The following is a 91,623-nucleotide window of genomic DNA, read 5'->3' on the forward strand; positions in this document are numbered from 1 at the left end:
GCGCCGGCGCCGGACGCGAACAGCAGCGGCACCAGGCCCACCACCATGGCCGCCGTCGTCATCAGGATCGGGCGCAAGCGGATTTGCGCCGCCTTGCGGATGGCGCTGAGGCGGTCCAGCCGTTCATGCACCTGCAATTCGTTGGCAAATTCCACCATCAAAATCCCGTGCTTGCTGATCAAGCCGATCAGGGTCACGAGGCCGATCTGCGTGTAGATGTTGACGGTGGCGTAGCCCAGCGCCAGCGGGATCAGCGCGCCGCAAATCGACAGCGGCACCGTGATCAGGATGATCAAAGGGTCCGTCAGGCTTTCATACTGCGCCGCCAGCACCAGGTAAATCACGACGACGGCCGCCAGGAAGGCCAGCAGCAGCGCATTGCCTTCCGTGGCGAACTGGCGCGCGTCCGATTGCCAGTCGTAGCTGAAGCCGGGCGGCAGGGTTTTCGCCACGCCGTCGAGGAAGGCGACGGCGTCGCCCAGGGTCACGCCCGGCGCCGGCACGCCCTGGAAGGTGGCCGCATTTTGCTGGTTGAACTGGGTCAGCATGTTCGGCTCGATCTGTTCCGTCACCGAGACGACGGCGGACAGGGGCAGCAGGCTGCCATCGTCGGCGCGCACGTACTGCTGCGTCAGGGCTTGCGCCGTCAAGCGTTGTTCGCGCGGGCTTTGCGCGATGACGTCGTAGGCGCGGCCATCCATGCCGAAGCGGTTCAGATAATTTTCGCCCACCAGCACGGCCAGCGATTCGCCGATGTCCTGCATGCGGATGCCCAGGCTGTTCGCCTTGGAGCGGTCCACGCGCACCTTGACGACGGGGTTGTTGTAATCGAGGTCGCTGTCGACGACGGCAAACAGGCCGCTGTCGCGCGCGCGCTGCTTGACGTCTTCCATCGTGCGGAACAGGGTGGCGTAATCCTGCGCGCTGCGCAGCACCATTTGCACGGGCAAGCCGCCGCTCGATCCGGGCAAGGGCGCCAGCTGGAAGGCGAAGATGCTGGTGCCTTCCACGTCGCCCACGGCGTGCTGCAATTCGGCCTGGATGACGGCCGCATTGCGCGAACGTTCGGCCCACGGCGTCAGGTTGATGCCGCCGATGCTCGATGCCGGGCCTTCGCCGCCATTGATGATCCAGCGCGAGTCCGTTTCGGGGATATTTTTGTAGATCTCATCGAGCTTGTACGAAAAGCGTTCCACGTAATCGAGGTTGGCGTGCTGCGGCGCCTTGATCGCCGTCAAGACGCTGGCCTGGTCTTCCGCCGGCGCCAGTTCGCGCTGCGGCAGCAGGTACAAAAACGGCAGACTGACCATCACCAGCGCGGCGAAACCGGCACTCCACCAGCGGTGGTGCAGCGAACGGTCCAGCAGGCGCGCGTAGCGGCTGGTGAGGCCTTCGAAGAAATGCTCGGCGGCGCGCGCCATGCGCCCTTCCGCTTGTTTCGGCTGCAGCAGCAGGGAGCTCATCACGGGAGATAAGGTCAGCGCCACCACGCCCGACACCACCACGGCGCCGGCCAAAGTCAGCGCGAATTCCTTGAACAGCGCGCCCGTCAATCCCCCCATCATGCCGATCGGTGCATACACGGCCGCCAGGGTGATCGTCATGGCGATGACGGGGCCGGCCACTTCGCGCGCGCCCACCAGGGCGGCCGCCACGGGCGTCTTGCCTTCCTCGATATGCCGGTGCACGTTTTCCACCACGACGATGGCGTCGTCGACCACCAGGCCCACGGCCAGCACCATCGCCAGCAGGGTGAGCAGATTGATGCTGAAGCCGAAGGCCAGCATCAGCGCCGCCGCGCCCAGCATCGACAGCGGGATCGTCACGACGGGAATCAGCACGGAGCGCAGGGAACCCATGCACAGGTAGATGACGATGACGACGATGAGCAGCGCTTCGAGCAGGGTGTGCGCCACCTCGTCGATGGACGACTGGATGAAGCGCGCCGTCTCGAACGCCAGCTCGACTTTTACGCCCGGCGGCAGGGTTTTCTGGATTTCCGGCAGCAGCTTCTTGATGCCGTCGACGATCACCAGCGGGTTGCCGCCGGGGGTGGGCGACAAGCCCAGATACACGGCCGGCACGCCGTCCATGATGCCGCTCGTCTCCGTGGCGGCCGCGCCTAGTTCCACGGTGCCCACGTCCTTCAAACGCACCAGGGCGGCGCTGTCCTTTTCATCGCCGCCCTTCTTGACGACCATGTCGCGGAACTGTTCCACGCTGGTCAGGTCCGTGTTGACGCTGATGTTCGCGACGACGAATTGTCCCTTCACTTTGCCGGGCGCCGCCTGGTAGTTATTGCGCCGCACGGCGTCGGCCACGTCGGCTGCCGTCAGCCCGCGCGCCGCCAGCTTGGCCGGGTCGATCCACAAACGCATGGCCAGCTGCTGGCCGCCATACACGTCGACTTTCGCCACGCCGTCGATGGTGGCGAACATCGGCTGCACCACGCGCGCCAGGTAATCCGTCAGCGCGGGCGCGGACACGCTTTCGCTGGCAAAGCCGACGTACGCGACGGCCGAGGAATCGCCGGCCGCGCGCTCGATGACGGGGTCGAAAGCGCCTTCCGGTAATTTATAGCGCACCTGGTTGACCTTGGCCATGACTTCCGTCAACGCTTGCGTGGAATCGCGGTTCAATTCCATGCGCACGGTGACGGTGCTGCTGCCCTGCACCGACGACGACGTCAGGTAATCGATGCCTTCCACCGACGATACGGCTTGCGCGATGGGTTGCGTCACGAAACCCTGCATCAGTTCCGCCGAGGCGCCCGGATAGTTGGTCGTGACGGTGATGGTGGACGATTCGAGCATCGGGTATTGGCGGATCGGCAGCTGCAGGATGGCGATCACGCCCAGCATCAGAATCAATGTGCTGATCACCAGCGCCAGCACGGGGCGGCGCACGAATAAATCGGTAAATTTCATGGTGCTGGCCTTTCCTCAAGAACCGGCCTTGGGCGCGGCGCGTTTCGCCTCGTCCAGGGTATTGGCGACGGCCTGCACGGCCATGCCGTCGGCCAGTTTCAGCTGGCCCGAGGCGACCACGCGCTGCCCTTCGCGCAAGCCGTCGAGAATGGCCACGCGGCCCCCGGCCCGCTCGCCCAGTTTGACGCCCACGCGCTTGACGGTGAGCGGCTGTTTTCCTTCCTGCTGCGCCACAAACACCGTATCGCCATACGCGCTGTAGGTCACGGCCGTTTCCGGCACCGTCAGCTGCTGGCCAGCCTCGCGGGCCACGCGCACGTTCGCGTACATGCCCGCCTTGAGGGCGCCGCGCGGATGGCTCAGCGCCGCCTGCACCTGCACCATGCGCGAGCGGGCGACCAGCGGGTCGATGGCGTTGATCTTCGCCGTGAAGATTTCATGCGGATAGGCGTCCACCAGCACTTGCACGGCCTGTCCCGGCGCCAGATTCGCGCTGCTCTGTTCATCGAGGGCGAAATTCACCAGCAAGGCCTTCGTGTCGATCAGGCTGGCCACCGTGTCGGCCGCGTTCAGGTACTGGCCCGCGTGCACCTTGCGGATGCCCAGCTGCCCGGCGAATGGCGCGCGGATGGTCTTTTGCGCGATCAGCGCTTCCGTCTGGCGCACGTCGCCCAGGGCCGCGTCGCGCGCGGCCAGCGCCGCATCGAGCTGCTCCTGCGTGGCGGCCTTTTCCCTGACCATCTGCACCGTGCGGGCATGGCTGCTTTCCGCGTTTTTCAGCTGTGCGCGCTGGCGCAGCAGCATTGCCTGTTCCTGGGCGTCATTGAGCTGTACCAGCACGGCGCCGGCCGCCACGCTCTGGCCCGACTCGAAGCGGATCTGCGTGACGCGCCCGCCCGTTTCGGCCGCCACCTGCACCTGGCGCGCCGCTTCCAGTTCGCCCACGCCCGCAAAAAAGCGTTCCTGCGTGCCCAGCACGACGGGGACCAGCGCCACCTTGGTGGCGGGGTAGGCGGCGGCATCGGCCGCATGCGAGTTGGCGCGCGGATACAGCGCGGCGCCCGCGACGGCCAGGGCGATGGCCAGCGCGGAAGCGCCGACGAGTTTCGTATTCATGATGAAGTCCTTTACTGCATTGAAAGGGAGAAAGAGGAAGAGGCGCAGCGGAGGCTGGTCAGGTCCGCTGCGCGTTGAAGAGGAAGAACAAACCCAGGGTCCACAGCAGCAGCACCAGGTGCGTCGTCTGCAAGCTTTCCTGGGCGATCCAGTAACCGAACCACAGGCCGCCCAGGTGCATCAGCAGCAGGAAGGCGGCCATGGCGCACAGGGCCAGGTTCAGCCAGGGCAGCGCTTGCGTCAGGGAAGCGCCGAGCAACAGCGCCACGCCCGTCCAGGCGGCGATGGCGGCCAGCAGTTGCAGCGCCAGCACCGTCAACAGGCTCAGGCGGTGCAAGACCAGGGACGTGAGCGCGCGGCGCAGCAGCGGCGTCTGGATGGTCGGGTCCTGGCGCAGCGGGTCCATGCGCATGGTGTTGCCGATGGCCCAGACGGCGCCGTGGAAGGCGTGCAGATTGTTGAGGGTGGCCAGGGTGAGCCAGAGGGCCAGGCCGGTGGCGAGGATGGCGTGAAACAGCCAGATCGAGTGAGACAGTTGCATGGGAAAATCCTGTCAAAAGAGTACCTTGCCGGCATGCGGACGTGGAAACTCCTCGACAGCGGGGAGCTACCGGCCTATTATGCAAGCAATTAGTTGGTTAACTGGCCCCATGATAGTTGAGTGAAATGAATTACACAAGTAAACGTTTGGATAATCAAGAGGCGCCGCAAACGACGGAGCGCATCCTGTATTTCATCAAGACCAAGGGACCCGTCTCCACGGCGACCCTGGCCAAGACCCTGGACATGACGGGCGAGGCGGCGCGCCAGCAAGTGCAAAAGCTGGTGGCGGCGGGTCTCATCGAGGGGCGCCAGGAAGCGCAGGCGGGCGCCGGCCGGCCGCGCCAGAACTGGGTCTTGACGGAGGCGGGCAATGCGCGCTTTCCCGACACGCATGCGCAGCTGACGATCAAGCTGATCGGTTCCGTACGCCAGCTGTTCGGCGAGGCGGGGCTGGATAAACTGATCACCCAGCGCGAAGAGGAAAGCCGCAGCGCGTATGCGCTGGCGTGCTCGGCGCCGGACTTGCCCACGCGGCTGCAGCAACTGGCCACCGTGCGCGATGAAGAGGGTTATATGGCGCGCGTGGAAGCGGATGGCGACGACTGGCTGCTGATCGAAGACCACTGCCCCATCTGCGCCGCCGCGCGCACCTGCCAGGGTTTTTGCCGCTCCGAATTGCAGCTGTTCCAGGAAGTGGTGGGGCCAGGCGCCAGCATCGTGCGCGAGCAGCATGTGCTGGCCAATGCCATGCGCTGCGTTTATCGGATCAGGACGTTGCCCTAGTCTTTCGGAAACAGGGGGCGGGTAGCCAGCGCCACCAGCCCCGCCAGCCACCACACGACGGGCCAGCTGCTGGCCGCCAGCAAGTGCGGGATGGCGATCGGCGTGAGGAACAGGCCCGCGTAGACGGCCGTGTTCGCCATGCCCAGGGCCGTGCCAGCGTTGGCGCCGCCCGCTTCCGTCGCCAGTTCCGTGTAGGCCACGCCATGCCAGGCGGACACGGCGATGCCGGCGGCCACCACGGCGGCCATCAGCAGCCAGCCCGGCGCCTGCAGCCAGGCGATGCATCCCAGCACAATGAACGACGCCAGCGCCACCAGGGCCGAGCCGCGCAGATAGGCGGGCCGGTTCGCGTGGCGGTCCGTGTGGCGTCCGCTCCAGATGCGCATCACCATGGCGCCCGCCTGCAGGGCCACCATCACGGCCGTGATGGCGGCCAGGCCCAGGTGGCCATGGTCGTGCAGAAACACGGTGGCGTAGCTGAGCACGGCAAACTGGGGCACGCACAGCAAGCCGATGGCGGCCACCATGCGCCAGACTTTGCGGTTTTTGAGTGGACCTTGCAGCGGCGGAGGCGGCTTGACCCCCATCAGGCCCGTGGACGCGTTTTGCGGCCCCGTGGCGGCCTCGGCAGAGAAATCGGGCTCATGCATCCATCGCCACGTAAAAAACGCCGACAGGCCGCATACGAGGGCCAGGGCGCCAAACACGGGCATGAAGCCGTAACGTGACGCCAGGCTGGGCAGGACGAGGGCGCCGAGGCCGCCGCCGAGCGGCACGGCCGTCTGGCGGATGCTCATGGCGAAGCCCCGTTCGCCCGCGCCGAACCAGCGCATCACGGCGCGCCCGCTGGCGCCATTCACGCTGCCGCCCAGCACGCCGACCAGGGCCAGCCCGGCCGCCAGCGCCCATAACGGCGGCACAGACCCGTCAGCCGGTGTGATCCACAGCAGCAGGGTCAATAAGGCCAGCATGGTGCCCAGCAAGCCCGTCAGCAGCACGGGCCGGTCGCCCCAGCGGTCGGTGGCCATGCCCCATGGCAATTCTGTCAGGGCCACGCCCAGGCCCATGGCGCCCAGCGCCACCCCCAGTTGCGTATTGCTCAGGTGATAGCCGCTGCGCAGCCAGATGGCCGTCGTGGGCATGCCGTTGGCGGCAGCGGAAAAGCTGGCATTGGCCGCCACGCCGACGGCCAGCACTTTCCAGCGGTGGGCATCGCCCAGCGCGGGCGCGGTGGCGGGGACAGGAACGGGAACGGCTGGGCAGCTGGTGGTCATGGCAGGGAGGGGAAAGTGGTTGACCCTGACAGTGTTGCGCAGTACGATCGTTCTGAATATCAGATAATTTACCAGTCACCATCCCATAAAACAGGACGATTGTATTTGCGCCATGAGCTTGCTGAATTTTGACATCGCCTTCTTGCGCAGCTATGTGGCTGGCATCGAACTGGGCAGCTTTGCCCGCGCGGCCGACAAGGTGGGCCGCTCCACCTCGGCCGTCAGCGCGCAGCTGAAAAAACTCGAGGAGCAGGCGGGCATGCCCCTGTTCCGCAAGGATGGCCGGGGCCTGGCGCTGACGCCGGCCGGTGAAGTGCTGCTCGGCTATGCACGCCGCCTGCTGGAACTGAACGACGAGGCGGCCGTCGCCTTGCGCGGCGCGGAACTGGAAGGCTGGATACGGCTCGGATTGCAGGAGGATTTCGGTGAAGCCTTGCTGCCCGACGTGCTGGGGCGCTTTGCCCGCGCGCATCCGAAAGTGCGCATCGAGGCGCACGTGGCGCGCAACACGGCCCTGATGCAAGGGCTGGCCATGGGCCAGCTGGACCTGGCTCTGCTGTGGGGCGGCGCCTGCATCGCCGACGTGGCCGAGTATCCGCTGCCGCAGCGCCAGCATATTGCCGAGCCGGCCATGCGCTGGATCGCCTCATCCAGCCTGGCCTGGCAGCCCGAATCGGGCGAGCCCTTGCCGCTCATTACCTTCGACCGCGACTGCCTGTTCCAGCGCTGCGCCACGCAGGCGCTGGACCATGCCGGCATCGCCTGGCGCACGGCGTTTACCAGTCCCAGTCTGGCGGGACTGTGGGCGGCGGCCGCGGCCGGGCTGGGCGTGACGGTGCGCACCAGCCTGGGCTTGCCGTCTTCCGTCTGCGCGCTCGATCACGTGGCGGCGGGCTTGCCCGCCCTGCCCCCGCTGTCGCTGGAACTGCTGCGCGCCTCCAGCGTGTCCAGGCCGCCCGTCGAGCGGCTGGCTGGCCTGATCATCGAATCGCTGCAGAATGGGGCGATTGAAAACGCCTGAAATTCAAGTGCGTGCAATCAGTACCTGCACGGGCGCCATGGGGAAATCGCTGGCGCTGTATTGTTCCACTTGCCGCCAACCCGTGTCGCGCAGCAGCTGCGCCAATTCTCCCTGCTGGGTTACCGTGCGGCCCAGCATGCGCATCGGCAAGTAATACGGCAGCACGCGCGCCGCGTCGCCGGCTGCCGGGGCGATTTCCGCCTGCACGCAAACGAAGACGCCACCGGGTGTCAACGCCGCATGGATCTTGCGCAAGGCCGCCGCCATGTCGGGCACGAAATGCAGCACGGACGAGCACCAGATGAGGTCGTAGCCGCTGCCGATATCGTCGCTGGCCAGGTCGCCGCCCACAGTCTCCAGGCGGTCAGACAGTTGCGCATGGGCGATGTTCGCGGCTGCCACGGCCACCGTTTCCGGCCAGTCGAAGACGCCGCCGTGCAAGCCTGCATGGGCTTGCGCCAGCGCAATGGCAACCCAGCCCGGTCCGCCGCCCAGGTCGAGCAGGCGCAGCGGCGTGTGGCCGTCTGCAAACGGGGCGATGCGCTGCATCACGGACAGGGCTGCGCGCATGGTGACGGCGCGTTGTTCCTGGCCAATCTGCTGCTGCGCGGCAATGGCCCAGTTGATGCCACTTGCCGTGCTGTAGGGCGCGGCCTTGCCGCCCTCGCGCACCAGCGTACTCAGCTGGGTGGCGAAATGGCGCAGCGCATGCAGCCGGTACAGCCAGGCGTCGCCGCAAAAGGCCTCGGAGTCGCGGCAGAAATACTGCAAGGTGGCGGCCGTGCAGCGGTAGCGCTGCGCATCAGCATCGGCCGCATCGCGTTCCAGCACCTGCATGCTCCACAGTAATTCCAGCAGCAGCGCCGTATGCGGCGCGTGCAGCGACAGGGCGTCGGCCAGTTGCGTCGGCGTGTGCGGCGTGGCCAGCAATTCGAAAATGCCCAATTCCAGGGCGGCGGCCAGTCCATCGGCCTGGACGGGCGCGACGGCCAGGTCCCAATACGGTTGCAAGGCGTGTTGTGTGGTGAATGGCATGGTGCTTCCTTTCGGTGAGGTGGGCAAGAGCACCTATTTTATGCAACAATGAGAATAATTATCATTTGCATTTGTATGCGACACGGCGCATTTCGTATGCGCGACGGCGCGCGGAAAAACAGGGGGAGCGATGAGGGAACAGGACAGGGAAGCGGCAGGCTGGACGCGGCGCCAACTGGACCCCGGGATGGGCGAGTGCCGCGCGGACCAGCGCCAGGTCGACCAGGGCTTGCTGCTCGTGCATTCCGATTACCGTCCGCGCCTTGCGCTCGTCGAGCAATCGAAGCATGACGATGCGGGCGGCATGGTGATCACCATCGGCCTGGAAGGCGTGTCCGGCTACACGACGCGTGATGGCGAACAATTGCGTTTCCGGGCCGGCCATACGACGGTGACGGCGTTTCAGCACGTCAGCGGCGAGCGCCGTTTCGAGGCGAATCAACGGGCGGCGCAATTGCGCGTGCTGGTCGATGAAGACGCGCTGGCGCGCTACTGGCCGCAAGGCCTGGCATCCCTGCTGCCCCACGGTGGCGCGCGCCAGCTGGCGCATGCGGCCACCACGGCGGCGTCCGCTTTGCAGGCGCGGGCGCTGCTGCGCGCGACGGATCCGCTGGCCGTGCATATCGGCGTGCTCAGTGTCCTGGCGGAACGGTTGCGGGCGCTGCGGCCGGCGCCCGCGCCCGCTTCCATCCCGCGCTGGTCCGAGGCCGAGATGATCAAGCTGGAGCGCGTCCATGCGCTGATGCAGGAGCAGATGGCGCAAGACCTGACGCTCGATTACCTGTGCGCGCAAGCGGGCCTGAGCTTGTTCAAGCTCAAGCAGGGATGGCGCTACCGCTACAACGACAGTCCGCAGCGCACCTTGCTGGCGCTGCGCATGCAGCGGGCAAAGTTACTGCTGGAAAATGGTTGCCAGGTGGCGCAGGCGGGCTGGCAAACCGGTTATCGCCATCCGTCCAATTTCAGCGCTGCGTTCAGCCGCTATTTCGGCTACGCGCCGAAGACCGTGGGACGCGCTGGCACATAAAAAGCCGGTGTAGAATCGGCGGGCAGCATTTTTCATCTCACCTGAAGGAGACATGATGGCCCGCAAAATATTTGTCAATCTGCCCGTCCAGTCGCTGGAACGCTCCGTGGCGTTTTTCACGGCGCTGGGCTTCAGTTTCAATGCCCATTTCACCGATGAAACGGCAACGTGCATGATCGTCGCCGACGACATTTTCGTGATGCTGTTGACGCACGATAAATTCAAGCAATTTACGCCCAAGCAGCTGTGCGATACCAAGGTGGCGACGGAAGTGCTCGTGTGCCTGTCGGCGGAGAGCCGCGGCGAAGTCGATGAGCTGGTGGCGAAGGCCGTCCAGGCGGGCGGCAGCATCTACAAGGAGCCGATGGATTTCGGCTTCATGTATGGCCACAGTTTCCAGGACCTGGATGGACATCAATGGGAGTTGATGTTCATGGAGCCGAACGCCGTACCTGGAAACGCCTGACCAAACCTGCTGCGCGTCGCGCTTTGCGGCCGGCGATGCTCACCGTACTAGAGTACGGTTGCGCTTCTCGGCCACAAATCACTGCCGCTCGCTATGGTTTTGTCAGGCGTTGCAACAGCCAAGTCAAAACACTTGTTAAGCCCACGCCTTAGCTGGCCAGCGCCAGCAGATCGACCACGTCCAGGCCGGCCAGGTCTTGCGTCGTGTTGCCTGCAAACGCGGCGCGGCTCTGCTGGCCGTTTTTCAGCCAGGTGCGCGTGACGTCCTTGATCTGGCTCAGGGTGCAGGTCAATACCCCGGTGCGGAATTGCTGGCGCACGGCTTCCGTCGTGCCGCGCTGCTGCATGTTCCACGCCGTCAGCGCTTCCGCGTACGGCGAATGGGGCTTGTCGAGGCCCTTGATGACGCAGATGATGGCTTCTTCCACTTGTTCCTGCGAGAAATCGCCGTCGAGGATTTGATCCAGGGTCGTGCCGAAGTCGGCGTACGTGCCGGCCAGGCGCGGATCGCGGTAGGAACTGAGGGTAAACGTGCCGGCGCCGGCCGCATAGCTGGCGCTGCCGCCATACGCGCCGCCTTTTTCGCGCAGGGCCGTATGCAGCACCTGGTTGGTCATCAGTTCGGCGGCGACGGCCAGGGCGGACGCGTCCGGATTGTGTACGCCAGGCACGGCCCAGGACACGAAGCAATGGTTGATCTGGCTCGTCGCATGCAGGGCCGTGTTGGCCAGCGGCAAGGTTGCCGGCGCTGGCGTTTCTGTCGCTGCGGCGGCATCCGTGCTGGCTGCCGGCAATTCCAGCAAGCGGGCCAGGGTGATGCCATCCTGCTCCAGGCCGGCGCACAGCACGGTTGGCTGCTGGGCGATGATGTGCGCGTGCAGGGTGTCGAGCTCGCGCGCGATTTCCTGCAAGCCCTCGGAAGTCTTGCTCAGCTGCTGCAAACGGCGGTAGAACGGCAAGGCCGCCGGGCCGCCGACGATGTCGTCGAAGCGGCGCGTGGGCGACAGCGGTGCCGCCGCGGCCAGCATGGCGTAGCGGTTGCCCGATTCGGACAGGCTGCTCAATTTGTCTTGCACCAGGCTTTCGATCAGGAAAGCCAGGCGCTCTTCTTCATCGAAGCGGGGCTTGGCGATCCAGGCCGACAGCACGGCGGCGATCGCCGCGTGTTCTTCGCGCAAGCCGCTGGCCGAGAACGACAATTCCACGCGCATCGCCTGTTGCGGGCGGGGAATGGCTTCCAGGCCGATGTGGAACGATGGCACCATGCTCTGGCGCCAGGCGCTGGCGTCGTCGAACGACATGTCGCCCACGCCCAGCTCCGGCGCCAGGTCCGTGTACAGGCGCAGCCAGGGCCACGACGCTTCCGGCAAGCCCGACACGTCGTACAGCACGTTGGCATAGCTGATGCCATTCGAGGCAATGCTGAACGCCACGGCGCCGTCGACGGCGGCAGGAATCGGCAGTGCCGGACGCGGCAGCGCGCTGACGTCGCCGGGGCGGATGCGCGGCAAGACTTCCGAATTCGACGGCAGTTGCTGATGCGCTTCCAGCGCGGCGGACTCGGCGATGATGTGCTCGCGCTCGGCGTCCGTCAGCTTCGCTTGCAGGGCCGCCAGCGTGGCGTCTTCCTGCGCGGCGCGGTCCGTGAAGTAGGCGCTGTCGGGCACCACGTGCGTGGTCAGACGGGTTGGATTGGCGATCAGCTCGCGCACCAGCTGCTTGAAGAATTCCGGGTCTTCGATCTGCTGTTCCAGGGTTTCCAGGATGTCCGCATTGTCGAAGGCATCCATGACGTTGCCGTCATACATGGCCAGCGGCAAGGCGTGCAGCAGGCGGCCCAGGCCGTAAGGCATGCGGCCGCTGCTGATTTCGCGCTGGCTGTATTTGATATCGCGCAAGGCCGCGTGCAGCACGGCGGCGGGAATGCCCTCTTGCGCCGTCTCTTCCAGGGCCGTCCAGATGCGCTGGTGCGCGTCGGCCATCTGTTCCTGCGTCAAGCCTTCCATGCCGATGTGGAACACCATCTGGCGGATGCCCGCGTCGCGGCCATTCATGTCCGATGGGCGGCCATAGCCGGCCGATTCCATGGCGCGCATGACGGGCGCCGACGATTCGCCCAGCAAGCCGTGCGACAGCAAATGCGCGTGGTAGTAGGCGATGGGATCGCTCGACTCGCCCATCAGCCAGGCGAATTGCAGGCCGAATTCATCGTCGCGCGCTTCCTGCGATGGAATTTTCACCACGTTTTCCTGCGGCGCCGTCCATGCGGGCGCCAGTTGCGGCAGGCGGCGCGGGCTGAAGCCGCTGAGCTTGGACAGCACGCGTTCGGCCACCTGCTCTTGCACGGCCGACGCTTCGATATTGCCGGCGGTCATGATCACGGCTTGCGAAGGGTGATAGTGGCTGGCGTGGAATTCTTTCAGCATTTCATGCGTCAGCTCGGGGATCACCAGCGGATCGCCGCCCGATTCCACTTCATACGTCGTGCCCTTGAGTAAGGCGCTGGCGATGCCGCTGTCGAGCGCGCGCATGGGGCTGTTGAAGGCGCCCTTCATTTCATTGAAGACGATGCCCTGGTACACCAGCTTGTCGCCTTCGAATGCGTGGCGCCAGCCTTCCTGGCGGAAGTTCAGGTAATCGAGGTTCGGGAAGAAGGCCGCGTCCAGGTAGACGTCGAGCAGGTTGAAGAAATCCTTGCGGTCGGTGCTGGCGAACGGGTACACGGTACGGTCCGGGTAGGTCATCGCATTCATGAAGGTGGCCGTCGAGCGGCGCAGCATCGAAAAGAAGGGGTCGCGCACGGGGTAGCGGGCCGAGCCGCACAAGGCCAGGTGCTCGAGGATGTGGGCGCGCCCGTCGCTTACTTCCGGCACAGTGGGAAAGGCCACCAGGAACACCATCTCAGCCTGCTCGGTATGCATGTGGATATGGCGCATGCCCGTTGCTGGCTCGACATATTGCTCGATGGTTGCCTGCAAGACTGGAATGAAGTTGCTGCTGACTTTTTCAAATGTGCTCATGCGGTATGGGATCTCTGCGGTAGGTGATTCGGAGTGTCGGTGGGGCTGCATCACATGTGGGGGCAAAGTGGCGTAATGCCAGGGCCGGGGCCACTTTGATGCCTGTATGGAGTTTTTCCCTATTGTACTAGGAGTATCTGCGCGCCGCCGCCGTGGCTTGCTTGCCGATCGCAAAAGCAATAACATTGTCAGATAGGCTATTTTTTGACAGGTGGCGCCCCGCGATGAACGCTTAGCGTACCATGCGCCTTTTGCACTCCAGACTGAACCGAAGGCGCCCACCTTGTCCCGACTTTCCTTTCGCCAACTGCTATTTGCCGCCTTCATATTGACGACGGGCATTTTGACGGCCACCTCCGTGCAAGCCCTGCTGACCCTGGAACACCTGGCGCGGCTGGGGCGCGAGACGGCGGCGCAGGCGATTGCCCTGACGGAACAGTCGCAGCGCCTGTCCGAGCGCACGCTGGCCATGGAGCGCAGCGCACGGCAATTCCTCGTGCTCGACGATCCCGTCTTCCGCGAGCGCTACGCGGCGGCCCGCGACGAAGCGACGGCGGCGCTGCAAGTGCTGAACCGGGCCACGCCCGAGTTCGCCCCGCAGTTGGCCGATGAATGGACGGTGCAGGCGCAAGCGGCGTGGGAAGTCTTGCAAGCGGGTAAGCGCCGCAAGCGCGATGGCCACGCCGTCGTGTACCGCGCATTTGCCCGCATGACGCAGATCAATGACAGCCTGGCGCGCGAAAGCAAGACGGAAATCGGCAGCCGCAACGACGCCCTGCTGGCCGAGCTGGAACGCCAGCGCCGCCTGCTGGGCGTGCTGGTGGGCGGCGCCGTGCTGCTGGCGGCCGTGCTGGCCACCTGCTTCGGCTTTCTGTTGTCGCGCCCGCTGCGCCGCATCGAGACGGCCATCGAGCGCCTGGGCGACAAGCGCTATGACCAGCCCATCGTCGTCGGCGGCCCGGCCGACACGCGCCGCCTGGGCCAGCAGCTCGACTGGCTGCGCCAGCGCCTGGCCGATCTCGATGCCGACAAGGAACGTTTTCTGCGCCACATCTCGCATGAGCTGAAAACCCCGCTGGCGGCCCTGCGCGAAGGCGTGGCTTTGCTGGAAGACGAGGTGGCGGGAAAGCTCAGCGACGGCCAGCGCGAAATCGCCGGCATCCTGCAGCAAAACACGGCGTCCCTGCAAACCCAGATCGAAGACTTGCTGCGCTACAATACCGCCGCTTTTGACGCCCAGCATTTGGCGCGCAGCAAGGTGGACTTGCTGGTCTTGCTGCAAGATGTGGTGGCCGGGCAGCGCCTGCAATGGCTGGCGCGCCGTTTGACGGTCGAGGTGCAGGGCGCGTCGCTGATCGTGCAGGCCGACCGCGACAAGCTGGCCACGGCCCTGGCGAACCTGCTGTCGAATGCCGTGCGCTTCAGCCCGGAAGGCGGCACCGTGCGTTTCACCCTGTCTGGCGAAGGCGGCCGTGTGTGCATCGATTGCACCGACGAGGGGGCCGGCGTGGCGCCCGAGGATGCCGCGCGCATCTTCGAGCCGTTTTACCAGGGCGTGCGCCAGGCGGCCGGCGCGCGCAACGGCAATGGCATCGGCCTGTCCATCGTGCGCGAATATATCGCCGCCCACGATGGCAGCGTCACTCTTTTACCGCGCTCCGCCGGCGCGCATTTTCGGATAGAACTGCCCTTATGATGACGAGAATTCCCCTGGCCGGCATGGCCGCCTGCGCGCTGCTGTTGGGCGCTTGCGCCGCCAAGCCCCCCACCCAGACGCCCGTTCTGGTGCAGACGCCGCCGCGCGTGGTGGTGGTAGCCGATCCCCAGCTGGCGGAACTGCTGGCGTATCAGGGCGCCTTGCGCCTGATGACGCCGTCGGAACTGGTGAAGGCGCAGCTGGACCTGGCGAAGGCCGATCACGCGCCGCACAACACGCTGCGCCGCGCCATGCTGCAGGCGGCCTTGCGCGGTCCCGGCGACCTGGCCCGCGCGCAAGCCTTGCTGGAACCGCTGGCCACGGCCACGGGCAAGGATGCGCAACTGCTGGCGCCGCTGGCGCAATTGCTGGGCAGCCAATATGCGGAACTGCGCCGCCAGGACGAGGGCATCGACAAGCTCAACACGCAGCTGCGCGACGCCCAGCGCCGCATCGACCAGCTCAATGAAAAGCTCGAAGCGCTGAAAAACATCGAGCGCAGCCTGTCCGTGCGCCCCGCCGCGGGAGCGCCGAAATGAGCGAGCACGCCCACATCTTGCTGGTCGACGACGATCCCGACCTGTTGCGCCTGCTGACCATCCGCTTGAAGGCGGGCAACTATCGCGTGACGGCCGTGGGCAGCGCGGAAGCGGCGCTGGCGCGCCTGGCCGTGGAATTGCCCGCCCTGGTTATTACCGACGTGCAATTGCCGGGCCGCGACGGCCTGGCCCTGTTCGATGAAATCCGCCGCCAGCATGCGGCCCTGCCCGTCATTTTGCTCACAGCCCACGGCACCATTCCCGACGCCGTCGACGCGACGGCGCGCGGCGCGTTTGCCTACCTGACGAAACCGTTCGATGGCAAGCTGCTGATGGAAAAAGTGGCGTATGCCATCAACTTGTCCACCGTCATGCCGACGCCCGCGTCCGGCGACGAGAGCTGGCGTGCCGAGCTGATCAGCCGCAGCGCGCAGATGGCCGAGCTGCTGGCCGAAGCCAAGCTGGTGGCCGGATCCGACGCCAGCATCCTGATCCGCGGCCCCAGCGGCACGGGCAAGGAATTGCTGGCGCGCGCGCTGCACAATGCCAGCCGCCGCGCCAAGGCGCCGTTCATCGCCGTCAACTGCGGCGCCATTCCCGAGCAGCTGCTGGAATCGGAACTGTTCGGTCACGTCAAAGGCTCGTTTACGGGCGCCGTCGGCAACCGCGAAGGCTTGTTCCAGGCGGCCGATGGCGGCACCCTGTTCCTGGACGAGATCGGCGACATGCCGCTGCCGCTGCAGGTGAAACTGTTGCGCGTGCTGCAGGAGCGGGCCGTGCGCCCCGTGGGTGCAGACCAGACGCGTCCGGTGGACGTGCGGCTCCTGTCCGCCACGCACCGCGACCTGGACGTGGCGATGACCGAGGGGCAATTCCGCGAAGACCTGTATTACCGGCTCAACGTCGTGACCTTGACCCTGCCGCCGCTGGCCGAGCGCCGCGAAGACATCGCCTTGCTGGCGAACCATTTCCTGCAGAAGCTGGCGGCCAAGTATGAGAAACCCCTGAACGGCTTCGCACCCGACGCCTTGACGGCCCTGGTGGCGGCGCCATGGCCCGGCAATGTGCGCCAGCTGGTCAATGTCGTCGAGCAAGTGTGCGCGCTGGCCACGGCGCCGCTGGTGCCCTTGAGCCTGGTGCAGCGCGCGCTGCGCGTGCCATCGCTGGAAGCGCTCAGCTATAACGAAGCGAAGCAGCGCTTCGAGCGCGACTACCTGATCCAGCTGTTGCGTCTGACGGATGGCAACGTGGCCGACGCGGCCCGCCTGGCCGACCGCAACCGCACGGAGTTCTACCGTTTATTGCAGAAATACGAGCTGACGCCGGCCCTGTTCCGGGGCGAAGGCGACCCTGTCGCTGAATAGCGACAAAAATAAAGTATTAATAATCAACGACTTATTGTAAAACATTGATATTGTTGCCACAGGCTGTCGCTGTCAGGCGACAAAAAACCCGGATTTTCGGCCCGAAACGCCGCGAAACGGGCAGGAAAAATCGAGTCTAAAGCTAAGTCGTTGATTTTGAATGGAAATTAAAAGCTGGCACGGTGCTTGCTGTATGGGTAGATGTGACGCTTCAAAGTGTTGCTTTATCCAAGTAAGAAGCTTTTAACTTCATTGAGAGGAACTACCATGCAAACATCGAAACTGTTCAATACCCTGGTTGCCGCTATCGTACTGTCGGGCGCCTCGATCACCGCTTCGCATGCCGCTGACTCCGCACCAAAAGCACAAGCTCCTGCTGACACCGTCGTGGCCGCCAACGCCGCCGCTGCCGTCCCTGATGAAACCATCACTTCCTCGGCCAAGGCCGCCCTGAGCGCCGATGCGCAAGCCGCTGCCCTGCCCGTCAAGGTAGCAACCCAGCAAGGTGTGGTCGTCCTGTCGGGCGACGTGCCGAGCGCCGAAGCGGGTGACCGCGTCGTGCAGATCGTCGCTTCCGTGAGCGGCGTGAAAGAAATCAAGAACGAGCTGAAAGTCAAAGCCGCCGGCTAAGCCCTCGCGCTGTACTTTACTCCGGGTTGCCCTGTCTGCGGACAGGGCATTTTTTTGTCCGCACGGTTTGACCCGGCCAGCCATGCCGATGCCGCCAGGCAAGGAGCCGGGAAATACAAGTAGAATAGCCAGCACTGGCGCCGCTCCCGGCGCTGTTTGTCATCTCCGGCACAGCATTCTGTTGCAAGGCTGCGCCGTTACCAGGCTACCGCATGTCTTCTTTTTCTCCCGCTGCCCTGTTGCGCAATCTGAAACCCGATAACTTCACCATCGCCCTGCTCGTCACCGTGGCGCTGGCCACGTTTCTGCCCTGCACGGGCCAGACGGCCGTGGTCTTCGGCAATATCACCACCGTCGCCATCGGCGCCCTGTTCTTCCTGCACGGCGCCAAGCTGTCGCGCGAAGCCGTGGTGGCAGGCGCCATGCACTGGCGCCTGCACTTGCTGGTGCTGGCCAGCACCTTTGTCCTGTTTCCTCTGCTGGGCCTGGCATTGCGCCCGCTGGCGCTGACCTTCCTGACGCCTGACCTGTACATGGGCATCTTGTTCCTGTGCGCCTTGCCGTCCACCGTGCAGTCTTCCATTGCCATGACCGCCATGGCGCGCGGCAACGTGCCGGCCGCCATCTGCAGCGCTTCGGCCTCGAACTTCATCGGCATTTTCCTCGCCCCCATCCTGGTGGGCTTGCTGGTGGCCAAGGGCGCGGAAAGCAAGTCGTCGGTGGACGCCGTGCTGTCCATCGTCCTGCAACTGCTGCTGCCCTTCCTGGCCGGCCAGTTCCTGCGCCGCTGGATCGGCCGCTGGGTCGACCGCCACAAGGCCACCCTGAAATACGTCGACCAGGGTTCGATCTTGCTGGTGGTCTATACGGCCTTCAGCGAAGCCGTCAGCGAAGGCCTGTGGCATACGATTTCGGTGGAAACGCTGGTGGCCCTGGGCCTGATCAGCCTGCTGCTGCTGGCGCTGGTGCTGGGTATTTCGACCTTTGTCAGCCGCCGCCTGGGTTTCAACAAGGAAGATGAAATCGCCATCGTCTTTTGCGCCTCGAAGAAAAGCCTGGCCAGCGGCGTGCCCATGGCCAAGGTGCTGTTTTCCACGCGTTCGCTGGGTATGGTGATCTTGCCGCTGATGCTGTTCCACCAGATTCAGCTGATGATTTGCGCCGTGATCGCGCAAAAGTATGCGCGGCGCGACGAGGCGGCGGCGGTGCGCGTCTAGGGGATGGACGGGGCCTTGCTGCGCACCGGCCACGTCAGCGCGTCAAGCAAGGTGCCCGGCGCCTTGCCCGTGTCCAGCCCCGTCGGGGGATATTCTCCCGCGCGGGGAATGTGGTGGGTGCCGAACAGCCAGTCGAAGACGGGGAACAGCCCCGCGAAATTGCAGTTGAAATGCTCGGCTTGCACCGAGTGATGAACGCGATGGTACTGCGGTGAATTGCACAGCATCCAGTAACGGCCAAAGCCGACCCGGACATTCATGTGCGGGAAAACATGATACAAGCTCAGTATCCCGTACATTCCCAGAATCACCATATTGGTCTTGAATAAGATCCCCGCCAGCAGATAGATACTGAGTGCCTTGATGCCCGCTTCGGCCCAATAGTGCCGCGTCGTTGTGCTGGCATTCATGGCCGTATCGCTGTGATGGAAGGAATGCATGGCCCACATGGCGGGTACGCGGTGTTGCACGCGATGAAAGACGTATTCCAGAAAATCCATGGTCAGGGCATACGCGAGGAAGGCCGGCGCCAGCATCCAGCCTGAAGAGGCTAGATTGATGAGCCCGCCGCCGGCCGCATTGACAAGCTGTACCGTGACGATGGCCGTGAGCGGGGCCAGCATGGCGCCGCTGGCGGCATAGATGAGCATATACGCAAGATTGAAGCGTGACGCCCCCGAAGGCTGTTGCTGCAGGGGATGCCGCCTCTCGATGAGCAATGCCAGAAGAATGACCGCCAGGAGCATCAGGGGGCCAAGCAGTAGCGCTGCGTATCCCATCGTTTACCCCTGGAAAGTAGTGGATAGTTGTCTCTTGTTAAAAATAGTCCGCCCATTCCCGCCTGTCAATGTCATTGGCATTGCCTTGACCCATGCAATGGCAGAACGCTATATATAAGTGTATATTACGCTCCTTGTTCACCGTTCACTTTACAAGGATACGATCATGCGCCTCACCTCCCTCGCCCGCCTGCTTGGCACCGCCCTGCTGGCCACCGCCGCCACCTCCGCCCTTGCCGGCGAAGTGGTGGTGTCGGCCGCGGCCAGCCTGACGAATGCGTTCAAGGATGCGGCGCAGAGCTACGAGGCGCAGTATCCGGGCAGCAAGGTGTCCCTGAACTTCGCCGCCTCGGGCGTGCTGCTGCAACAGATCGTCAAGGGCGCGCCCGTGGACGTGTTTGCCTCGGCGGACCAGGAAACCATGGATGCGGCGCAAAAGCAGGGCTTCGTCCTGCCGGCCGACCGCATGGATTTCGTCGGCAACAGCCTGGTGCTGATCGTGCCGCACGATAGCAAGCTGGGCATCAAGAACTTGAGCGACCTGACGCACAAGAGCGTGACCCGCGTGGCCATCGCCAATCCGGCCAGCGTGCCCGTCGGCCGTTACTCCGAAGGCGCGCTGAAGAAGGCGAAGCTGTGGGACGCCGTGCAGCCCAAGGCCATCGGCACGCAGAACGTGCGCCAGTCGCTCGACTACGTGGCGCGCGGCGAAGTCGATGCGGGCTTTGTCTATGCCACCGACGCGGCCATCATGAAAGACAAGGTGAACGTGGTGCTGGACGTGCCATTGGACGCGCCCGTGCTGTACCCGATCGCCACCATCAAGGACAGCGCCAACCAGGCTGAAGCGAAGCGCTTCGTCAGCTACCTGCAGACGGCGCCGGCGCAAGCCATCCTCGCCAAGTACGGTTTCAAGAAGCCATAAGGTAAACGGACGCGCATGGATATCGCCTGGACCGCGCTGGCCCTGTCGCTCAAGGTGGCGGCGTGGGCCACGGCGCTCAATTTGCTGCTCGGCATCGGTACGGGCTATGTGCTGGCGCGCACGCGTTTTCCCGGGCGCGAGCTGCTCGACGCCCTCATGACCCTGCCGATGGTGATGCCGCCCACCGTGCTCGGCTATTACCTGCTGGTGCTGCTGGGCCGGCGCGGCACGATGGGCATCTGGCTGCAGGATAACTTCGGCATCAACCTCATCTTTACGTGGCAGGGCGCCGTGATCGCCTCCACGGTGGTCGCCTTTCCCCTCGTCTTCAAGCCCGCGCGCGCCGCCTTCGAAGCGGTCGACGGCCAGCTGGAGCAGGCGGCCCGCGTGCTGGGCATCTCGGAAATGGCGATCTTTTTCCGCGTGACCTTGCCGCTGGCCTGGCGCGGCATCCTCGCCGGCGTGCTGCTGGGCTTCGTGCGCGCGCTGGGCGAGTTCGGTGCCACCCTGATGGTGGCCGGCAGCATCCCCGGCAAGACGCAGACCCTGTCGGTGGCCGTGTTTGAAGCCGTGCAGGCGGGCCAGGATGAGGTGGCCAATACGCTGGTCCTGATTATCTCCCTGGTCTGCATCGTGGTGCTGCTGTCGGCGGGCCGCCTGGCGCCCGGACGCATCGCGCACAAATGACGCAGATGATGACGCCTATGCAACTCGACCTCGACCTCCGCGCCACCTTGCGCTCCGGCAAACGCCGCTTCGACCTGCAGGTGCAATGCACCTCCAGCAGCCAGCGCATCGCCATGTATGGCCCGTCCGGCGCCGGCAAGAGCATGACCCTGAAAGCCATTGCCGGCCTCTTCACGCCTGAGGCGGGCCATATCCGCCTGAACGGGCGCACCCTGTTCGATTCCGCCGCCGGCATCAATTTGCCGCCGCAGCAGCGCAATGTCGCCTATCTGTTCCAGGATTACGCGCTGTTCCCGCACCTGACGGTGCGCCAGAACGTGGGCTTTGGCCTGCGCCGCGGCTGGTTCAATCCGCGCGCGCGCGAAAAATTGCAGAAGGTCGAGCATTGGCTCGACGCCTTCCACCTGCAGGAACTGGCGCACCAGTTTCCCGACGAGTTGTCCGGTGGCCAGCGCCAAAGGGTGGCGCTGGCGAGGGCACTCGTGGCCGAACCGGCCGCGCTGCTGCTCGACGAGCCGTTTGCCGCCCTCGATCCGGCCCTGCGTGTCAAAATGCGCCTGGAGTTGAGCCAGTGGCAGCAGCGCCTGGACGTGCCCATGATCCTGATCACACATGATCCGGAAGATGCGCGCATTCTGGGTGAACATGTGCTTTACTTGCGTGACGGACAAATTGACAGCATGGAAGAAAATAAGGCATTGGGTGAACGCATTGGATAAATCAGCGGCAGCGGAAATCGGCCTGCAAGGCTCGGTATGGATGACGGTGGGCGGAGAAAACCTGGGCGGCGCCGGCCGGGTGGAATTGCTGGGCGCCATCGCCGAATGCGGCTCCATCACGCAGGCGGCCAAGCTTGTGAAGATGAGCTACAAGGCGGCCTGGGACGCCATCGACGCCATGAACAACCTGGCCGGCGAACCGCTGGTCGAGCGCTTGACGGGCGGCAAGGGCGGCGGCGGCACGCGGCTGACGCCACGGGGGCGCCAGCTGGTCGACAATTTCCGTATCATCGAGCGCGAGCATGCCCGCTACCTGCGCCAGCTGGGCAGCCAGGCGGAAGGCATCGCCGACGATCTTTTACTCATACGGAGAATGGCCATGAAAACCACGGCACGCAATCAATTCCTGGGCAAGGTGACCGAACTGAAACAGGGCGCCGTCAACGATGAAGTCACCCTGGAATTGCCCGGTGGCCAGCACATCGTGGCCATCGTCACGCAGGGCAGCAGCGCGAGCCTGGGCCTGGTGCCGGGCGCGGAAGCGTTTGCGCTGATCAAGGCGTCGTCCATCATCCTCGTGACGGACAGCCAGGGCGCGCGCTTTTCCGCGCGCAACCAGCTGGCCGGGGTCGTGACGCGCGTGCAGACGGGCGCCGTCAATACGGAAGTGGTGCTGGACTTGCCGCGCGGCGGCACGATTGCCGCCATCATCACCAACCAGAGCAGCACCGACCTGGGCATCGAGCTTGGCAGCAACGTGACGGCCATCTTCAAGGCGTCCAGCGTGATTCTGGGCGTGCCCGCCTGATTTAATCCTGCAGGCGCGACAACCAATCCGCCGCCGCCGCCAGCGCCTGTTCCAGTTCCTGCGCCGTGTGCGCCAGCAGCGCCGGCACCTCGTCCAGGCGGCCCGCATCGATGGCTTCCTCGGTGGCGAACGCGGCGCGGATCAGGCGCTTCGTGCCCAGGGTGCCGACGGAGCCGCGCACGCTGTGCAGGATGCGTGCCACGTCGCTGTGGCGGCCCGCCTGCAACGCCGTTTCGGCCTCGTGCACGGGCGTCATGCCCTTGTTCAGCGCGTCTTCCACCATGCGCCGCAGCACGCCGCGCCCCTTCGCATCGCGTCCCATCACGCGCATCAGCGGCGCCATGGAAAACACTTCTTCATCGGCGACGCGTGCCGGCTCGGCCGTCTGTACTTGCGGGCGCTTGGGCAGGTGGCGCAGGATGACTTCCATCATCTCTTCCACCACCACGGGCTTGGCGATGAAATCGCTGATGCCGGCCGTCATGCAGCGCTCGCGCTCGGACGCCAGCACGCCGGCCGTCATGGCGATCACGGGCAGGTGCAAGCGCAGTTCCGTGCGGATGATGTGGGTGGCGCTGAAACCGTCCATGACGGGCATCTGCATGTCCATCAGCACGATGTCGTAGCGCAGCGCTTCCGTGCGCAGCCGTTCCACGGCTTGCAAGCCGTCGCCCACCACGTCCAGGGTGGCGCCCATGTGTTCGAGGATGCCGCGCGCCACGGCCTGGTTCAAATGATTGTCTTCCACCAGCAGGAAATGCACGCCGGCCAGTTCCGTGCCCAGCGGCTGGTGCAGCATGCGTTGCTCGCCGCCGTCGTCCTTGGCGATCAGCGCCTGGTGCAGGGCGTCGAACAGGCTCGATCCCGTGATCGGCTTCATCAGCACGACGTCGGCCTCGGCCGCGCTGGAGATTTCTTCCAGGTGGTTGCGGGCGAAGGCGTTGACCATCACCACGATGGGCTGGCGCTGGCCGCTGGCCGCCTGGCGGATGGCCTTGGCCGTGGCCAGACCGTCCATGACGGGCATGTGCCAGTCGGCCAGCACCACGTCGTACGGTTGCTGCTGCGCCAGGCGTTCGCGGTACAGCTCGATGGCGGCAAAGCCGGAGTCCACTTCGTCGGCCAGCCAGCCCCACGCCTCGATCAGCTTGACGATCAGTTCGCGCGTGGTGCGGTTGTCGTCGGCCACCAGCAGGCGCAGCTGGCCCAGCGCCGGCGTGCGCCGCGTTTCGGCCGGCTGCGCCAGCATTTCGAAGGGCACGCTGAACCAGAAGCGGCTGCCCTTGCCTTCGCTGCTGGCGACGGCGATGTCGCCGCCCATCATGTGGATCAGCTGCTTGCTGATGGCCAGGCCCAGGCCCGTGCCGCCGAAGCGCCGCGTGATGCTCTGGTCGCCCTGGGAAAATGCGGCAAACAGCTGCTGTTGCTGCAGTTCCGTCATGCCGATGCCCGTGTCGCGCACTTCGAAGCGCAGCCAGGCGCGGCCGTTTTCGTTCTCGGCCAGGCTGACGGCCACCACCACTTCGCCGCTCTCCGTGAACTTGATGGCGTTGCCGGCCAGGTTGACGAGGATTTGCTGCAGGCGCTGGGCGTCGCCCACGAGGCGCCGCGGCACGTCGGGCTCGACGGCGATGGCCAGTTCCAGCTCCTTTTCGCCCGCATTCATCGTCATCGTCGTGGCCAGGGTATTCATGACTTCATCGAGGTCGAATTCGACGGGCGACAACTCCATGCGCCGCGCCTCGATCTTCGAATAGTCGAGCACGTCATTGAGGATGCCCAGCAGCGACTGGCCCGCCACTCTGACCATGGTCAGATACTTGCGTTGTTCCGTGTCGAGCCTGGTATTGCCCAGCAAATACACCATGCCCAGTACGGCATTGAGGGGCGTGCGGATTTCATGGCTCATGTTGGCCACGAAATCGCTCTTCGCGCGGTTGGCCGCCTCGGCCCGGTCGCGTTCCTGTTCCAGCTCCGCCGCGCGCGATTCGAGTTCCTGCTGCAGGCGGTCGCGTTCGCTCATCAGGCCGTTGAACGCTTCCGTCAGTTCGCCGATCTCGTCGCGCTGCTGCACCGGCACGGGCGTGAAGCGGCTGCCGCTGGTGCGCAGGGCTTGCAGGGTGTCGCGCAGGCGCACCAGCGGCGACAGCAGGCGCACGGTGACCCAGCCCAGAACAAAGGCGGCCAGCAGCGAGGCGAGGATGCTCCACAGCACCAATCGGTACAGCACGCCATCGAACGGTTCGAAGGCATCCTCGACGGGGAGCGAGGCGGCCAGCAGCCAGTTCACGGATTTCAGGCGCTTGAAGCTGTTGACGGCCGTGATGCCGCGGCTGTTGGTGCTGACCATGCTGCCTTCGCCATCTTCCTTCAGCAACTGGGTCGTCGTCAGGTTGGCGTTCGGCTTGCGCGGTTGCAGCAAGCGGCTGGTATCGGGGTGCAGCACGTAGCGCGGCACGGCGCCGCGCGTGAGAATGAAGTAATAGCCGTTCTTGCCGATCTTTTCCGAGCGCAGGCGCCCCAGCAGATTGTCCTTGTACAGGCGCAGCACGCCGATCACTACGCCGGCCACCTGGCCATCGGCGGCCAGCACGGGCGCCACCATCTGCACGATGGGCATGCCGCTCGACTTGCCCAGCATCGGTTCGGTGATCATGGGCTGGCGCGTGCGCAGGACGGTCTGGAAATACTCGCGCTCGGCGACGTTGATGCCGGCGCGCCCCGCCACTTCCGGCATGTCGGCCACGACGGCGCCATGCGCGTCGAGCACCAGCACGTCATCGAACAGCACCAGCATCGAGCGGCGCGAATAGTATTCGCGCAATTGGGCGGGCCGGGCGATCAATTCCGGCGGCTGCTGTCGGGCCGTCAGGGTGACGATCTGCAGCAGCATGCCCAGCTTGTCGTCGAGCTCGGCAGCGGTGCGGGTGATCAGGGACGATTGCTGGCTCAGCAGTACTCGGGTGAAGTCGTCGCGCATGTGCTGCACCTGGATCATGGTGACCAGCGCGATCATGGCGATCGAGGTCAGGCTGGTGGCCAGCGCGACTTTTGCTTTAATGCCGAGAGGCTTCATGATTTCCTTTTCAGTACCGGGCGGCACAGGCGGCAGATAATGCTGTCAGGAATTTTCCTATCAATGCCCCAGCTTGGCAAGCGCCGCCGCGCAAATTGCCCGCCCCGTACGGGCTTTTGACGATGTTGCCATATAATTAAAGGCTGGACGTCGTTTATTCGCCGAATTTACGGTGAAATTGGTATACGGCAACCCTGTATGCGGCTGTATGCAGTAAACTTGTTGTTGCATTTTCTAAAAGGTACCGACATGACTGAAGCGCTACTCACTCCAACCTTGCCCACCGTGAACGTGGAGGCGTTGCGTGCGCGATGCTCGACCTGCAGCATGCATCAATTGTGCCTGCCGATGGGCCTCGATGTGGGCGACATGGACAGGCTGGACCAGATCATCGGCCGCCGCCGCAAGATTGTGCGCGGCGCCTCGCTGTTCCGTATCGGCGACTCGTTCCAGAACCTGTATGCGATCCGCCTGGGGCATTTCAAGACGTACCAGATCAATCCGGGCGGCGAAGAGCAGGTGACGGGCTTCCAGATGGCGGGCGAACTGCTGGGCATGGACGCCATCAGCGCCGACCGCCACCACTGTAATGCGGTGGCGCTGGAAGACAGCGAAGTGTGTGAAATCCCGTTTTCCAGCCTGGAACAATTGCTGGGCAATATGCCGACCCTGCTGCGCCATTTCCACCGCATGATGAGCCAGGAAATCACGCGCGAGCAAAGCGTCATGCTGTTGCTGGGCAATATGCAGGCGACGCAGCGCTTTGCCGCCTTCATCGTCAACCTGGCGTCGCGCTATGAAGCGCGCGGCTATTCGGGCAGCAATTTCCAGCTGCGCATGTCGCGCGAGGAAATCGGCAACTACCTGGGCCTGACCATCGAGAGCGTCAGCCGCCTGCTGTCGAAGTTCAAGAAGGAAGGCTGGCTGCGCGTCTCGAACCGGGAAATTGAAATCCTGCAGCCGGCGAAACTGAAGGCGATTACGGCCGGCACGGACACCTGCAAATAACAGCACCGTCAAAACCTGCTGCGCGTCGCGCTTTGCGGCCTGCGATGCTCGCTGTGCTATAGCACAGCTGCGCTTCTCAACCACAAATCACTGCCGCTCGCTACGGTTTTCCCAGCGCTGTACGTTATAGCTCTTCATCCGCATGCAGCGCGATGCTGCGCTGCAGGGGCCAGGTCCAGATGCCGGACAGGCGCCACTCGCGTTTGTCGTTTTCCACCAGCACTTGCCAGCGGCTGCGCTCGAGCATCGGCAGCGCCACGGAAAAATTGCCGGCCGCATCGGGTTGCACCAGCACCTTGATATCCTTTTCCGGCAGGGTCGCATGCGCCAGGTGCAGCTGCAAAGGCGCCTGATAGGCCTTGCCGAAGCTGTGCACGGAACCGGTCAGGCGCGCTTGCGCCACGTCATACGACAGGCGCGTATCCATCGCCAGGTCGCTGGCGATCGTGTCGCGCTTCAAATCCTGGTTGATCGCCTTGCCCTGCTTGTAATAATCGCCCACCACCAGCGCATCGGGCTGCGTAAACGCGATATAGCCCATGAAGCTGCCGACGACCACGGACAGGCCGGGGCCGATCATCAGCAGCCATGGCCAGCGATGCTTGTACCACGGTGCAACGGGTGCTTGCAGTTTCAGACTGTCGGACATGGTGTTTCTCCTGTGTAATCAGCCAGTCCCCGCATGGGGACCGGCCTTCCTGCAACTTCGTGGCGGCGGCGAGGGCACCCGGTCCCCGTCCGCCTTTCCTTGTTAACGTGGCACGATGAATACCGCGCTTTCACGCACATGCAGCGATGGGTCGTCCAGCGATTGCAATTCGATCGCAATCTTGTTCGAGCCCTTCTCTCCCACGCCGTGCGGCACGCGCAGGCGGATCGGCCAACCCAGCGTTTCCGTCGGCTGCAAGGTCACTTCTTCGCGCGTCAGCAAGGTCAGGCCCGGCAAGCCGGAAGCGCTGATTTTGAAATGCTGGCTTTGCTCCGACGTGTTCATGATCTGCAGGCGGTAGACGTTTTCGATCATGCCGTCTTCCACTTCGCGTCCCATGGAACCGCGGTCGCGGATCACGTCCATTTTCAGGGGCGTGCGCAGGGCCAGCGAAGTACACACGGCGATGATGATCAGGGCCAGGATGGAAGTGTAGATCAAGACGCGCGGGCGCATGGCGCGCTGGCGTATCTGCTTCGAATTGAAGTTGTTTTCCATCGCATGGTCGGTACTGTAGCGTACCAGTCCCCGTGGCCGGTCGACCTTGTCCATCACGCTGTTGCAGGCATCGACGCAAGCGGCGCAACCGATGCATTCATACTGCAGGCCGTTACGGATATCGATGCCGGTCGGACACACCTGCACGCACAGGGTACAGTCGATGCAATCGCCCAGCTTGTCGTTGTTGCCGGCCTTCTTGCTCATGGCGCCACGTGGTTCGCCGCGCTTGGCATCGTAGGTGATGATCAGGGTATCCTGGTCGAACATGGCGCTCTGGAAGCGCGCGTAGGGGCACATGTATTTGCACACTTGCTCGCGCAGCCAGCCCGCGTTGCCGTAGGTTGCCAGGCTGTAGAACAAGACCCAGAACCATTCCCAGGGACCGAAATTGAGCGTGGTCACCGACTGCGCCAGTTCCTTGATCGGCGTGAAGTAGCCGACAAAGGTAAAGCCCGTCCACAGGGCGATGGCGCCCCATACCAGGTGCTTGGCCGTCTTCTTGAACGCCTTGCGCACGGAGGGGCCCTGCTTGTCGAGGGCCATGCGTGCGCTGCGCGTGCCCTCGATGCGGCGTTCGACCCACAGGAAAATTTCCGTGTATACCGTTTGCGGGCAAGAGAACCCGCACCACACCCGCCCGGCAATGGCCGTGACGAGGAACAACAAATACGCACAGATGATCAGCAGGGCCGCCAGATAGATGAAATCCTGGGGCCACAGCACGACGCCGAAAATGTAGAACTTGCGTGTGGTCAAATCGAACAGCAGGGCTTGCCTGCCATTCCAGGTCAACCACGGCAAGCCGTAGAACGCGAGCTGGGTAAGCCATACGCATACCCATCGCCAGGTAGCGTAGCGTCCTTTGGCCTCGCGAGGGTAGATTTGCTCGCGGGCCGCATACATCTTGATGACTTGAGGTTCCATTTTTACTTTGCGGGTGCCTGCGGATTCGACAGGCTCCAGACATACGCCGACAGCACGTGTACCTTGGATTCGCCGAGGAAATCGCTGAAGGCCGGCATGGTGTTGCTGCGTCCCTTGCGTACGGTTTCCATGATGGTGTCGGCGCTGCCGCCGTACAGCCAGGTCTTGTCCGTCAGGTTTGGCGCGCCGAGCATCTGGTTACCCTTGGCATCGGCGCCATGACAGGCCATGCAGGCGCCGAACTTGGCCTTGCCCAGCACGGACTTGACGGGATCCGAGGTCGAGCCGGACAGGCTCAGCACATAATGGGCCACGTTCTCGACATCCTTTTCGGAGCCCAGGGCGGCGCCCATCGGTGGCATTTGCCCATTGCGGCCGTGCATGATGGTGGTCTTGATGATGTCGGGTTCGCCGCCATACAGCCAGTCCTTGTCCGTCAGGTTGGGGAAGCCCTTGTTGCCGCGTGCATCCGAACCGTGGCATTGCGCGCAGTAGGTCAGGAACAGGCGCTGGCCGATGGCTTGCGCCTGCGGATCGGCGGCCACCGTCTTCAAGTCCTGGCTCAGGTACTTGTTGAACAGGGGACCGTAGTCGGCTTCCGCCTTCTTCAGCTCTTCCTCGTACTGGCCCGTCGATTTCCAGCCCAGGCTGCCGGCATAGTTGCCCAGGCCCGGATACAGGAACAGGTACGCCAGCGAGAAGACGATGGTGATGTAGAACAACCACATCCACCAGCGCGGCATCGGGGTATTGAGTTCCTTCAAGTCCTCGTCCCAGACGTGGCCCGTGGTGCCGTCGGCAGGGGCGCCCTCGACCACTTTGATTTTCGACTGCGAGTACAGCAGCACGCCGCAGCCGATGATGCCCAGCAGGGACAGCACGATGACGTAGATATTCCAGAAGCCATTGGTAAAGTCAGCCATGGTTGTGCTCCTTCGCCAGGGTCATCTCGGCCTCGGCCGGATAGTCGAGCGCGTCGTCGGCGAACGGCAGGCGGGCCGCCGCGTCGAAGTCGCTGTTGCTGCGGCTGAACGTCCACCACAGGATGCCCACGAACGTCGTAAAGGAAACCACCGTCATGACGCTGCTGGCGCTGTCAAACAGGTTTTCGATTGCCATGCTAATTCCTTGTTTTGATTAATGTACCGAGGCCTTGCAGATAGGCGACCAGGGCGTCTTCTTCCGTCTTGTCCTGCAGCTGCGCGGGGCCGGCGGCGATCTCTTCATCGCTGTACGGCTGGCCCAGGCGTTTCAGGGCGCGCATCTTCGGCATGATGTCGTCAGGCACCAGCTTGGTCTTCGCCAGCCAGGGGTAGGACGGCATGTTCGACTCGGGCACCACGTCGCGCGGGTTGTTCAAGTGCGTGCGGTGCCATTCGTCGCTGTAGCGCGCGCCCACGCGGGCCAGGTCGGGCCCCGTGCGCTTGGAACCCCACTGGAATGGACGGTCGTAGACGAATTCGCCAGCGACCGAATAGTGGCCATAGCGTTCCGTTTCCGCGCGCAGCGGACGCACCATCTGCGAGTGGCAGTTGTAGCAGCCTTCGCGCACGTAAATGTCGCGGCCCGCCAGGCGCAGCGGCGAGTACGGTTTCAGGCCGGCGACGGGCTCCGTCGTGCTCTTCTGGAAGAACAGGGGAACGATCTCGACGGCGCCGCCGATGCTGATCACCACCGTGACCAGGGCGATCAGCAGCCAGGGGTTTCTTTCAATCCATGCATGTGAAAATTTCATTTGCTTTCGCTCCTATCAGGCGTGCGCCGCGTTCAGTTCCGGAATGCGGGCGACGGGGAGTTTGCTGCCGCGCAGAGTCATCCAGGTGTTGTAGCCCATGATGCACATACCCGACAGGTACAGCAGGCCACCGGCCACGCGCACCACGTAGTACGGATACGTCGCTTTCACGCTCTCGACAAAGGTGTAGGTCAGGGTGCCGTCCGGATTGACCGCGCGCCACATCAGGCCCTGCATCACGCCGGCGATCCACATTGCGGCGATGTACAGCACGATGCCGATGGTGGCCACCCAGAAGTGCACGTCGACCAGGCGCGTGCTGTGCATCTGCGTGCGGCCCGCCAGGCGCGGCAGCAGGTAGTAGATCGAACCCATGGTGATGAAGCCCACCCAGCCCAGGGCGCCCGCATGCACGTGGGCAACGGTCCAGTCGGTGTAGTGCGACAGCGAGTTGATGGTCTTGATCGACATCATCGGACCTTCGAAGGTGGCGATGCCGTAGAACGACAGCGAAACGATCATGAATTTCAGGATCGGATCGGTGCGCAGCTTGTGCCAGGCGCCCGACAGGGTCATGATGCCGTTGATCATGCCGCCCCAGCTTGGTGCCAGGAGGACCAGCGAGAAGACCATGCCGATCGATTGCGTCCAGTCAGGCAATGCCGTGTAGTGCAGGTGATGCGGGCCCGCCCACATGTAGGTGAAGATCAGCGCCCAGAAGTGGACGATCGACAAACGGTACGAGTACACGGGGCGCTCGGCCTGTTTCGGGATGAAGTAGTACACCATGCCCAGGTAGCCGGCGGTCAGGATGAAACCCACCGCGTTATGGCCGTACCACCACTGGATCATGGCGTCCTGCACGCCCGCATAGGCGGAATACGACTTGGTGAACGAGGCTGGCATGACGGCGCCATTGACCACGTGCAGAATCGTCACGGCCAGGATGTAGGCGCCGAAGAACCAGTTGGCCACATAGATGTGCTTTACCTTGCGCTTGATCAAGGTGCCGAAGAAAACGATGGCGTAGGCGATCCAGACGACGGCGATGAGGATGGCGATAGGCCATTCCAGTTCCGCGTATTCCTTGCCGCGTGTCATGCCCAAGGGCAGGGTGACGACGGCGCACAGGATCACCGCTTGCCAGCCCCAGAACGTGAAGGCGGCCAGTTTGTCGGAAAACAGGCGCACCTGGCAGGTGCGTTGTACAACGTAGTACGAAGTAGCGAACAGGCCGCAGATGCCGAAGGCGAAAATCACCGCATTCGTGTGCAGCGGACGCAAGCGTCCGTATGTCAGCCATGGTATGTCGAGGTTCAGGGCAGGCCAGGCCAGCTGAGCGGCGATGATAACGCCAACCAGCATGCCGATGATGCCCCATACCACAGTAGCGACCGCGAATTGCTTCACGATCTTGTAGTTATAGTTCAGCGATTGATCCACAAAGACTCTCCCTGGAATTACTATTTATGATGGTGGCCAGAGAGTAAGTGTTTGACCGGGAAAAAACTTTGATGTGGATCAAAATTCCCCGGATGAAATAAGCGTAGCGAAGTGGCATCGAAATAAAGTGATATTTCGATCAAAAAAGCCATGCAAGATCCCTGCAAGCGCTGCTTGACCTGTGTCAAAAGACGCTTGCCGGCGCTGGCGGGCGCCAGCGTATTGCGTGGGAAAAAGTCAGGCCGGCGGTTCGCCGGGCGCCGGCTTGGCCGGCGTGTCGTCGTCCTGCAGCACGCGCAGGCCAGGTCCGACGAGGTCGTCGAACTGGCCGCTGTCCGAGGCCGTGAAATACACCCACAGGGCGATGAAGACGACCACGACGCTTAAGGGGATGAGGAGGTAGAGAGCTTCCATTAGACTTTCCGCAGGCGCAGGGCGTTGGCGATGACGACGGCCGAGCTGGCAGCCATGCCGACGCCGGACAGCCAGGGGTTGAGGAAACCCAGCGCGGCGGCCGGGATGGCCGTCAGATTGTACAGGGTTGCCCAGCCCAGGTTTTCGCGGATGATGCGCATGCTACGCGCCGCCGTTTTCGCCGTGTCGAGCACGGAAACCAGTTGGCTCGACAGCAGCACCGTGTCCGCATGCGCCTGCGCCAGCGCGGCGCCGGAACCCATGGCGAAGGACACGTCGGCACCGCTCAGCACGGCGGCGTCGTTGATGCCGTCGCCCACCATCGCCACCACGGCGCCCGTGGCCTGCAATTGCTGGACGAAATCGAGTTTTTCATCGGGCAGGCATTCGCCGCATGCCGTGTTGATGCCCAGTTCCGTCGCCACGCTTTGCGTCAGCGCTTCCTGGTCGCCGCTGAGCAGCACGACTTGCTTGCCGCGCCGGTGGAAATACGCGACGACGTCAGCCGCTTCCGGGCGCAACGCGTCGCTGAGTAAAAAGCGCGTCAGCCAGCGGCCTTGCGTGCCCAGGTACAGCGGCGTCATGCCCTGCATGCCGACGGCCGTGTCGCCCAGCGGCGGCCCGGCGAGGGCGGCGACAAAGGCCGCATTGCCCAGGCGGTAGCGCACGCCGTCGACGATGCCCTCCAGGCCCTGGCCTTGCACTTCTTGCAATTGTTCCGCATGCGCGCGCAGCAACTGTTTTGGCAACTCTTCTGCCGCTGCCAGGATGGCCTGCGCCAGCGGATGGGCGCTGCCCGCTTCCAGCGCGGCGGCCACCTGCAGGCAAGCGTCCTCGCCCATGCTGCCGAGCCCCTCGGTTTGCCGCAGCACGGGCCGGCCCAGGGTCAGGGTGCCCGTCTTGTCGAAGACGATGTGGGTGGCGCGGTGCAAGGTTTCCAGCACATGCGGCTGGACGATCAGCACGCCGCGCCGCAGCAGGCTGTCGGTGGCGGCCGCCAGCGCCGTCGGCGTGGCGAGAGACAGCGCGCAGGGGCAGGACACGACCAGCACGGCGATGGCCACGGGCCACGCTTGCGACGGGTCATGCCAGCTCCAGAAGGCGAACACGGCGATGGCAAACAGCAGCAAGCCCAGCACGAACCAGGCGGCGACCTTGTCGGCCCATTGGGCGATCTGCGGCTTGCCGCTGCCGGCCCGCTCGATCAGTTTCAACAGGTCGGACAGGGTGCTTTCGCGCGCCGGTTTGAGCACGCGCAAGATGAGCGCCGCGCTGGCGTTGATCGCCCCGCCCGGCACCCGTTCTCCCGTTTTTCTCCGTTGCGCCGCGCTCTCGCCCGTCAGCAGGGATAAATCGAGCGCGCTCGTGCCTTCGATGATGACGCTGTCGGCGGCGATCGCTTCGCCCGGTTTGACCAGAATCACGTCGCCGACGGTCAGGCTGCCGGCCGGCACCAGGGTGGTGGCGCGGTCGTCCGGGAAGCCCGCCATCAGCGACGCGGACGCGGGCAAGGCGTGCTGCAGGCGCTCCAGCGCCGAGGCGGCCTTGCGGCGCGCCTGCAGCTCGAAATAGCGGCTGCACAGCAGCAGGAAGATGAACATCGTGGCCGAGTCGTAATACACCTCGCCGCGGCCCGTGAAGGTCGCCACCACGCTGCCGAAGAAGGCCGCCAGGATGCCCAGCGCCACGGGCACGTCCATGCCCAGGGTGCGCGCGCGCAGGCTGGCCCAGGCGCCCTGGAAGAAGGGCATGGCCGAATAGCAGATGGCCGGCAAGGTCAGCAGCAAACTGGCCCAGCGCATCAGGCTGGCCATATTGTCATCCAGGGTGCCATCCTCGGCCAGGTAGGCGGGCGCCACGTACATCATCACCTGCATCATCGACAGGCCGGCGACGAACAGCTGGCGGCCCAGGGTCTTGCTGGCCTTTTGCAGGCGCTCGCCATGGCGCACGGCATCGTAGGGATAGGCCGTGTAGCCGACCTGGCGCACGGCTTGCAGGATGTCGCCCGGTTCGCATTCGGCGCGGCTCCAGCGCACGTACAGGCGCTCCGTGGCGACATTCAGGCTGGCCGCCTGCACGCCGGGCAAACGCGTCAGCTGGCGCTCGATCAGCCAGACGCAGGCGGCGCAGCGGATGCCTTCGACGGACAGGGTCGCTTCGCAACTGCTGGCGTCGCGCGCGAATTGCGCGTCGTCATTGCTGTACAGGCGCAGCTCGGGCGGCACCAGGGTGGCGTCGGCCGCGTTGACGGCATATTCGTCGCGGTCGCGGTAATACGCGCTCTGGCCGATGTCGACGATGGTTTGCGCCACCGCTTCGCAGCCGGGGCAGCACATGGCGCGCGGCACGTCGTCGATGGTGACGAGCCAGCTGGAGCCGACGGGGACGGGCAAGCCGCAATGGAAGCAGGCGGAGGGTTGTAACACAGCATTCATGGGTTTGTTTTCATGCGTCTTTTCATGGATGGCCCGTGACGCACAGGGCGTCGAGCCAGCCCAGCGACACGCCGTTGGCGGCGCGCAGCAGGCCCAGCACGCCAAAGCCCAGCACCAGCAAGCCGCTGGCGATGCGCACGGGACGGCGCTGCATCTGCGCGCGCAAGCGCGTGCCCAGCAAGCCCATGCCCAGCAGGGTGGGCAGGGTGCCCAGGCCGAAGGCGGCCATGGCGGCCGCGCCGTTCAGGGCCGAGCCTTGCATCATGGCCGTCAGCAGGGCGCTGTAGACCATGCCGCACGGCACCCAGCCCCACAGGCCGCCCACGGCCAGCGCCTTGAACGGCGTATCCATCGGCATCAGCGGCTTCAACAGGGGGCGCACGCGGCGCCAGATCACGTTGCCGGCCGCTTCCAGGTGCGCCAGGCCGCGCCAGGCATCCATCAGGTACAGGCCCAGGGCGACGAGCATCAGGTTGGCCAGCCAGTAGCCGGCCACTTGCAGGGATGCCAGGTGCAGCATGCCGGCGCCCGCCAGGCTGCCGGCCAGGGCGCCGGCCAGCATGTAGCTGACTATGCGCCCGCCGTTGTAGGCCAGCACGCGCAGCACGTTCGTTTGCACGCTGGTCTGCAATGCGGGGCGCGCCACGGCGATGGCAATCACGGGGCGCACGGGCGCAGCGCCACCGCCCAGCGACAGCGCGCCGACGATGCCGCCGCACATGCCGATGCAGTGCACGCTGCCGGCCAGGCCGACCAGGAACATGGGCACGAGGCTCAGGGCGTTCATCGCGTGGCGTTACACCGTTTTCGAGTAGCGCAGCGGCTGCACCGCGTCCGGCGCCGTATTGGCGCGCGCCAGGGTCAGATAGCGGTCGAAGACCATGCAGATATTGCGGATCAACAAGCGCCCTTTCGGCGTCACCGTCAGCCAGTCTTCCTCGATGACGAGCAAGCCGTCGCGCGCCAGTTCGCGCAGCTTGTCCAGCTCGGCGGCGAAGTAGCTGCGGAATTTGACGGGGTGCGCTTGCTCGATGGTGGCGATCGACAGTTCGAAATTGCACATCAGCATCTGGATGATGATACGGCGCAACAAATCGTCCGTATCGAGCTTGATGCCGCGCGCGATCGGCAGCACGCCTTCGTCGAGTTTTTCGTAGTACGCGTCGAGCGTTTTTTCATTCTGGCTGTACACGGCGCCGACGGAACTGATGGCCGACACGCCGCAGGCGATCAGGTCCGCCTCCGCGCGCGTCGAATAGCCCTGGAAGTTGCGGTGCAGGCGGCCCTGGCGCTGCGCCACGGCCAGGTCGTCCGTTGGCTTGGCGAAATGGTCCATGCCGATGTACACATAGCCGGCGGCCGTCAGGCGCGCGATGCACAGGCCCAGCATGGCCAGCTTGGTGGCGCTGTCGGGCATGTCCGCGTCGAGGATGCGGCGCTGCGGCTTGAACAGGTGCGGCATGTGCGCGTAGTGGTACAGGGCGATGCGGTCGGGGCTGGCGTTGATCACCTTGCGCAGGGTTTCCGTCATGGTGTCCAGGTTCTGTTTCGGCAAGCCGTAGATCAGGTCGATGCTGATCGAGCGGAAACCCGCGTCGCGCGCCGCCTGCATGATGGCCACCGTCTCCGCTTCCGGCTGGATGCGGTTGACGGCCTTTTGCACATCGGCGTCGAAATCCTGCACGCCCAGGCTGATGCGGTTGAAACCTTGCGCGCGCAGCGAAAACACGCGTTCGCGCGACACGGTGCGCGGGTCGATCTCGATCGAATATTCGCCGTCTTCATCGGAAGCAAATTCGAAATGCTGGCGCAGGTGCGCCATCAGCTCATCCATCTGCTTTTCGCTCAGGTAAGTGGGCGTGCCGCCGCCGAAGTGTAATTGCTCGATCTGGTTCATGCCGGCAAACAGCTTGCCCTGCATGGCGATTTCCTGTTTCAGGTAGCTGAGATAGGTGGCCGCCTTGCTGCGGTCTTTCGTGATGATCTTGTTGCAGGCGCAGTAGTAGCACAGGGTGTCGCAGAATGGCACGTGCACGTACAGCGACAGGGGACGGCGGCCGCCGCGCATGCGCAGGGCGGCCAGCGCTTCGAGGAAGTTGCCGTAGCCAAATTCCGCATTGAAACGGTCGGCGGTCGGGTAGGACGTGTAGCGCGGGCCGGACTGGCTCATCTTGCCGATGATGACCGGGTCGAATTCGACGACGGCGTCCAGGTCGGCGGAAGCACTGCTGAGTAGTGTAGGCATGATGTGTGTAAAGTCTTGAAAGGTTTAGGCGGCCAGGCGTTTCATGGCGGGCTTGCCGGCGTTCGCGGCGCCAGACTTGCCGCCAGGCATGGCGACGCGGCGCGGTGGCGGCATCTTGCCGAAATTGAACAGGCTCACGGCTTGCGACAGGCTGGCCGCTTCTTCCGCCAGGCGCGTGGCGGCCGCGGCGGCTTCTTCCACCAGGGCCGCGTTCTGCTGCGTCACCTGGTCCATATGGGCGATGGCCTGGTTGACCTGGTCGACGCCGATGCTCTGTTCGCGCGAGGCGATGGAAATTTCCTGCATGATGGCCGTCACCTGCTTGACGGAGCTGACCACCTGTTCCATGGTGGCGCCGGCGCGGTTGACCTGCAGCATGCCGGCGCCCACCTTGCCGACGGAAATTTCAATGAGTTGCTTGATATCCTTGGCTGCCACGGACGAGCGCTGCGCCAGGTTGCGCACTTCGCCCGCCACCACGGCGAAGCCCCTGCCCTGCTCGCCGGCGCGGGCCGCTTCCACGGCCGCGTTCAAGGCCAGGATGTTGGTCTGGAAGGCGATGCCTTCGATCAAGCCGATGATGTCGACGATTTTCTTCGACGAGGTGTTGATCTCGTCCATGGTGGTGATCACTTCGGAAACGATCTCGCCGCCCTGCACGGCCACTTTCGAGGCGGCCACGGCCAGCTCGTTCGCCTGCACCGAGTTGTCCGCATTCTGTTTCACCGTCGACGAGAATTCCTCGATGCTCGAGGCCGTCTCTTCCAGGCTGGCCGCCTGCGATTCCGTGCGGCCTGACAAGTCCATATTGCCGACGGCGATTTGCTTGGTGGCCACGGCCATGGTTTCCACGTTGATGCGCACGTCGCGGATGGTGGCGATCAGGTTGCTGTTCATCTGTTGCAGCGCGCGCAGCAGTTGTCCCACTTCATCCGTGCTCTCCGTTTCAAAACTGCCCGACAGGTCGCCCGCGGCAATGGCCCGCGCGCCGTTCAGGGCCTTGCCCAGCGGCTTGAGCACGGACATGCGCAAGGTGTACCAGAGGAAAACGTTGATCAGGAAACCGAACAGGGTGGCGCCGAAGATGGCGTAATTGGTGATCTGGCCGCCGCTGGCGAACAGGCTGATGACGCACACCAGCAGTTGCAGGCAGTTGACGATGGAGGTGGCGGCCCAGATGCGCAGGTTGAGCGACATGTGCGTCAGGCTGTGCAGCAGGTGCGCCAGGCCCGGGCGCACGATCTGCCCGTTCTTGATGACGATGTTGCCGCCTTCCTTGTTGCGGATGGCCGCGTAGGCTTCTTCGGCGGCCTTGACCTGGTCCTTGTCCGCCTTGACGCGCACGGACATGTAACCGATGGTCTTGCCCGCTTCGCGGATGGGGGTGACGTTGGCGCGCACCCAGTAGAAATCGCCGTTCTTGCAGCGGTTCTTGACCAGGCCCGTCCACGGCGTGCCGGCCTGGATCGAGGTCCACAGGTCGGCGAACGCTTCGGCCGGCATGTCCGGGTGGCGCACGATGTTCTGGGGCGAACCGAGCAGCTCGGCCTCGCTGAAGCCGCTGACCTGACTGAAGTAGGGGTTCACATATACGATATTGCCGTTCATATCCGTTTTCGACACGATGGCCTGATCGTCCAAGACGAGGACTTCACGGTTAGTCACTGGCAAATTTTGTCGCATGGTCGCGGCTTCCTGATCAGTTAAATAGGCAATTGGTGAGTAAGACTTGCACGATTGCAAGAATGGAGATCAGTGTAAGGAGTCGCCTGCGCAAATTTATTGATGTAGATCAAAATCCTCAAGATTGGTCGTGCTTGCACGCATTTAGCGATAGCAATGCGGCATTGTTTTAAAGATATTGGTTGCCGTCGGCGCTTAATCTGCGCCCGCCGTCAGCGGCCGCAGGCTGCCCACGGCGTAGCCTTGTGCATAGTCGATGCCCAGTTCGCGGATGACGGCCAGGGTGGCCGCGTCTTCCACGTATTCGGCCACCGTTTCCAGGCCCATCACGTGGCCCACTTCATTGATGGCCTTGACCATGGCGCGGTTGATGGCATTGGTGGCGATGTCGCGCACGAAGACGCCGTCGATCTTCAAATAGTCGACGGGCAGGGCTTTCAGGTAGCCGAACGAGGAAAAGCCGCTGCCGAAGTCATCGAGCGAGAAGCGGCAGCCCAGGGCCTTGAGCTGGCGCATGAACACTTGCGCCTTGGGCAGGTTGGCGATGACGGCCGTTTCCGTGATTTCAAAGCAGATTTGCTCGGGCGCAATCGCGAATGCCACGAATTGCTCGGTGATGTAGTCGTGCAAGCCGGCATCGGCCAGCGACATGCCCGACAGGTTGACGGAATACAGGGCCGGTGCGCGGCGCCGGCTTTCCGCCAGCGCGGCCAACGGCGGCAGGCTGTCGCGCACGCTCTGGATATGCGCGCAGACGGCGCGGATGACCCAGCGGTCGATGGACAGCATCATGTCGTAGCGTTCGGCGGCGGGGATGAAGGCGCCCGGCAAGATCAGGTCGCCCTTGCTGTTGCGGATGCGGATCAGCACTTCGTCGTGGTGTTCCGGGCTGTCGTGCAGGTGCACGATGGGCATGGCGTACAGGCGGAAATAGTCGTGGGCGAACGCTTCATTCAGGCGGGAGATCCACAGCATCTCGCCATGCCGCTGCGCCAGCATGACGTCGGATTCCTGATAGATATGGATGCGGTTGCGGCCCTGCTCCTTGGCCAGGTAGCAAGCCTGGTCGGCTGCGCTCAGCAGCTCGCTCATGGACTTGCTGTCCTGGCTGATTTCCACGATGCCGATGCTCACGCCCAGCTCGAAGCTGCGTTCGTCCCAGGCGAAATGGAAATCGCGCACGGACTGGCGCAGCTGTTCGCCGATCAGGCGCGCGTGTTCGAGCGGACAGTGCGGCAGCAGCACGCCCAGTTCGTCGCCGCCCAGGCGCGCCAGGATGTCGCTGTCGCGCATCCGCCCCTGCAGCATTTTGGCCAGCAGCTGCAGCAGCACGTCGCCGGCGCCGTGGCCGCAAGTGTCGTTGATGACCTTGAACTGGTCCAGGTCCAGGTACAGCAGCGCATGCGCGTGGCCATCCTGCTTGGCCGTGCGCAGGGCGCCGGCCACCAGGTGCTCGAATTCGCGCCGGTTGATCAGGCCCGTCAGGGTATCGTGCGTGGCTTGCCACGACAGTTCCTGGCTCAGCTTGCGCTCGTGGCTGACGTCGCGGAACACGACCACGGCGCCGAGGATGTGGCCGTCGCGCGACCAGATGGGCGCGGCCGATTCCTCGACGGCGATGCGCCGCCCGTCGCGCGTGACCAGTTGCGAGCGGGGCGAAATGCCGATGGCCTGGCGCTGTTGCAGGCAGCGCATGGCCACGTGTTCGCGTGCCTCGCCCGTGCGTTCATCGGCCAGCGGCATGGTCAGGCCGATGTCCAGGCCCTGCGCCAGCTCGTTGCTCCAGCCCGTCAATTGCTCGGCCACCCGGTTCAGGTAACGCGTCTTGCCCTGCGGATCGGTGGTGATGACGCCGTCGCCGATGGAGCTGAGCGTCACTTCGGCCAGCTCCTTGCGCTCGGCGATCATGAGCTCGCGCGCCATGTGCTCGGTGATATCCCAGATGATGCCCAGGGTGCGGTCGGGCCGGCCGCCGGCATCCAGGAAGATGTGCGCCTTGGCCGCCAGCCAGTGTTCGCTGCCGTCGGGCCAGACGACGCGGTACTGCAGGGCGTAGCCGCCGCGCCGGCGCACGCCGTCCTGCAGCACGTTGACCACCTTGTCGCGGTCGCCGGCGTGCACGCAGTCGAGAAAGCTGCGGAATGGCTGCGTCAGCGCCCGTTCTTCCAGGCCCAGCAAAGTGGCGCCCTTGGCCGACCAGCTGACCGTGCCGTCGATGACCTGGCCAGCGACGATGCGCGAATCCCAGATCGCCATGTGCGCCGCCTCCAGCGCCATCTGCAAACGTTTCTGCTGGTCGCCCATCATCCTCTCCCGACATGGATACAGGAATAGACGCGCCGCTGGTGTTTAAGTTCCCGGCAGCTCGGCGGGTGTGCTGGCCGAGGCACGCGCCACGTCGCGCACATTCTTTTGCACGGCCACGGCAGCAAATAGGCTGAGCAAGAACGCCATGGCATAAAACCCTTTCTCGCTGTTTTGCAGGGTGGCGTTCCACAGGCCCACGGTCAATAACAGCAAGGCCAGCAGCACGGAAATCCAGCACAGGCCAAAGTAGATCCCCGTCACGGCGATGCCCTCGCTGCGGTCGCGCACGGATTTTTGCAGCGAGATGGCGGCGAACAGGCCATACATGAGAATGGTGAAGTAATAGCCCTTCTCGTTGAGGGCCATCGTGGCGTTCCACAGGCCGGACAGATAGGTGACGATGCCGATCAGCAATGCCGCCCAGGAGGCGCCGATAAAGGCGCTGCTGGGGCGTGGGGCGGGGGAAGCATGCATAGGGTCTCCATGGGCAGCGGGCGCCGCCGGCATGGCCGGGGCGGCAGGCACGGATGCGCCTGCCGCTCCATCAGACCAGAAAGCTTATTTGCTTGGCTTGATCATGCGCAACAAAGCCGACACGGCCGTGACGCCGGCCAGCACCAGGCCGCCGGCGATGAGGCCGGCCACCGCGTTGATCAGGCTGGGCGTGACGGCCGCCAGCACGGGGCCGATGCCGGCCACGCCGCCGACGGCTTCCTCGACGTGGTGCAGCATGCGGCTGGCCCACGGCCAGCCGTGCGTCAGGATGCCGCCGCCCACCATGAACATGGCCAGGGTGCCCACCACGGAGAGAAACTTCATCAGTTTCGGCGCCGCCGACACGAGCATGCGGCCAAAGCCGCGCACGCCGTCCATCAGCGCGCCCGCGCCCTTGCGCGCCGCCAGGTAAAAGCCGGCGTCGTCGAGCTTGACGATGCCGGCCACCAGGCCATACACGCCCACCGTCATGATGAGGGCGATGCCGACCACCACCGCTACCTGCTCGGCGAAGGTGGCCGCGGCCACCGTGCCCAGGGCGATGACGATGATTTCCGCCGACAAAATGAAATCGGTGCGGATGGCGCCCTTGATCTTGTCCTTTTCCAGCGCCACCAGGTCGACCTGCGGGTCGCGCAGCGCCTGCGCCAGTTCGGCCTTGTGACTGTCATCCGGGTGCAGATACTTGTGCGCGATCTTTTCGAAGCCCTCGAAGCACAGGTAGGCGCCGCCCACCATCAGCAGCGGCGTGATGGCCCATGGGGCAAACGCGCTGATGGCCAGCGCGGCGGGCACGAGGATGGCCTTGTTCTTCAGCGAACCGACGGCGACGGCCCACACGACGGGCAGTTCGCGCTCGGCGCGCACGCCGGCCACTTGCTGCGCGTTCAGGGCCAGGTCGTCACCGAGCACGCCGGCCGTCTTCTTGGCGGCCACCTTGGTCATCAAGGAAACGTCGTCGAGGATGCTGGCGATGTCGTCGAGCAGGGCCAGCAGGCTGGAGCCGGCCATCTCAGCGCGCTCCCACGGTGGTGGCAGGAAATTGTGGAGCGAGGAAAGTGTTGTTTTTCATGATGTTATTCTTGGTTGTACGGCAAGGAACGATGTGGCTAAGGCATGACCGCGATCTTACCTCAGGCGGGGCCGGCAAGGCCGCACGGGCCGGGTTAAAATTGCCTCTCATCACCATTTTTGGAAACCGCATGCCCTTTGCCACCTGGATCACCTTTGTCATCGCCGCCTCCATCATCGCCGTCTCGCCCGGCTCGGGCGCCGTGCTGTCGATGTCGCATGGCCTGTCCTACGGGGTGAAAAAGGCCAGCGCCACGATTCTCGGCTTGCAGTTGGGCCTGCTGGTGGTGCTGGGCATTGCGGGCGCCGGCGTCGGTTCCCTGCTGCTGGCCTCCGAAGTGGCGTTCAATATCGTCAAGACGGTGGGCGCCTTGTACCTGATCTACCTGGGCCTGTCGCAGTGGCGCGCCAAGGTGGCCGTGACGGGCGACCTGCATGCGGATGCCGTGGTGCCGTCCATGCGCCGGCGCGTGCTGACGGGTTTCCTGACCAACGTGACGAATCCGAAGGGCATCATCTTCATGGTGGCGGTGTTGCCGCAATTCATCAGCCCGACGGCGCCGCTGCTGCCGCAATTGCTGATCCTGGCCGTCACCATGTGCACGATCGACCAGATCGTCATGCACAGCTATGCCTTTTTAGCGTCCTCGATGCAGCGCTTCTTCCGCGACGCGCGCGCCGTGAAAAAGCAGAACCGCTTCTTTGGCGGCTTGCTGATGGCCGTCGGCGCCGCCCTGTTCTTCGTCAAGCGGGGCGGCCAGACGGCGTCCTGAGCCAGATCAAGATGCAAACATTTGTAAGCCCGCTTGCGATGCCCGCCCGATAGGACTGTAATCGGGGTGTTGTCTACCTTTCATCTCTGTCCGTCCTGCCTGGAGCGCTGCCATGCGTCCGACCCTGTCTTCCCCCTTCTTGAACACCGTGTGCGCCGTGCTGCTGTCGTCGGCGTGCTCCCTGGCCCTGGCGCAGGACCCGCCCGCCCGCGTGGCGCGCATTTCCACCGTCGAAGGGCAGGTGCTGGTGCGCGCTGGCGAGGGCGAGGCGCAACATGCCCTGCTGAACTGGCCCGTCACCACGGATAACCGCTTGACTACCCTGCGCGGCGCGCTGGCGGAATTGCGCGTGGGTGCGGCCGCCGTGCGCCTCGATGGCGATTCCGAGCTGGAAGTGAGCGAGCTCGATGACGACAGTTTCAAATTGCACCTCGGCTATGGCACGGTCAGCGTGCGCGTGCGCAATCCCGACGCGCTGCGCGGCTTCGAGCTGACCACGGCCCAGGCCCGCGTGGTCCTGACCCAGCCGGGCTGGGTGCGCATCGAGGCGGGGCGCCAGCCCGGCACCAGCATCGTCAGCGTGCTCGAAGGCGCGGCCGACGTGGATGGCGCGACGGGCAGCGTCACCTTGCGTGCAGGCAAGCGCGCCGAATTGACGGACGAGGAATTGCGCACGGGCGCCTTGCAGAGGATCGCCTTCGACAACTGGCCCGAAGCCTTGCCCGCCGCCGCGCCGGCCTTGCGCTATGTCACGGACGATACGACCGGCTATGAAGAGTTGGACCGCTATGGTGCCTGGCAGGACGATGCGGAATACGGCCCCCTGTGGCTGCCCAGCACGGTACCGGCCGGCTGGGCGCCGTACAGCGACGGGCGCTGGACGTGGATCGCGCCGTGGGGCTGGACCTGGGTCGACAATGCGCCGTGGGGCTACGCGCCTTCGCATTACGGCCGCTGGGTGCTGCTGGGCCAGCGCTGGGGCTGGGCCCCGGGCCGCGAGCGCGGCCGCGTGCCCTGGGCGCCGGCCCTGGTGGGCTGGGTCGGCGGCAATCACGGGACTGGCCACGGCCAGCAGCCGGGCGTGGGCTGGTTTCCCCTGTCGCCGCACGAGCGCTACGTGCCTGGCTACCGCAGCAGTGCCGAGTATGAACGCCGCCTCAACCGCGTCGCCGACGGGCGCCGTTCCGTGATGGGCGAGCGCGAACGCCGTGAAGGCATGACGATGCTGCCGGGCGAGCGTTTTGGCGGCGCGCGCACGGTGGACGTGCCGCGCCGCAACCGCACCATCATGCCGGCGCCCGTGCTGCAAAGCATGCCCTTGAGCACGCCGCCTGCGCCGGCGGGCAACTGGCAGCGTCCCGCCGATGCGCCGCGCCAGCAAGATGGTTTCCGGCGCGACTGGGGCAACCGCCCTGGCCGCTTGCAGACGGACGATGGCCAGACGCACCTGGCGCCGCGTCCCATGCAGCCGAACCGGCCGCCCGTGCCGGCGCAGCCGCCGCAGCCGCAACAGCCGCCGATACCGGCCCAGCCCGTGATGCCGGCGGCGCCTTCCTTGCCGCCCGTGCAAGACCCGGTGGCGCACCCCGGCTGGCGTGGCGAACAGCGATCCCGCGCCGAGCGGCCGCAGCCGCGCCCCGCCATCGAGCGTCCTGCCGAGGTGCCGCGCCCGGACGGCAACCGCTGGGAGCGTGGCGGCCGCCGCGAAGTGCTGCAGACGGCGCCGCCGCCTGCCATGCCTGCGCCACCGCCCGTGGCCCAGCCGCGGCCCGCGCCGCCGCCGATGCCGGCTCCTGTGGCGCGTCCGGCACAGGAGGCGCGCGGGGGCGAACGCAGCGGGCCGCCACGCGAACGGAGCAATGACCGGAATATTGACCGGGGCAATGAGCGCGGCGGCCCCGGCCGTAATGGCCGGATGCAGGAAACGGAGCGTTGACCGGGCCGCTGGCGCTGGCTGTCTGTCCGTCCGGTCATGGATTATCGACGTTCAAGCCGCCAAACCGACAGTTCGTCACATTTCAGCGGTCAAGCCGCGGTGTTTTGTCTACAGTGGAGTCATTGCAGCACAGCGCAATGCCTTCACGGCTGACAGCACCGATTTTCCGGCTATTTTGTCCAAACGAAATAGTTTTCGCCAGCTTACAAAGCTGGCTTTTTTTTTCCGCGCCCCTGGCGCCATGGCGGCGGGCGCAGGCGCCGCCAAAGTTGGCTACAATACGCCTTTCTGCAGCCGCCGCGCGCCATGCGCCGCGCCGTCTGTTCTGACCGGCACTGATTGGATTTCCCATGCAAACCACCCCACCCACCGAAGTGACGATTCCTCCCAGCGAATCGCTGATCGAATACCCGAGCGACTTTCCCATCAAGATCATGGGTCCGACGCACGTCGATTTCGCGCCGACCATGCTGGAACTGGTGATCAGCCACGATCCGACCTTCCACGCAGGCCGCATGGAAGAGCGCCCATCGGGCAAGGGCAATTACACGGGCCTGACCGTCACCGTGCGCGCCATCAGCCGCGAGCAGCTCGACGCCCTGTACATGGCGCTGTCGGGCCACCCGATGGTCAAGATCGTCATGTAAGACTGGCTGCCGCCACGCTGGCCCGGCTCTTCGTGAGCAGCCAGACGGCGGCAAAGGCCGCGCTGGCCGCCGCCGTTACCCACAGCAGCGGTTGTGCGCTGCCGTCCGTGATGGCGGCGATGACGGCGCCGCAGGCGGCCGTGATGAGCATCTGCACGAAGAAAAACAGGCCCGAGGCGCTGCCCGCCTGGTCGCTGTACGGCTGCAGCACGGCCAGTTGGCAGGCGGGGATGGCCATGCCCACCGACACCATCACCAGCAGCATGGGCGCCACCAGCGACGCCACGTGCCGCGGCGCCAAAGTCCCCGCCAGCAACAAGCTGGCCGCGCCCGCCACATTGATCAGCACCGCCACGCCCAGCAGGTAATCGGCGCCCAGGCGCGGTCCCAGCGCGCGAAACAGGCTCGATCCCCCGATATAGCCGCTGACCGTCAGCGCGAACACCAGCGCGTACGCGTGCGGCGACAGGTGCATGCCCCTTTGCAACAGCACGGACGATTCCGCGATGAAGGGGAAATACGTGCAATATACACAACCGATGGCCAGCGCATAGCGCAGGAAATACGCATCGCCCAGCAGGCGGCGGTACAGCGCCAGGGTATTGCCCTGTGGCACGACGCTGGTCGGCCTGGTTTCCGGCACCCAGGCGGCGATCAGCCCCAGCGACAGCGCTCCCAGCAGGCACAGCACGCCAAACACGGCGCGCCAGCCGAACGCCGCGTCGAGCACGCTGCCGGCCAGCGGCGCCAAGATCGGCGACAAACCCATCACCATCGATATTTTGCCCAGCATGCGCGCCTGCGTGGCGGGATCGAAGCGGTCGCGCACCATGACCCGGCCGATAATGGTGCCGCTGCAGCCGCCGAACGCCTGCAGCACGCGCGCGGCGATCAGCACGTGCACGTCGGAAGTCACGGTGCAGACGATGCTGGCGAGCACAAAAATGCCCGTGCCGGCCAGCAGCACGGGGCGGCGTCCGTAGCGGTCGGCCAGCGGCCCGCACGCGAGCATCGAAGCGGCCGAGCCAGCCATGAACAGGCTCAGGGTCAGTTGCAGCTGCGCATCGCTGGCATGCAGGGCATCGGCCATGGCCGGCAGCGAAGGCAGATAGATGTCGATGCTGATGCGCGACAGGCAGACCAGCAGCAGCACGATGCCGCCCCAGGCCCATAAAGCGATTTGTTTCTGCATTGTTTTACACGATCCAGGCAAGCGTGCGCCCCGCTGGCGCACCGGAACGGTGAGAGTAGAATGTTTGTGGTGTAATGCGAAGTGCCAGTCATCAGAAAATTCATTGGACCACTTGGACGATTATTATGCCGCGAGGAAAATCACCGCACGCCCTGGACTTGCCTCGCCCCACCAGCTGGCTCGACAAGGCGGGCGTCAACAAGCAGGATGGCGCGTATGAAGCGCTGCGTTCGGCCATCCTGACGAAGATGTTGCCGGCGGGCAGCCGTTTGCCATCCAGCCGCACTCTGGCGGAACGGTGGGAGTTGTCGCGCGGCACCATCGAAACCGTGTTCGACCGCCTGCACGCGGAAGCGTACGTGACGCGCGTGCCCGGTTCCGGCACGCGCGTGTGCGCCGTCGTGCCGGAGCGCTTCCTGATGGCGGGCCTGGGCGACGCCGTTCCCGCCCCGCTGGCCGTGGCGCCCGCGCCTGCCTCGGATACGGGCGTGCGCGACGGCTTGCCCTTCGTGGCGCGGCGCGCCGACGCCAGCCTGTTCCCCATGGCCGCCTGGTCCAAGTGCGCCACGCGGGCGCTGGCGGCCGCCACGCCGGAGCAGCTGTGCAGCGCCGATCCGGCCGGCTTGCCCGAACTGCGCCAGCAGATCGCCGATTTCCTCGCCAAGTACCGCGGCGTGCGCTGCGACCCGCAAGACATCGTCGTCACCACGGGCATCCGCCACGCGATCGACTTGCTGGCGCGCAGCATCGTGCGCGAGGGCGACAAGGTGTGCCTGGAAGAACCGGGCTATCCGGCCGCGCGCGCCCTGTTCGCCCTCGCGGGCGCCGTGCCGGTGGACATTGCCGTCGACGCCGAGGGCATCGATGGCGCCGCCCTGGCCGCGCACGCGGATGCCCGCCTCGCCTACGTGACGCCGGCGCACCAGTCGCCGCTGGGCGTGACCATGTCCGTCACGCGCCGCCTGGCCTTGCTGGAATGGGCGAACGACCACGGCGCGTGGGTGCTGGAAGACGATTACGACAGCGAATTCAATTACCAGAGCGCGCCGCTGGCAGCCTTGAAGGCGCTGGACCAGTACCAGCGCGTGATTTACTGTGGCAGTTTTAACAAGACCCTGTTTGCCGGCCTGCGCGTGGGCTTCATGGTGCTGCCGCCCGCCTTGCGGCCGCAGTTGCTGCGCACCCTGCAGTTGACGGGCAGGTCCGTGGGCGTGACGGAGCAGCTGGCGCTGTCCGCCTGGATGGAGGATGGCGCTTTCGTGCGCCATTTGCGCCAGGCGCGGCTGGCCTACAAGGAGCGGCGCGACCTGCTGTTGGCCTGCCTCGAGCAGATTGCCCCCGGGCGCTACGCTATTTCCGGCCAGCAAGCGGGTTTTCATTGCGTGCTGTGGTTGCCGCCGGGCAGCGACGAGCGGGCGTTTTGCGCGCGCGCGGCGCACGAGGGGCTGGCGCTGCAGCCGCTCGGTGATTTTTGTCACAGCGCACAATTGGCGCCAGCCGTGCTGCTCGGCTACACGGCCTTGAATGGGCCCCAGATACGCCATGCTGCACAAAAATTGGGCAGATTGCTGCTGTTGCCGGAGTCTGCCCCGGAATGAAACGGCGGCCTGGCTTATAATCACGGCTTCGCCGCAGCGTCCGCAGGGCGCCGGCAGCTGATTACAGAATCCGTCATGACCACCACCCGAACCGAAACGGCGCTGATCCGCGAGCTGGGCCGCGTCGATTACGAGCCGACCTTTGCCGCCATGCGCGCCTTTACCGACGCGCGCACGACGGACACGCGCGACGAACTGTGGGTCGTCGAGCATCCGCCCGTATTCACCCTGGGCCTGGCGGCCGACCGCGGCCACCTGCTGGCCGGCGCGGAGAATGTGCCCGTGGTGCAGACGGACCGTGGCGGCGAAGTGACGTTCCACGGCCCTGGCCAGGTGGTGATTTACCTGCTGATGGACTTGCGCCGCAACAAGCCGGGCGGCAAGCTGTATGCGCGCCAGTTCGTGCATAAAATCGAGCAAGCCATCATCAACGTGCTGGCGGCGTATAATCTCGCTGGCGAGCGCATCGATGGCGCGCCTGGCATCTATATTGCCGGCGGGCCAGACAAGGGTGCGAAGATCGCCGCGCTGGGCTTGAAAGTGCGCGGCAACGGCTGCACCTACCATGGCGTGTCGCTCAACGTGGCGATGGACCTGGCGCCGTTTTCCTGGATTAACCCTTGCGGCTATTCCGGCCTGAAGACGGTGGACATGCGCAGCATGGGCGTGTTGGCGCCGCTGGCCGACGTGCAGCGGGCCCTGGCCCACGAATTGACCGTATTACTCGATGTAAGCGAAGTAAACAGCGCCGCAGGCGCGCCTCAGGCAGCGGATGCCTGAGCAAACAAACCAACATGCCCCTCAAGGGCTTGCAGCCATGACTTCTGAGACCATTTCCAGCACCGCCCCCGCCGCTCCCGCCGCCTACAACCCGAGCGAAAAGCAAAAAGGCGCCAGCAAGACTTCGCGCATCCCGATCAAGATCATTCCGATCGAGCAAGTCGAGCGCCTGAAAAAGCCGGACTGGATCCGCGTCAAGGCCGCTTCGGCATCGACCCGCTTCTATGAAATCAAGGATATCCTGCGCGAAAACAAACTCGTGACGGTGTGCGAGGAAGCCAGCTGCCCGAACATCGGCGAATGCTTCGGCAAGGGCACGGCCACCTTCATGATCATGGGCGACAAGTGCACGCGCCGCTGCCCGTTCTGCGACGTCGGCCATGGCCGCCCGGACCCGCTGGACAAGGAAGAGCCGGCCAACCTGTCGAAAACCATCGCCAAGCTGCGCCTGAACTACGTCGTCATCACCTCCGTCGACCGCGATGACTTGCGCGACGGCGGCGCCGGCCATTTCGTCGAGTGCATCCAGCAAACGCGCGCCCTGTCGCCGAACACCCGCATCGAAGTGCTGGTGCCCGACTTCCGCGGCCGCCTGGAAAAAGCCCTGAACCTGTTCAAGGATGGCTTGCCTGACGTCATGAACCACAACCTGGAAACGGCGCCGCGCCTGTACAAGGAAGCCCGTCCCGGCTCCGACTACATGCACTCGCTGAAACTGCTGAAAGACTTCAAGGCCATGTACCCGGACGTGAAGACCAAGTCCGGCATCATGGTGGGCCTGGGCGAGACGGACGAGGAAATCCTGCAAGTCATGCGCGACATGCGCGAGCACGACATCGACATGCTGACCATCGGCCAATACCTGGCGCCATCGAACAGCCACTTGCCCGTGCGCCGCTACGTGCACCCGGACGTGTTCAAAATGTTCGAGGAAGAAGCGTACAAGATGGGCTTCACCCACGCCGCCGTGGGCGCCATGGTGCGCAGCTCGTACCATGCGGATGAACAGGCGCACAGCGCCGGCGTGGAATCGGCGCTGAATTTCTAAGCACCTTGCGCTGTATCAAAGCCGCCCGCTCGCGCTGGCGGCTTTTTTTTGCCTGTTCGAATCGTATGCGTCTCATCCGGCCGGGCGTTCTATACTATCGTGCTGAAAATGCATGGTTGATGAATAGGCTATGAGGTGAGGCATGGACGTACGCATCGACGCATCGTGGAAGGCGCGGCTGGAGGCGGATTTCGCCGAACCTTACTGGGAACGCCTGGCCGCCTTCGTGAAGGCGGAATATGCGGTGGGGCCGTGCTGTCCACCCGGCAAATATATCTTCCGGGCCTTCGACCTGACGCCGTTCGAGCAGGTGAAAGTCGTGATCCTGGGGCAAGACCCGTATCACACGCCGGGCGCGGCCATGGGACTGTGCTTTTCCATCCCCGAAGGCACGCCGCCGCAGCCCAGCCTACAGAATATCTTCAAGGAATTACAGAGCGACGCAGGCGTCGTGCGCACGCGCACGGATTTGTCCGACTGGGCGCAGCAAGGGGTATTTTTGCTCAACAGCGTGCTGACGGTGCGCGCGGGGGCGGCCGGTACGCATGCGGGCAAGGGCTGGGAAAAGCTGACGGACAGCGCCATCCGCCACCTGTCCGCCGAGCGCAGCAATCTTGTCTTCATCCTGTGGGGTGGCTACGCGCAAGCCAAGCGGTCCCTGATCGACCCCGGCAAGCACCTGGTGCTGACGGCGCCCCATCCATCTCCCTTGTCGGCGAATAAAGGTTTCTTTGGCAGCAAGCCGTTCAGCCTGGCGAATGCGTATTTGCAGGCGCATGGCCAGGCGGCCATCGCCTGGGGATAAGGCATGACACGGTACGGCAACCGACAGCGGCAGGCGTTGCTCCCTGCCGCTGTCTTCGCGCGTAACTCTTAGAAACTCGTCGATAAACCCGCATAGATGCTGCGGCGGGCGCCGTACTGCGGCGCTCCCACGCCCACGCCGGAACCGTCGCGCAGCAGGTAGGACTTGTCGAACAGGTTGATCAGGGCCAAACGTCCTTCCACCTTGCCGACCGGCGTATTTTTCCACGTGTGCGTGAGCGCCGTGTTGACGGTGAAGTAACTCGGCAAATGGCCGGAATTCGGCGCGCCGCCATCCGGTGTCATGCGCAGGCCGCTGCCGTAGAGGAAGTCAGCGCTCACTTGCGAATCACCGAAGTGATAATGGCCGCCACCGGACAGCGTGTATTTCTGGTCATGATCGAGATAGACATAGTGGCGGCTGATGTAGTTCAACTCATCGGCGCCAAACAGGGCCTGGCCCGAATTGATGTTGCGGCCCTGCGCCTTTTGCGTGCTGGCGTTGAGGAACAGGCCCCAGTTTTTCTCGCTGTAGATGGCCGATAATTCCAGGCCCTTGGCGTAGCCATCCGCATAGTTGAACGGCGTCAAGATCAATGCCTGGCCGAACTGGCCTTCGTCGAGCAGGTTGCTGATCTTTTTGTAGTACACATCGGCCGTCACGGTCAGCTTCGCATTCACCTGGTGGCTGATGCCCACGTCGTAATAATGCGTGCGCTCGGCCTTGACGTTGTCCGACTGGCCGATTTCCGGCGCATTCGTCGTGTTCGCGTACAGGTCGATGCTGCCTTGCGCGGCCAGTTCCTGCGGCGGCGGCGTGAAGTAGCGCGAATAGCCCGCATGCAGGGCCGTGCCCGGCGCCAGCTGGTACGCCAGGTTCACGCGCGGGCTCCATTGCTGCTCGTTGGTGTAGGCTGAGACCTTGTCGAAGCGGGCGCCATAGTTCAGGGTCAGGGGTTTGCTGATATGCCATTCATCCTGCAGGTAGAAACTGGCCAGGGTGCCCGTCTTGCCGCTGTTGTCGACGATGGAAACCGGCGTGGTGGCGCTTTGCGCGCCGTCCAGCGCCGGGAAGACGGCCACCGTGTTGTCGCTCGTCGTCTTCTGGCGCGTGTAGGCCAGGCCGGCGCGCACGGTATGGTCCTGGTGCAACTTGTAGCTGATATCGAACTGGGCACCCGAGGCGCTGTTCGCGCGGCGCGAATCCGACGCCACGCCGTTGTAGATCAGGTCGCCGATGGCATCCGGCGTGAAGTGCAGCTCCGAATACTGGTGGAAGGCGGACACCTGGTAATTGAGGTCGCCCAGGCTCTTTTGCAGCGACAGCACGAGGAAGCGGTTCACTTCGCGCTGGTTTTCATTCAGTTGCGACGACGGCAAGGTGGATGTGCCCGCCTGCGCATCGCTGTGACCGGCCAGCGAGAAGCCCGGCGCCTGGTCCGGATTGTTGGGGATCTGGAAGCGGCCGTTATACGTGCCGAACATGGCGCCCAGGCGCGTGTTGTCATCAAGGAAATACGACAGGCTGCCGAACGATTTGTTCTGGCGCGTCTTGTCGTGCAGGGCGCTGCGCGTGTCCTGCGGGTTTTCCACGCCCAGGGAATTGCCCAGGTAGCTGCCGGACAGGTAGTAATTGAACTTGCCCACGCTGCCGAAAAATTCCGCACTCGGCTCCACGTGGTCGTGGCTGCCGACCATGATGCCGATGCGCCCGCCCGGCGTCAAACCGCCCTCCTTCGTTTCGATGTCGACGATGCCCGCCGTGCGCAGGCCGAACTGGGCCGGCAAGGCGCCCGTCATGAAATCCGTCTTGTCGATCAGGCGCGTGTCGATCGACTGGCCAAAGCCGCTGATGCTTTCCGGCAATTGCACGCCATTGATGCGGTATTGCACGTTGGCATGGTCGTCGCGCACGTGCAGGGCGCCGGAACCCTTCGAATCCTGCGATACGCCCGGCAGGCGCAGCAGCACTTCATTGAACGGCGTGTTGTCGCCCTGGCCCAGCATGTCGACCATGTGGCTGTCGATGCTGTAGATGGTGGTGCCGACTTTCGGCGACAGTTCGATGCGCGCGCTTTTCAAATGGGCGGACGTGACTTCCACTTTTTGCATCTCTTGCGGCGCAGCATCGGCGCCGGAAGTGGCCGGACTGGCATCCGCGGGCTCGGCGGCATGGGCGGAAAAGCTGAACAGGCTGGCAAGGGCGAGCGACAGCGCGCTCAGGCGTGGTGTGTGTTGCATGGTGAACCTCGAAAATAGTCTACGCCAGGCGGCCCGGCACGCATGAGGGCGCGGCGGTGCAGCCTGAAAAAAGGATAAAAACAACGTGGGAACTACAACGAGGCGGCAGGCGGGCCGCGCACGGGCGGCAAGATGAGGGCGGCGGCGGGCGCCAGGGTGGCGGGCGCGATGGCCAGCAAGCGGTACGGCAATAACTGGGCGGGCGGCTCGGTGATGGCCGGCGGCACGGCGATATCGGCCACCTTGTCGATGACGGTGGCGCACAGCGCGCACTCTTCCGCGTCGAGGGTCGTCTTGTGCAGGTGCGACGCGGCCGTCGACAGCAGGAACACGAGGGCCAGCGCACTGAACAGCGCCACGCACAGCCGCCACGGCGTGCGCGCGAGGGCGGCGGCACCGTGATGAGCAAGCTTGCGGGTGGGCTGGCGGGAAGACATGGGCGCATAGTAGCAAGAAAGTCGCCGCCTTGTCAGCGCTTGTTGCGTGATTTGCGCTGGATGAACTTTACAGGGTGGCGCGCAAGTCGCGCGGCGACAGGCCGTAATGCTGGCGAAAACGGGCCGCGAAGCGCGAGGGCGAGGCGTAGCCGCAGGCGGCGGCGATGTCGCCAATGGGCAAGATGCCAGATTGCAATTCTTGCAAGGCCAGGCCCAGGCGCACGTCTTCCAGGATGGCGCGGAAGTGACGTTGTTCCAGGGCCAGCTGGCGGCGCAGCGTGGACGCGCCCAGGTGCAGCTGGCTGGCGACCTTGGCCACGCTCCAGTCGGCGGCCGGGTCCAGCAGCAGCACTTGCTGCACGCGCGCGGCCAGCGGGTCGCGGCGGTCCAGCAGCAAGGGGCCGCAGTGGCCGCCCAGGGCCAGAGCCAGCAGCAAGCCTTCGGCCTGGTGCGCCAGCAGCGCGGGCGGGCTACCGGCAGCCAGGCTGGCCATCAGCTGGTCCCAGGCCAGCGCCGCGTGGTCATCGAGCGGCACGCACAAGCTGGCCGTGGCCGCCTGGCGCAGCTGGCCATCGACGAGGCTGCCATGGCGCGCGCGGAAACGGGCGATCAGGGCTGGCGAAAAACTCAGCACTTCGGCCCGGTAGCCTTGCGCGCCGGGCAGGTTGGCCACGCCCAGTTCCTGGCCCGCCGGCATCAGCACCACGTCGTGCGTCCCGGCGCGCGCCTGGCGAGCGCCCCATTCCAGCAGTTTTACTCCCTGCCGCACGCGGCACAGGGCGCTCTGGAAGACGGGTACGCGGCGCAGGGTTTGCGCGCGGCGCGCCTCGATGGTGCCGTGGGCGATGCGCAGTTCGCTCAGGGCCACCGCTTCCATCTTATCTTCCATACAGTCCCGTCAGCTGTGCCTTGCCCAGCGCGTTGGCGTTGAGCATGTAGCCGAGCATGGCGCCGCTGGCCTGTTGATCCAGGGGCAGCTTGTCCACGCCCAAGGCCCAGACCGTGATCTGATAGCGGTGCGCCTTGTCGCCGGGCGGTGGGCAGGCGCCGCCGTAGGCGCTGTCGCCGAAATCGTTGCGTCCTTGCATGGCGCCCGCTGGCAGGGTGTCGGCCGTGGCGCCGCCCGGCAAGGAAGTGGTGCCGGCGGGCAGATTGAATACGCTCCAGTGCCACCAGCCGCTGCCCGTCGGCGCGTCCGGGTCGTACAGGGTGACGGCGTAGCTTTTGGTGCCGGCCGGCGCGCCGTGCCACGACAGCTGCGGCGCCAGGTTGCCGCCCGTGCAGCCGAAGCCCTGGAACACTTGCGCAGGTGCCAGGGTCTGGCCAGGGGCGATGTCGGTGCTCGATACCGTGAAATCGGCCGCGTGGGCGCCCAGGTGCAGAGCGAGGCCCAAGGTGGCGGCGAAGAGGCGGGCAGTGGTCATGGTTTTCCTTTCGATGAAGTATAGGGGAAAGTGTATGCCTTGCAACATTCCTCCGCGATGCCGATGCGCTCGCTGATGGTGCCGAAACGCTCGGTTTCCTCCAATTCGCGCGTTCTGATGAGCGTGTTGTATGGTTCTTCCCTTTCTTGCCGCACGTGATTTTCACTGCAGGGCTTTCATGCTATCGTTTCGCAGCCCAAAATTCCCAGAGTCCCCCTTCATGTCCAAGCGCCCGATTCCATGGCTGTTAGCCAAGCTGCACCTGTATGCGGGCCTGTGGTTCGGCGCCCTGTTCGTCCTGCTGGGCTTGACGGGGTCCGCCATCGCCTGGATGCCGGAACTCGATGCGTATCTGAACCCTAATTTGTTGCAGGCGAGCACGCCCGCGCCCGGCCAGGTGTTCCAGGTGACGCCGCGCACGCTGCAAGCGGTGGTGGACCAGCTGACTGCCGACCCCGCCTACGGCCAGCCTTCGCAGCTCAATCCGCCCGCCGATGCACGCGACGTGTACGTGGCGTCGTACCGCCAGGTCGGCAAGCCGTCGCCCTTCAGCCAGGCCATCGTGCGCCAGGTGATGGTCGACCCCTACACCCTGCAAGTCAAAGGCGAGCGCGACTGGGGCCGTTTCGGCCTCACGCGCCCGCTGTTGATGTCGGGCATGTTTCATTTGCACCGCTATGTATTGTCCGGCGAAGTGGGCAAGACCATTACGGGTATTTCCGGCGTGATGCTGCTGCTGATGGCGCTCACCGGCATCTATCTGTGGTGGCCGCGCCTGCAGTGGACGGCGATCAAGCGCGCGCTGACGGTGTCGCATGGCGGTTCCTGGCCCCGTTTTCATTACACGTTTCACAAGGCGGCGGGCTTCTTTGCCGCGCCCGTGCTGGCTGTGCTCGCTTTTTCCGGCATCTATTTCAATTTGCCGCAATTGATCGTGCCGCTGGTGGAGCTGGTGTCGACGGTGCCGGATACGGCAAAATTGAAGAATGTGGCGCAGGACGGCGCCGTGCTCGATGCGGGCCAGGCCATGGCCGCCGCGCAGCTGCTGTATCCGCAGGCGCGCGTGTCGCGCATCGTGCTGCCGGCGAAAAAGGACCAGCCATATGACGTGCGCGTGCGCCAGCCCGGCGAAATCGCCCACGGCGACGGCGCCACGCGCATCACCCTGGACGCGCGCAGCGGCTTGCCCCTGCGCATACGCGATCCCTTGCGGGCGCCGGCCGGCGATGTTTTCCTCGGCTGGCAATTCCCCCTGCATTCGGGCCAGGCGTTCGGCGTGGCCGGGCGCACCTTCATTACCGTCTTCGGTTTGATGCCGCTGCTGTTCCTGTTGACGGGCAGTTTGGTGTGGTGGAAACGGCGGCGTGGCCGGAAATAGGCGGTTGCCAAACCGATGCGGGGAAAGTTGCTATCATCATAGTATTTTCCGGCAGATCCGCTGTCCGGATTCACCCGCACAAGGACCCGCATGAGCAATCCCGACATCACCGTAGCAATGTTGAATGAACGCGGCATCGGCCGCTTGCCCGGCCACCTGGGCATCGTCATCACGGCAGTGGGCGACGGCCAGCTGACGGCGGAATTGCCCGTGCTGCCGCACTTGCTGGCGCCGAACGGCTACCTGCATGCGGGTAGCGTGGTGACCCTGGCCGATACGGCATCCGGTTATGGCTGCATCGTCAACTTGCCCGAAGGCGCGAGCAATTTTACGACCATCGAGTTGAAATCGAACCACCTGGGCACGGCCCGCGAAGGCACGCTCACCTGCACGGCGAAAGTCGAGCACAAGGGCCGCAACACGCAAGTGTGGGATGCCGTGGTGAAAAGCAAGGAAACGGGCAAGACGATTGCCCTGTTCCGCTGCACGCAGATGATTCTGTATCCCAAGTAAGACTATATTTTTACCCAGTTACCCTTGTACAAGATTGGTCCCGTCGGTCCGTTCGGATCCGGCGAACCGCCTTTCGGCTCCAGGGTGACGGCCAGCAAGGCCACGTCGCTGCCGAGGGCGCGCTGCGACAGGGCCAGTTTCACGTTGCCCTTGTCTGCCAGCAAGCCGAGCGAACGTGGGTTGCCGCTCTTCGGCACGGCCCACAGTTCCAGATCCTTATCACTCGGCACGGGCGCGTTGCCCACCATGCGCACCTCGAGCGCGCCGTGGCGGCTGTCGGCCGTCAGCAGCAGGGCCGTTTGCGCTTTCTCGTCCGTCAGGCTGGCCACATAGCTGATCTGCGGCGCATCCATCACGCGCGTGGCCACGACGATCACCAGCAGCGCGGCGATGGCGCTCGACGCCATGCCCAGGCCACGCCAGAACGCCAGCGAATCGCGCAGCCAGGACTTGCCGCCCTGCGGACGCAGGTGCAGGCGCTGCTCGATCTGTTGCCAGACGCGCTTGGGCGGCGCCACGGGCGTGGCGAATTCGGCCATCGGTTCCAGGCGCTGGCGCCATTCGGCCGTGATATTGCGCAAATCGGCGTCGTTGTGCAGCCAGCCTTCGAAACGCCGCCGCGCGCCCCCTTTCAGGGTGCCCAGCACGTATTCGGACGCCAGTTTCTGGCGCAGCACGTCATTGCCGCGGATATTCATGATGCCTCCCGTTTCGCCAGGCACGTGCGCAGCCGTTCCAGGCTGCGCCGTATCCAGGTCTTCACGGTGCCGATCGGCAGCGACATCTGCTGCGCCACTTCGCTATGCGACAGGTCGTGATAGAACGCCAGGGCGACCACCTGCCGGTGCAGCCCTTCCAGGGCGGACATGCAAAACGCCAGCGCCTTGGCGTCACCGCTCAGCTGCAGTGACTCGATCGGCGTGGCCTGGGGGTCTCGGAGTGCATTCATGACTTCGCTATCAAACTGTTCGGCATCGATTTCCACGGTATCGTCGCTGCGCCGCAGCACATCGAACGCCTTGTTGCGCACGATGGTGGCCATCCAGGTCATCGGCGCCGCCAGATGGCTCTGGTAAGCGGCGGCGTTGTTCCAGATGGCGACGAACCCCTCTTGCAAGGCTTCTTCAGCGAGCTCTTGCTTATGCAATATACGCAGCGCGAAGCCAAACAGTTTCGATGAGGTGGAGTTATATAGCTGGCGGAACGCGGTGGCGTCCTTGTTGCCGGCGGCGAGCAGCCAGGTTTTCAGTTGCTGCGGGTCGAGCGATTGGGCGGCTGGGGACACGGCTGGCCTTCACAAGGTGAGTGGGATCACGCAAGGGAAGGTTATAACAGATTGGCAACACCTGGCAACAGGGTTTTGTGCGGTGTTCCCCTCGTCTTCAACGCCTCACAGAAGCATAGCGAGCGGAAGTGAGTTGCGGCAGAGAAGCGGAACTGTGCTTGAGCACAGTGAGCATCGCAGGCTGCAAATCGCGACGCGCAGTAGCTTATGTGAGACGTTTAGCCGGCGATGGCGGATTCGAGCAGCTTGTGCAGTTCAGCGAATTCCGGCTTGCCCACGTAGCGCTTGAGGATCTTGCCCTGTTTGTCCAGGACGAAGGTGGTGGGCGTGAGGGCCACGTCGCCGTAGGCCTTGGCCGCCTCGCCCGTCACGTCGAGCGCTACCTTGAACGGCAGCTGGCGCGTTTCGGCGAAGTTCAGCACGTAGTTGGCCGGATCGTATTTCATGGCCACGGCCACGAATTCCAGTCCCTGCCCCTTGTACTTGTTGTAGGTGTCGACCATTTCCGGCATTTCCGCCACGCAAGTCGTACACGAGGTGGCCCAGAAATTGACCATCACCACCTTGCCGCGCAGGCTGTTTGACGTGATTTTCTCGCCATGGATGCCGTGGAAGGTCACGTCCGGCGCGCTTTGCTTGTCATTCAGCGACAGATAGCCGGCTGCCGCCACGCCCGCCACGACGACGGCGATCAGGGCTGGCTTGATCCAGGACTTGCTTGCGGATGGCGAAGTTGACATGGTTTTCACTTGAAAAGCGGGGCGATGCGGCCACGATGCGACTATTATAGCCGCCGCATCGTTGGCGCGCCCTAGGTCGGATGGCGGAGGCGCTTACTGCTGGACCGTATCGCTGACGGTGTTCGTCGTGCGCTGCTGCGGCGGGTCCGGCTGCAATTGCTTCAGTTCCGCTTCCGAGATGTAGTCGAATAGCTTGACCACTTTCTGCACGCCGCCCACGCCGCGCGCCACGTCGGCCGCCACCGTGCCTTCGCGCTGGGTGACTCTGCCCATCAGGAAGACGGTGGCGTTCTCGGTGACGACCTTGAACGAGGCCGCCGAGATGGTTTTCATGTCGACCAGGCTGGCCTTGACCTTGGTCGTGATCAGCGCGTCGTTCGAGCGCGAGGTATAGCTGGCCGGGCCGGCGATGATCAATTCATTCGCCACCGATTCCACGCCCTCGATATTGCGCACTTCGCGCTCGACGGCATTTTTCATCGCCTCGTCGCGCACTTCGCCCGTCAGCAGGACGCGGCGGTTGAAGCTGGTGACGTTCACGTGGCCCACGTCGCCGACGATGGAGGGGATGCGCGACTCGCCTTTGAGGGCGATCGACTTGTCTTCGGTCTGCGCGCCCAGGGTGCGGCGGTCCGCTGCGGCCACGCCGCCCATCACCGCGCCGCCGACCATCAATTCGATGCAGCCGGTGAGCGAGGTAAGCATGGCGCCGCACAGCAGTGCGGTGGCCAGCGGGCGTTGTACGCGTTTCCAGCCTGGGCCAGTACCGAATTTAGTCATTCACGTCTCCTCCGAATAGGGCGACATCGATGCCGTCGCAGATGCAATGTATGGTGGTCAGATGGACTTCCTGGATGCGCGCCGTGCGCTCGGCCGGCACGCAGATATGCACGTCGGCGTCCGTCAGCATCTTGCCGATGGCGCCGCCGTCCTTGCCCGTCAGCGCCACGACGCGCATTTCGCGCTCGAGCGCCGCTTCCACGGCCGCCATCACGTTGGCCGAATTGCCCGACGTGGAGATGGCCAGCAGGATGTCGCCGGCCTGGCCGAACGCCTGCACCTGCTTCGAGAAAATGTCGCGGTAGCTGTAATCGTTCGCCACGGCCGTCAGGATGGACGTATCCGTCGTCAGCGCCAGGGCCGGCAGCGGAAAGCGCTCGCGTTCGAAGCGTCCGACCAGCTCGGCCGCGAAATGCTGGCAGTCGGCGGCGGAACCGCCGTTGCCGCAGGCGAGGATCTTGTTGCCGTTGGACAATGCATAAAACATCAGGTCGATCGCCTGCGCAATCGGTTGCGCCAGTACGGTGGCGGCCTGGATCTTGAGTTCGGCACTTTCGTGGAAGTGCGAGAGGATGCGTTGATTATTCATAGTCTGCCGATTATAGTGCAGGCGCGCGGCATGGCGGACAAGCACTGTTAAAAATGCTTACATATCGAGGATGTTCTTCAGCCAGCTGATGCGCCCGCCATCGATGGCCAGCGCGTCGAAGCGGCATGGCGGCAGCGTTTTTTGCCCCAGCAGCCAGGTTTGCGCGGCCAGCACCATGCGCCGCTGCTTGGCCGGCGTGATGCTGGCCAGGGCGCCGCCGTAGGCCGTACTGCTGCGCAGCCGCACTTCGACGAAAACGATGGCGGCGCCGTCGCGCATGATCAGGTCGAGTTCCCCGCCCTTGCACAGATAGTTGCGTTGCAGCAGCACCAAGCCTTGCAGCAGCAGATACGCGAGCGCATCGTCTTCTCCTTGCCGTCCCCGTTCCCGTTTGTTCCAGAAAGCGAAGGGCGGCATGGCGTGTCCTTATTGCGCTGCCGGGGCCGGCGGCCAGGTACCCAGCACGCCCTGCTGGTAGGTGGCGGCCTGTTCCGTGCGTTCGAACACGCTTTGATCACCGTCAAAGCGCACGGCCAGGCGGCCCGTCACGCCATCGAGGATAAATGGCGCGTTCGGCCGCAGCGCCACTTCGCGCGCCACGCGGAAGGCATCGATGCCCAGCGCGTACAGGCGTTCCATGTCGGCCGTCAGCCGGCGTTCGGCGGGCTGCTCGGGTTGTGGATACACCATCACTTGCGGATGGTCGCGCTGCACTTGCCATGGCAAGTCCAGCAGACGCGCGCCGTCGAGTTCCGGGCCGCTGGCGCCGCGTCCGGCGCCGGGATTCAAGGACGAGGTGCCATACAGGGGCAGATCGCTGCCGATGGCCACGCGCAGCTGGCGCGCCTGGTCGGCGTCGAGCGCGGCAAACAGCAAGCCCGGCGGCGTAGCGGCCAGGCGCGCGCGCAGCTGCACCAGCTCGGCATCGCTCAGGTAGCCATTCGTGGCCGTCAAGTCCATGGTCTCGATCTTGCCGCCCTGGCGCAGCCATTCCTGCTTGAAGGCGGCGCTGATGCGGCGCTGCGAGGGCGAACCGGCCGACAGGACCAGCGCGCTGGCGCCCGGCTGTTCGCTGGCGGCCCAGGCGGCGACCTGGCGCGCTTCCGCCTCGATCGACAAGCCCATCACCAGCAGCTTGGCCGGCAGGCGCGCGTCGCCGCGGTTGTCCGGGTGGTTCAGGGCGATCGTCGGTTTACGCACCAGGTCGCTGTTCGCCACGGCCGTGACGGCCGAACGCGACAAAGGCCCCACGACGATGTCCTGTTCTTCCTGCGCTTGCGCAAACTTGTTCAGGACGTCGCTGCTGCCATCGCCCGTATCGATCACCGTCACTTCAAAGCCGCTGCGGTCGCGTTCGTACGCGGCCATGAAGCCGGCGCGCAGCAATTCGGCGGCCGGTCCCAGGGAAGCCGAGCGCAGCGGCAGCAGCAGGCCGATGTGGTGGACATTGCCGTCGGATGGTGCCGGCGCCGTGGCGGCCGGCATGTCGAGCGGCGTGCCGGTGGCCGGTTTGTTCTTGATGGGCGCCAGCGGCGCGCCGTTGCCGTCGTACGCGGTAATATCGGGCACGGCCACGGCGAAAGTGACGGGTTCGGGCGCTTGCGGCTTCGGCGGCAGGGGCGGTGGCAGCGGCTTCGGTGGCGGCAGCGCCCTTGTGTTAGATTCAATAGGCGCGCACAATTGCCCGGGCGCGTCGCAAGGCGTGCTGCAAGCGCTCAGCATGCCGGTCGCGGCACAAACAAGCAGTAACTTCACACTATTAGCAAGCATTTAACCTCCAAAATGACCGTACAAGAAATCAGTTCCATCGCCAGCCTGCCCATCATGACAGAGGCGGCGCACCAGGTCTATCCTATCGCAACATTGTATATAGTGGCCACGCCGATCGGCAATGTGACCGATATCAGCCTGCGCGCGCTGCACTTGCTGAGTCTTGCCGATGCCGTCGCCTGTGAAGATACGCGCAATACGGCGCACCTGCTGACGCGCTTTGGCTTGAACAAGCCGTTGATTGCGGCGCATCAACATAACGAACGCGAAGTGGCGCAAACTTTGATTGCCCGCCTGCATGCCGGCGAGCGCATCGCCCTCGTCTCCGACGCCGGCACGCCCGCCGTGTCCGACCCGGGCGCGCGCATCGTCGACGCCGTGCGCGCGGCCGGCTTGCGCGTGCTGCCCCTGCCGGGCCCATCGGCGGCGATCACGGCCATTTCCGCCAGCGGCTTGCTGAATGACCAGTTTTACTTTGTCGGCTTCTTGCCAGCCAAGGCCAAGCAGCGTGAAAACATGCTGCACAGCCTGCGCGGCGTGACGGCCACCATGGTGTTCTATGAAGCGCCGCACCGCATCCTCGATTGCGCCACGGCCCTGGCGGCGGCGTTCGAGCCGACGCGCCAGGTGGTGTTCGCGCGCGAACTGACGAAACTGTTCGAGGAAATCCACCGCTGCCCCCTGTCCGAGGCGGAGGCGTGGATACGCGCCGACGCGCACCGCGAAAAGGGAGAATTTGTCGTCCTGCTGGAAGGCGCCACGGAAGCGCAGGATGCGGAAGACGTGGAAGCGGAACGCATCCTGAATATCTTATTGGCCGAATGCAGCGTCAAGCAGGCGGCGAATTTGACGGCGCAGATCACGGGCCGCAAGAAAAACGCCCTGTATGAGCGGGCGCTGCAGTTGAAGGGGCAGGAATAATCTGATGGCAGCATACCCATGATGGGATGTTGCTAAATAATCACCACTTGCAGCCGCTATCCTTCTTGTCGAGCAGCATCAGCACGGGCGCCAGCAAGCCCGCACCGGAATAGGCGGTGCGGCAATCGCCGCGCTTGCCTTGTGCGATGTCGCGCGCCAACTGGGTTTCCGTTTGCAGTGGCTTGTCGGGGATTTGCCCCACGGCCGTGCCCACCTTGGACGGATCGCGTTCGCCTGCCATCTTGCGCGCCGTCCGCCTGGCCGCGTCCATGTCGAATTTCGGTGTTTCCGGGGTTTCTTGCCTGAAGGTATCGGCACTGGCCGCCGGCGTGGCCGGCACGACCGTGATGGCTTGCGGGCTGGCCGCTGGCGCCGTGGTCGCCGCCGGCGTTTCCCGGACCGTGGCGACCTTCGGCTTGCTGATGGGCTTGGGTTCGCGTTTCGGCTTGACCACGTCGACGGGCGGCGGAGGCGGCTTGGCGGCCAGCGGACGTATCCACACGGCGATCGATTCCACGCGCGGGGCCGTGTCCATCCGCGCGGCCGGCTGCACATGGCGCCACAGAGTGATCAAGGCGCCATGCAGCAGCAGGGACACGGCGATGCCCAGCACGATGCCGCGGCGGTTCGGCAGGGGCCGGCCACCGTCGCTTCTTTCTATCCTGAACTCCATTGCCGTCGTCACCTTCATGTCTGATCGGGAAAACTTGCCAAGCCAGTGTCGCATACTTCAATCGTTTTGAAAAATACATGGGTTCCAGTGCCGCGCGTAAATAATTTACACAGAGTTTCACCTGACCCTTGACCGAAGTCGATACGGCCTGTATTATCTTGGTCTTCGGAGTGTGGCGCAGCCCGGTAGCGCACCTGGTTTGGGACCAGGGGGTCCAAGGTTCGAATCCTTGTACTCCGACCAAATTTGTAGAAAAAAACCCAAGAGTTTAGGCTCTTGGGTTTTTTTTCGTCTGTAGCGCCTGTGGCGCGAGGCCGGCAGCAGGGGCCGCAGCCCCTTTTCAATTACCCCAGGCGTTTCGCCGCGATGGCGTTGCCGGCGCGGCTCGATCCTTTGCGCCCCAGCTGCTGCGCAATGAACTGGCCCGCATCGACGACCAGGTCCAGGTCGATGCCGGTGGCGATGCCCAGCCCCTGCATCAGGTACAGCACGTCTTCGGTGGCCACGTTGCCGGTGGCGCCCTTGGCGTACGGGCAGCCGCCCAGGCCGGAGACGGACGAGTGATAGATCGCGATGCCCGTTTCCAGGCTGGCGTAGATATTCGCCAGCGCTTGGCCGTAGGTGTCGTGGAAGTGGCCGGACAGGCCTCCCACGTGGAAAGCCTGGATCGCGCGCTCCATTACCGCCTGCGTCTTGCGCGGCGTGGCCACGCCGATGGTGTCGGCGATGTCGATTTCGTCGCAGCCCAGGTCGCGCATGCGTTTCACCACGTCGGCCACGGCGTCGAGCGGCACGTCGCCCTGGTAGGGGCAGCCGAAGGCGCAGCTGATGCTGCCGCGCAGGCGCAGGCCGTGTTCCTTGGCCGCTTTCGCCACGCCTTCGAAGCGGGCGATCGATTCGGCGATGGAGCAGTTGATGTTCTTTTGCGAGAACGCCTCGGAGGCGGAGCCGAAGATCACCACTTCATCGGCCTTCGCCGCCAGCGCGGCATCGAAACCCTGCATGTTCGGCGTCAGCGCCGAATAAATGGTGCCGGGGCGGCGCGCGATTTTCTGCATGACTTCCGCGCTGGTGGCCATCTGCGGCACCCATTTTGGCGACACGAACGACGCCGCCTCGATATTGGCGAAGCCGGCCAACGTCAGGCGGTCGACCAGTTCGATCTTGACGGCGGCGCTGATGGTTTCCTTCTCGTTTTGCAGGCCGTCGCGCGGACCCACTTCGACGATCTTGACCTGCTTGGGCAGACTGGTAGTAGGGTTCATCTCAATATCCTTGCAAACGGTTGACGATGCCGGCGACAGAGTCGCCAGCGTGCAGGCGGCGCATCTTGGCGGCGATTTGCGCCACGCTTTCGCGGCGCAGGGTGGCGGCCGAAATATGCGGCGTGATGGTGATGCGTGGTTCTTGCCAGAACGGGTGCTGCTGCGGCAGCGGTTCGTTGCGGAACACGTCCAAGGTCGCTCCGGTGATGTGCCCGGAGCGGATCAGGGTCAGCAAATCCGGTTCGGCGAGATGCGCGCCGCGCGCCACGTTGATGATGTAGGCGCCCGGCAGCAGCATCGACAGGCGTGCGCGGTCGAGCAGGTTGTGCGTGTCCGGCGTGAGAGGTAGCATGCAGACCAGCACGCGCGTGCCGCGTAAAAAGGCTTCCAGCTCCTCTTCGCCCGCAAAGCACTGCACGCCGTCGACGTGTTTCTGGCTGCGGCTCCAGCCGCGCAGGGGAAATTCGAACTGCGCCAGCGCTTGCAGCACGCGGGTGCCCAGCACGCCCATGCCAAGCACGCCGACGGGGAAATCCCCCTTGTCGAATGCGGGCAGCGGTTGCCAGATGCCGGCGCGGCCCTGCGCCTCGTAGTCGTCGAAACGGCGGAAGTGGCGCAGCACGGCGTGGCTCACATATTCGGCCATCTGCACGCCCATGCCTGCGTCATCGAGGCGCACCAGCGGCACGTGGGCCGGCAGCGCCTCGCCGAATTTCAGTAGCGCGTCGACGCCCGCGCCCGTGTTGAAGATGGCTTTGACTTCGCTCAATACGGGCAGCATGGCGGCGGGCGGCTGCCACACGACGGCATAGTCGCAGGGCGCGAACGACTCGCCCTCGCGCCAGAAGACAATCTCGGCTTCGGGCAGCAAGTCACGGAAGTCGCTGATCCACGCCGCTTCCTTGCCGTCCGCGCGCTGTAACAGGATGCGCATCGAGGTTTCCAAGAGCGCTCCTCAGGCGGCGGCCTTGAAGGCCAGCAGCGGCGCGCCATCGGCCACCTGGTCGCCGACCGCGTACAGCACCTCTTCCACCAGGCCGTCGTGCGGCGCGGCGATCGTGTGCTCCATCTTCATCGCTTCCATGATGACCAGCGGCTCGCCCTTCTTGACGTCCTGGCCTTGGTTGACCAGCACGGCGACGACCTTGCCCGGCATCGGCGCCGTCAGGCGGCCGCCTTCCGCTTCCGTTTCGCCCGCATGCGCCATCGGGTCGCTGTAGTGCAGGGTGTGGTGCAAGCCGCTGGTGAACACGTGGAATTGCTCGCCGTCGCGCAGCACGGTGCCATGCACGGCACGCTCGCCCAGCTTGATGTGCAGCTCGTTGCCTTTGCGCGCCGTCAATGTCAGGGGCTGGCCGTTGAACAGCCAGCCATCCGTCTGGTAGGCGATGCGCGCGGCATAGGCCTTGCTGTCGCCGGCCAGCGCGAATTCGTCGGCAAATGCCAGGCTGCGTCCCAGGGTGCTGTTCAAGCGCCAGCCCAGGGCATTGCCCCATGGGTCGGCGCGGTTGGCCGATTGTGCTTCGGCGGCCGCTTTTTCTTCCAGCAGCAGGGCCACGGACGCCAGCGCCAGGGCCGTGTCGGGCGCCGCCTGCAGGGCGGGGAACAGCGACTCTTGATTGCGCTCGATCAAACCCGTGTCCAGGTCCGCGCTGGAAAATGCCTGGCCTTCGACCAGGCGTTTCAGGAAGGCGATATTGCTGGCGAGGCCGACGATCTGGTATTCCGACAGCGCTTGCGCCATGCGCGCCAGCGCTTCGCGGCGGTCCGCGCCCCAGACGATCAGCTTGGCGATCATCGGGTCGTAGAATGGCGAAATGGCGTCGCCTTCGCGCACGCCCGAATCGATGCGCACGGACGCCGGCACGACCGTGCCACCCAGTTCGAACGTGACGGCCGATGGCGACTGCATGTGGCGCAGGGTGCCGATCGACGGCAGGAAGCCCTTCTCCGGATTTTCCGCGTAGATGCGCGCCTCGATGGCGTGGCCGTGGATCGCCAGTTCGCTCTGTTTTTTCGGCAGCGGCTCGCCAAAGGCGACGCGCAACTGCCATTCCACCAGGTCGGTGCCGGTGATCATTTCCGTCACCGGATGCTCGACCTGCAGGCGCGTGTTCATCTCCATGAAGTAGAACGAACCATCCTGGTTGGCGATGAATTCCACCGTGCCGGCGCCCACGTAGCCGACGGCCTTGGCGGCGGCGACGGCCGCTTCGCCCATGGCTGCGCGGCGCTCGGCCGGCATGCCCGGCGCCGGCGCTTCTTCCAGCACCTTTTGATGGCGGCGCTGCACCGAGCAATCGCGCTCGAACAGGTAGATGCAGTTGCCGAACGTGTCGGCGAACACCTGGATTTCGATATGCCGCGGGCGCGACAGGTATTTTTCGGCCAGCACCTTGTCGTCGCCGAAAGAGCTGATCGCTTCGCGCTTGCACGAGGCCAGCGCGGCCTTGAAGTCGGCGCTGTTGTCGATGACGCGCATGCCCTTGCCGCCGCCGCCGGCCGAAGCCTTCAGCAGGACGGGGTAGCCGATCTTGTCGGCTTGCGTGTGCAAAAAGTCCGCATCCTGTTCCTCGCCATGGTAGCCGGGCACCAGCGGTACATTCGCCTTTTCCATCAGCGACTTGGCGGCCGATTTGGAACCCATGGCGCGCATGGCGGACGCCGGCGGGCCGATGAAGACGAGGCCCGCCGCGTGGCAGGCGTCGGCGAAATCCGCGTTTTCGGACAGGAAGCCGTAGCCGGGATGGATCGCCTGCGCCCCTGTCGCCAGCGCCACGGCGATGATCTTGTCGCCGCACAGATAGCTTTCCTTGGCCGGCGCGGGGCCGATCAGGACGGCTTCGTCGCACACGGCGACGTGCTTGGCGTTGGCGTCCGCTTCCGAATACACGGCGACGGTCTGGATGCCCATGCGGCGCGCGGTAGCGGCGACACGGCAAGCGATTTCGCCGCGGTTGGCGATCAGGATTTTAGTGAACATGGTCTCTCTCTTTGCAGCTCGTGGCTGGAAGTTTTTTATCTGAGGTGTCGCGATGAAGGAATGCGCCCTGGTGGGGCGCATTCCGATGGCTGGATCAGCAGCCGCACTTCTCTTTCTGTACCGAGTCCAGCATGGCGCCGCGCGTTTGCAGGCCCAGCTTGTTCAACAGGACGCGGTCGTCTTCCGCTTCCGGGTTGTCGGTGGTGAGCAGCTTGTCGCCGTAGAAGATGGAATTGGCGCCAGCCAGGAAGCACATGGCTTGCACGGCTTCGCCCATCTGGCGGCGACCCGCCGACAGGCGCACGCGCGCCTTCGGCATGGTGATGCGGGCCACGGCGATGGTGCGCACGAATTCGAACGGATCGAGCGCTTCCATGCCGTACAGTGGCGTGCCTTCCACCTGCACCAGGTGGTTGACGGGCACCGATTCCGGATACGGATTCAGATTGGCCAGCTGGGCGATCAGGCCCGCGCGCTGCAAGCGCGTTTCACCCATGCCGACGATGCCGCCGCAGCATACTTTCAAGCCCGCTTCGCGCACGCGGCCCAGGGTGTCCAGGCGGTCCTGGTATTCGCGCGTCGAGATGACGTTGTCGTAGAACTCGGGCGCCGTATCGAGGTTGTGGTTGTAGAAGTCGAGGCCCGCGTTCTTCAGGCGGTCCGCTTGTCCTTCTTCCAGCATACCCAAAGTAGCGCATGTTTCCAGGCCCAGCGCCTTGACCTTGGTCACCATCTCTTCGACTTTTTCCATGTCGCGCTCTTTCGGGCTGCGCCAGGCGGCGCCCATGCAGAAGCGCGTGGCGCCGTTGGCTTTTGCCTGGCGCGCCGCGTCGAGCACCGTGTCGATGTCGAGGATTTTTTTCGCTTCCACGCCCGTGTCGTAGCGGGCCGCCTGCGGGCAGTAGCCGCAGTCTTCCTCGCAGCCGCCCGTCTTGATCGACAACAGGGTCGCCAGTTCCACGTCGCCGTCGGGGAAGTTGACGCGGTGGGTTTGCTGGGCCTTGAACATCAGGTCATTGAATGGCAGGTCGAACAGGGCCAGCACGTCGGCGACGGGCCAGGTGGCCGCTTCCGGCACGGTGATGCGCGCCGCAGGGCGGTGCAGTTCGACGGTTTTTGCTGCTTCTTGGACTAAAGACATGGTGATTCCTTCGCTTCTATTTTTTAGCTACATTAAGTGTTGGGATGCTGCGCCGGCCAGTTGGGCAAGCCGGTGAAATCGAGATACGCCGCCGCCGCTTGCGCGCTCGGCTGCGCCAGGCGCGGCACCCTGCCCAGCAGCGGCGCCGGGATGCGCTCGATCAGCGCATCGATATTTTCGTCGAGGAAGCGCATTTCCACTTCCAGCGTGTTGGCGACCCAGCCGACGACCGTCAAGCCGCGCGCTTCGACGGCTTCCACCGTCAGCAAGGCCTGGCTGATGCAGCCCAGGCGCATGCCGACCACGAGGATCACGGGCAGGTCGAGTTGCTGCGCCAGGTCGGCCGAGTCGAAACCGGGCGACAGCGGCACGCGGAAACCGCCCACGCCTTCGACCACCACGGCGTCCGAGGCGGCGGCGATTTCCAGGTAGGCGGCCAGGATGGGCACCGATTCGATGCTGACGCCTTCCAGTGCGGCGGCGATATGCGGCGCGGCCGGTTCCTTCAGCATGTAGGGCGTCGTCAGGCTGCGCAGCATGGTGACGTTGCCGGCCGCGATCAGGCTGTCGGCGTCTTCATTATGCAGTTCGCCATCGCGCATTTCGGCGCCGGCGGCGACCGGCTTCATGCCGCAGGCGCGCACGCCGCGCGCGACCAGCGCGTGCAGCAGGGCCGACGACGTCAATGTCTTGCCGATTTCCGTGTCGGTGCCGGTGACGAAACAGGCAAAGCGCGAGGGCAGGCCGGCAATGGCCGGAGCCGGCTGCACGGCCGGCGCCAGGTCCGCCAGCACTTCCGCCACGATAGGATCATCAAGGCTCATGGCGAGTCCTTTCCAGGGTGTTGACTGCGTTGATTAATTGCGCCACTTCCTGCGCCGTATGGCCGGCCGACAGGGTTACGCGCAGGCGCGCCGACCCCGCCGGCACGGTGGGCGGGCGGATGGCGCCGACCCACAGGCCCTGTTCATACAGGGTGGCGGCGATGTCCAGCATGTCCGCGTTCTCGCCGATGATGACGGGCTGGATGGCGGTCACCGAGGGCAAGGCTTGCCAGCGTTGCAGCTGCAGGCCGTCGTTCCATTGCGCCACCAGCGCCGCCAGGTGGGCGCGGCGCTGCCGGCCTTCCTCGCCGGCGATGATGTCCAGGCTGGCCAGCAGCGCATGCGCCAGCGCGGGCGCGGCCGCCGTGGTGAAGATGTAGGGGCGCGCCTTTTGTATCAGGGTGTCGATCACGGCTTCGTGCGCGCACACAAAGGCGCCGCCCACGCCGGCCGACTTGCCCAGGGTGCCCACGTAGACGAGGTAGGGCGAATGCAGGTCGAAGTGTTCGAGCGCGCCGCGGCCGTTGGCTCCCAGCGCGCCGAAGCCGTGCGCGTCGTCGACCACCAGCCAGGCGCCGTAATGTTCGCACAGGGCCAGCAGCGCGGGCAGCGGCGCCAGGTCGCCATCCATGCTGAAGACGCTGTCGGTGACGACGATTTTCGTTTTTGCCGTGCTGGCCGCCAGCAGGGCCGCCAGGGCGTCGAGGTCGGCGTGCGGATATACGCGCGTTTTCACGCGGGCCAGGCGCGTGCCGTCGATCAGCGAAGCGTGGTTCAGCGCTTCCGAGAAAATCTCCGCGTCCGCGTCGCCCGCCGACAGGGCCGTCAGCACGGCCAGATTAGCCATGTAGCCGGTGCAGAAATACAGGGCGCGGGCGTTTTCCAGGTTGGCGCCAACGAACGTCGCCAGGCGCTCTTCCAGCTGCGCGTGGGCGCGGCCATGGCCGCTGATCAGGTGCGACGCGCCGCTGCCGGCGCCATACAGGTCGGCGCCCTCTTTCAGCGCCGCCACGATGCGCGGATGCGACGCCAGGCCCAGGTAGTCATTGCTGCAAAAGGCCAGCATGTCGCGGCCATCGACCGTCAGGCGCGGCGCGCACGGCGTGTCGACGGTGCGCCGGCGGCGGATCAGGCTGCGCTCTTCCAGCCCTTGCAGCTGCTGTTGCAATCGGGCGATCAGTTCCATCTCAGGCCCCGATCACATGATTGAAGACGGCCAGGGTCTGCTGGCCCAGGCCCGCGATCTCCGCGTCGTCGAGTATGTACGGCGGCATCAGGTAGACGGTGGAACCGATGGGGCGCATCAGCAGTTCATGTTCCAGCGCCGTGCTGAAGAAGCGGCGCGAGAAATCGGGCGCCGCGTCGACGGCGTCAAACGCCCAGATCATGCCCTGCTGGCGGAAGTTTTTTACCTTGTTATGCTGCGCCAGCGGCGCCAGCGCTTGCGTGATCTTGTCGGCGCGCACGCGGTTGGTGGCCAGCACATCGTCTTCCTCGAAGATGGACAGCGTCGCCAGCGCGGCGCGGCAAGCCAGCGGGTTGCCCGTGTACGAGTGCGAATGCAGGAAGCCGCGGCGCACGTCGGTGCTGTAGAAGGCCTGGTAGATGTCTTCGCGCGTCATCACCAGCGATAAAGGCAGATAGCCGCCGCTGATGCCTTTCGACAGGCAGACGAAATCGGGCCAGATGCCGGCCTGTTCGCAGGCAAAGAAAGTGCCAGTGCGGCCGCAGCCGACGGCGATTTCATCGAGGATCAGATGGACTTGATAGCGGTCGCACAGGGCGCGCACCAGCGACAGGTACAGCGGGTCGTGCATGGCCATGCCCGTGGCGCACTGCACCAGCGGTTCGATGATGATGGCGGCAATCTTGTCGGCCTTTTGCTGGAACAGCTGTTCCACTTCGGCCGCCGCGCGGCGCGCCACGTCCTCGGCGGACTCGCCTTCCGTCGCCTGGCGGAAGTCGGGCGACATCACCGTCTGCGTTGCCCGCAGCAAGGGGCCGTAGGCATCCTTGAACAGGGCCACGTCCGTGACGGCCAGCGCGCCGATGGTTTCGCCGTGGTAGCTGCCTTTCAGGCAGACGAATTCCTGTTTTTCACTTTTGCCGCTGTTGCGCCAGGCGTGAAAACTCATTTTCAGGGCGATTTCCACGGCCGACGCCCCGTCGGACGCATAAAAACTGTGGCCAAGCACGCCGCCCGTCAAGGCGGAGAGCTTTTCCGACAGCTCGATCACCGGTTCATGCGTGAAACCGGCCAGCATCGCGTGTTCCAGGCGGTCCAGCTGGTCCTTCAGCTCCGCATTGATGCGCGGATTCGCGTGGCCGAACAGGTTCACCCACCAGGAGCTGATGGCGTCCAGGTAGCGTCGTCCTTCGTGATCATACAGCCATGCGCCGCGGCCGTGGCTGACGGGGATCAATGGGACCGTCTCGTGGTGCTGCATCTGTGTGCAAGGATGCCACACGCTGCGCAGACTGCGTTCGACCCAGCCCGATTGTTTTTCTGCTTTCAAAACTGCTCCAATGATATTCTTAGTCCATGAGCTTTGGACTATTAACTAGCCCATGAGCCAACTCGGCTTGCGCTTGTCGAGGAACGATTGCACGCCTTCGCGTCCCTGCTCCGAGGCGCGGATCTGCGCGATGCGCTCGGCGGTGTCCGCCAGCAGCGCCTCGTCGACGGGTTGGCCGACGATCTCGCGCACCAGCGTTTTCGCTTGCGCCACGGCGTGCGGGCTGTTGCCCGTCAGCGCCTTGAGCACCTCGGCCGTTTTCGCGTCCAGCGCGTCTGCCTCGACTACCTCGTGGGCAAAGCCGATGCGCAGCGCTTCCTGAGCGGAGAATCGCTCGGCGGTCAGGAAATAGCGGCGTGCCGCGTTTTCGCCCATGGCCTTGATGACATACGGTGAAATAGTGGCGGGAATCAGTCCCAGCCGCACTTCGCTCAGGCAGAAATGCACGTCTTCCGCAACCAGAATGATATCGCATGCGGCGACGAGGCCCATGCCGCCCGCATAGCAGTCGCCCTGGACCTTCGCCACCACGGGTTTCGGACACAGGTAAATCGTGCGCAGCATCTGCGCCAGCTGCAGCGCGTCGGCCTGGTTTTCGGCATGCGTGTAGCCTGCCATCTTCTTCATCCAGTTCAAGTCCGCGCCGGCGCAGAAGGCGGCGCCATTGGCGGCCAGCACGATGGCGCGCACCATGTCGCTGCGTCCCAGGCCCTCGAAGGCGCGCGCCAGTTCGGCGATCGTCGTCTCGTTGAAGGCGTTGCGCACGTCGGGGCGGTTCAGGGTCACGGTGGCGACATTGCCTTCGATGACCAGCTTTAAGGTTTCAAATTCCATTATCTTCTCCCTGAATGCCGCTTACATGCGGAATACGCCGAACTTCGTGTCCGGGATTTCCGCGTTCAAGGCGGCCGACAGGCCCAGGCCCAGCACCATGCGGGTGTCGGCCGGGTCGATCACGCCATCGTCCCACAGGCGCGCGGTGGCGTAGTACGGGTGGCCCTGGTGTTCGTATTGCTCCTTGATCGGCTGCTTGAAGGCCGCTTCCTCGTCCGCGCTCCACTGCCCGCCCTTGCCTTCGATACCGTCACGCTTGACGGTGGCCAGCACGGAGGCTGCCTGGTCGCCGCCCATGACGGAAATGCGGGCATTCGGCCACATCCACATGAAGCGGGGCGAAAACGCGCGGCCGCACATGCCGTAATTGCCGGCGCCGAAGCTGCCGCCGATGATCACCGTGAACTTTGGCACGCTAGCCGTCGCGACGGCCGTCACCATCTTGGCGCCATTGCGGGCGATGCCCTCGTTTTCGTATTTGCGGCCCACCATGAAGCCCGTGATGTTTTGCAGGAAGACGAGCGGGATCTTGCGCTGGCAGCACAATTCGATGAAATGCGTGCCTTTCAGGGCCGATTCAGAGAACAAGATACCGTTATTGGCGATGATGCCGACTTTTACGCCATAGATGTGCGCGAAGCCGCAGATCAGGGTGGTGCCGTAGCGGGCCTTGAATTCGTCGAAATCGCTGCCGTCGACGATGCGCGCGATCACCTCGCGCACGTCGAACGGTTTGCGCGTGTCGACGGGGATCACGCCATACAGTTCCTGCGTCGGGTATTTCGGTTCGACGGAGTCGCGCAAGGCCATCTGCTGCGGTTTTTTACGGTTCAGGTTCGAGACGATGGTGCGCGCCAGCGACAGCGCATGCAAGTCGTTCTGCGCCAGGTGGTCGACCACGCCGGACAAACGCGTGTGCACGTCGCCGCCGCCCAGGTCTTCGGCCGTCACCACTTCTCCCGTCGCCGCTTTCACCAGCGGCGGGCCGCCGAGGAAAATCGTGCCCTGTTCCTTGACGATGATCGATTCGTCGCTCATGGCCGGCACGTAGGCGCCGCCCGCCGTGCAAGAGCCCATCACCACGGCGATTTGCGGGATGCCCTTGGCCGACAGGTTCGCCTGGTTGTAGAAGATGCGGCCGAAATGGTCGCGGTCGGGGAAGACGTCGTCCTGGTTCGGCAAGTTGGCGCCGCCCGAATCGACCAAATAAATGCAGGGCAGGTTGTTCTGGTCGGCGATTTCCTGGGCGCGCAAATGCTTTTTCACCGTCATCGGGTAATACGTGCCGCCCTTGACGGTGGCGTCGTTGCAGACGATGACGCATTCCTGGCCCGAGACCCTGCCGATGCCCGTGATGATGCCGGCGGCCGGCGCCGCATCGACGCCCTTGGCGTCCTGGTACATGGCGTAAGCCGCCATCTGGGAAAACTCGAGGAAGGGCGTGCCGGGATCGAGCAGCATCTGCACGCGGTCGCGCGGCAGCAGCTTGCCGCGCGCCAGGTGCTTGGCGGCCGCCGCCTCGCCGCCGCCGGCCGCGATTTTCTCCACCTTGTCGCGCAAATCGTCGACGATGGCTTGCATGGCCGCGGCATTGGCCTTGAAATCTTCACTGCGCGGATTGAGTTTGCTTTCGATGTGCGGCATTGCGGTTCCTTTTTATTATCGCCCGGTCTCTCGGGTCGCGCTATTCGGGAAAACTGCCGTCGAGATAAAACCAGCGCAGGGCGCCACCACCGCTATTGTCCGCCTCGCGCACGAAGCGGCTCACTTCATGCAGGCGGTGCGCGCGGCCGTTGACCTTGTAGCGGGCCACGAATTCCACGCTGTCGCGCTGTATCTCTTCGGCTTGATCTGCTGATTCTGCTTTACGTTGACGTAAACGTAAAGCAGATTTTACATCAAGTCCCAGCCAGTGGACTTTTTCTTCTTCGGCGAATAAGGCGTCGGTGGGACAGGTGCTGGCGTGCCAGGTGGCGCGCAGATAGGGCTCGTCGCGCAAGGTGAAGGCAGTGTAGCGCGAGCGCATCAGGGCTTCGGCCGTGGGCGGCACGGCGTCGCCCGCGATATACGGGCCGCAGCAACTGGCGTAGGAGGCGCCGCCACAGGGGCAGGCGGCAGATGTCGAGGGTGTGGGCATGCGCTGGCAGACAGGGAACGGAAAAGTTCCGCAATTATCCGCCATAAAGGCAGCGGCGCGTGCGCGCCGCCTTGGGCAGCTATTTTTTCGGGCTGAGGAAGTCCAGCGCGAACGGCGGCGCCTTGCCCGCCATGAGGTCGGCCAGGATGCGCGCCGTGCCGGCGGCAAAGGTAAAGCCCAGCGGACCATGGCCCACGTTCAGCCACAGATTGCCGACTTTGCTGGCGCCCACCAGCGGCGCGCTGTTCGGCGTGGCGGGGCGCAGGCCGGCCCAGGCCGTGGCCTGGTCGTAATCGGCGCCGTGCGGCATGGCTTCGCGCGCCAGCCGCGTCAGGCCGGCGATGCGGTTCCAGTCGATGCTGTTGTCGGCGCCCACCATGTCGACCATGGCGGCCACGCGCAGGTCGCCGCCTATGCGCGCATACAGCACCTTGCGTTCGAAATCCGTGATGCTGATCTCGGGCGCCTGGTCCTGTGCGCGGATGGGCGCCGTCAGGCTGTAGCCCTTCAGCGGGTACAGGGGCAGGTAGACGCCTGCCGTGGCGGCCAGGTCGCGGCTCTGGATGCCGGCCGCCAGCACATAGTGATCCGCTTGCAGCAAGCCCAGGCTGGTATCGACGCCCGTGATCCTGCCCTTGTGCGTGACGAGGCGGCGCGCCTCGCCCTTCAGCAGCAGGGAAAAATTCGGGTGCTGCAGCAAACGCGCTTCCAGGGCCAGGCAAAAGGCGTGGCAATCGGCCACGGCTTCTCCTTCGGTAAAAATGCCGCCCGCCAGGGCACCCTGCAGGGCCGCCAGCGCCGGTTCGCGCTGCACGGCTTCCAGCGGCGACAGCACGACGCGCGCCTCTTCCGACTCCGGCCGGGCCACGGCCCGTTGAAAGATGGCGGGCGTGCGGTAGACGATGAGTTTACCTGCATCGCGCCAGGCATACGCTTCCGGCGGCACCGTCAATTCCAGCTGCGCCATGCCGGCGCGGCTCCATTCGCCCAATTGCAGCAGCTTGGCCGTCGTGCGGGCATTGCTGGCGCTGTTGCAATTGCGCAAGAAACTGGCCATCCAGCGCCATTGGCGCCAGTCCGCCTCGGGACGGAAGCGCAGCGGACCGTCTTTTTGCAGCAGCCACTGCAAGGCTTTGAAGGGCACGCCCGCGTCCGCCAAGGGTGCCACATAGCGATAGCTGAGCTGGCCGCCATTGCGGTAGCTGGCGGCGATCGCCACTTGTTCATTGCGTTCCAGTACAGTGACCCTGTAGCCGGCCTCGGCCAGCCACCAGGCCGATGTCAGACCGACGATGCCGCCGCCGATGATGATGACTTGTTGCTGCATGTTGCCTCGCTGCGTTGCGCTCCCATGGTGCGGGAGCATTCGGGAAGAGCTTAGAGGCTGGCCGGTCGGGGAGCCAATGAAACATCATGGTGCAGCCATAACTTTCAGGAATGCACTATTTCAGTGCAAATTATTCATGCTTGTCAATCGCACCACGGTATAGGGTGGTGAGTATCAATTCCTCGCTGCGACCCATGGCGGAATACGTGCCCGGATAGCGTTCGGGATCGCTGCCCGTGCCGCCCACCAGCATCACCATGCCGTTCCGGTTCTTGAAGTCGAGCACGAAGGCGGACACCAGGCCATACGCGTCGCCCAAATGGCCGACGGCCGTGAAGCTGGCGCCCTCGACCAGGCCGTTGCCCTGCCCCGCCACCGCGTCGAATTGCTGGTTGCCCAGCCCCCAGGCGCGGTACAGGCCCCGCTCGCTGTCGCCATTGCTGGCGTCTGGCGCCAATTGCCATTGCCGGCCAAACATCAGTGCGATGCTGGCCGGCTGCAATAGCTGCTGATCCTGGTAGCGGCCACCGTCGAGCAGCATTTGCATGACCTTGCCCAGTCCCGCGGCGGAAATGCGCAAGCCGCCCGTGGGACTGAAGACGGTGGCGTTGCTGCCGATCACATAGCTGGCCATCCCGGCCGGTGGACGCTGGTAAAAATCGTCGGCCTGGGCGATCCATGGCCCGTGCGGCTGCCACACTTCCGTCTCCAGCGTGCGCTTGCGGTACAGGGTGGCCGTATTTGCGACCTCTTCCGGGGAAAAGGCGGTCGGGTTGTAGCCGCCGCGCACGTCGAGGGGATCGAGCAGCAGACGGCGCATCAGCAAGTCGAAGCGCTCGCCCGTGACTTTTTCCATCACCGTGCCGATCACGCCCCAGTTCAGGTTGGCATACGTAAAGTAGCGGCCCGGCGCTGCGGCGCGATCCCACATGCTGTCGCCGCCGGCCGTAAACACGTCGCGCAGGCTGCGTTCCGGCCCCCAGGCGTAGCCGCCCGCGTCGCGCAGCGAGGAAGTGTGGCTGAGCAAGCTGCGCAGGGTCAACGGTTGCTGGGGGAAATGCGGGTTGCGCAGGGAAAAGCCCAGATAGATGCCCACGTCCTGATCCAGGCTCAGCTTGCCCTGCTCAACCAGCCGCATCAGGCCCAGCGTGGTCATCATCTTCGAGACGGAAGCGATGCGGAACAGGGTGGCGGGCGTCACGGGCAAGCTGTCCGCCGGCGTGGCGGCCATGTGCCGGTAGCCAAATTGTTGCTGATACGACACCTTGCCATGGCGGATGGCCAGCACGGACAGGCTGGCCAGCGGGTGGGCCGTATCGTCGACGATGGCGGCCAGCGTGGCATCGAGCGCGCGCGGCCCTACGTTTTGAGAGACCAAGTCGCTGCCGCTGCCGGGCGGGGCGGCCAGCGCGCTCCAGGTCGTGCCCAGCAGCAGCAAGCCCAGTAAACCCGTCATTTTATTGTGCATGTTTCCCTGTTGTCCGATGTGGTGGAGGCGTCACCAGCATAGGGCGCGATGGTTTACATGGCTAATGAAAATTGCTTATTTATCTATAATACAAAGCTATACGTACGGTAAAACATTGTTTTTTTAAGTGTATAACCGTTATTTATGGTCATTTTCCATTTATTCATGGGTGGACGGGCTACGCGCAGGCGCCATCGCTATTACACTAGGAGGACAAGGAGAACTGTATGAGCCAGACCAGCGTAGAACTCAAGGTCGATTTAAATGACAATTCGCCTTTATATATGCAGATCGCCCGCAAGCTGAGCGATGACGTACGCAACGGCCGCTACCAGGTAGACCAGGCCCTGCCATCCGAACGTACCCTGTCCGAACTGCTTGACGTATCGCGCGTGACTGCCCGCAAGGCCATCGACCAGCTCGTCGAGCAAGGTCTCGTCGTGCGCCGCCGCGGCTCGGGCAACTATATTGCCCCGCGCATCGAGCAACCGCTGTCGAACCTGTCGAGCTTTTCCGAGCAGTTGCAGCAGCGCGGCTACCGCCCCGGTTCGCGCTGGCTCAAGCGCGATGTCGTCATCGCCAGCAGCGATGAACAGCTGAGCCTGGGCCTGGCGCAGAACACGAAAGTGGCGCGCCTGGAGCGCTTGCGCCTGGCCGACGACGTCGTGATGGCGTATGAAGTGAGCGTGCTGCCGTTCAGCGTGGTGCCGGACCCGGATAGCATGGGCGACTCGCTGTATGAATACTTGAGCAGCATCAAGAAGGCCCCCGTGCGCGCCTTGCAGCACATCCGCGCCATGAATGCGACGGACGTGCTGGCCAAGCAGCTGGGCATCCCCGATGGCCAGGCCGTGCTGTTCATCACGCGCATCGCCTACCTGGAGTCGGGCGAAGCGGTGGAACTCACGCATTCGTATTGCCGCAGCGATCATTACGATTTTGTGGCGGAAATGCGCCGCGCCCCGTAAATCTACTGCTCGAGTAGGCGGATCATGGATTCCGCCACGCCAACGGACGATTCCCAGCTCATGCCCGTCACCAGCCGGCCGTCGACCTCGACGTGGCTCTTGCCGTTGGCGCCGTGCCTGAATATGCCGCCATGGCCCTTGATGCTCGCTTCTGCCGAAAAGGGGTAGGCCTTGTATACGGGCGATTCCTTGTTGAGAAACGCATCGGGGAACGAGGTGAGCACCTTGCCCTGGATCAGGAAAGTACCGTCACGCAGCTTCAGATTCTTGATGCCCTCGGTGCCATGGCAGATGGCCGCGATCACCCCGCCTTGTTGTTCGTAGATACGCAAGGCGATGTCCTGCAGCGGCTTGTTGTCCGGGATGCCGACGATGGCCGCGCCGCCGCCGACGAAAGCCATGCCCGCATAGTCGTCTGCCCGGACCTCGGCGACGGGCTTGGTATGGGCCAGTGCCCACATGAAATCACTGTCGTACAGATGCTTCTTGAGCAGCTCGTCCGACGTGACGATCATTTCCAGGGGAATGGCGCCCCCCTCGGGACTGACGAAATCGACGGTATACCCTGCTTTGCGAAATGCATCATAGGTATACGCGATCTCCGGAAAATTATTGCCTGCGTTAACCTTTGTGCCGGGATATTGATGCACATTCGACACGACCAGCAGCACCTTGCGTGCCTGGCGCGGGGCTGCCGGCTCGCGATCTGCCGACTTGCTGATGATCTTCCAGTTGCCGGCGATCTTTTTCAACAGAAAGACATCCACATAGCGCACCCCTTGCTGGGGAATATGGATCTCGGCCTTGGCGGTGGCCACCTTGCCGCTCACATCCACCTTGATCAGCCGCCCGTGGCGCCCATTGAATTGCCCTATTTTCTCTTGGGAAAAGAGTTTGGCGTATTCCGGACCGCTCAACTCCCATTCCGCATCGTTTTTGCCGTCCAGGTAAAGGCGGGAATTGGCATAAAAGGCCTGGTTGATCTCGCTCTGCACGTTAAAGCTGGTGCCATGCATATACAAGCGCACGGTTTCCCGGATGGCATTTTCGTCCTGGTCTGCGGTTGCGGCGGTGACGGCGGCGGTGATGCTTAACAAGCAACAGGCGAGTATCGTTCGCAATAAAAACTGAATCATGGATGTACCCTGCATGTAGAACTGCGTTTATCGGAGCAACGACCATTTCAGATCGCTGGTGGTCGATAATTTATCGAAATGCAGGGGAATTGATATCGCCAAACATGATTTCAGACTCCGGAATGGCGATTCCGGAGAGGTTTTACGCGGAAATGGCCCTGGCCGCCTGGCTGGATTGGGCCCGGAAGCTGGCGGGAGTCTGGCCAGCCACTTTCTTGAAGGTCGAATAGAAGGTGGAACTGGAATTGAACCCGCAGCGCTCGGCGACGCTATCCATGTTCCATTGTGGCTCGTCGCTCAATACCTGTTTCGCTTCGGCGATACGGTATTCGTTGACGTAGGTAGTGAAGCTCTTGCCCAGCTTGTCATTCAATACCTGCGACACCTGCGCCTGCGTGCATCCCGCCCGCTTGGCGAGTTGGGCCAGGGTCAGGTTCGGATTCAGATAGGATTTCTGCCCGCTCATCTGTTGTTCCAGCGCGGCGAGCACGGCAAGCGTATCTTCGTGCGTCAGGCGGCTATTCCGGTACTTTTGCTGCGGGTCGGCAGGCGCCAGGATTTCCTTTCTCAGCAGAAAGACCATCACCGCCACATGCAGCGAGAAGGTGAACGACAAGGCGCCGACAATATAGGACGTGAACGGCGTGCTTGCGTACGCCGCCAACATGAGACAACTGCCTGCAAAGACGCTCAGCAGGAGCACGCTGCTGGTCGCCATCCGCTGTCCCTCGTTCCACCATGCGCGGCGGCTTTGCCACAGCAGCCTGGCGGTTGCCAGCAGGTAGCATAGCCAGAACACATGAATGGCATGGCTCGACTGGTTCCACACAGCACGATACGCGGAATACGGAAAGGCAACACCAATGCCGATCAGCAGGAAGGACAAGCCCAGATGCCAGCGCCATTCTTGTCCGGCAGGCCGTTGCGCCAGCCCGGCGATGAAGGCGCGTACATAGAGATAGGTCAAAGGACCGATCAGCAGGCAGGCCGACAGGCCCAGCTGGCGGAATTCGATGGCGATCGCAGGATTGAAGTAGAGGAAAGCGGACTTGGCGGTGCGCACCCCGACGGCAAGCAGCAATGCCCCCAGCATGCAGTCGGCGAGGCAGCGGGGCCGGCGGCTGAAAAAATAGACGGCCAGGAAAATGCCGTTGATGGCGCCGAGGGCGCTAAACAGGAACAGCAATTGGCGAGCGATCATGGGGCGTGTCGTGGATGTTGGCGTCGAACTGAAGTATAGACATAAACGGGTCTGAAACTTGCCTCTGGGCCACTGAATGAACAAATTCAGCAACTGGTTTGCCGCCGTAGCGAAGTACGCCTAGTTGCACTGGCCATAAACTCCCGTTATGCCCGCCCGCCATCCTTTCATGGTTGATCCCGCTCGTTGGTATTAAACTGGTTTCACGGTCAACCATGTTCTGAAATCATGTTGAAAACTGAAACCCCGAGCCGGCGGCATCCGGACCTGGACCTGTATCCGGTGGAGCAACTGGTGGCGGCGCTGGTCGACGACCAGTTCTGGGCCGTCGAAGCCGTTCGGTTGGCGTCGCCCGGCATTGCTGCCGCCATCACGGCCGCCCTGCCCCGCATCGCGGCCGGCGGGCGCCTGCTGTACGTGGGCGCGGGCACGTCGGGACGCCTGGGCGTGCTCGACAGCGTTGAACTCAATCCCACGTTTTCCTGGCCGCCCGAGCGGGCCGTCGCCATCCTGGCCGGCGGCGCGGGCGCCATGTTCACGGCCGTCGAAGGGGCGGAAGATGATTTACAGCAAGGCGAGGCGGACTTGCTGGCCCTGCAGCCGCAGAGCAATGATGTGGTGATCCTGCTGGCCGCGTCCGGCGCCACGCCGTATGTGCTGGGCGCGCTGCTGGCCGCGCGCAAGGCCGGCGCCTTGACGATCGGCATCGCCAACAATGTGGACGCCCCCGTGGCGCACGAGGCGCAATGCGGCATCGTGCTCGACACAGGCACGGAAGTCATTTCCGGCAGCACGCGCCTGAAGGCGGGCACGGCGCAAAAAATCACCTTGAACACGATTTCCAGCGCCCTGATGGTCGGTTTGCACAAAACTTACGGAAACTTGATGGTAGACTTGAAGCCGACCAACGCCAAGCTGATCTGGCGGGCTGTGCGTCTGACCATGCACGCCACCGGCGCCAGCGAAGTGCAGGCCAGGACCGTGCTGGAGCAATGCCACTATCACGTCAAGGTGGCGATTGTTGCCTTGATCAAAAAAATCAACACAAACCAGGCACAGGCATTGTTGGCCGGCGCGGACGGCAGTGTGCGGGCGGCACTGGCGGCGTGATCCGATGGCGCGGCATTCTTCTGTCTGGGAGACAAAGAAGGATGTATGGAGCTTGTGAAACAAACCGCCCCGGCGCGCGCGAATAAGCCGTCAAATAAGCCGTGGCTGTGGATCCCTTCCCTGTATTTTGGCCAGGGCATCCCCTATGTTGTTGTCATGACACTGTCCGTGATCATGTACAAGAACTACGGCTTTTCCAATACGGATATCGCGCTGTATACCAGCTGGTTGTACTTGCCCTGGGTTATCAAGCCCCTGTGGTCGCCCTTCATCGATATGTACCGCACCAAGCGCTTCTGGATCGTCGGCTTGCAGCTGGTGATCGGCGCCGCGCTGGCGCTGGTGGCCCTGACGACGTCCCTGCCCCATTTTTTCCAGATCAGCCTGGCCATCTTCTGGCTGATGGCTTTCAGTTCCGCCACGCATGACATCGCCGCCGACGGCTTTTATATGCTGGGCCTGGAAGAGCACCAGCAGGCAGCCTTCGTTGGCGTGCGCAGCACGTTTTACCGCCTGGCGATGATCGCCGGCCAGGGCGGCCTCGTGTATCTGGCCGGCTACCTGACGCATGCGACGGGCAATGTGCAGCTGGCCTGGTCCGTCGTGTTCGCCATCCTGGCGGGCCTGTTCATCGCCCTCTTCCTGTATCACTATTTCATTTTGCCCAAGCCCAAGGATGACCGGCCCAGCATCCAGGGCGCCGGTATTTCTCCTTTGCAAGAGTTTATCGCCACCTTTGCTTCCTTCTTCAAGAAGAAGGATATTCTCGTCATCCTGGGCTTTTTGCTGCTGTTCCGCCTGGGCGAAGCGCAACTGTTGAAGCTGGCCGCGCCCTTCCTGCTCGACCCCGTCGCCAAAGGCGGCCTGGGCCTCAGCACGGAACAGGTGGGCCTCGTCTACGGCACCATCGGCGTCATCGCCCTGACCCTGGGCGGCTTGCTGGGCGGATTCATCATTTCCCGTTTCGGCTTGAAACGCTGCCTGTGGATCATGGTGCTGTCCGTCCACTTGCCCGACCTGGTCTTCGTTTACCTGGCCACCGCCTTGCCCAGCAGCATTTATGTGATCGCCGGCGGTATTGCGTTGGAGCAATTTGGCTATGGCTTCGGTTTCGCGTCCTACATGCTGTACATGATCATGGTCTCCGATGGCGCGCATAAAACGGCCCATTACGCCATTTGCACGGGGTTCATGGCCCTGGGCATGATGTTGCCGGGTATGGCCAGCGGCTGGATACAGCAAATGCTCGGTTACCAGCATTTCTTCATCTGGGTGTGCATCGCCACCATTCCTGCTTTCATCATGGCCGCGCTGGTCAAGATCGATCCCGAATTCGGCAAGAAGGCCGAGGCCTGATTCTTTTGAACGGTGCGCCCGCAAGGATGGCGGGCGCACAGTAAAATGCCCCACCGATAGACCTGCGCTCCACCACTGCAAGGAATTGTTTTGTTGTCTACTTTTAAAAAACGCCTGGGCGCCAGCGCCGGCGTATTGGCCGCGTTGGCCACCGCCACATTGCTCAGCAGCTGTACCAGCACCAAGCTGCCTTCCGCAGTGACGCCGGGTGAAGCGGGTTTGCCGGCCGTGCCGCCCGTGCAGCACATCACGGGCGAAGTGCCGCCACCGGCGCCGCGCGAGTTCCGCGCCGCCTGGGTGTCAACCGTGGCGAATATCGACTGGCCCAGCCGCAGCAATTTGCCGGTCGCCAAGCAGCAAGCGGAAGCGCTGGCCATCCTCGACCGCGCCAAGTCCTTGAATTTGAACGCGATTGTGCTGCAAGTGCGGCCCAGCGCCGACACGATATACCCGTCCCAGCTGGAGCCTTGGTCGGAATACCTGACGGGCAAGCAAGGCCAGCCGCCGTTGCCTTTGTATGACCCGCTGGCCTTCTGGGTGGCTCAGGCGCATGCGCGGGGACTGGAATTGCACGCCTGGTTCAATCCCTACCGTGCCCGCCACGCGACGGCCAAGTCGCCGCTGGCGCGCGACAGTTTCGCGTCCACCAACCCGGCATCCGTCAAACAATACGGCCGCTACCTGTGGATGGACCCGGGCGACGCCGCCGCTTCCAAGCACACGACGGACGTGGTGCTCGACGTGGTGCGCCGCTACGATATTGACGGCGTGCACATCGACGATTACTTTTATCCGTATCCGATCGACGCGCCAGGCGCCGGCGCCGGTGCGGAAACAGCCGCGCTGGACGCGGGCAATGGCGGCGCCAAGCGCGAACTGCCGTTTCCCGATGAGCCTTCCTGGCAGCAATATCTGCTGGCTGGCGGTCAGCTGGATCGTCCGTCCTGGCGCCGCCAGAACGTCAACCAGTTGATCGAAGCGTTATATACAGGCATTCACCGCGAAAAGAGCTGGGTGCGCTTCGGCATCAGCCCGTTCGGCATCGGCCGTCCCGACCGCCGCCCTGCCGGCATCGTCGGTTTCAGCCAGTACGACAAATTGTATGCGGATGCGGAACTGTGGCTGGCCAAGGGCTGGCTCGATTACCTGTCGCCGCAGCTGTACTGGCCCGTGGCGCAGGCGCCGCAAGCATTTGGCGTGCTGCTCGACTACTGGCTGGCGCAAAACCCGTATGGCCGCCACGTGTGGCCGGGTTTGTATACGAGCCGCATCGACAATTCCGCCAAGTCCTTCACGCCGCAAGAGATCATCAAGCAGATCGAAGTGACGCGCACGCGCCCCGGCGCGAATGGACAAGTGCATTTCAGCATGGTGCCCCTGATGCAGAACCGCAAGGGTGTCAGCGACCAGCTCAAGGCGAGCGTGTATCAAAGCCCTGCCCTGATTCCCGCCACGCCGTGGCTGGGCAAGGAAGCGCCCGGCACGCCTGTGCTGGCCTTGCGCCGCGATTCCACCAGCCTGAACGTCAAATTGGCGGCGGGCGGCGGCAAACCCGTGGCGCAGTACGCCGTCTGGGCCCGCTACGGCGAAGACTGGCGCTTTACCGTGGTCACGGGCGTGCAGGGCGAACTGACCCTGGTCGACGATGCCACCGGCAAAGTCAATGCGGTGGTGGTCAGCGCCGTGGACCGCCTCGGCAATGAAAGCCCCCGCGTCACCGTGCGCGAACCGTTTGCGGCCCCCGCCAAGTAGTTGCTGAGCGTTTATCCGTAGTCCATAACCTGCAGGCATGAAACATGCGTAAGCTTTCATGCCTGCAAGCTCCGCTTGGCTTTACACTCATGCCATGATTTTCTCCCCTGCAACCCATATTGATACTGCCTTGCTCGGGCTGGGCATCGACGCGGGTGGCACGCAGACGCGCTGGGCCCTGGCCAACGGGGACGGCGCCATCGTGGCTGACGGCGTCGTGGAAGGCTTGTCTGCCTTGCAAATGAGCAGCGATGCGGGCCGCGCAGCCGTGCACGCCACGTTCACCCGGCTGTGCCAGGCCGTGCTGGCTGTCGGCCAACCGCGCGCCGTGGTGGCGGGCTTGACGGGTTTTGGCGGCGACGATGCGGCGCTGGCGCCCATGCTGGCAGAGTTGCTGGCGCTGGACGCCGGTGACGTACGCTTGGGCAACGATATCGATATCGCTTATCGCGACAGTTTTGAACCCGGCGAAGGTTATCTGGTCTACGCTGGCACGGGCTCGATTGCCGCCTGGATCGATGCGGATGGCGGCTTTCACCGCGCAGGCGGGCGCGGCGTGCTGCTCGACGATGGCGGCGGCGGCTACTGGATCGCGCGTGAAGCCTTGCGCCACATCTGGCGCCGCGAAGACGAGGCGCCGGGCAGCTGGCAAGGCTCGCCTATGGCCGAGGCCGTGTTTGCGCAACTGGGCGGCAGCGACTGGTCGCTGTCGCGCGCCTTCATGTATGGCCAGGAGCGGGGCGCCATCGGCCGCCTGGCGCTGGCCGTTGCTGCCAGCGCGGATGCCGACCCGCTGGCGCTGGACATCTTGCAGCGCGCGGGACAGGAATTGGCGCGCCTGGCGCTGGCCCTGACGGCGCGCCATGGTACGCGTCCCGTCGTGCTGGCGGGCCGCGCGGCGCAGTTGCACCCGGCCATCGCGGCTGCCATGCGCGCCGCTTTGCCTGTATCGTTGACGCTGGAACAGAAAGTTGCCCGTCCACATGAAGCGGCGGCCAGGATAGCCGTCAAGACGGCTGTCAAGACACAGGCCAGCACTGAACATTTTATTAACCCGAACACGGATCTTTCATGAAAAAAATCGCCCTCGCCCTGCTGGTGGCCCTGCTCTCCGCCTGTACCACGCCCGCGCCGCACCTCGATCACAGTTTGACGGCGCGCAGCCAGAGCCCGCGCGTAAAATTCATCGTCATCCATTACACGGTCAGCGACTTGCCCCGCTCGATCAAGATCCTGACGGAACAAGTGGTCAGCAGCCATTATTTGCTGACGGACACGGACAAGCCGAAGTTTTACGTGCTGGTCGACGAATCGCGCCAGGCCAATCACGCGGGTGTGAGTAACTGGAAGACTTATACACAGTTGAATGTCAGCTCGATCGGCATCGAGATCGTCAACCCAGGTTACAAAGATACGCCGGAAGGCCGCCTCTGGTATCCATTCCCGCAGGCACAGATCGATGAGCTCATTCCCCTGTTGAAAGATATCCAGGCCCGCTACAACATTGCGCCGGAAAATATCCTCGGCCACAACGAGATCGCCCCCCAGCGCAAGCAAGATCCGGGTCCATTGTTCCCTTGGCGCCAGCTGGCCGATGCGGGCCTGATCGTGTGGCCCGATGCCAACCGTGTCGCCGCGCAGCGCCTCATTTTTGAGCAGCAAGTGCCGGATGCCGTCTGGTTCCAGAAAAAGCTGGCCCAGCACGGTTATGCGACGCCGACTACGGGCGTGTTCGACGAAGCGACGCGCAATGTGCTGATCGCTTTCCAGATGAAATATCGCAACAAGCTGTTCGATGGCACGCCCGATGGCGAAACGGCGGCCCTGCTGGAAGTGCTGACGACGCCGGCCCCGGCTGTTGCAACAAAGTAGCATGGCCGTTCCAGCCCATGACTTTTTCTTATATGCTGAACATTGACGGCCCTGGCGGCCACGGCAAGGTAAAGGAATAGCTCATGCGGTTGCGTCATATCGAAGTGTTTCACGCCATCATGCAAGTTGGCACCATCAGCGGCGCCGCCCAGGTGCTGCATATCTCGCAGCCGGCCGTGACCAAGGTCTTGCAGCATTGCGAGTTGCAACTGGGCATGCCGCTGTTCGAGCGCGTGCGGGGCAAGCTGTACCCGAAACCGGAAGCGCACCGCCTGTTTGTCGAGACGGAAAAACTCAACCGCGATTTATTGGGTATCCGCCGCTTGGCGGCCAGTCTGAAGGGCCACGCGGTGGAAACCATCCGCCTCGTGTCCACGCCGACGATCGCCATCAGCGTCTTGCCATTCGCCATGACGGAGTGGCGGCGCGACTTTCCCCACACGCGTTGTCAGCTGGCTACCCACCACACGGGCGAGATCGTCAATACCTTGCGTCTCGGCGAAGCGGACCTGGCCGTGTCCCTGCAAGACCCGCGGCATCCTGGCATCGTGGCCGAACCGCTCGCGCATGGCGTCATGACGGTGATCGCCCCCGCCGGCACCTGGTATGCGGCCGATTGCGGCACGCCCTTGACGGCGCATGGCTTGAATGGCGAGCTGATCGGCCATGCCGACAACGATCCGCTGGGCGAACTGGTGGTGGCCGCCTGCGAAGCGCAGGACATTCACCCCGTGTTTTCCACCGTGGTGCAAACCTATCAAATTGCCCGTTCCCTGGTGGAAGCGGGCGCCGGCATGGCCGTGGTCGACCCGTTTACGGCCGCCTCCGGCTCGCCCGAACGCCTGCAGCGCCGCCCTTGGGCGCCGGCTATTCCCATCCAACTGTATTTATTGACGGCGAGCCACTCGCCGCTGTCGCATGGCGCGCGGCGCCTGGCCGATAGCATCGGCGTGGCGGCGCGCAACTGCCTGGAAAGAGGAGTCTGATGTCTGTTGTAAGTTTGCAATTAGAAGCGGTCGGCAGCGATCCGCAATTTCGCCACCTGAGCAGCATCGCCGGCATCGCCGTCGACTTGCGCTATGCCACGCCCGACAATTTCGTCGGCCGCGACTTATACAGCCCCATCGATTGCGCCTGGCTGCACCGCGATGCGGCCGCCGCGCTGGAACGGGCCGTGGCCTGGCTGGCCGCGCGGCGCCCCGATCATCATTTATTGGTGCTCGACGCCTTGCGCCCGCAGCGGGTGCAGCAGCAACTGTGGGACGCGTTGCAGGGGACGGAGTTGCTCGGCTATATCGCGGAGCCGTCACGCGGCTCGATCCACTCGTTCGGCATGGCGCTCGACATCACCATCGTTGGGCCGGACGGCCGGGAACTGGATATGGGGACAGGGTTTGACGATCTGAGTGAGCGCTCGCACCCGGCGCTGGAGCTGGTTTTGCTGGAAAAGGGGGAAATTACGCAGGAGCATGTGGCACATCGCCGATTGTTGCGCGACGCCATGTTCCAGGCGGGCTTCTTCGGCATCAACAGCGAATGGTGGCATTTCGATTGCGGCGACCGGGTGCTGGTGCGCCAGACCTACACCCGGGTACTCTGATTAAAAGACCTTTAATCCCTTCAGCATCACGATCAGGATCAATACGGGCGAGACAAAGCGCAGCAGGAATAGCAGCACATGCGCCAAGGTTTGATTCTGCAACTGGCCGTGATTGCTGATCGCCTCGATGAAATGCTGCTTGCCCCAGGCCCAGCCTGTAAACAAGGCAATGGCGATGCCGCCCACGGGCAGGAAGATATTCGACGAGACAAAGTCGAACAGATCAAACATATTCAAATCGAATAACTTGAAGTCCGCCAGGGTGCTGTTACTGAGGGCGCACACGGAACCGAGCACGGCCAGCAGCAGCATGGTCACGACGGTGGCCTTGGTGCGCGCCCAGCCAAAGCGTTCATGGAAAATCACCACGGGCACTTCCATCAGCGACAGCATCGCGCCCGTGGCGGCCACGGCGGCCAGGATGAAGAACACCACCATCAGGGCTTGCCCCATGGGAATTTGCGAAAACACGGCAGGAATCGTGATGAACACCAGCGACGGCCCCGCACTGGGAGCGAAACCAAACGTGAACACGGCGGGGAAGATGGCGATGCCGGCCAGCATCGATACGCCGAGGTCGGCCGCCATCACGCGCAAGGTGGTGATGGGGATATTCTGGTCGTCACGGAAATAGCTGCCGTAGGTCATCATCGTGCCCATGCCGACGGACAATTTAAAGAAGGCCAGGCCCATGGCCGTCAGCACGACGGACGCCGTCAGCTTGGAAAAATCGGGACGGAACAGAAACGCCAGGCCTTCGCCCGCCTTGTCCAGCGACAGGCTGACCGCGCACAGCAGCAACAGCAGCAGGAACAGCAGCGGCATCAGTTTCTTGGCAATCGCCTCGATGCCCTTGGTCACGCCCAGCATCAATATGCCGCCGATAAACAGCAGCACGCCCCATTGCCACAACAGCGATTGCAAAGGATTGCTGATCAGGGAGGCGAAGGCCGCTTCCGTCACCAGTTTGTCGCTGCTGAGGATGGAACCGTCGATGGCTTTGGCGATATAGGCAAACACCCAGCCCACCACTTCCGAGTAAAACGCCACGATCAGGAAGGCGGCCACCATGCCGATGACGCCGACCAGCCACCAGGGCTTGCCCTTCGGCGCCAGCTGTTCCATGGTCGAGATCGGGTTGACCTTGGCGCGGCGTCCCAGGGTGATTTCCGCGATCATCACGGGCAACCCTACTAATAAGGTGGCGAGTAAATAGATGAGCAGGAAGCCGGCGCCGCCATTGGCACCCGTCAAGTAGGGGAACTTCCAGATATTGCCGAGACCGACTGCGGAACCGAGGGTGGCGGCGAGCACGCCGAAGCCAGTGGTAAAGCCAGCTCGTTTCAGGGTCAGGCCTGATCCTTGAGCTTGTTGTTTCATGGTGAATCTTCTATGGATGGACGCGAATGTGCGCTGAGGGGGCGAAATTGTAGCAGTTGGCCGCAAATACCCCGGAAAAGCCTTGCTACTCCCGGGGCGCTTTGCTATAGTTCGCCTCCCCAATGAGACGCACTGGTTTGCGGCACAAAAGGGACAGCCTTCCGGGGCTGGGTAGTAGAAAAGAAGGTGTTGACGATTGTGCTGAAATGCTTCATACTCTTCCTTCTTCGCAGCTGACAAACACAACGCTTTGTCGATAGCGCGAAAGCAGTACCGAATACAGTTCTTTAACAATTAACAGTCGATAAGTGTGGGCATTTGATGTCAGTGCAGCGTCAATCTTCGGATTGGCGTAATACTTAAAATATATCAAATGTTCACAAGAAATAATGAAATAGGCGCTACGAAAGTAGTGGCCTGTCAGTTTTTTGAGTGAGCGACCCATCAGCAATGATGGTGCCGGTAAAACGGCAAAGTAACAGAGATTAAACTGAAGAGTTTGATCCTGGCTCAGATTGAACGCTGGCGGCATGCCTTACACATGCAAGTCGAACGGCAGCACGGAGCTTGCTCTGGTGGCGAGTGGCGAACGGGTGAGTA

The 91,623-nt window shown here is 64.0% G+C and carries 83 protein-coding genes, 1 tRNA gene and 1 rRNA gene (1 of these 85 cut by a window edge); 34 read left to right on the top strand and 51 right to left on the bottom strand.

Annotation, left to right across the window (positions count from 1 at the left end; genetic code table 11):
- The 3 genes in view from O0879_RS22135 to O0879_RS22145 are tightly spaced (at most 58 nt apart) and all read right to left on the bottom strand, a layout consistent with a single transcriptional unit that may run on beyond the window.
- On the bottom strand, positions 1-2,927 hold the 5' portion of the coding sequence (locus O0879_RS22135; RefSeq protein WP_289918789.1) for a MexW/MexI family multidrug efflux RND transporter permease subunit. 172 nt of this gene lie to the left of the window's left edge; 2,927 of the gene's 3,099 nt are visible here — the first part of the coding sequence; its start codon is at positions 2,925-2,927; its stop codon lies off the left edge, out of view.
- A gap of 15 nt (positions 2,928-2,942) precedes the next feature.
- A complete protein-coding gene (locus tag O0879_RS22140) occupies positions 2,943-4,043 on the bottom strand; it encodes an efflux RND transporter periplasmic adaptor subunit (protein WP_289918790.1) in 1,101 nt (366 codons plus the stop codon).
- 58 nt (positions 4,044-4,101) lie between these two features.
- Positions 4,102-4,584, bottom strand: coding sequence for a DUF2165 family protein (locus tag O0879_RS22145; RefSeq protein WP_289918791.1), 483 nt, complete (start codon positions 4,582-4,584; stop codon positions 4,102-4,104).
- Between the two features lie 125 nt (positions 4,585-4,709).
- Between O0879_RS22145 and O0879_RS22150 the strand changes: the two genes are divergently transcribed.
- Positions 4,710-5,369 carry a MarR family transcriptional regulator gene (locus O0879_RS22150; protein WP_289918792.1) on the top strand — a complete coding sequence of 220 codons (660 nt, stop codon included), beginning with the start codon at positions 4,710-4,712 and terminating at the stop codon, positions 5,367-5,369.
- On the opposite strand, the gene O0879_RS22155 is transcribed toward O0879_RS22150, so the two are convergent.
- Positions 5,366-6,643 (bottom strand): MFS transporter, encoded by a 1,278-nt coding sequence (locus O0879_RS22155; RefSeq protein ID WP_289918793.1) that lies wholly within the window; start codon positions 6,641-6,643, stop codon positions 5,366-5,368. The two genes, O0879_RS22150 and O0879_RS22155, sit on opposite strands and share 4 nt — an antisense overlap.
- A gap of 112 nt (positions 6,644-6,755) precedes the next feature.
- Here O0879_RS22155 and O0879_RS22160 point away from each other — a divergent pair, with 112 nt between their 5' ends.
- Entirely contained in the window at positions 6,756-7,664 is a 909-nt protein-coding gene (locus O0879_RS22160; RefSeq protein WP_289918794.1) for a LysR substrate-binding domain-containing protein, read from the top strand.
- A 3-nt stretch (positions 7,665-7,667) separates the two neighbouring features.
- On the opposite strand, the gene O0879_RS22165 is transcribed toward O0879_RS22160, so the two are convergent.
- Positions 7,668-8,699 (bottom strand): class I SAM-dependent methyltransferase, encoded by a 1,032-nt coding sequence (locus O0879_RS22165; RefSeq protein ID WP_289918795.1) that lies wholly within the window; start codon positions 8,697-8,699, stop codon positions 7,668-7,670.
- A 130-nt stretch (positions 8,700-8,829) separates the two neighbouring features.
- Here O0879_RS22165 and O0879_RS22170 point away from each other — a divergent pair, with 130 nt between their 5' ends.
- Positions 8,830-9,726 carry an AraC family transcriptional regulator gene (locus O0879_RS22170; protein ID WP_289918797.1) on the top strand — a complete coding sequence of 299 codons (897 nt, stop codon included), beginning with the start codon at positions 8,830-8,832 and terminating at the stop codon, positions 9,724-9,726.
- Between the two features lie 55 nt (positions 9,727-9,781).
- On the top strand, positions 9,782-10,192 hold the full coding sequence (locus O0879_RS22175; protein ID WP_289906042.1) for a VOC family protein: 411 nt from the start codon (positions 9,782-9,784) through the stop codon (positions 10,190-10,192).
- Between the two features lie 148 nt (positions 10,193-10,340).
- Here the strand turns inward: O0879_RS22175 and O0879_RS22180 are convergent, their stop codons facing one another.
- Positions 10,341-13,211, bottom strand: coding sequence for an insulinase family protein (locus O0879_RS22180; RefSeq protein WP_289918798.1), 2,871 nt, complete (start codon positions 13,209-13,211; stop codon positions 10,341-10,343).
- A 283-nt stretch (positions 13,212-13,494) separates the two neighbouring features.
- Here O0879_RS22180 and O0879_RS22185 point away from each other — a divergent pair, with 283 nt between their 5' ends.
- The 5 genes from O0879_RS22185 (at position 13,495) to O0879_RS22205 (ending at position 18,657) form a co-directional block, all read left to right on the top strand.
- Complete coding sequence (locus O0879_RS22185; protein WP_289918800.1) at positions 13,495-14,907, top strand: ATP-binding protein; 1,413 nt, start codon at positions 13,495-13,497, stop codon at positions 14,905-14,907.
- Positions 14,904-15,446 (top strand): hypothetical protein, encoded by a 543-nt coding sequence (locus O0879_RS22190; RefSeq protein ID WP_251349649.1) that lies wholly within the window; start codon positions 14,904-14,906, stop codon positions 15,444-15,446. The genes O0879_RS22185 and O0879_RS22190 overlap by 4 nt, the downstream gene beginning before the upstream one ends.
- Complete coding sequence (locus tag O0879_RS22195) at positions 15,443-16,810, top strand: sigma 54-interacting transcriptional regulator (protein ID WP_289918802.1); 1,368 nt, start codon at positions 15,443-15,445, stop codon at positions 16,808-16,810. The genes O0879_RS22190 and O0879_RS22195 overlap by 4 nt, the downstream gene beginning before the upstream one ends.
- A gap of 267 nt (positions 16,811-17,077) precedes the next feature.
- The gene (locus O0879_RS22200; RefSeq protein ID WP_034752546.1) at positions 17,078-17,440 is read left to right on the top strand and encodes a BON domain-containing protein; all 363 of its coding nucleotides are present in this window, start codon (positions 17,078-17,080) and stop codon (positions 17,438-17,440) included.
- Positions 17,441-17,652: 212 nt separating this feature from the next.
- Complete coding sequence (locus O0879_RS22205; protein ID WP_077398321.1) at positions 17,653-18,657, top strand: bile acid:sodium symporter family protein; 1,005 nt, start codon at positions 17,653-17,655, stop codon at positions 18,655-18,657.
- Here O0879_RS22205 and O0879_RS22210 read toward each other — a convergent pair.
- Positions 18,654-19,436 carry a sterol desaturase family protein gene (locus O0879_RS22210; protein WP_289899731.1) on the bottom strand — a complete coding sequence of 261 codons (783 nt, stop codon included), beginning with the start codon at positions 19,434-19,436 and terminating at the stop codon, positions 18,654-18,656. The two genes, O0879_RS22205 and O0879_RS22210, sit on opposite strands and share 4 nt — an antisense overlap.
- Before the next feature lie 166 nt (positions 19,437-19,602).
- Here O0879_RS22210 and modA point away from each other — a divergent pair, with 166 nt between their 5' ends.
- Genes modA through O0879_RS22230 form a run of 4 tightly spaced genes read left to right on the top strand, consistent with a single transcriptional unit; the run spans position 19,603 to position 22,575 of the window.
- Positions 19,603-20,361: a molybdate ABC transporter substrate-binding protein gene (modA, locus tag O0879_RS22215; RefSeq protein WP_099665997.1), complete on the top strand. Its 759-nt coding sequence runs from the start codon at positions 19,603-19,605 to the stop codon at positions 20,359-20,361.
- A 15-nt stretch (positions 20,362-20,376) separates the two neighbouring features.
- Positions 20,377-21,048: a molybdate ABC transporter permease subunit gene (gene modB, locus O0879_RS22220; protein ID WP_099665998.1), complete on the top strand. Its 672-nt coding sequence runs from the start codon at positions 20,377-20,379 to the stop codon at positions 21,046-21,048.
- A gap of 8 nt (positions 21,049-21,056) precedes the next feature.
- Positions 21,057-21,767, top strand: a complete 711-nt coding sequence (locus tag O0879_RS22225) for an ATP-binding cassette domain-containing protein (RefSeq protein WP_289918865.1) — start codon at positions 21,057-21,059, stop codon at positions 21,765-21,767.
- Between the two features lie 40 nt (positions 21,768-21,807).
- Positions 21,808-22,575: a TOBE domain-containing protein gene (locus tag O0879_RS22230; RefSeq protein WP_099665999.1), complete on the top strand. Its 768-nt coding sequence runs from the start codon at positions 21,808-21,810 to the stop codon at positions 22,573-22,575.
- Position 22,576: 1 nt separating this feature from the next.
- Here the strand turns inward: O0879_RS22230 and O0879_RS22235 are convergent, their stop codons facing one another.
- Entirely contained in the window at positions 22,577-25,651 is a 3,075-nt protein-coding gene (locus O0879_RS22235) for a response regulator (RefSeq protein ID WP_289918804.1), read from the bottom strand.
- A gap of 249 nt (positions 25,652-25,900) precedes the next feature.
- Between O0879_RS22235 and fnr the strand changes: the two genes are divergently transcribed.
- Positions 25,901-26,659 (top strand): fumarate/nitrate reduction transcriptional regulator Fnr, encoded by a 759-nt coding sequence (gene fnr / locus O0879_RS22240; RefSeq protein WP_092609777.1) that lies wholly within the window; start codon positions 25,901-25,903, stop codon positions 26,657-26,659.
- A gap of 124 nt (positions 26,660-26,783) precedes the next feature.
- Here fnr and O0879_RS22245 read toward each other — a convergent pair whose 3' ends face one another.
- From O0879_RS22245 to O0879_RS22310, 14 genes are all read right to left on the bottom strand, one after another.
- On the bottom strand, positions 26,784-27,308 hold the full coding sequence (locus O0879_RS22245) for a FixH family protein (RefSeq protein WP_251349655.1): 525 nt from the start codon (positions 27,306-27,308) through the stop codon (positions 26,784-26,786).
- 102 nt (positions 27,309-27,410) lie between these two features.
- Positions 27,411-28,793: a cytochrome c oxidase accessory protein CcoG gene (gene ccoG / locus O0879_RS22250; RefSeq protein ID WP_099666002.1), complete on the bottom strand. Its 1,383-nt coding sequence runs from the start codon at positions 28,791-28,793 to the stop codon at positions 27,411-27,413.
- Positions 28,794-28,795: 2 nt separating this feature from the next.
- Positions 28,796-29,716: a cytochrome-c oxidase, cbb3-type subunit III gene (gene ccoP, locus O0879_RS22255; RefSeq protein ID WP_289918806.1), complete on the bottom strand. Its 921-nt coding sequence runs from the start codon at positions 29,714-29,716 to the stop codon at positions 28,796-28,798.
- Positions 29,709-29,912: a cbb3-type cytochrome c oxidase subunit 3 gene (locus O0879_RS22260; protein WP_034782719.1), complete on the bottom strand. Its 204-nt coding sequence runs from the start codon at positions 29,910-29,912 to the stop codon at positions 29,709-29,711. The genes ccoP and O0879_RS22260 overlap by 8 nt, the downstream gene beginning before the upstream one ends.
- Position 29,913: 1 nt before the next feature.
- Positions 29,914-30,528 (bottom strand): cytochrome-c oxidase, cbb3-type subunit II, encoded by a 615-nt coding sequence (ccoO, locus tag O0879_RS22265; protein WP_070278467.1) that lies wholly within the window; start codon positions 30,526-30,528, stop codon positions 29,914-29,916.
- A 15-nt stretch (positions 30,529-30,543) separates the two neighbouring features.
- Positions 30,544-31,971, bottom strand: a complete 1,428-nt coding sequence (gene ccoN / locus O0879_RS22270) for a cytochrome-c oxidase, cbb3-type subunit I (protein ID WP_034782722.1) — start codon at positions 31,969-31,971, stop codon at positions 30,544-30,546.
- A 237-nt stretch (positions 31,972-32,208) separates the two neighbouring features.
- A complete protein-coding gene (gene ccoS / locus O0879_RS22275; protein ID WP_251349659.1) occupies positions 32,209-32,385 on the bottom strand; it encodes a cbb3-type cytochrome oxidase assembly protein CcoS in 177 nt (58 codons plus the stop codon).
- Positions 32,385-34,823, bottom strand: coding sequence for a heavy metal translocating P-type ATPase (locus O0879_RS22280; protein WP_289918807.1), 2,439 nt, complete (start codon positions 34,821-34,823; stop codon positions 32,385-32,387). Before O0879_RS22280 ends, ccoS begins: the two co-directional genes overlap by 1 nt.
- A gap of 22 nt (positions 34,824-34,845) precedes the next feature.
- Entirely contained in the window at positions 34,846-35,610 is a 765-nt protein-coding gene (locus O0879_RS22285) for a sulfite exporter TauE/SafE family protein (protein ID WP_289918809.1), read from the bottom strand.
- Positions 35,611-35,619: 9 nt separating this feature from the next.
- Complete coding sequence (gene hemN, locus O0879_RS22290) at positions 35,620-37,068, bottom strand: oxygen-independent coproporphyrinogen III oxidase (RefSeq protein WP_099666007.1); 1,449 nt, start codon at positions 37,066-37,068, stop codon at positions 35,620-35,622.
- Positions 37,069-37,092: 24 nt separating this feature from the next.
- Complete coding sequence (locus O0879_RS22295; protein ID WP_289899735.1) at positions 37,093-38,751, bottom strand: PAS domain-containing methyl-accepting chemotaxis protein; 1,659 nt, start codon at positions 38,749-38,751, stop codon at positions 37,093-37,095.
- Between the two features lie 195 nt (positions 38,752-38,946).
- Entirely contained in the window at positions 38,947-41,058 is a 2,112-nt protein-coding gene (locus tag O0879_RS22300; protein WP_289918810.1) for an EAL domain-containing protein, read from the bottom strand.
- A gap of 42 nt (positions 41,059-41,100) precedes the next feature.
- Positions 41,101-41,532 carry an inner membrane protein YiaA gene (yiaA, locus tag O0879_RS22305; RefSeq protein WP_289918812.1) on the bottom strand — a complete coding sequence of 144 codons (432 nt, stop codon included), beginning with the start codon at positions 41,530-41,532 and terminating at the stop codon, positions 41,101-41,103.
- A gap of 84 nt (positions 41,533-41,616) precedes the next feature.
- Positions 41,617-42,564, bottom strand: a complete 948-nt coding sequence (locus O0879_RS22310) for a DUF808 domain-containing protein (protein WP_289918814.1) — start codon at positions 42,562-42,564, stop codon at positions 41,617-41,619.
- A 191-nt stretch (positions 42,565-42,755) separates the two neighbouring features.
- Between O0879_RS22310 and O0879_RS22315 the strand changes: the two genes are divergently transcribed.
- Positions 42,756-43,397 (top strand): LysE family transporter, encoded by a 642-nt coding sequence (locus O0879_RS22315; RefSeq protein ID WP_289918816.1) that lies wholly within the window; start codon positions 42,756-42,758, stop codon positions 43,395-43,397.
- A 112-nt stretch (positions 43,398-43,509) separates the two neighbouring features.
- Positions 43,510-45,333, top strand: a complete 1,824-nt coding sequence (locus O0879_RS22320; RefSeq protein WP_289918817.1) for a DUF6600 domain-containing protein — start codon at positions 43,510-43,512, stop codon at positions 45,331-45,333.
- 82 nt (positions 45,334-45,415) lie between these two features.
- Here the strand turns inward: O0879_RS22320 and O0879_RS22325 are convergent, their stop codons facing one another.
- Positions 45,416-45,685, bottom strand: coding sequence for a hypothetical protein (locus tag O0879_RS22325; protein WP_289906061.1), 270 nt, complete (start codon positions 45,683-45,685; stop codon positions 45,416-45,418).
- Between O0879_RS22325 and O0879_RS22330 the strand changes: the two genes are divergently transcribed.
- Positions 45,684-45,980 (top strand): DUF493 family protein, encoded by a 297-nt coding sequence (locus O0879_RS22330; RefSeq protein WP_070257888.1) that lies wholly within the window; start codon positions 45,684-45,686, stop codon positions 45,978-45,980. The genes O0879_RS22325 and O0879_RS22330 overlap by 2 nt on opposite strands.
- Here the strand turns inward: O0879_RS22330 and O0879_RS22335 are convergent.
- Positions 45,973-47,172: a multidrug effflux MFS transporter gene (locus tag O0879_RS22335; RefSeq protein ID WP_289918818.1), complete on the bottom strand. Its 1,200-nt coding sequence runs from the start codon at positions 47,170-47,172 to the stop codon at positions 45,973-45,975. The genes O0879_RS22330 and O0879_RS22335 overlap by 8 nt on opposite strands.
- A gap of 125 nt (positions 47,173-47,297) precedes the next feature.
- Here O0879_RS22335 and O0879_RS22340 point away from each other — a divergent pair, with 125 nt between their 5' ends.
- The 4 genes from O0879_RS22340 (at position 47,298) to O0879_RS22355 (ending at position 51,403) form a co-directional block, all read left to right on the top strand.
- Positions 47,298-48,770: a PLP-dependent aminotransferase family protein gene (locus O0879_RS22340; RefSeq protein ID WP_289918820.1), complete on the top strand. Its 1,473-nt coding sequence runs from the start codon at positions 47,298-47,300 to the stop codon at positions 48,768-48,770.
- Between the two features lie 75 nt (positions 48,771-48,845).
- Positions 48,846-49,550, top strand: a complete 705-nt coding sequence (gene lipB / locus O0879_RS22345) for a lipoyl(octanoyl) transferase LipB (RefSeq protein ID WP_099666016.1) — start codon at positions 48,846-48,848, stop codon at positions 49,548-49,550.
- 37 nt (positions 49,551-49,587) lie between these two features.
- Entirely contained in the window at positions 49,588-50,598 is a 1,011-nt protein-coding gene (gene lipA / locus O0879_RS22350; protein ID WP_077398299.1) for a lipoyl synthase, read from the top strand.
- 142 nt (positions 50,599-50,740) lie between these two features.
- A complete protein-coding gene (locus O0879_RS22355) occupies positions 50,741-51,403 on the top strand; it encodes a uracil-DNA glycosylase (protein WP_289918823.1) in 663 nt (220 codons plus the stop codon).
- Positions 51,404-51,471: 68 nt separating this feature from the next.
- Here the strand turns inward: O0879_RS22355 and O0879_RS22360 are convergent, their stop codons facing one another.
- The 4 genes from O0879_RS22360 to O0879_RS22375 form a co-directional block, all read right to left on the bottom strand.
- On the bottom strand, positions 51,472-53,643 hold the full coding sequence (locus tag O0879_RS22360; protein WP_289918825.1) for a TonB-dependent receptor: 2,172 nt from the start codon (positions 53,641-53,643) through the stop codon (positions 51,472-51,474).
- A gap of 92 nt (positions 53,644-53,735) precedes the next feature.
- Entirely contained in the window at positions 53,736-54,080 is a 345-nt protein-coding gene (locus O0879_RS22365; protein ID WP_289918826.1) for a hypothetical protein, read from the bottom strand.
- 67 nt (positions 54,081-54,147) lie between these two features.
- Positions 54,148-54,969 carry a helix-turn-helix transcriptional regulator gene (locus tag O0879_RS22370; protein ID WP_289918828.1) on the bottom strand — a complete coding sequence of 274 codons (822 nt, stop codon included), beginning with the start codon at positions 54,967-54,969 and terminating at the stop codon, positions 54,148-54,150.
- Positions 54,959-55,504, bottom strand: a complete 546-nt coding sequence (locus tag O0879_RS22375) for a YbhB/YbcL family Raf kinase inhibitor-like protein (protein WP_289918831.1) — start codon at positions 55,502-55,504, stop codon at positions 54,959-54,961. Before O0879_RS22375 ends, O0879_RS22370 begins: the two co-directional genes overlap by 11 nt.
- Positions 55,505-55,724: 220 nt before the next feature.
- On the opposite strand from O0879_RS22375, the gene O0879_RS22380 reads away from it, so the two are divergent.
- Together O0879_RS22380 and O0879_RS22385 are read left to right on the top strand one after the other, a co-directional pair.
- Positions 55,725-56,882 carry a PepSY-associated TM helix domain-containing protein gene (locus tag O0879_RS22380; RefSeq protein WP_289918833.1) on the top strand — a complete coding sequence of 386 codons (1,158 nt, stop codon included), beginning with the start codon at positions 55,725-55,727 and terminating at the stop codon, positions 56,880-56,882.
- 90 nt (positions 56,883-56,972) lie between these two features.
- Complete coding sequence (locus O0879_RS22385) at positions 56,973-57,395, top strand: PaaI family thioesterase (protein ID WP_289906070.1); 423 nt, start codon at positions 56,973-56,975, stop codon at positions 57,393-57,395.
- 2 nt (positions 57,396-57,397) lie between these two features.
- Here O0879_RS22385 and O0879_RS22390 read toward each other — a convergent pair whose 3' ends face one another.
- The 7 genes from O0879_RS22390 to O0879_RS22420 all read right to left on the bottom strand — a co-directional run bounded on the left by O0879_RS22390 (position 57,398) and on the right by O0879_RS22420 (position 62,358).
- On the bottom strand, positions 57,398-58,093 hold the full coding sequence (locus tag O0879_RS22390; RefSeq protein ID WP_251349674.1) for an anti-sigma factor: 696 nt from the start codon (positions 58,091-58,093) through the stop codon (positions 57,398-57,400).
- Entirely contained in the window at positions 58,090-58,680 is a 591-nt protein-coding gene (locus O0879_RS22395) for a sigma-70 family RNA polymerase sigma factor (RefSeq protein ID WP_077398290.1), read from the bottom strand. The genes O0879_RS22390 and O0879_RS22395 overlap by 4 nt, the downstream gene beginning before the upstream one ends.
- Positions 58,681-58,898: 218 nt before the next feature.
- Positions 58,899-59,420 (bottom strand): TlpA disulfide reductase family protein, encoded by a 522-nt coding sequence (locus O0879_RS22400; RefSeq protein WP_251349675.1) that lies wholly within the window; start codon positions 59,418-59,420, stop codon positions 58,899-58,901.
- Positions 59,421-59,513: 93 nt separating this feature from the next.
- Positions 59,514-60,200 (bottom strand): BON domain-containing protein, encoded by a 687-nt coding sequence (locus O0879_RS22405; RefSeq protein ID WP_215410182.1) that lies wholly within the window; start codon positions 60,198-60,200, stop codon positions 59,514-59,516.
- The gene (locus tag O0879_RS22410) at positions 60,193-60,789 is read right to left on the bottom strand and encodes a phosphoheptose isomerase (RefSeq protein ID WP_071325998.1); all 597 of its coding nucleotides are present in this window, start codon (positions 60,787-60,789) and stop codon (positions 60,193-60,195) included. Before O0879_RS22410 ends, O0879_RS22405 begins: the two co-directional genes overlap by 8 nt.
- 57 nt (positions 60,790-60,846) lie before the next feature.
- Entirely contained in the window at positions 60,847-61,206 is a 360-nt protein-coding gene (locus tag O0879_RS22415) for a YraN family protein (protein WP_289899750.1), read from the bottom strand.
- Between the two features lie 9 nt (positions 61,207-61,215).
- Positions 61,216-62,358 (bottom strand): penicillin-binding protein activator, encoded by a 1,143-nt coding sequence (locus O0879_RS22420; RefSeq protein WP_289912628.1) that lies wholly within the window; start codon positions 62,356-62,358, stop codon positions 61,216-61,218.
- Between the two features lie 213 nt (positions 62,359-62,571).
- Here O0879_RS22420 and rsmI point away from each other — a divergent pair, with 213 nt between their 5' ends.
- A complete protein-coding gene (gene rsmI, locus O0879_RS22425; protein WP_289906072.1) occupies positions 62,572-63,480 on the top strand; it encodes a 16S rRNA (cytidine(1402)-2'-O)-methyltransferase in 909 nt (302 codons plus the stop codon).
- A 40-nt stretch (positions 63,481-63,520) separates the two neighbouring features.
- On the opposite strand, the gene O0879_RS22430 is transcribed toward rsmI, so the two are convergent.
- On the bottom strand, positions 63,521-64,207 hold the full coding sequence (locus tag O0879_RS22430) for a hypothetical protein (RefSeq protein ID WP_289918834.1): 687 nt from the start codon (positions 64,205-64,207) through the stop codon (positions 63,521-63,523).
- Between the two features lie 112 nt (positions 64,208-64,319).
- On the opposite strand from O0879_RS22430, the gene O0879_RS22435 reads away from it, so the two are divergent.
- Positions 64,320-64,396, top strand: a tRNA-Pro gene (locus O0879_RS22435).
- 101 nt (positions 64,397-64,497) lie between these two features.
- Here O0879_RS22435 and O0879_RS22440 read toward each other — a convergent pair.
- From O0879_RS22440 to O0879_RS22505, 12 genes are all read right to left on the bottom strand, one after another.
- On the bottom strand, positions 64,498-65,418 hold the full coding sequence (locus O0879_RS22440) for a hydroxymethylglutaryl-CoA lyase (protein WP_289912630.1): 921 nt from the start codon (positions 65,416-65,418) through the stop codon (positions 64,498-64,500).
- A 1-nt stretch (position 65,419) separates the two neighbouring features.
- Positions 65,420-66,352, bottom strand: coding sequence for a glyoxylate/hydroxypyruvate reductase A (locus O0879_RS22445; protein ID WP_289918866.1), 933 nt, complete (start codon positions 66,350-66,352; stop codon positions 65,420-65,422).
- Between the two features lie 21 nt (positions 66,353-66,373).
- Positions 66,374-68,401, bottom strand: a complete 2,028-nt coding sequence (locus O0879_RS28590) for an acetyl/propionyl/methylcrotonyl-CoA carboxylase subunit alpha (RefSeq protein WP_305060416.1) — start codon at positions 68,399-68,401, stop codon at positions 66,374-66,376.
- Between the two features lie 94 nt (positions 68,402-68,495).
- Positions 68,496-69,542 (bottom strand): biotin synthase BioB, encoded by a 1,047-nt coding sequence (gene bioB / locus O0879_RS22465; RefSeq protein ID WP_099666034.1) that lies wholly within the window; start codon positions 69,540-69,542, stop codon positions 68,496-68,498.
- 32 nt (positions 69,543-69,574) lie between these two features.
- A complete protein-coding gene (gene bioD, locus O0879_RS22470) occupies positions 69,575-70,366 on the bottom strand; it encodes a dethiobiotin synthase (protein WP_099666035.1) in 792 nt (263 codons plus the stop codon).
- Positions 70,356-71,552, bottom strand: a complete 1,197-nt coding sequence (gene bioF, locus O0879_RS22475) for an 8-amino-7-oxononanoate synthase (RefSeq protein WP_289918835.1) — start codon at positions 71,550-71,552, stop codon at positions 70,356-70,358. Before bioF ends, bioD begins: the two co-directional genes overlap by 11 nt.
- A 1-nt stretch (position 71,553) precedes the next feature.
- Complete coding sequence (gene bioA, locus O0879_RS22480; protein ID WP_289918838.1) at positions 71,554-72,882, bottom strand: adenosylmethionine--8-amino-7-oxononanoate transaminase; 1,329 nt, start codon at positions 72,880-72,882, stop codon at positions 71,554-71,556.
- A 45-nt stretch (positions 72,883-72,927) separates the two neighbouring features.
- Positions 72,928-73,716 (bottom strand): enoyl-CoA hydratase/isomerase family protein, encoded by a 789-nt coding sequence (locus tag O0879_RS22485; protein WP_251349686.1) that lies wholly within the window; start codon positions 73,714-73,716, stop codon positions 72,928-72,930.
- Positions 73,717-73,737: 21 nt separating this feature from the next.
- Entirely contained in the window at positions 73,738-75,360 is a 1,623-nt protein-coding gene (locus O0879_RS22490; protein WP_289918840.1) for a carboxyl transferase domain-containing protein, read from the bottom strand.
- A 40-nt stretch (positions 75,361-75,400) separates the two neighbouring features.
- Positions 75,401-75,853 carry a YchJ family metal-binding protein gene (locus tag O0879_RS22495; protein WP_289918843.1) on the bottom strand — a complete coding sequence of 151 codons (453 nt, stop codon included), beginning with the start codon at positions 75,851-75,853 and terminating at the stop codon, positions 75,401-75,403.
- 79 nt (positions 75,854-75,932) lie between these two features.
- The gene (locus O0879_RS22500) at positions 75,933-77,219 is read right to left on the bottom strand and encodes a D-amino acid dehydrogenase (protein WP_289918844.1); all 1,287 of its coding nucleotides are present in this window, start codon (positions 77,217-77,219) and stop codon (positions 75,933-75,935) included.
- Positions 77,220-77,310: 91 nt separating this feature from the next.
- Positions 77,311-78,648, bottom strand: coding sequence for a serine hydrolase (locus O0879_RS22505; RefSeq protein WP_289918846.1), 1,338 nt, complete (start codon positions 78,646-78,648; stop codon positions 77,311-77,313).
- A 227-nt stretch (positions 78,649-78,875) separates the two neighbouring features.
- Between O0879_RS22505 and O0879_RS22510 the strand changes: the two genes are divergently transcribed.
- A complete protein-coding gene (locus O0879_RS22510) occupies positions 78,876-79,616 on the top strand; it encodes a GntR family transcriptional regulator (RefSeq protein WP_289918848.1) in 741 nt (246 codons plus the stop codon).
- Between the two features lie 2 nt (positions 79,617-79,618).
- Here O0879_RS22510 and O0879_RS22515 read toward each other — a convergent pair whose 3' ends face one another.
- Complete coding sequence (locus tag O0879_RS22515) at positions 79,619-80,752, bottom strand: nuclear transport factor 2 family protein (protein ID WP_289918850.1); 1,134 nt, start codon at positions 80,750-80,752, stop codon at positions 79,619-79,621.
- Positions 80,753-80,894: 142 nt separating this feature from the next.
- Complete coding sequence (locus O0879_RS22520) at positions 80,895-81,953, bottom strand: helix-turn-helix transcriptional regulator (RefSeq protein ID WP_289918852.1); 1,059 nt, start codon at positions 81,951-81,953, stop codon at positions 80,895-80,897.
- Positions 81,954-82,181: 228 nt separating this feature from the next.
- On the opposite strand from O0879_RS22520, the gene O0879_RS22525 reads away from it, so the two are divergent.
- The 7 genes from O0879_RS22525 (at position 82,182) to O0879_RS22555 (ending at position 89,643) form a co-directional block, all read left to right on the top strand.
- A complete protein-coding gene (locus tag O0879_RS22525; protein WP_099666046.1) occupies positions 82,182-83,063 on the top strand; it encodes an N-acetylmuramic acid 6-phosphate etherase in 882 nt (293 codons plus the stop codon).
- 45 nt (positions 83,064-83,108) lie between these two features.
- Entirely contained in the window at positions 83,109-84,419 is a 1,311-nt protein-coding gene (locus O0879_RS22530; protein ID WP_289918854.1) for an MFS transporter, read from the top strand.
- A gap of 90 nt (positions 84,420-84,509) precedes the next feature.
- Positions 84,510-86,171 (top strand): family 10 glycosylhydrolase, encoded by a 1,662-nt coding sequence (locus O0879_RS22535; protein ID WP_289918855.1) that lies wholly within the window; start codon positions 84,510-84,512, stop codon positions 86,169-86,171.
- A 130-nt stretch (positions 86,172-86,301) separates the two neighbouring features.
- The gene (locus O0879_RS22540) at positions 86,302-87,246 is read left to right on the top strand and encodes a BadF/BadG/BcrA/BcrD ATPase family protein (protein ID WP_354670196.1); all 945 of its coding nucleotides are present in this window, start codon (positions 86,302-86,304) and stop codon (positions 87,244-87,246) included.
- On the top strand, positions 87,243-88,043 hold the full coding sequence (locus tag O0879_RS22545; protein WP_289912643.1) for an N-acetylmuramoyl-L-alanine amidase: 801 nt from the start codon (positions 87,243-87,245) through the stop codon (positions 88,041-88,043). The genes O0879_RS22540 and O0879_RS22545 overlap by 4 nt, the downstream gene beginning before the upstream one ends.
- Before the next feature lie 83 nt (positions 88,044-88,126).
- Positions 88,127-89,029: a LysR substrate-binding domain-containing protein gene (locus O0879_RS22550; protein ID WP_289918857.1), complete on the top strand. Its 903-nt coding sequence runs from the start codon at positions 88,127-88,129 to the stop codon at positions 89,027-89,029.
- Positions 89,029-89,643, top strand: a complete 615-nt coding sequence (locus tag O0879_RS22555) for a M15 family metallopeptidase (protein ID WP_251349700.1) — start codon at positions 89,029-89,031, stop codon at positions 89,641-89,643. The genes O0879_RS22550 and O0879_RS22555 overlap by 1 nt, the downstream gene beginning before the upstream one ends.
- On the opposite strand, the gene O0879_RS22560 is transcribed toward O0879_RS22555, so the two are convergent.
- Positions 89,644-91,023 (bottom strand): sodium-dependent transporter, encoded by a 1,380-nt coding sequence (locus O0879_RS22560; protein WP_289918858.1) that lies wholly within the window; start codon positions 91,021-91,023, stop codon positions 89,644-89,646.
- A gap of 487 nt (positions 91,024-91,510) precedes the next feature.
- On the opposite strand from O0879_RS22560, the gene O0879_RS22565 reads away from it, so the two are divergent.
- A 16S ribosomal RNA gene (locus tag O0879_RS22565) occupies positions 91,511-91,623 on the top strand; the annotation flags it as partial.

This window comes from Janthinobacterium sp. SUN120, from assembly GCF_030397735.1.
GTDB lineage: Bacteria > Pseudomonadota > Gammaproteobacteria > Burkholderiales > Burkholderiaceae_D > Janthinobacterium > Janthinobacterium kumbetense.

Excerpts from the sequence above, each read along its gene's own strand:
- O0879_RS22140 (WP_289918790.1), bottom strand. The coding sequence starts at position 4,043 with ATGAATACGAAACTCGTCGGCGCTTCCGCGCTGGCCATCGCCCTGGCC.
- O0879_RS22145 (WP_289918791.1), bottom strand. The coding sequence starts at position 4,584 with ATGCAACTGTCTCACTCGATCTGGCTGTTTCACGCCATCCTCGCCACC.
- O0879_RS22150 (WP_289918792.1), top strand. The coding sequence starts at position 4,710 with ATGAATTACACAAGTAAACGTTTGGATAATCAAGAGGCGCCGCAAACG.
- O0879_RS22155 (WP_289918793.1), bottom strand. The coding sequence starts at position 6,643 with ATGACCACCAGCTGCCCAGCCGTTCCCGTTCCTGTCCCCGCCACCGCG.
- O0879_RS22160 (WP_289918794.1), top strand. The coding sequence starts at position 6,756 with ATGAGCTTGCTGAATTTTGACATCGCCTTCTTGCGCAGCTATGTGGCT.
- O0879_RS22165 (WP_289918795.1), bottom strand. The coding sequence starts at position 8,699 with ATGCCATTCACCACACAACACGCCTTGCAACCGTATTGGGACCTGGCC.
- O0879_RS22170 (WP_289918797.1), top strand. The coding sequence starts at position 8,830 with ATGAGGGAACAGGACAGGGAAGCGGCAGGCTGGACGCGGCGCCAACTG.
- O0879_RS22175 (WP_289906042.1), top strand. The coding sequence starts at position 9,782 with ATGGCCCGCAAAATATTTGTCAATCTGCCCGTCCAGTCGCTGGAACGC.
- O0879_RS22180 (WP_289918798.1), bottom strand. The coding sequence starts at position 13,211 with ATGAGCACATTTGAAAAAGTCAGCAGCAACTTCATTCCAGTCTTGCAG.
- O0879_RS22190 (WP_251349649.1), top strand. The coding sequence starts at position 14,904 with ATGATGACGAGAATTCCCCTGGCCGGCATGGCCGCCTGCGCGCTGCTG.
- O0879_RS22195 (WP_289918802.1), top strand. The coding sequence starts at position 15,443 with ATGAGCGAGCACGCCCACATCTTGCTGGTCGACGACGATCCCGACCTG.
- O0879_RS22200 (WP_034752546.1), top strand. The coding sequence starts at position 17,078 with ATGCAAACATCGAAACTGTTCAATACCCTGGTTGCCGCTATCGTACTG.
- O0879_RS22205 (WP_077398321.1), top strand. The coding sequence starts at position 17,653 with ATGTCTTCTTTTTCTCCCGCTGCCCTGTTGCGCAATCTGAAACCCGAT.
- O0879_RS22210 (WP_289899731.1), bottom strand. The coding sequence starts at position 19,436 with ATGGGATACGCAGCGCTACTGCTTGGCCCCCTGATGCTCCTGGCGGTC.
- modA (WP_099665997.1), top strand. The coding sequence starts at position 19,603 with ATGCGCCTCACCTCCCTCGCCCGCCTGCTTGGCACCGCCCTGCTGGCC.
- modB (WP_099665998.1), top strand. The coding sequence starts at position 20,377 with ATGGATATCGCCTGGACCGCGCTGGCCCTGTCGCTCAAGGTGGCGGCG.
- O0879_RS22225 (WP_289918865.1), top strand. The coding sequence starts at position 21,057 with ATGACGCCTATGCAACTCGACCTCGACCTCCGCGCCACCTTGCGCTCC.
- O0879_RS22230 (WP_099665999.1), top strand. The coding sequence starts at position 21,808 with ATGACGGTGGGCGGAGAAAACCTGGGCGGCGCCGGCCGGGTGGAATTG.
- O0879_RS22235 (WP_289918804.1), bottom strand. The coding sequence starts at position 25,651 with ATGAAGCCTCTCGGCATTAAAGCAAAAGTCGCGCTGGCCACCAGCCTG.
- fnr (WP_092609777.1), top strand. The coding sequence starts at position 25,901 with ATGACTGAAGCGCTACTCACTCCAACCTTGCCCACCGTGAACGTGGAG.
- O0879_RS22245 (WP_251349655.1), bottom strand. The coding sequence starts at position 27,308 with ATGTCCGACAGTCTGAAACTGCAAGCACCCGTTGCACCGTGGTACAAG.
- ccoG (WP_099666002.1), bottom strand. The coding sequence starts at position 28,793 with ATGGAACCTCAAGTCATCAAGATGTATGCGGCCCGCGAGCAAATCTAC.
- ccoP (WP_289918806.1), bottom strand. The coding sequence starts at position 29,716 with ATGGCTGACTTTACCAATGGCTTCTGGAATATCTACGTCATCGTGCTG.
- O0879_RS22260 (WP_034782719.1), bottom strand. The coding sequence starts at position 29,912 with ATGGCAATCGAAAACCTGTTTGACAGCGCCAGCAGCGTCATGACGGTG.
- ccoO (WP_070278467.1), bottom strand. The coding sequence starts at position 30,528 with ATGAAATTTTCACATGCATGGATTGAAAGAAACCCCTGGCTGCTGATC.
- ccoS (WP_251349659.1), bottom strand. The coding sequence starts at position 32,385 with ATGGAAGCTCTCTACCTCCTCATCCCCTTAAGCGTCGTGGTCGTCTTC.
- O0879_RS22280 (WP_289918807.1), bottom strand. The coding sequence starts at position 34,823 with ATGAATGCTGTGTTACAACCCTCCGCCTGCTTCCATTGCGGCTTGCCC.
- O0879_RS22285 (WP_289918809.1), bottom strand. The coding sequence starts at position 35,610 with ATGAACGCCCTGAGCCTCGTGCCCATGTTCCTGGTCGGCCTGGCCGGC.
- hemN (WP_099666007.1), bottom strand. The coding sequence starts at position 37,068 with ATGCCTACACTACTCAGCAGTGCTTCCGCCGACCTGGACGCCGTCGTC.
- O0879_RS22295 (WP_289899735.1), bottom strand. The coding sequence starts at position 38,751 with ATGCGACAAAATTTGCCAGTGACTAACCGTGAAGTCCTCGTCTTGGAC.
- O0879_RS22300 (WP_289918810.1), bottom strand. The coding sequence starts at position 41,058 with ATGATGGGCGACCAGCAGAAACGTTTGCAGATGGCGCTGGAGGCGGCG.
- yiaA (WP_289918812.1), bottom strand. The coding sequence starts at position 41,532 with ATGCATGCTTCCCCCGCCCCACGCCCCAGCAGCGCCTTTATCGGCGCC.
- O0879_RS22310 (WP_289918814.1), bottom strand. The coding sequence starts at position 42,564 with ATGGCCGGCTCCAGCCTGCTGGCCCTGCTCGACGACATCGCCAGCATC.
- O0879_RS22315 (WP_289918816.1), top strand. The coding sequence starts at position 42,756 with ATGCCCTTTGCCACCTGGATCACCTTTGTCATCGCCGCCTCCATCATC.
- O0879_RS22320 (WP_289918817.1), top strand. The coding sequence starts at position 43,510 with ATGCGTCCGACCCTGTCTTCCCCCTTCTTGAACACCGTGTGCGCCGTG.
- O0879_RS22330 (WP_070257888.1), top strand. The coding sequence starts at position 45,684 with ATGCAAACCACCCCACCCACCGAAGTGACGATTCCTCCCAGCGAATCG.
- O0879_RS22325 (WP_289906061.1), bottom strand. The coding sequence starts at position 45,685 with ATGGGAAATCCAATCAGTGCCGGTCAGAACAGACGGCGCGGCGCATGG.
- O0879_RS22335 (WP_289918818.1), bottom strand. The coding sequence starts at position 47,172 with ATGCAGAAACAAATCGCTTTATGGGCCTGGGGCGGCATCGTGCTGCTG.
- O0879_RS22340 (WP_289918820.1), top strand. The coding sequence starts at position 47,298 with ATGCCGCGAGGAAAATCACCGCACGCCCTGGACTTGCCTCGCCCCACC.
- lipB (WP_099666016.1), top strand. The coding sequence starts at position 48,846 with ATGACCACCACCCGAACCGAAACGGCGCTGATCCGCGAGCTGGGCCGC.
- lipA (WP_077398299.1), top strand. The coding sequence starts at position 49,588 with ATGACTTCTGAGACCATTTCCAGCACCGCCCCCGCCGCTCCCGCCGCC.
- O0879_RS22355 (WP_289918823.1), top strand. The coding sequence starts at position 50,741 with ATGGACGTACGCATCGACGCATCGTGGAAGGCGCGGCTGGAGGCGGAT.
- O0879_RS22360 (WP_289918825.1), bottom strand. The coding sequence starts at position 53,643 with ATGCAACACACACCACGCCTGAGCGCGCTGTCGCTCGCCCTTGCCAGC.
- O0879_RS22365 (WP_289918826.1), bottom strand. The coding sequence starts at position 54,080 with ATGTCTTCCCGCCAGCCCACCCGCAAGCTTGCTCATCACGGTGCCGCC.
- O0879_RS22370 (WP_289918828.1), bottom strand. The coding sequence starts at position 54,969 with ATGGAAGATAAGATGGAAGCGGTGGCCCTGAGCGAACTGCGCATCGCC.
- O0879_RS22375 (WP_289918831.1), bottom strand. The coding sequence starts at position 55,504 with ATGACCACTGCCCGCCTCTTCGCCGCCACCTTGGGCCTCGCTCTGCAC.
- O0879_RS22380 (WP_289918833.1), top strand. The coding sequence starts at position 55,725 with ATGTCCAAGCGCCCGATTCCATGGCTGTTAGCCAAGCTGCACCTGTAT.
- O0879_RS22385 (WP_289906070.1), top strand. The coding sequence starts at position 56,973 with ATGAGCAATCCCGACATCACCGTAGCAATGTTGAATGAACGCGGCATC.
- O0879_RS22390 (WP_251349674.1), bottom strand. The coding sequence starts at position 58,093 with ATGAATATCCGCGGCAATGACGTGCTGCGCCAGAAACTGGCGTCCGAA.
- O0879_RS22400 (WP_251349675.1), bottom strand. The coding sequence starts at position 59,420 with ATGTCAACTTCGCCATCCGCAAGCAAGTCCTGGATCAAGCCAGCCCTG.
- O0879_RS22405 (WP_215410182.1), bottom strand. The coding sequence starts at position 60,200 with ATGACTAAATTCGGTACTGGCCCAGGCTGGAAACGCGTACAACGCCCG.
- O0879_RS22410 (WP_071325998.1), bottom strand. The coding sequence starts at position 60,789 with ATGAATAATCAACGCATCCTCTCGCACTTCCACGAAAGTGCCGAACTC.
- O0879_RS22415 (WP_289899750.1), bottom strand. The coding sequence starts at position 61,206 with ATGCCGCCCTTCGCTTTCTGGAACAAACGGGAACGGGGACGGCAAGGA.
- rsmI (WP_289906072.1), top strand. The coding sequence starts at position 62,572 with ATGACCGTACAAGAAATCAGTTCCATCGCCAGCCTGCCCATCATGACA.
- O0879_RS22430 (WP_289918834.1), bottom strand. The coding sequence starts at position 64,207 with ATGCGACACTGGCTTGGCAAGTTTTCCCGATCAGACATGAAGGTGACG.
- O0879_RS22440 (WP_289912630.1), bottom strand. The coding sequence starts at position 65,418 with ATGAACCCTACTACCAGTCTGCCCAAGCAGGTCAAGATCGTCGAAGTG.
- O0879_RS22445 (WP_289918866.1), bottom strand. The coding sequence starts at position 66,352 with ATGCGCATCCTGTTACAGCGCGCGGACGGCAAGGAAGCGGCGTGGATC.
- O0879_RS28590 (WP_305060416.1), bottom strand. The coding sequence starts at position 68,401 with ATGTTCACTAAAATCCTGATCGCCAACCGCGGCGAAATCGCTTGCCGT.
- bioB (WP_099666034.1), bottom strand. The coding sequence starts at position 69,542 with ATGTCTTTAGTCCAAGAAGCAGCAAAAACCGTCGAACTGCACCGCCCT.
- bioD (WP_099666035.1), bottom strand. The coding sequence starts at position 70,366 with ATGAGCCTTGATGATCCTATCGTGGCGGAAGTGCTGGCGGACCTGGCG.
- bioF (WP_289918835.1), bottom strand. The coding sequence starts at position 71,552 with ATGGAACTGATCGCCCGATTGCAACAGCAGCTGCAAGGGCTGGAAGAG.
- O0879_RS22485 (WP_251349686.1), bottom strand. The coding sequence starts at position 73,716 with ATGGAATTTGAAACCTTAAAGCTGGTCATCGAAGGCAATGTCGCCACC.
- O0879_RS22490 (WP_289918840.1), bottom strand. The coding sequence starts at position 75,360 with ATGCCGCACATCGAAAGCAAACTCAATCCGCGCAGTGAAGATTTCAAG.
- O0879_RS22495 (WP_289918843.1), bottom strand. The coding sequence starts at position 75,853 with ATGCCCACACCCTCGACATCTGCCGCCTGCCCCTGTGGCGGCGCCTCC.
- O0879_RS22500 (WP_289918844.1), bottom strand. The coding sequence starts at position 77,219 with ATGCTCCCGCACCATGGGAGCGCAACGCAGCGAGGCAACATGCAGCAA.
- O0879_RS22505 (WP_289918846.1), bottom strand. The coding sequence starts at position 78,648 with ATGCACAATAAAATGACGGGTTTACTGGGCTTGCTGCTGCTGGGCACG.
- O0879_RS22510 (WP_289918848.1), top strand. The coding sequence starts at position 78,876 with ATGAGCCAGACCAGCGTAGAACTCAAGGTCGATTTAAATGACAATTCG.
- O0879_RS22515 (WP_289918850.1), bottom strand. The coding sequence starts at position 80,752 with ATGATTCAGTTTTTATTGCGAACGATACTCGCCTGTTGCTTGTTAAGC.
- O0879_RS22520 (WP_289918852.1), bottom strand. The coding sequence starts at position 81,953 with ATGATCGCTCGCCAATTGCTGTTCCTGTTTAGCGCCCTCGGCGCCATC.
- O0879_RS22525 (WP_099666046.1), top strand. The coding sequence starts at position 82,182 with ATGTTGAAAACTGAAACCCCGAGCCGGCGGCATCCGGACCTGGACCTG.
- O0879_RS22530 (WP_289918854.1), top strand. The coding sequence starts at position 83,109 with ATGGAGCTTGTGAAACAAACCGCCCCGGCGCGCGCGAATAAGCCGTCA.
- O0879_RS22545 (WP_289912643.1), top strand. The coding sequence starts at position 87,243 with ATGAAAAAAATCGCCCTCGCCCTGCTGGTGGCCCTGCTCTCCGCCTGT.
- O0879_RS22550 (WP_289918857.1), top strand. The coding sequence starts at position 88,127 with ATGCGGTTGCGTCATATCGAAGTGTTTCACGCCATCATGCAAGTTGGC.
- O0879_RS22555 (WP_251349700.1), top strand. The coding sequence starts at position 89,029 with ATGTCTGTTGTAAGTTTGCAATTAGAAGCGGTCGGCAGCGATCCGCAA.
- O0879_RS22560 (WP_289918858.1), bottom strand. The coding sequence starts at position 91,023 with ATGAAACAACAAGCTCAAGGATCAGGCCTGACCCTGAAACGAGCTGGC.